We start from the raw sequence: 115,343 nt of genomic DNA, 5'->3' as shown, positions 1-115,343 counted from the left end.
CAAAAAGCAATGGAGCAAATCGAAGGAGTAGATTACTCTGAGATGTTCCCGACTTTCAAAGGGAATTCAGCATTGATGGTTTCAGAAACTGCAAATGCTCCTGCTAAATTAATCCAAGGGTTCAGAAAGAAAGAAGAGAAGCCATCTTTAAAGTCAGCTTACCTTCAGGAAACTTTCTTCGTTGGTGACAATAACCTAGATGCGTTGGCTAACATCAAGTCTAGAGAAGAAATGATCGGTGAAATCATCGGATTACTTCAGTCTCCAATTCAAAGAGTTGTTTCTGCTCTTCAAAACAAACCTGAAACAGTAGAAGCTAAAGCTGAAGAAGTAGCTGCTGCACCTGCTGTTGAAGAAACTCCTGCTGAAGCGGCTCCAGAAGCTCCTGCAGCAGAAAGCACTGAAGAAACTCCAAGTGCTGAATAATTAGACTCAAAAAATTAAATAAAATAATCAACAAAAAACATTACAACAATGTCAGATTTAAAAAATTTAGCTGAAACGCTAGTAAACTTAACAGTAAAAGACGTAAATGAATTAGCTACTATCCTTAAGGATGAGTACGGAATTGAGCCAGCTGCTGCTGCGGTAGTAGTTGCTGCAGGTGGTGGAGATGCTGCTGAAGAAAAGACTGAATTCGATGTAATTCTTAAGTCTGCAGGTGCATCTAAATTAGCTATCGTTAAATTAGTAAAAGATTTAACTGGTGCTGGTCTTAAAGAAGCTAAAGATATCGTAGACGGAGCTCCTGCTGCTATTAAGCAAGGTATCTCTAAAGACGAAGCTGAAGCTCTTAAGAAGCAATTAGAAGAAGCTGGTGCTGAAGTAGAAGTAAAATAATTCATTTTACCAATAAAATAGGAAGCCTGAACAAATTGTTCAGGCTTTTTTTATGGAGAACATTGAAGTTATTTTTTTGTAGTGATTTAGGATGAAGTATCCCATAGAAATCAATAATACATTTTACATCAATACATTGTACATTAAATCTTGTGAATGTGGATAACTTTTTGTATCTTTGCTCCTCTTTTGGCGCTAATAATTGTATATAAATCTGTAAAATATTATAAATCAGCTCTTTCATTCTAATGAAAGGGATTTTACGTTTATGGATATTGCGGTATTTCTGCCTCAAAAGTATTAAAAATATTTTGCATTACGCTGTGAAAAGATATACCAGTGTTGCAGTTAGAATTAGAAAGTAAGAACAAAGAATAAAGAATAAAAACCAATTCTGATAGCGCCAAACATCTAATGGTCTTTATCTTATCTCTTTCTCTTGTAGTCTTCTTCTGATATTTTTTGTAAATCAAAATATTTTTTAACCCTTCTTAAAAGTTTTATGAGTAAAACAACATTAACAACTAGGGGGAATCAGAGAGTTAATTTCTCATCAGCGAAAGGAAAAATTATTACTCCAGACTTCTTGGACATCCAATTAGAGTCTTTTAAAGAGTTTTTCCAGCTTGATACCCTTCCTGAAGACAGGAAAAAAGAAGGTCTGCATAAGACTTTCCAGGAAAATTTCCCAATTACAGATTCAAGAAACCAATTCGTATTGGAATTCTTAGATTATCTGGTAGATTCTCCACGTTATTCAATCGACGAGTGTGTAGAAAGAGGTTTAACGTATTCAGTTCCTCTTAAAGCAAGACTTAAGTTGTATTGTACGGATCCTGAGCATGAGGATTTCCAAACAGTAGTTCAGGATGTATATTTAGGACCAGTTCCTTATATGACTCCTAGTGGATCTTTCATCATCAATGGTGCTGAGAGAGTTATCGTTACGCAGTTGCACCGTTCACCTGGTGTATTCTTCGGACAGACTTACCACGCTAACGGAACTAAATTGTATTATTCAAGAATTATTCCTTTTAAGGGATCTTGGATGGAATTTACTACGGATATCAACAGCGTAATGTATGCGTATATTGACCGTAAGAAAAAGTTACCATTAACAACTCTATTAAGAGCTATCGGATTTGAATCTGATAAAGATATCCTTCAGATCTTTGACCTTGCGGAAGAAGTGAAAGTTTCTAAAGCTGCGCTTAAGAAAGTAGAAGGAAGAACATTGGCTGCGAGAGTATTGAACACTTGGTTCGAAGATTTCGTAGACGAAGATACTGGTGAGGTTGTTTCTATTGAAAGAAATGAAATTATCTTAGACAGAGAAACTATTCTTGAAAAAGAACATTTAGATCTTATTCTTGATGCTGGTGTGAAATCGATCTTGATCCACAAAGAAAACAGCAATGAATTCTCTATCATCCAGAATACATTACAGAAAGACCCTACTAACTCTGAAAAAGAGGCAGTAGAATATATTTACCGTCAGTTAAGAAATGCAGATCCACCAGATGAGGAAACAGCAAGAGGAATTATTGAAAAATTATTCTTCTCTGAGCAGAGATACTCATTAGGAGAAGTAGGACGTTACAGATTGAACAAAAAGTTAGGTCTTAATATCCCTACAACAACTGAAGTTCTTACAAAAGAAGATATCATTGCGATTGTAAGACACTTGATCGAATTGGTAAATTCTAAAGCGGAGGTTGATGATATTGACCACTTATCAAACAGAAGAATTAAAACTGTTGGTGAGCAATTAGCAGGACAGTTCGGTGTAGGTCTTTCAAGAATTGCAAGAACGATCAAAGAAAGAATGAACGTTAGAGATAACGAAATCTTTACTCCACTTGATCTTGTTAATGCTAAGACTTTAACATCTGTTATTAACTCATTCTTTGGTACCAACCAGCTTTCTCAGTTTATGGACCAAACCAACCCACTATCAGAGATCACTCACAAGAGAAGATTATCTGCACTAGGGCCTGGTGGTCTATCAAGAGAAAGAGCAGGTTTCGAGGTTCGTGACGTTCACCATACTCACTATGGAAGAATTTGTCCAATCGAAACTCCGGAAGGACCAAACATTGGTTTGATTTCTTCTTTAGGAATCTATGCAAAAATCAACAACCTTGGTTTCATCGAAACTCCATATAGAAAAGTAGAAGACAGTAAGATTGATCTTAGTGCCGCTCCTATTTATCTGAATGCAGAGGACGAAGAAGACAAAGTAATTGCTCAGGCAAACGTTGAGTTGAATGATAACGGTGAATTCGTTACTGATAGAATCATTGCAAGACTAGACGGAGATTATCCGGTAGTTGAACCATCTCAGGTTAACCTAATCGATGTTGCGCCAAACCAGATTTCTGGTATTTCAGCTTCGTTAATTCCATTCTTGGAACATGATGATGCGAACCGTGCGTTGATGGGATCTAACATGATGCGTCAGGCCGTTCCTCTATTGAAGCCACAGGCTCCAATCGTTGGTACAGGGCTTGAGCAACAAGTTGCAAGAGATTCTAGAATTTTGATCAATGCTGAAGGTACAGGTACTGTAGAGTACGTTGATGCTGATAAGATCACTATTAAATATGAAAGAAGCGATGATGAAGATCTTGTATCATTCGAATCTGCTACTAAAACATATAACCTAACTAAGTTTAGAAAAACCAACCAAAGTACAACGATTACACTAAGACCAAATGTAAGAATTGGTGAAACAGTGGAAAAAGGACAAGTTCTTTGTGATGGTTATGCTACTGAAAATGGAGAATTAGCTCTCGGTAGAAACTTAGTGGTTGCGTTCATGCCTTGGAAAGGATACAACTTTGAGGATGCGATCGTAATCAATGAAAAAGTTGTTCGTGAAGACTGGTTTACTTCTATCCACGTGGATGAGTATTCTCTTGAAGTTCGTGATACCAAATTAGGTATGGAAGAATTGACAGCAGATATTCCAAACGTTTCAGAAGAAGCTACTAAAGATCTTGACGAAAACGGTATGATCAGAATTGGTGCTGAAGTGAAGCCTGGTGATATTATGATTGGTAAAATCACACCTAAAGGTGAATCTGACCCAACTCCTGAAGAAAAACTTCTTAGAGCAATTTTCGGTGACAAAGCTGGTGATGTAAAAGATGCTTCATTAAAAGCAGATTCTTCATTGAGAGGTGTTGTTATCAACAAAAAATTGTTCTCTAGAAACATTAAAGATAAAAAGAAGAGAACTGAAGAGAAACTTAAACTTGAAGAAATTGAAAACACTTACAAGGCTAAGTTTGATGAGTTGAGAAATACTTTAATTGAAAAATTAAATACACTTGTAAGTGGTAAAACTTCTCAAGGAGTTCACAACGATCTTGATGAAGAAATCATCGGAAAAGGTGTGAAGTTCACTCATAAATTATTGACTTCAGTTGAAGATTATGTAAACGTAAGCGGTGCAGATTGGACTGTTGATAATGATAAAAATGAATTGATCAAACAATTGATTCATAACTATAAAATCAAATTCAACGATATCCAAGGAGTTAAAAACCGTGAGAAATTTGCAATTTCTATCGGTGATGAACTTCCTGCAGGTATCATGAAGTTGGCTAAAGTTTATATCGCTAAGAAACGTAAACTAAACGTAGGGGATAAAATGGCAGGACGTCACGGTAACAAAGGTATCGTGTCTAGAATCGTTCGTGAAGAAGATATGCCATTCCTTGAAGACGGAACACCAGTAGATATCGTATTGAATCCACTAGGGGTACCTTCTCGTATGAACATCGGACAGATTTATGAAACAGTTCTTGGATGGGCTGGTCAGAAATTAGGAATGACGTTCGCTACACCAATTTTCGATGGAGCTAGTCTTGAGCAGATTACTGAGTATACTGAGAAAGCAAATCTTCCAAAATTCGGTAACACTCACCTTTATGATGGTGGTACTGGAGAAAGATTTACTCAGCCTGCAACAGTAGGGGTAATCTATATGTTGAAACTAGGACACATGGTAGATGATAAAATGCACGCACGTTCAATTGGTCCTTACTCATTGATTACTCAGCAGCCATTAGGAGGTAAAGCTCAATTTGGAGGTCAGAGATTTGGAGAGATGGAGGTTTGGGCTCTTGAAGCATTCGGAGCATCAAATATCCTGAGAGAAATTTTGACTGTGAAGTCAGATGACGTGATTGGTAGAGCGAAAACTTATGAAGCGATTGCAAAAGGTGAATCTATGCCTGAACCAGGTATTCCGGAATCATTCAATGTATTACTTCACGAGTTACAAGGTCTTGGACTTGATGTAAGACTTGAAGAATAATTGACAAGAGACTTTAAGACACGAGAAAAGAGACTAAAAAGTCTCACATCTCACATCTCTTAATCTTTTAATCTAAAAATAAAACAATGTCAAATAAAAATAAATCAAGTAGATTTAATAAAATAACCATCGGTTTAGCTTCTCCCGAATCCATTCTTCAGGATTCAAGAGGTGAAGTTTTAAAACCGGAAACTATTAACTACAGAACGCATAAGCCTGAAAGAGATGGTTTGTTCTGTGAAAAAATCTTTGGTCCTATTAAAGATTACGAATGTGCTTGTGGTAAGTACAAGAGAATTCGTTACAAAGGGATCGTTTGTGACCGTTGTGGGGTTGAAGTTACGGAGAAGAAAGTAAGAAGAGAGAGAATCGGACACATCAACTTAGTTGTGCCTATCGCTCACATCTGGTATTTCCGTTCTTTACCAAACAAAATTGGTTACCTTTTAGGTATTCCTTCCAAGAAATTGGATATGATTATCTATTACGAAAGATATGTTGTGATCCAACAAGGTATTGCTAAGAAATTGGATGGTTCTGATTTTGATAAAATGGAATTCTTAACAGAAGAAGAATATCTTGATATCATGGAAACTCTTCCGGTTGAGAATCAATATCTTGATGATTCTGATCCAAACAAATTCATCGCTAAAATGGGTGCTGAAGCTGTTGAGGAATTATTAAAGAGAATTGATCTTGACGCATTGTCTTTCGACTTGAGACACAAAGCTCACAATGAAGGTTCTAAACAAAGAAGAACTGAAGCTCTGAAAAGATTGAACGTTGTAGAAGCATTAAGAGGTGCTAATACAAGAATGATCAACAGACCAGAGTGGATGATTATGCGTGTACTTCCTGTAATTCCACCAGAATTAAGACCATTGGTTCCATTGGATGGAGGACGTTTCGCGACTTCTGACTTAAATGACCTTTATAGAAGAGTTATTATCAGAAACAACCGTTTGAAAAGATTATTGGAGATCAAAGCTCCTGAAGTAATCTTAAGAAACGAGAAGCGTATGCTTCAGGAATCTGTAGATTCATTATTCGATAATACAAGAAAATCTTCTGCAGTAAAATCTGAATCAAACAGACCATTGAAATCACTTTCTGATTCATTGAAAGGTAAGCAAGGTCGTTTCCGTCAGAACTTACTAGGGAAAAGGGTAGATTACTCTGCGCGTTCGGTAATTGTTGTAGGTCCAAACTTACAGCTTCACGAATGTGGTATTCCTAAAGATATGGCTGCGGAACTTTACAAACCATTTATCATTAGAAAACTAATTGAAAGAGGTATTGTAAAAACAGTAAAATCTGCAAAAAGAATTATTGATAGAAAAGAACCTGTAGTTTATGATATCCTGGAAAATGTGATGAAAGGTCACCCTGTTCTATTGAACAGAGCACCTACTCTTCACAGACTAGGTATCCAGGCTTTCCAACCTAAGATGATCGAAGGTAAAGCAATTCAACTACACCCATTAGTAACAACGGCCTTCAATGCCGATTTCGATGGTGACCAGATGGCGGTACATTTACCATTAGGTCCTGAAGCGATCCTTGAAGCTCAGTTATTGATGTTAGGTTCTCAAAACATCTTGAACCCGGCTAACGGTTCTCCAATTACGGTACCTTCTCAGGACATGGTTCTTGGTCTTTATTTCATGACCAAAGAATTGAGTTCTACAGAAGATATGAAAGTGAAAGGTGAAGGGTTGGCATTCTATTCTCCTGAGGAAGCAGAAATTGCTTATGCAGAAGGAAAAGTTTCTTTAAATGCTAAGGTAAGATGTAGACTACCGGTTAAAGAAGATGGAGAATTAGTAACAAGATTAATTGAAACATCTGTTGGTAGAATTTTATTCAACCAAATTGTACCTAAACAAGTAGGATATATCAATGAGCTTTTAACTAAGAAGTCATTGAGAAATGTTATTGGTAAAATCCTTGCTGATACAGATTTCCCTACAACTGTTAAATTCCTTGATGCAATGAAAGACTTGGGTTATTCAAACGCATTTAAAGGAGGTCTTTCATTCTCACTTGGGGATATTGTAGTTCCTGTTGAGAAGAAACAAATGGTTGCTCAGGCAATCGGTACTGTAGATGAGATTAGAGCTAACTATAACATGGGTCTTATTACAGACACAGAACGTTATAACCAGGTAATTGACGTTTGGACAAACACGAACGCTGGATTAACTGAAATGATCATGAGCAGAATGAAGACCGATCAAGGTGGATTCAACTCTGTATATATGATGCTTGATTCTGGGGCGAGGGGTTCTAAAGAACAGATCCGTCAGTTATCAGGGATGAGAGGTTTGATGGCAAAACCGCAAAAAGCTGGTTCTACCGGAGCGGAGATCATCGAAAACCCGATCCTTGCAAACTTTAAGGAAGGTCTTTCGATCCTTGAGTACTTTATCTCTACCCACGGTGCACGTAAGGGTCTTGCGGATACCGCTCTTAAGACTGCCGATGCAGGTTACTTGACAAGAAGATTGGTAGACGTTGCACAAGACGTTATCGTTACAGAAGTAGATTGTGGTACTTTAAGAGGTACAGAAGTTACTGCCTTGAAGAAAAATGATGAGATCGTTGAGAAAATATCTGAAAGAATTTTAGGTAGAGTTTCTCTTCATAACATCTATGATCCTGAAACAGATGAATTAATCGCTGAAGCAGATCAGATCATCAACGAGCAGTTAGCTAAGAAAATTGAAGAAACAGGATTAGAAGCTGTTGAAGTTCGTTCTCCATTAACTTGTGAAGCTAAGAAAGGTATCTGTGCTAAATGTTATGGTAGAAACCTTGCTACTGGTAAAGTAATCCACATGGGTGAAGCAGTAGGGGTAATTGGTGCTCAGTCAATTGGTGAACCAGGAACTCAGTTAACATTGAGAACCTTCCACCAAGGAGGTACTGCAGGTAACGTATCTGAGAATCCTTCAATCATTGCTAGAAGAGATGGTATCGTTGAAATGGATGAAGTAAGAACAATTACTTCTGAAGATGAAAATGGTAACACTGCTGAAGTTGTGGTATCTCGTTCTACTGAATTTAGATTGGTTGCTGACAACGAAACAAGAACACCATTAATGGTAGCTAACGTACCTTACGGTTCAGTATTAGCTGTAAAACCAGGTGATAAAGTGAAGAAAGGTGACGTTATCTGTAAGTGGGATCCGTATAACGCGGTTATCATTGCAGAAACTTCTGGTAAAGTAGAATATGAAGATATCATCCAAGGTATTTCATTCCAACTGGAAATTGACGAACAGACAGGATTCGAAGAGAAAGTAATCTCTGAATCTAGAAATAAGAAAGCCGTACCTACCTTGAAGGTGGTAGACTCTAAAGGTGTTGAGCAAAGAGCTTACAACTTACCGGTAGGAGCCCACTTAATGGTTAATGATGGTGAGAAAATTAAGGCTGGTAAAGTCTTAATCAAAATCCCAAGAAAATCTGCAAAAGCAGGGGATATCACCGGAGGTCTTCCAAGGGTAACCGAATTATTCGAAGCAAGAAACCCTTCAAATCCAGCGGTTGTTACAGAAATCGATGGGGTAGTTTCTTACGGAAAAATTAAGAGAGGTAACCGTGAACTTATTGTAGAGGCTAAGACCGGAGAAAGAAAAATTTACTTAGTAAAACTTTCTAATCAGATCCTGGTTCAGGAGAATGACTTCGTAAGAGCTGGTTCTCCACTTTCTGATGGATCTATTACTCCAGACGATATCTTAAGAATCAAAGGTCCAACTGCGGTTCAGGAATATCTGGTAAATGAGATTCAGGAAGTTTACCGTCTACAAGGGGTGAAAATTGATGATAAGCACTTTGAAATTATCGTAAGACAGATGATGACCAAAGTATCGATCGTTGATGGAGGTGATACTCAATTCCTTGAAGGAGCTTTAGAACATAAATACGATTTCTTAGAAGAGAACAACAGAGTATTTGGTCTTAAAGTAGTTGTAGATGCTGGTGATTCTAAAGAATTCAGACCAGGTCAGATGATTACTGCAAGAGAATTAAGAGATGAGAACTCTAAATTGAAGCGTGAAGATCAGGCTTTAGTTGAAGTAAGAGAAGCTTTACCTGCTACAGCAACACCTGTACTTCAAGGTATTACAAGAGCAGCTCTTCAAACTAAGTCATTCATGTCTGCGGCATCGTTCCAGGAAACAACTAAGGTTCTTAACGAAGCAGCAGTAGCTGGGAAAATTGACTTCTTAAGCGGTCTGAAAGAGAACGTAATTGTAGGACATAGAATTCCTGCAGGTACGGGTCTTAAAGAGTATCAGAATGTTATCGTAGGTTCTAAAAAAGAATTCGAAGATATCAACTAAAATGTATATAAAAGTTTCAGGATTCAAGTTTAAATTTTAAATTAGAGGCCTGAAACTTTTTAAACAAAAATATTTAAAGAAAACATGGACAATCAAAATCAAAATCCACAAGACGGAAACATCAACATCGAATTAAATGAAATGGTAGCTGCTGGGATCTATGCTAACTTAGCATTAGTAAACCACTCTCCATCTGAATTTGTAGTGGATTTCATCCAATTAATGCCAGGTGTTCAACAAGCTAAAGTAAGATCAAGAATTATTCTTGCTCCTCTTCACGCTAAGAGAGTATTATCTGCTCTTCAACAAAACATCGCTAACTACGAGCAGCAATTTGGAGAAATCAAAGAAGTTGAGCCTTTCGTTTTAGGAGGTAATAATGTACAAGCATAAGATTTTTCTTACATAAATCAAGATGCCTCAATTTTTATTGAGGCATTTTTTTTGTCCTGAGTTCAAATCAAAATAGTCACTGGCTTTCATTCCGACTATAATGCTACTATAGGTAATCCAAATAAAAGAGTTATTTTATTTAATTTTAATCAATAAAGAATTTTTTATTTATTATGATTTTAAATAAAGTAAAATATTCGCAAATTTAATACTCTTGCTGAAAATTTAACATTTATTCAAAAATGCATTTTATATATTTGCTTCTTACAATTTGATATAATATATGATAGATCATCAATTTATTAACAATAAATTTGGGTTTTTGGGAAAGGATTTTATAAATGAAGTTCATCAATATGGTATTACAGATAAGATTAAAGCAAAGACTGAATTGATCAGTGAAGGAGAAAAAATTAAGTTTATCCCTTTTATGATTACAGGATCTGTAAAAGTCTACTGCCTGAATGACGGGCGGGAACTGATCTACTATTATGTAAGACCCAATGAAAGTTGTGTAATGACTTTTTCATCTATTTTCAGCAATTATATCAGTAAGATCTATGCAATCACTGAAGAAGATTCAGAGGTATTGTTAATTCCGGTTTCTGTAATGCACGACTGGTTGATTCGCTTTCCCGGAATTAATAGGGTTTTTTATCAGGAATATGATAAAAGATTTATAGACGTAATGAATATGGTTAATGAGGCTGTTTTCCACAGATTGGATAAAAGAGTATTAAGCTATATCAAACAGCAGATTACTTTAACAGGAAATCATCCTATTAAGTTAACGCATAGAGAGATTGCCAGTAATCTGGGAACCTCCAGAGAGGTTGTAAGCAGGGTTCTTAAAAAAATTGAAAATGAGGGAGAAATCTATCAGAGTAAAGAGGGAATAAGAATAGCTATTAATGAAAATGTTAGCCAGGTCTAATAAAAATTGTTTTTAATAGTTATTTTTTATGAAGTGATTGATAAATACAATTTGTTAGGTGACTTTTATCACGCACTTTTGAAATCATAACTCTATAAGTTTGCCATACTAATTATTTATAAAAATTTGTATGACAAAAACTCTCTTATTTTTGTCGATGTTAGCTTCAACTCTTGCTTATTCGCAGGAAGATCTGTTGAAAGATATCGACACTATTAAAACAAACACTGAAAATTCTCAACCTGCCTTTAAGGCTTTACAGATCGTCACAGGGCAATCTACCAAATTAGCTGCCAAGAATGAATGGTATATAGTGGTAGCACACCGTTTTGGTGATATCAGTACCGGATTCAAAAATTTCTTTGGTTTAGATGATGCTTCTACCAAATTAGGAGCTATCTACGGAGTAACCGATTGGTTATCTTTAAACTTATCCAGAGAAACTAACCAGAAAACATTCGAACTAGGTGCCAAGTATAAACTTCTCAAGCAAAATGAAAGTTTTCCGGTAGATGTCGTAGGATATAATGTACTGGCTTTGAATACAGATTTAGATAAGGATAATTATCCAAATCTTCATTTTGGAGACAGACTTTCTTATCTTACTCAGGCTTTAATTTCAAGAAGGTTTGATGATAAACTTTCCTTACAGCTGACTCCTTCTTACATTCATAAAAACTTATACGAGCCTAATATTGAAGATAAAAATCAGTTCCTCACAGGACTTGGCGGACGTTATAAAATTTCCAAAAGAATCTCTGTAAACGCGGAGTACTTCGTAAATTTTGATAACCATAGTTTTTATAAAAATCCTTTGTCCGTTGGAATGGATATAGAAACGGGGGGACACGTTTTCCAATTGGTATTTAGTAATTCACAGCTCAATTCAGATATAGGATATCTTTCCAATGCAGTTGGAAACTGGGGGAAAGGACATATTTATTTTGGGTTTAATCTTTATAGAGTTTTTTAAGATGAAGAAGTTACTATTTATATTATCATCAGGAGCTTTGCTTATTTCTTGTGAAAGCAGAACATACGAAGAGATTTCTGATCATACTCCAATTACTGAGCAGATTAAATATGAAAAAGACATAAAACCAATTGTTGAAGCCAATTGTGTTATTTGTCATTCTCCCGGAGCTCAGGCTTTAACAAATTATAATCAGGTTAAAAATAATATTGATAAGATTTTAGACAGGATTCAGAGACCGAACGGAGATCCGGGAAAAATGCCTCAGGGAGGATCCCTTTCTCCATCCCAGATTAATATGTTTATCAAATGGAAAACTGATGGTCTTATTGAAAATTAAAATTGAAAACAATGAAAAAAGTAATAGTATTAATGATTGCGCTGCTCTCCGGCAATCTTGTTTTAGCTCAAAAATATAGTTCTAAAACAGGTAAAGTAACGTTTGAAGCATCTGTACCTTTATTCGAAGATGTATATGCTCAGGATGATAATAATGTTGCCGTAGTAAATGCAGATACAGGCGATATGGCATCTATTTCGGTAGTGAAGAACTTTCATTTTAAAGTAAAATTGATGGAGGAGCATTTCAATGAAAGCTATGCTGAAACAGCAAAGTATCCGAAAACAACTTTTACAGGGAAAATTTCAAATTTTGATAAAAGTAAACTTACCGCAACTCCACAAAAATACACGGTACAAGGGACGTTGAACTTTCATGGTGTCAATAAACCTGTTTCGTCCACAGCTAATATTTCGTCCAAGGATGGAAAAATATATATGCAGGGAACTTTTGTAGCGAGACCTGCAGATTTTAATGTGACCATTCCAAAAATGGTTACAAAAAAAATAGCTGAAAATATTAATGTAGAATATAATTATATCCTTGTAAAACAATGAAAAAGCTAATTATTATCCTAGGTGTACTGCTGAGTTTCTCTTTGGTATCTGCTCAGGAAAAAGCAAAGTCAATTTTTGATATTGCGAGAAGCGGCACTGTTGCTGAGGTTAAGGAACAAATGAAACAAAACCCGGATGTTATTAACCAGACTAACGAAAGTGGTTTTTCTCCCCTTATTTTAGCATGTTACAGGGGAAATCTTGAAGTCGCTGATTTTTTGATGGATAAAGTGAAGAATATCAATTATAATTCTTCAATGGGTACAGCGCTGATGGCAGTTATATATAAAGGCGATCTGAAATTAACCCAAAAATTATTAGATCATAAATCAGATATCAATACGGCAGATGCTGTAGGAACAACTCCTCTTATTTTTGCTTCAAAATTGGGAAATATAGAAATGGTAAAACTTCTCATGAAAAATAAAGCGAATAAAAATTTAAAAGACAAACAAGGAAATACAGCATTTGAATATGCTGTCCTTTCAAAAAATCAAGAACTTATCAACCAACTTAAAAATTAAAATATGAAAAACATTGTACTCTTTTCTCTTCTATTAACAGGTTTTTTTGGCGTTTCACAACAAAAGACCACAGGTGATGTACCGTTATCTCCTAATAATGGGATAACTGCCAATTTTACTCTGGATAATGCAACTTCTAAAGTAACTTTGATTTTAAAGGGGCCCGCTGACAGATGGTTTGGGTTGGGAATTGGTGTTAGTGCAGGATTTGGCATGGCGTCAGGTGATGCTGTAGTTTATTCTTCTGTTACTACTCCAAAACTGACGGATAGAAATTTTGTAGGATTCACGCAACCCCCATTAGATAGTTCACAAGACTGGACGATCGTAAGTGATGTTGTTTCGGGAACTATAAGAACATTGACTCTAACAAGGGCTTTGACAAACTCAGACCCTAATGATTATCAAATGCCTTATGCTACTACAAACTCTATTAGTTTTGCGGGACCAAGACCTGCTAATGCGACGAATACTGTTGCTCCTCATGGTGGAACAGCTAACGTAGGATATGCAACAGCATCTTTTTCTGCCGTATTAGGCGTGAATGATGTTCATGCAGCAGACAATAAAATTGTTCTTTATCCCAATCCTGCAAAAGAAACTGTAAACTTCAAAAATGCAGATAGAATCAAATCTATTGACATCTACGAAACAACAGGTAGAAAATTGAGAACTGTAAAGCTTAATGGTGAAAGTATAAGCGTTTCTGATTTAAAATCCGGAACTTATTATTTCGAAATCACATTGAAGGACGGAACTTTATCTTTTGAAAAATTGATCAAAGAATAATTAAAAAATAATATTATTTGTGATACCTCTAGAAATAGAGGTATTTTTATTATATATAAACTTGAGTAAGTATTTATAAAAATTCAAAAACAAGTTCATGAAAAAAGAATTAAAGAGTATAGCTTATCAATTGGCAAATGTCAATAAACTAAATGATTTTGTGGAATACGGAGGGGTTGCAGCCGCTATTGAAACAATAACCGGTAATGTATATACAGGAATTAGTATTGATACGGCATGCTCTATGGGATTTTGTGCAGAGCACAGTGCGGTGTCTGAAATGCTTAAAAATGGAGAACATCATATCACAGCCGTGGTTGCTGTTGGAAGTGATGGAAATGCTGTACCTCCTTGTGGTCGGTGCCGTGAACTCATGAGCCAGCTTTCCAGAAAAAATCTTGATGCAATCGTAGAGGTTAAAAATGGAGTATTTATTATGCTAAAAGAATTATTACCCTTCGACTGGAAAGAAGACCTGGAAAGAGAATGGTAGTATTAGTAGTTTTAAAAGATAGCTATCGTCAGGTCGAGTGTTTTTCGACATACAGGATGTAGTCCTGCGAGCGTCGTTCAGGAGAAAAATGTATCGAGACCTACTATATACTTATATTATTCCCAGCCACATTACTCAAATTCAATAATTTTACTTCTAACAAAATAATATCTATGGAATTCAGAAATTTAACAAACCTTAGTATTACAGATCTTTTATCAGTATTTAATCTTTCTTTCTCCGATTATCTGGTTCCCTTTCATTTGGTAGAAGAACAGCTTATCTATAAGATTAATGTTGAAAAGATTGATATGACTCTTTCGGTAGGAGCATTCCATGAAGATCAAATTGTGGGTTTTATCCTACATGCCGAAAAAATAGAAGCTGGAAAACGAATCATTTACAATGCTGGAACTGGAGTTGTTCCTGATTATCGGGGACGAGGATTGGTAAGAAAAATGTATGATTATATCTTTCCAATACTAAAAGATAGAAAGAGCAATGCATTGATGCTTGAGGTTATTGAAGGAAATAATCCTGCTATAAGAGCATACACTAACTTAGGATTTAAGACCACTAGAAAATTACTTTGTTTCAAAGGAAATATTAATATTACAGAAAGGAACTCTGAGAGTAATATTCAGCAAATAGATAAATTTGACTGGGAGTTATTCAAGTGTTTCTGGGATATTGAACCTTCATGGCAGAGCTCTCCTATGGTTGTAGAGCAAATGAAAAAAGATTGCATGATCTTCGGTGCTTATAATAAGGATGAGCTGGTCGGGTACGCGATTTTTAATCCTGAGATAGGAAAAGTATATCAGATTGCTGTTAAGAAAAACAATAGAAGAAATAATATCGGAACAAATATTTTTAGAACAATAGGAGAGATGAGTAAAGGGAAGGTGATTGTTGTGAATAATGTAGATGATTCTTCAGAATGTACATCCCAGTTTCTTACTGCAATGGGGCTTGAAAATTGGGTGTCGCAGTTTGAGATGGTAAATTATATTACTACTGAATTATAATAAAGAATACTGCTCCTATAAGAAAAATACCCGTTGCGCAAAGTCTCAGACTTTGAGCAATTACTTTTATAAATGAATTTTCTCTTGATCTATTGTAATATAGCCTTATTTCATCTTATCTATTTTTATTTTTAATATATGAATTTTAAAGAAAGCTTGGCATACAACAAAGTCAACTCTTAGGAGTTGACTTTGTTTATTTTTCGGTGCAAAGTCAGAGACTTTGCGCAGCAGGGATACTTTCTGTACCACGACCTAGGGTCAATAAACATTATTGGATTATTTACTGTATAGTTGTAAGGTAACCATCTACGATATTGTTTCGCCAGCGGATCCACAACTTCCCATCTTCCAATATCCACATATACTTTCTTACCCATAATCATACATTCCATTCTCTTGGAGTTCTTTCTCGTTGTACTTATATTTATAGGAAGTTACTACTTACATTTATAACTTTGATCTAAATAAGAATGCATATCATTTTTTAATATAGCACAACCCTTCAAGATTATATGTTGTATAAATAGTGCTTGACCTCCCTGTTTTATCTTTTATAGGAACACGTGTATTGTTAAACCAAAGTCCTTTAATCTGAGAATTAAATATTGGGGATGATAAATCCTCAAGTACCATTTTATATGTTTTGTTTAGAATTATTTTAATTTTACAAGAATTTGTTTTTTTTGGAGTTAAAATTCTATAAATATCATTATTTCCTTTTGGCTTACAATAATATATATAAACACTTCCTAACGAATCTAATTCAATTGTTTTAACACTTGCCTGAATTTGAGTATCTGTTTTACTAATTTTAGATTTGCAAGAAATAATTGTAATTATTAATATTAAATAGATATTTAGTTTTAGCATAATTTAAATATTAAGGATAGGTTTGAAATATTAAGCGATCTTTTTTCTTTGTAGGATCAGTTATAAAATATATAGCTTTTCCACCTCGCTGCGCAAAGTCTCAGACTTTGAGCCATTACTTGTATAAATGAATTTTCTCTTGATTTATTACAATATAGTCTTATTTCATATTATCTATTTTTATTTTAAATATATGAACTTTAAAGAAAGCTTGGCATACAACAAAGTCAACTCTTAAGAGTTGACTTTGTTTATTTTTCGGCTCAAAGTCAGAGACTTTGAGCAGCGGAGGGACTCATTCTGCTCTTTTAATAAAGTAATGTAATCGTTTAAATTGCTTCTGTCATAGAATACATCAGCGGGGATTCAGATTAGTTTTTTTGAACTTAGCAATACGCTGTTCAATAAATTGTGTTGATGTGAAGATTACTTTTTTTTCATTTGTAAACATAAATAACGAATCATTTTTAACCGTATTGGATTTTTGATCATGAACTTGTAAGAGAAAAATTGCCTGATAATTACCTGTTTTAGTATTTTTGGGTTTCAAATACTCCACACTTTTTATAATTTTTATTTCGTGTTTCATACTGTCCTCTACTTTTGCATATTTTAATTTGATTAATTCCAAATCCTTTATTGTTTTAACATTTTCAAGCTCTTTTGTTAACTGTTGCTGTTGTTTATTTAATATTATCAATCTTTGAGTAGAATAGTTAGATACAAAGTCAGCTTCTTGCCATTCTTTTAAAGTATCAAATTTTACAAGTTGAATGAATTCTAAAGTAGAACCATCTTATTTAAGCTCCTGTGTAATTTTTTTTGGATAGACTGGGTTAATTCTTCTTTAAAACTCTTGGTTTCATCTTTTTTACAAGAAAAGGAAGTAAATAAAATCAATATGTAAATTATGTTAGTTTTCATACTATCCTTGTTGTTATTTCTTGCTTATATGGGGAGTCAAACTCATTACTTATTCTTTACAAAATTAATTCTATTCCTAAAGTTATTTACTAACTATTATATTGTCTTGTTTAAAAAGACAATTTTAGCTATTTATATATGGTTTTCTACTAAAATAATCAATGAGTTTTTAACTTCTTTAATATACTTTTAATCTATTAAACTTTTCTGATAACAACACAGGGCGTAACTTTGCCAAAAATTTTTATAATGAAGCGCGGAATACAAATTTTACTACTGTTTATTTCGGTAATGGGATGGGCTCAGAAAGCACCAGTCGATACAACACAAGTTGTAATACCTAATCGATATAATAGCGTAGATGCCCAGACAAAACCTTATGTAATTATGATTTCTACAGATGGGTTCCGATATGACTATGCTAAAAAATACAATGCCGAAAATCTTTTAAAATTATCTAATGATGGAGTTCAGGCAAAAGCAATGATCCCAAGCTATCCCAGCATTACATTTCCTAACCATTGGAGCTTAATTACCGGATTGTATCCTGCACATCATGGTTTGATTGATAACTTTTTCTATGATTATAAGAGAAAGGAATTTTATGCAATGAGTGATAAAAATAATGCTGAAGACGGAAGTTGGTATGGTGGAACCCCAATTTGGGGATTAGCTGAAAAGCAAGGAATGATTTCGGCTACTATGATGTGGGTAGGTTCAGCAAGTGATGCAGGAGGAAAAAGACCCACTTATTATTACCCTTATCATGATCAGTTCACTCCTTCTGAAAAAGTAGATAGAGTGGTGAATTGGTTAAAATTACCAATGGATAAGAGGCCTCATTTTATTACTTTATACTTTCCGGAAGTAGATGGAAGCGGACATCATTTTGGACCTGATACTAAAGAAACCGGAGATGCTGTCCATTTAGTAGATAATGCAATTGGCGAATTGGTTCAGAAAGTAACTCAATTAGGATTAAAGAATGTAAATTTTATTTTTGTATCCGATCATGGAATGATAAAAGTGGATGGGGGAGCACCTTTAGAAATTCCTGCAATGCTTTTAAATCAAGATAGATTTGATTTTTATAACTCGCAGACATTGTTGAGAGTTGTGGTTAAGAATCCTGAAGAAACAAAAGCGGTTTATAATGAACTTAAAGCTAATAAAACAGAGGATTATGATGTTTATTTAGATAAAAGGCTTCCTAAATACCTTCACTTCGGAACAAGGGATGATCAATATCACAGGATAGGGCAGATTCTTTTGATTCCAAAAGCTCCAAAAATATTTTTAGAAAAAGGAAAGAAAACATCAGTTGGTAAACATGGATATAATCCGAGACTGGTTCCTGAAATGAAAGCTACCTTTTTTGCATGGGGACCACAGTTTAAAAATAATGTAGTAGTGGATGAATTTACGAATGTAAATGTTTATCCTTTAGTTGCAGAGATTTTGGGATTGAAAATTGACCAACCTATTGATGGGAAACTGAAAGTTTTAAAAGAAACTTTGAAAGACAAATAAGCAAGATTTATATTAGATAAAAAACAGTTTCGGCGGACCTTTGGTCCGCCGAAACTGTATCTGTTGACCTAGGAATCGAAGGCGGTTAAAAAATGTGTTCTGTGAATGTTAAAAAAATTCTACTGTTTGAGTGCGGTGTATCAATTAAATAATAAACTCAAATGAAATCCGCACGAGTTTAGAATTTTTAGAGAACAGAATTCATTTTTAGCCTGAGTTTCCAGTCTTGAACTTTTGTTTCTTTTGTTTCAAGACAAAAGAAATTAGTCTTACATATTAACGTGAGCAGCAAACTCCTTAGCAAATTCTTCTAATTTTATACTGCCAGTAACAGGAGAACCGTTTTCAATAAAATCAGCTTGTACCACTCCTGTTCTCATTCCTTTACCCATTTCAGTATATAATTCAGCCATTTCCTGAGGAAGACCTCCCTGAATTGCTCCGTTCAAATATTCTTCATCCGTAAATTCTACCCAAGGTAATTCCGGTTTTCCAATGGCTGAGCCTAAAACAGATGCAAAATCCGAAGGATTACGAATATCACCTACGGCATATCTTATATTTTTATCCCCTGAGGTTTTTACTAATTCTTCGGCTGCTGCTTTTGCAATATCAGTAGGATGAACTAGTGGGATGTTCCCATTTTCAGGATAGTTTCCGCCAATAATTCCTGCATTTTGAACCAATGGAATATCATTGAAAAAATTATTATAAAAATACCCTGCCCGGACAAATGTTACAGATGTATTTTCCAATCCTTTATAAATGTTTTCAATATGGTGAAGACCTTTAATTGGGCCCGTTTCCACGGGTGAAGCTGCTCCTACACTGCTTAACATAACAACACGTTTTACATTTGCTTTTTTTACTGCTTCAGCATAGTTTTTTCCTACATTTATAGTTTCTTCAACTATATGAGTGGCACCCATATTAGGAGGTGTCATAGCAAATACAGCATCTGCTCCTTCAAATGTTTTACTTAAAAAATTCAGATCAGTGATAGAACCGATCGCTGCTTTTGCTCCTAATGATTCGATTTCGCTTTTTTTAGATCCGTTACTGCTGATGACAGTAATATCATGTCCTTCTGCTATTAATTGTTGAGCCAATGGCTTTGCTACATTTCCTAATGAACCTGTGATTATAATTTTCATATGTAAAATTTTTATTGTTTTTTAATGGTCATATGCAATCGCTGAATACTTATTAGTCTTTATTATTGATCAGGTGATTGCGATTTCATAATAAATATTTTTTTATTTCTGAGAACAAAGTTATATTTGTACTTACTTTTATACAAGTACTTACCCTAAAGTATGTATCATGACAGTTATTAAAGAAAGTTCTACGATTCAGGAAAACAGACGGAATATATTGGATCAATGTCCGGTAATGTATGTTATGGAAAAAATTGGCGGTTTTTGGAAACCCATTATTTTATTTCAGTTATCCACCGGGGAGAAAAGATACAGCGAATTAAAAAGAGCGATTCCTGAAGTGACAGAAAAAATGCTGATTCAGCATTTAAAACAATTAGAAGCAGATGGCTTGATCATAAGAACTGCCAGGCCTGTTGTTCCACCTCATGTCACCTATGAATTGAGCGAGGCCGGGAATAAATTGGCTCCTGTAATTGATGCAATGGCAGATTGGGCTTTTCAGGATATGAAAGGAGAACACAACTGGAAACCTGTAATGTAACAGATCATATAATCTAAAAATACAAAAGGCTCTTCAATTACGAAGAGCCTTTCTATTAAAAAAATATCCGAAGAATTATAAAGATTGCATGTCGATGACGAAACGATATTTTACATCACTTTTCAACATTCTTTCATACGCTTCATTGATTTCGTTCATTTTGATGGTTTCGATTTCGGAAACAATATTGTGCTCACCACAGAAATCCAGCATCTCTTGAGTTTCAGCAATACCACCGATTACAGAACCTGCCACTGATTTTCTTCCCATGATCATTGGAACGGTATTTAAGATAGGTTCCAGCCCTCCTAAATAACCAACAATAACTAGTGTTCCACTGATATTTAAAGTAGTAATATAAGGATTTACATCGTGTACATAAGGAACTGTATCGATGATCACATCAAACTTTCCTTTTACAGAGTCCATTTCTGATTGTTCTGTAGAAATCACTACATGATCAGCTCCTAATTGTTTAGCATCTTCCGCCTTACCCGGTGTTCTTGAAAACAATGTTACTTCAGCTCCTAATCCTTTAGCTAATTTAATTGCCATATGTCCTAATCCTCCAAGTCCTACAACGGCAACTTTTGAATTAGGCCCCACGTTCCAATGTTTCAAAGGAGACCATGTCGTAATTCCTGCGCAAAGAAGTGGAGCAACTGCTGCCAAATCTAAATTTTCAGGTACTTTTAAAACATGATTGGAATCCACAACTACTTTTTGAGAATATCCGCCAAAAGTGTGACCTCCCAAATGTTTATCCTTTCCGTTGTATGTTCCTGTAAAACCATTCAGACAATATTGCTCAAGATCATGCTTGCAACTTTCACAAGTTCCACATGAATCTACGATACAGCCAACCCCTGCTAAGTCTCCAACTTTGAATTTTGATACATCGCTGCCAACCTTGGTTATCCTTCCCACAATTTCATGTCCAGGAACAGCTGGATAGATCGTGCCTCCCCAATCGTTTCTGGCTGTGTGAAGATCTGAATGACAAACCCCGCAATATAGAATTTCAATTTCTACATCATTGGGTGTTGCCTCTCTTCTTTCTATATTCATTTCCTTCAAGTCTGCCGTAGTAGACTCTGCTCCGTACGCTCTTACTGTAAATGTGTTCATTTGTTTTTAAATTTTAAGTTAATGTTTTAGTTTATAAATTGTTATATTCTTCATTCGTTACGGGTTCCATCCATTCTACAATGCCATTTTGGGTATTAGGGTTTATGGCAATATGTGTAAATTCATTATCCGGACCAGCACCGTGCCAGTGAATGATATCGGGAAGTATGTTGATGACATCCCCGGGATTTAAGATTTGAATAGGTTGTCCCTGCTCCTGATAATACCCTGTTCCTGAAGTTACAATTAAAATCTGACCACCACCATGAGAATGCCAGTTATTTCTACAGCCTGCTTCAAAGACTACATTTCCGATCTGACAATTGAGTTCATCAGTATTGGATTTTAAAATATTTACCCATGCTGTACCTCCTGAAAAATATTCTGAAGGGGCTTTTTCTCCTTTGGGAAAGATGTTTTTGTTTTCGAATGTTTCCATAACAATGCAAAAGTCGATTCTTTTCAGTAAACAGTACTTATACAGATTACAGGAACATGTACCAATTTTACAGGCAACATGAAAAGTAAAATAGAAAGTGGTAATTTTGAATAAGATTTAAAAGGTAATCTATGGAAAATCAAGATATTCAAATAATCAGTAGTGTTTCAGAATATAATAAAATGATGAATCATGATACATTGCACCCTTTGGTAAGCATTGTGGATTTTTCCAAATCAGATCCGATTTCCCAATACAGAAGAAGCTATGGTTTTTATACCGTATTTCTTAAGGATGTGATGTGTGGAGATATGTATTATGGCAAGAATACTTACGATTATCAGGAAGGGACATTGGTTTTTATAGCTCCTGGCCAGGTTTATGGACTAAGTAGTGATGGAACCTATAGACAGCCTGGTGGATATGCATTGATATTCCATCCTGATTTGATAAAAGGAACGAACTTAGGTAAAAATATCAAAGATTATTCATTCTTTTCCTATGATGTGCATGAAGCCCTTCATCTTTCCGAAAAAGAAAGAGAGATTATTCTTGAGTGTTTTAAAAATATAAAATTTGAATTAGAACAATCTATTGATAAACACAGTAAATCTTTAATTGTAAACAATGTAGAGCTGTTTCTTAATTATTGCATGCGGTTTTATGACCGTCAATTTATCACTCGTGATCATGTCAATCAGGGAGTTATTGGAAAATTCGAAAATCTATTAAGCGATTATCTGAAGTCTGATAAACCTAAAAATATTGGCTTTCCAATGGTTAATTATTTTGCAGAACAACTTAATCTTTCGGCGAACTATTTTGGAGATTTAATTAAAAAAGAATTAGGCATTTCTGCTCAGGAATTTATTCATAATAAACTAATCGATGTTGCCAAAGAAGAAATCTATAACCCGTCAAAATCGATTAGTGAAATCTCTTATGATCTTGGATTTAAATATCCACAACATTTTACAAGGTTATTTAAAGCTAAAGTTGGAGTGTCTCCGAGTGAGTATAAAACCTTAAACTGATTTTATTTAACACTAATAAATACTAATGCTCACGAATAACACAAAATATTTCCGTGCGTTTATTAGTGGAATTTGTGCTTAGAATTTGTGTCATTTGTATTGAAGCGAATCACAGAAATAGGTATTTTCTTTCATATACATTCGTATTTATCAAAAAAGTGAATTAATTTTAAAGGGAGAAATTTCTTTAGAATGAAAGAACAACAGCATATCGGTACTCATACTTTTCAGACTCCTTTTGCAAAAATTATTGCGATTAAAGAAAATGGCGTTATCAAAGCCAAAAGTATCCGCTATGCCCATTCTAAAAGATTTCAAATGCCAGTTCCCATAGAACCATCGGCTTCTGAAATTATTTTTCCAGATAAAACTCCGGTTTGCCCACAAAGTATTAGCCCATTAATTGAAAAATTGATAGGACCTATTGATCTTGATCGGTTTGAAGTAGATGAATCTACTCAATACCTTTCTGTTATTCGCCCTGAAAATGAACATAATAGACTCCCCGTAGTGGTTTGGATCCATGGTGGTTCTCACGAAATTGGCTGTGGAGATGTACCAACTTCCGATGCGAGTGACTGGGTGAAAGAGCAGGATATTGTTGTCGTTTCAGTTTCTTATCGTCTGGGGCTGTTTGGGTTCTTAGGAGGAACAGAAGAAAGACCAGCCAACCTTGGATTATTTGATATCATTGAAGCGTTACAGTGGATTAAAACAAATATTGAAAGCTTTGGCGGAGATTCCGGAAATATTACGCTGTTGGGGCAATCGTCTGGTGGTGATGCTATTGCGCACCTGATGATTTCGGAAGGTGTTAAAGGTTTATTCCAGCGGGTAATTATTCAGAGTGCTCCATTAGGACTTCGTCATAGCCGGCAAAAAATGTCTGCTGAATTCCTGCAAAAAACTGACTTTTTAAAACATGAAACTGATGTTGTAAAAATGGTAACCGAATATAAGAAACATGTTCCCTCAGTTATAAAATATGGTTTAAAAGCGGTAATGCCTTTTGGCACCCAATATGGATTTCCTCCTTTATGCAATGAACATGAGACAGAAGATAGATGGATATCCAATGCCAGAGAATATGATGTGCTGATCGGGTTAAATAATGATGAAACTGCATTCTATCTTAAAACATCTGAAGCTCTTAATACCTATTTTGGAAAAGGTTTTGGACAAAAGATCATGAATAAAACAGTACAGCTTACTACAGAAAAGATCTATGGAAAACCTGCTGAGGTTTTTGCTGGCAACTATGCGAAAGCAGGAGGGAATGTATATCTATTCAGGATTTATTCAAAACTAGCTGAGAATGAAATAGGAGCGGCTCACAGTATTGATTTGCCCTTGTTATTTGGTAATGAGGACGCATGGAAATCGGCGGGATTATTAAAAAATATTCCCTGGGAATATATTCATGAAAATGGGATTAAATTACGAGCGGTTTGGGCGGAATTTGCCCGGACAGGAAAAATAACAGATCAATCTGAGAAGCCGGAAATTCTGGAATTCCGGAAAATTTAAATTCATACTTTAATGCAAGTACTCCAAATGGCTTTACAGATAACATGTTTGTAACTAATGATTTATGCTTATTAGTGGATATTTGTGTAATGTATTAGCGTTCTTCGTGTTAAGAATGCGTTTTTCGTATTTAAAAATCATTAATTAGTGAATTTTATTCAATGATACGTTTGATATTTTATTATATTTGAGTGTTAAATTTATAAAATGTAATAAATATGAAAATCAAAATTTTCCAAAAACAATTGAGCAGAGAAGCTCTGAGAAAAGTACTGGCAGGTGGTGAAGGATGCACCAATGTATCTGCCAGAGGAGAAGAGTGTCTTTATCCGTTAGTATGTGGTCCATATGGATGTGAGCTTTCCGGAAATAATGGTGGCGGCACCGGAGGAGGAAGTACAGGTGGCGGAGGTACTGGTGGTGGGACCGGTGGTGGAATAGGTGGACCTGATCCTGAACAAACTACATAAGATCAGGATAAAAGCTGATCTAAGTTTGAAAAACTAATTTCAAGAATATTACCGTTTTTATTAATTTAAAAAAAAACTAAACAATTATGATTACGAATTTTAAATGGAATGAATTAAGCAGAGATACACTTAAAAATCTGCTTGCAGGATCTCCCGGAGACCCTGCCTATTGTATTTCAGACACTGGTCCCGGAGAAGGAGGATGTAACCCAGGTTATATCTGTGAAAACGGTCGCTGTGTTCCATATAACCCATCTGGTGGTGGTACTGGCGGAGGAGGTACAGGAGGAGGTACAACTGGTCCGATGCATACCTGCTACTGTGGAACCTACTCTTATGTAACTTCTGACCCATGTCCATATACATGCTTTAGTGACTACTAAACTTAATCAACTAAAAATATTCTAAAATGAAAAAGACTAATTCACCATTACGCACTATACGAAAAATAGAGCGTCAAGAGCTTAAAACTCTAAAAGCCGGAGGCGCTATTCGTGACAGAGTATGCTGTACTTCCAACGAAGATAATCAATGTTGTGAATGGGCTACTGATATATGGAATTGCAGATATATTTATTGCTAACCCATAAAGTGTCTTATTAATATGACAAAAAATGGCCGGAAATTATTTTTCGGCCATTTCTTGTGATCTCACTTTATGCTTGTTCTGGAATCCAGACACTGACATTTCCAGCCGGAACCAGGAAATTTCCCCATCCTTTTTCATCAATAATTATCTTTTCCTCAAATCTGCCAAGAAGATCGTAAAAACTTTTTCCAATATATTTTTCACCTACTTCCATAGGTTTGTTGTAAGCATCTTTATTACTCAGAACAACCGCACAACCTATATGTTCATCATCTCCTTCACGAACCCAGCCCAGACAATTAGCATCTTCAAAATAATCTTTTTGTGCACCATAGGCATGTTCCTTTCTTGCCTTCAATAATTCTTCAATTCGATCAACTTTATTCAGGAAAATTTCCTGGTCGTTTCCCTCTCTGTCTTTATCCACATAATGAGCCCCGTATAGATCAGGATAGAATATACATGGATAACCATCCTCTCTCAACAGAATTAAGGCGTAAGCGATCGGTTTGAACCACTCTTCAACAGGAGCTTCAAGATCTTGCAAAGGCTGAGTGTCATGGTTGTCGACAAGGCTTACTGAATGTAAAGGATCTGCCTGGGTTAAGGTTTCATCAAAAATTCTTCTCATATCATAAGATCCTCCTTCTTTGGATGCAGTATGAAAATTGTTTTGTAAAGAACTATCGAATAAACTCATGGCTCCTTCCGTAACTTCGATATATTTCTGAAGTAAATTCAAGTAGCCGGGAGCCCAATATTCCCCAACAGCAAAGATATTTTTTCCAGAGTTAGATCGAATGAGTGTAAGCCATTCTTTATAAAAATCAAATGAAATATGTTTTAAGGCATCCAGCCTTACCCCATCAAAATCGGTTTGATCAAAATACCATTTTGCCCAGGTATTAAGTTCTTCCCGTACAAAAGGGTTACGATGCTCAATGTCGTTATACATCAGGTAATCATAATTGCCTTTTTCATCATCGATCATCTCCTCCCAGTCGTTTCCGTATTCAGACTGTATTTTATAAATATGAGAATCCATGCCTTCTGCATAATCTACACCGCTGAAGCAAGTAGCATTCCATTCAAAATCAGAATACTTTTTGTTTCTTCCGGGAAAGGTAAATTTTGTATAGGACTGTATTTCGATGACATCAGAAATTACTTTTTCCCTGTTGTTCTCATCTACCTTCACCGCTTTTAATGTTTCTAATTCATCTCCGCCAGCTTTGTGGCCCAATACAACATCCACGATCACCTGGATATTATTTTTTTTCAAAGACTGAACAGCACTTATATAATCGTCCTTTGTTCCATATTTGGTGGGAATGCTTCCTTTCTGGTCGAATTCTCCCAGATCGAAAAGATCATAAGCATCATATCCGGTTGAATACCCTCCACTGGTGCCTTTGTAAGCGGGGGGGAACCACACGGAAGTAATTCCTAATTCTGCTAAATAATCGGATTGTTTTTGAGCCTCTTTCCAGAGTGTTTGATTTCCATCTGAGTACCAGTGAAAAAACTGAATCATCGTTGGGTTCATACATTAGAAAATTTAGTTACTACAATGTAGTGAAAATTTCCAACTATGGATTGTTAAATTCCTGAAACGGTATTTTTAGTTGAACTGAAACCTGTTTTTTTTCTTCCGTATTAAGATGGGAGAGAGACAGGCCTAACAGGCGGACGGGTTTATCAAAGGGTCTTAATTCCCATAGCTTTTTTGAGGTTTGAAAATATTCCTCCGCGGAAATATAATAATCCTCTTTTGTTATGCTTCTTGTGAAAAGTGAAAAATCTTTATACTTGATCTTTAAGGTGAGTGTTCTACCGAGAATATTATTTTTTTGCAATCTCTGATGAAGTTCAGCGCTTAAACTTTCTAGTTTTTCGTCAATCTGCTGTTCATCATAAAGGTCCTCAAAAAAGGTTCTTTCAACGGCCACACTCTTTTGAATCCGATGAGGTTTAACTTCAGAATTATGAATACCACGAACAACATTATAATAATGACTTCCCGATTTCCCAAAAAGACTGACCAGTTCGTGAAGTGATTTTTTCTTTAAATCTTTTCCTTTAAAAATTCCTAAAGTGAACATTTTGTTGGCTGTTACTTTTCCTACTCCATAGAATTTTTCGACAGGAAGTTCTTCCAGAAAAGATTCTACCTTATCAGGGTGAATTGTTTTTTGCCCATTGGGTTTATTGATATCTGAGGCTACTTTGGCCAGAAATTTATTGATTGAGATACCTGCGGAAGCTGTAAGACCGGTTTGCTCAAATATTTTCTGGCGTATTTCCCGGGCGATATCATTTGCGGATTCTATGTCTTTTTTGTTCTCCGTTACATCCAAATAGGCTTCATCTAAGGAAAGCGGCTCTACCAGATCCGTATATTCATAAAAGATCTCTCTGATCTTTCTCGAGATTTCTTTATATCGGGCAAAACGGGGTGGAACAAAGATCAGATGCGGGCATTTTTCTCTTGCTGTTTTACTGGGCATAGCAGAACGTACTCCATATTTTCTGGCTTCATAGCTTGCAGCAGAAACTACTCCCCGGTGTTCACCTCCCACTGCGACCGGCTTTCCCCGAAGTGCAGGATTATCATGCTGTTCTACAGATGCATAAAATGCATCCATATCAACATGAATAATTTTGCGAATGGGTAAAGAAAAATCCATATCACAAAGATATGGATTCATTTATTTCTATTTTTGGATAGATTAATGTTAATTTTTTAATCTCATGGTAAGAAGCAAAGGTTCAAAACCTACTTTTTCATAGGCTTTTACTGCTGATTCATTTTGATCATATACATCAAGCCTTATCTCGGACATTCCTTTTTCCTTTGACCATTCAATCAGTTTTTCTGTAATGGATCGATTGATTCCTTGTCCTCTGTATTCAGGTTTTACATACATAAATCCCAGATAGGCATATTTTTTAAAAACAGTATAGTCTTTTTCAGCCTGCTTAATTAGGGCATAACCAGATGCAACAATTTCATGATTCTGTTCAGCGACTATTAAAATAGCATCTTCGGAACTCATCAAAGAAGGTAAATCATAATAATGAATTTCGCCTTCGATCAGCGTTTTATTATAAGGTCTTTCTGCTAAAACAACACCCTGCTCGAATTCTAAAAGAGTTTCCAGATCTTCTTTTGTTGCTTCTCTTATAGTCATAGTGTTTGTTATTTCTATTGCAAAAGTTTATTGATAGTAGCTTGAATTTCAGGATCCTCCGGAGAAATTGCATAATATTTTGCAATCGCTGATTTTTGGTCAATCACCATATATCTTGGGATCCAGTTCAGGTCAATATAATTATTGAAATCATTTTTCCATCCTGAAGCAAACCAGTAATTCTCTTTATCTTTCATATCAAATCTTTCAAGGCTTTTATCAAAACCTTCTTTTGATCTTTCTAACGAAAGGAATACGAAGTTTATATTCGGATTATTTTTCTCAAGTTCCTGAGCTTTTGGAAGTGCTTTTAAGCAGTCTCTGCACCATCCTGCCCAAAAATCAATTACCACAATCTTACCTTTATTTTGATTCAGGATATCCTGTATGGTAACACTTTTTCCATCTTCATTTTCAAGCTTTTGTTGTAAAGCTTCTTTAGAAAAACTAGTTTTAAGTACCTTTGGAACCTCTTGAGAATAAAACATTCCAAAGCTTCCCAGCATAAAAAATAATAATAGCTTTTTCATTATCAATTTCATTTTTTTATAAATCTAAACAATACAACGAAGTTATGAATTGCTTTTGTATTAATTAGCAAAAATTTAAAGGATTGAAAAATTCGATAGATAATTATTGATAGTTTTTAACCAGGCCTTTTACTACAGTAATTACATTAGGCATTGCTTTGTTGGCTGCATTCAGGACTTCTTCATGAGAAACGGCAAAGGAAATATCCGGTCCTCCGAGATCAGTAATTACAGAAATGCAAAAAACATCCATATTCATATGTTTAGCCACAATCACTTCAGGAACAGTACTCATTCCCACCATGTCTCCACCCATGGCTTTTATCATTCCATATTCAGCGGGTGTTTCAAAGGTTGGACCCTGTAGAGCCAAATAAACTCCCTGATGGATGGTAATATTATTTTCGGAAGCTGCTTTTTCAGCAATGGCGATCATTCTTTTGTTGTAAGACTCGCTCATATCAACAAATCTTGGTCCTAATTCGTCAATGTTTTTTCCGCGAAGAGGATGTTCAGGCATCATATTGATGTGGTCTTTTACAATAGCAATATCTGCGACTCTATAATTGGGATTTATTCCACCCGAAGCATTTGAAAGAAGAAGGTTTTTAATACCGAGTAAATGAAAGACTCTGATTGGGAATACCACTGTATCCATCGAATAGCCTTCATAGTAATGAAAACGACCACTCATCATCAATACTTTTTTACCCTCTAAAATCCCGAAAATTAATTGCCCGCCATGACCGACAACAGTCGTTTGAGGAAAGTTGGGAATATCTTTGTATTCTAATATATGAATAGGCTGAACTTCATCCTTAAGTTTTCCCAATCCGGAACCCAAAACAATAGCAAAATCCGGAGTGTCCTGAATAATATCTTTAATGAAATTAGCAGTTTCTCTAATTTTTTCTAACATAATCTAAGATGATTTGGTTAAACTCTTCCTTTTTATCAATGATCACATTGATAGGCCAGTAGTAAACAATATCTCTAAGATAGTCAAAGCTTTTTAAACGAACATAATCTTTCTCTGTGGTTAAGATTAATTTATATTCGCCTAGTTTTTTATATTCTGCTACAATTTTTTTGATGTCATCATCAGAGAAGTTATGATGATCTCTGAATTTCAGATGTTTTACTCTATGTGAAAATTTTGCTAAATGTTCCAACAGAGGTTTTGGATTGGCAATACCCGTAATTAAAAGGATATCATAATAATTAAGGTTGTTGTCAGGAAGCATTTTCTCTTTCCCGTACACATTTTCATCATATCCAATGGATGAAAAAAATACCTTCTGATAACGGTCGGGTCTTATTCTTGAAATATAGTACTGTTTGGTCTCCTCTGTCAATTCATCGGGACATTTGCTGACCATAATGATATCAGCTCTTTTTACTCCCGCTCTCGACTCTCTTAAGTCTCCTCCCGGAAGAAGGTGGTCCTTAAAATAAGGATCGTTGAAATCCGTCATTAAGATATTGAATCCTGCTTTGATTGCTCTGTGCTGTAATGCATCATCAAGAACCAGAACATCCAGATCCATATCTTCAATCACTTTTTTAGCACCAGGTACTCTTTCCTCAGAAACGGCAATGACAAAACGATTTTTAAAACGTTCAAACAGCTGCATCGCTTCATCACCCACCATTTTGTAGTTGCTGTCATAATTCGTTATCTCATATCCTTTTGTCAGTCTTCCATAACCACGTGAAAGGACTCCGGTTCTGTAATGTTTGGATAAGTATTGGGCAAGGTACATCACCATTGGTGATTTTCCACTTCCGCCAACAGACAAATTACCGACATTAATTATCGGAGTTTTGAATTTCGTAGATTTAAAGATCCCCAGATCATACATTGTGTTTCGGATACCCGTTACCAAATGATAACCTACAGAGAAGGGATAAAGGTACCATCTTTTCATACGATTGCAAAAATAGTAATTTTTAAGAGGATTTGGCTGAATATTCTCAATGACTTTTCAACAAATATTTCATAAAATTAAAGTATTTTTGTGGAGTTATTCTATTACATTGAGGTACTTCATAGAGTTTTCTTACAACGGTAAAAATTATTTCGGTTATCAGATCCAGCCGGATGCTAATTCTGTACAGGAAGAATTGGAAAAAGCGCTTTCGACAATTTTAAGAGATGAGATCAAAATTACGGGTGCCGGAAGAACAGATACCGGTGTTCACGCAAAAAAAATATATGCTCACTTTGATACAGAAGTAGCTTTTAATGATCAGCTTGGCCATAAGCTGAATAGTTTCCTGCCACCGGATATTTCCATTAAAAGGATTTTCCCGGTAAAAGATGATTTTCATGCCCGCTTTGATGCGACTTACAGAACGTACGAATATTATATTTCTTTAGAAAAAAATCCTTTCACATTAGAATCTGCATGGCAACATTGGAGAAGGTCCTTAAATATGGATGCTATGAATGAGGCTTGCAAAATTTTATTTGAATATGAAGATTTTACAAGTTTTGCCAAAGTAAAAACGGACAACAAAACCAATATCTGCAAAATATATAAAGCAGAATGGGAGCAGAATGGGAGTGAACTGAAATTTACCGTTTCTGCGAATCGTTTTCTTAGAAATATGGTAAGAGCAATTGTCGGAACGATGGTAGAAATTGGTGCCGGAAAGCTAAAGCCTGAAGACTTAAGAAATGTGATTGAAGATAAAAACCGGAATTCAGCGGGGACTTCTGCTCCGGCGCAAGGGCTGTTTCTTGTGGATGTTGGTTACGACTTTTAAAAAACAATAATAGCTATGTTGTCAATTTTTATTCTTATCGGAGCCTACAGATACTATGCAAGGCTGGCTGAAAGATTTGGAAAAACCAAGTGGCACTTTGGTCTTTTGGGTATTGGAATTTATCTGGGCTTTCAGGTGGTATTTCTTATGGGGTACGGATTTTATGTTGGATTGACAAGCCATGGCTCACTGGAAGATAATAATTTCAGTGGATTTACTTTGATAAATGTGATGAGCTGGGTGCTTGCGATAGTTGCAGTTTGGGGAGTTTATCAGCTTCTTGAGAAAAAATTTAAGAAAGAAAATATTCAGAAACCTAGTCTGGAAATTGAAGAGATAGGGGTGAAAGAAAACCTATAAAAGCTTTTCTGTTTTTAATTTATTCCATCATTCATTCCGATGTGTGAGCCTCAATTTTTATAGAAGTATATTCATATTTTAAATAACAGGTATCTGAAATTTTCTATTACTATTTGAATAAGTTGTTCTGACTTTCAAATTATAAAGTGTTATTTTTGCAAGGAATTTAAATTAATTCTTTTCTTCAATTTGAACAATGAAAAAACAAGATACCTGGGGAATTATTAAAAGACTCTTCTTTATCGGGATGAAATTCCGATCTTGGTTTATTCTTACTCTAATAATTTCTGTTATATTATCCATAGTTTCTACCTACAGACCTTATCTTACAATGGAAGTTGTAGATAATGACATCACGAAACTGCAAGATAAGGCTTTGATGATGAAGCATATCTATATACTTGTGGGGTTGGTTTTCGCTGAAACTATTTTAAATTTCTTTTTAGTGTATTTCTCCAATTATATTTCTCAGAATGTAATCAGAGATATAAGGGAAAGGTTATATGCTAAACTTATTTACTTCAGAACATCATTTTTCGATAAAACACCAATTGGTCAGCTCGTAACCCGTGCAGTAGGTGATGTGGAAACGATTGCTACTGTTTATACGGATGGCTTCCTGATGGTTTTTGGAGATATTCTGAGAATCGTCTTTGTATTGGTAATGATGTTCAGTACCAATGTTCATTTGAGTTATATTACACTTGCGATTCTTCCCTTAATGGTTGTGATCACAAGATTCTTCCAGAAAAGACTTAAAAAAGCTTTTGGAGATGAAAGAACATGGACTGCCAATCAGAACTCTTTTGTTCAGGAGAGATTGGCCGGAATGCCAATTATCCAGGTTTTCAACAGACAGGAAGCTGAGTTTAAAAAATTCGATGAAATTAATATTACGCTGAAGGGAGCATTGTTGAAAACTGTTTTTATCTTTTCATTATTCTTTCCGGTTGTAGAACTTATTTCTTCATTATTTATTGGGTTTATCCTTTTTTATGGAGGGTACATTACGATTAGTGCCGGGGTGGTTATTGCCTTTATTCAGTATATCTCTATGTTGATTCGTCCGTTGAGACAAATAGCGGATCGTTTTAATAATATCCAGCGTGGGATTGTAGGTGCAGAAAGAGTATTGGGCTTAATGGATGAAGATTATGCAATGCCAAATCACGGAACGATCAAAAAAGATCATTTCAAAGGTAAAATAGAATTTAAAGATGTTCGTTTTGCTTATGATGAAAAGCAGGAAGTTTTAAAAGGAATTGACTTTAAAGTAAATCCCGGAGAAACAGTTGCAATCGTTGGAGCTACAGGAGCTGGTAAATCTACGATCATTAGCTTAATTACCAGACTTTATGATATCAATTCCGGACAGATTTTCATTGATGATGTAGAGTTAAAAGACTATGAATTATATAATCTGAGAAGCCATCTTGGAGTTGTATTACAGGATGTTTTCCTTTTCCATGGAAGTATTTTTGAAAACCTTGCATTTGGGGATGATAGCATTACTTTGGAGAAAATAAAAGCTGGTGCCAAAGAAATTGAAGTGGATGAATTTATCGAGCAGCTTCCTGGTGCTTATGACTATGTGGTAAGTGAAAGAGGTTCGTCCATCTCATTAGGTCAGAGACAATTGTTGTCTTTCTTAAGAGCCTATTTATCTAACCCAGAGATTCTGATTCTGGATGAAGCCACATCTTCTATTGACCATGAAAGCGAGAAGTTGATCCAGAGAGCAACTGAGAAGATTACTAAAAACAGAACCTCTATTATTATTGCTCACAGACTTTCAACCATTGAAAAGGCTGATAAGATTATTGTAATGGAGCATGGTAAAATTGTTGAAGAAGGAAAACATATGGAGTTGCTTAACAGAAATGGATATTACTCTACTTTATATAAGGCTCAGCTGAGACATGAGGTGGAGATGGAAGAGGAGAATCAGGCGGCGAAATAGAATGATGGGAGGCGAAAGGGCGAAAAGGCTGAATGGCTGAATTGCAAAATCGCGGAATTGTTAAAGTGTAAAATTGCCTAATTGCTTCAATGTTGTTCCTTTTATAAACATTTTGATTTTCAAATATAGGCTGTTATCGGATGTTTGATCTTTTGGGAAATATAAATTAATCAAGATAAAAAAAGAGAGCTAGTTTAGCTCTCTTTTTGTGTGGTTTAGAATTTTAATTTCTTGGTGATTACTTTTCCATTTTCTTGTGTGGCTTTTACAATCACAACGATATTTTTAGCGTTGATTGGAATGGTAAGCTCTGTAGCCTTGAGGTTGTTTTGGTTAACAAGCATTCTTCCGGAAGCATCGTAGATAACTAATGACGTGATCTTTATGTCACTCTTTATATCCACGGTATTTTCTGTCTGAGAAATAACTGTTTGATTTTCAGTTACGTTTTTAGTAGCTAAAGTTCTAGGTGTAATGATCACAGAGTAATCTTCTACCTGTCCATATTTTGGAGTTGAACACGAAGTTACAGCTGTTCCGTTGTATTCTCCAATCACTCTCATTCTTAAAGCAGTATTTACAACTGCGTTTGAAGGTGGAGTAACAGAAGCGGAAGCGGTAGATCCATTTGCTATATTGCTTTGGTTGAGAACCAATTCTGTAGTTTCATTGAATTGTCCATCGTTATTATAGTCAATATATACTTTTATGATGTGTGGATTGCTGGTTCCGGGAGCAACGGTAAGGCTTGTTGAAGTGCCTGAAGGGATTGTTGTTTTGGAAACACCTAAACAATAAGTTCCTGTAAAGTTTTCATAAAAATTATTAGCTGCAGCTTTATAATTCGGGGAATAATTATTAATGCTTCCGAATTTAACTGATGTAATTCCAATATTGAAATTTCCCGGATTGGTAATCGTTGTAGGAACACAAGCCGTTGTTAATGAAACTGCATTGTTGGGAGTAGTTGCGCCAGCTACAGGAGAATTAATAAGAGACTGTCTGTATTGTAAAAGTTGTGCTGTGGCTCTGTCTGATTGTCCTGGTGTAAATAAATCCCGGAAGCAATAGGTGTAAGACATTACATTTCTTTCTCCTCCTGCATAAGTAAGGCTTGTACATGGATTGATCTGCCCTGTCTGACAAGTATGGGGAACAGATGAGTGATAAAGACTTTTCATAGGTTCTGTATCACATACAAGGTCTCCCTGTAAAGTACAGTCAGTATTGGTAGGGCACGCACCTGTTGAATCATTAAATCCTTCGTGGGTATGACGAAGTCCTAAAGCATGCCCAAACTCATGAGCTAGTGTCTGTGCATTTACTGCTGATGCGCTGGTAGACATGAAAGAATAGTCATTACTTCCTCCAGGATAATACGCAAAACCATTAAGACCTCCTGAGTTGGATGTTAATTTCTTTACAACATAGATGTTGTAGTATTTACTCGTATCCCACATTCCTAAAGCGGTAATTTCAGATGCGGCTACGGCATTGGTTGTGTTATCATTATTTACACCACCACTTACATACTTTGGAAGATGTGATGCATTGATCCTATTGATCCCGTTGGTAGTCGTACAATTGGGGCTGATCTTAGCAAAAACAAATTTTACTGGCAATATGGCACTGGATGATGACATTCCACTAGATGAACTTCCCGAAAATACACCATTGGTATAATTGATCCATGCAATGATATCAGCATCGGATTTATTATTTACTGTTCCTATTGCACTTCCGTCGCCAACTACATGTACAACAACAGGAATTTCATAGACCTGATTTTTATTGATCTTAGACGCTAGTTTTCCGCTCTTGATCAATTTCGATAATTCTAAATTGAAAGCATCATCCTGCGCTTTTTGCTCTGGAAACCTTTCATAATGTTTCCTCATAAGTTCATCGGTTCCGCATTCTAATAATTCGGTTTTCTGTGCATGAAATTGAGTACACGATAACCCCAGAATAATAGAGAGTAATAGTCTTTTCATAATATAATTGTTAGTGGTTTTAATAAAATGTTATTAAATTTAAACAAAAATATCAATAGTGTGGGAAATAATGTAAAATCTCTATAAATTTCTGAAAAATAAAAATACTTGTTGTCGGATCCTTTTATTGATTTTCAAATTTTATTTTAGAAGCCTGGTTTGAAGCCGAATCTCACTCCAAAACTTGGCGGTACTATACCTGAAAATTCTCCCATTGTACTTCTCCAGACAAAATCGACCCTAAATGGACGGATATTTCCATAACCTACATTTTCAATACCAAATCCATACTCACTGTAAACGTTGTTGTGCGGCGCAACATAATCTATAGAAGATTTATTAATCTCAATATTATTTTGAGATATGCTTCCGTACGCAAATCGATAAAAGATCAAGCTTCTCCATTTTAGCTTTTTGATCAGAGGTATTCTGTTAAGAATAAATCCATTGAAATGATGTTCAAAATGTCCCATCATGTAAGTATCTGTAGTAAAGTTATAATAATTAAGCAACGCAAAGGAGTTGGGAACTACAGATAAACTCTGATCAGCTGTTACAGGGCTTAATAATGGAAGCGGGACTGGATTAAAGGTTTTTCCTAATTCTAATGAAGCGTTGAGCACTCCAAAATTGCTTAGAAAGAAGTTTTCTTTAATCAATAATTGAAGTTTATTATAATTGAAATCGCTGTTCATTAAGCCTTTATAGCCTTTAGTATATTTTAGAAGGAAGGTTGGATAGGGGAGCTTTCCAAATTTCTGTTCCACGCCATATCCATATACATTTCTGCCGGGTGTGTACGTTACAGAAATATTTGTTGCAAAATCGGTAAGCTTATTTTGGATCTCAGAACTATTAGGTAGTGTATAATTCATTGAGAATAATTTGGGATCGGCTGATTCTATTTGTTGATGGACTCCGGATATATTAATATGCAGGTTGTTATTTATGGCCCAGTCAAAATTAATCGTATTTCTCATCACATTCGATAAATAGTAGTTTTCCCCACGTCGTATCAGTGAATTGGCATTGGAACTTTTAGGCAATAGATCACTAGGGGAGATCAGCCTGCTGGCCAATTGTAAATTGTCTCTGAGGTGAGATGCTCCAAGTACGATTCTGGGCTGTGAGCTCAGTAAATAAATTCCTTCTATGCCGTATTTAAATTTACGATCGTCAACTCCATATACTCCATAAAAATTAAACCGAAGCTTATCATCCTCTGTTTTATAAGTTCGAAATCCCATGCGTAATCGCAAGCCTTCTATATTATTACTGGAAACCGTTTTCCACAATGATCCTGTTTGTAACCCTTTAAAGACATCCACATATCCGGTGGAAGCAATGGTTATTATATTAGTGATCCTATTAATTTTTTTATTTGATTTTAAACCCTGAATGATTTTTAAAGTTTCTTCTGTATCCTCGCTTGCTCCGGAAGAAGTTTTCCAGTATTCATCTGGTTTTTCGAACTGATCTGATCTCGTTTGAACAATGATCTGCTGATAAAATGCATCATCATGGGGCTGATCTAAAAGGTATTCATAATCGTTGATTTCCTTTTTTACATAGACTCCCATTTCGTCTTTTCTTTTTGAGAACAGGGTGAAGTTGCCTTCATACTGACTTTTACCAGGAAGATAGAAATCGTCTTTTACTTCTGTATAATGTTTTTCTATAGAAAAATCCCGAACGAGACTCATATTAATTTGTCTCGTTGTTTTCATCCAGATATCAGTTACCGCAAATATTCCATCCACTACTTTAAAACGACCCTGGAAGAGAAGGTCTCCCGAATTGAGGGGAAAGAAATGGATGGTATACACCATATGGCCTCCTTCATTAACCGAATCTTTGAGAGCATATTGATAAACTCCATATCCTCTTGATGATAATGGACTGACAAAAGATTTATCAAGAATTCTGATGTCGTCTTCATAAGGATTGATCTCATTAAAGACCTGGCTGAATCTCTCCACTCCGAATCCTCTTCCTACCTCATTGAGTCCCGATTTTCTTTCACCTTCTGTATCGATTCTTTCTCTGTTCTTTTTTCCATAGATCCTCTCACTAAGTTCATTCATAAATACAGGGATGGCTATCTTTTCTTCTGCCTGTTCATCTTTTGCTAAAACTTTACGCAGCGTTTTATACTCATCTCCCAATACTTTTTTAGCTAAAATACTATCCATGTTATTGAGACCCATGTTTATTGAAGTGTATCTGTGGTAATCATAGGATTCTAGAGAATGGATATCATTTCTTTCCTTGTTTTTCCATATTCCCTGAAGTATTTTGTAAGCTGGATTTTCTTTTTTTGATAACTTTTTCTTGGACTTTCCTACCAGAGTGATTTCCTGTAAAGCTTTTTCTGAGTTGAGGCGTATTTCAATATTCCTGTTCACACGACGGTCAAGAGGGATTTCTCTTACTAAATGTTTTTTTTCATAGGTGACCACAAGCGTAGAGTGTTCCTGTTCTGAAGACAACAAAAATTTTCCCTTTTCACTGCTTAATGTACTGATGGCTGTTCCTTTGAATGATATTTTAACAGAATCTACTGGTCTGTCCAATTCATCATATACAATACCCTTTACCTTCGTTTGGGAATAGGATAGCATAAAAATAAAAGTAAATAGGAAACTTAATTTCTTTTTCATTATTTAAAAAAATGCGTTTTTAATTAAAATGTATCAAAGGTTGTCTTTTTAAATTTTTCTATTGTTTTAGCTATTAACGATAAATGATTCATTTTATGCGTAAATTCTATTTCCCTAATTGTTCTGTATTTTGAAAGAATAATATCAAAAAGCAATTTTTCAAATAGCCAATGAACAATTTGGTTTTTCATCTGATTTTAGAATTTAAAGCCTATACTAAAATAAGCTCTCCAGATACTGAGCGCATCATTCCTTGATACGTTAATATTGATGGGACCTAAAATGGATTCATAACCTAGATTTAGCCCATAACCGATTAGTTTTTCGTTGCTTTTAAAAGGGGAAAGCTCATCACTTATGGAAGCATAATGAAATGAAGGAGTAAGGTAAATCCTGTGATAAATTCTGTATTGAACTTCCAATCCAAGTTTAGCGATAGAATTCATCGGAACTTCTTTTTGTCTGAAACCATTAAACTCAGGATTCATACCATCAAAATTATATTCACTTCCTCCGAGATTGAATTTTTGATTCAGAAAGAGATAAGGAATTCCTTCTGAAGATCCTAGCGTTTGAGGAGCGAAGTTGGTTCCTAAAAAGGCGTTGGCTTTTACAGATATTCTTTTATTTATGGGTACAATATAGTTTTCATTAAGCGTGAGGCTTATCAGGTTTTTTGGCTTATAATATCCTTCGGTTCCCGGATTTAAATAATCATACAGCTGGGGTTGTATTTCCTGTAGATTATATAAATCATATTGATCTCCAAAATAATACTTTGTAATGAACTGTAAATTATTTCCTGAAGTAGGGTAATACCTTGTATTGAAGCTATTTTGGTTGAATTTAAAATATAAATCCAGATTGGTGTGATAGTATACTTTTTTACTGTATAGATCGGTGAAAGTCTGACTTATTTTGTCAACAGATCTGTTTAATTTCTCCGCATTGAATTCTAATCCGAATGAGGCCATAGTATTTGGATGGAGCGAATAATTAATAGCGGTATTGGCCTTAATATTTCTATAAATATAATTGGGGAAAAACAGATTGTTTTCGATATCATTATCTCCGGAAAACCTTAAGAGAAGGTCATTACTTTTTAAAAAGGAAATATTTCCTTCCATACTTATCCACCAACGGTAATCGGTATCCAGAAATTTCTGGAATTGTAAACGGGCTTTGAAACGTTCGGAAATATCTACCGTAGCAAGAGCACGAAACTTAGCTTCTGCATAATCTCTGTACGTATAATTAAGAATAATCCCTACAGATTGTTCATTATCATAGTGCAAGGCTAATTTCAAATTTCCAGGTGCTGCTCTTTTTACAAAAATATTCATGATCAGTCCCTGTTCAGAATCTGTATAGGTGTAATATACCCTGTCATATTGTCTTACACCAAAAACCCTGTCTATAGCTGCATTAATGGTTTTTGCATCATAATAAACACCTTCTTTCAATCCCATCAGGCTTCTTATAGCTTCGATCTCCGCAGGGTTATTGATAGGAGTGCCATTATCCTCACTGTATGTAAATCGTATTGTTGGTTTTTTTTCCTCCTCGATAAGTTTGTGATCATAAATAATCCCCAATTTTCGCTGTTCATTAGCAAGAGCTATAAATTCCGGGAGATGTTTTTTCGCCTCAGCTTCACCTATTTTAATAATCTCTCTGTACTTTCTGAAATCCTTTGTAGTATAATCATTGAGTGGGGTTACAAAATCTACCAGAATATCAGACATTTTCTTTTGTTCATTAAAGTCCTGAACCGAATGGAATGCATGTGTTTGGTAAATCATTTTCATAGGATTCTTGATCTCCTCCTTTGTGAAAAGCCTAAACCCTGTGTAACCGCCAATAATGTAATCGGCTCCCATATCTTTAACTTCTTTAACAGGGAAATTTCGATCCAGACCACCGTCTACCAGTAGTTTTCCGTCAATATAAACTGGAGCAAAAGCTGCTGGAATGGCCAATGTGGAACGAATAGCCAATGCTAAAGACCCTTTTTTTTGCATTACCAACCCTCCATTTACAATATCGGATGAGGTTAATTGTACAGGAATCTGGAGTTTGCTAAAATCGTTGACATGCTTAGCGGGAAAAGTTAATGTATTCAAAACTTCACCCATGTACTGGCCTTCTATATACGAGCTGGGCAAAGAAGGTTTCCCATTGATAACCGGGAATTCAAGAATGTATTTATTGTACTCATCTTTTTCACTTATATTGACTTGATTGTACGGGATTTTATTACTCAGAATCCTTTTCCAGTTCATTCCATACACCATTTTTTTCAGCTGCTCACCATTATATCCCATAGCATACAACCCACCCAGAATACCTCCCATACTGGTACCCGTGATGTAATCTATTTTTATACCCAGAGAATCTATCGTTTTCAAAATTCCAAGGTGTGCGAATCCCTTGGCGCCACCCCCACTGAGCGCTAATCCGAATTTGGTGTCCTTCGTAATAGGTGTTGCCGTTTTTATTGAATCTTGCGCCGAGTATAAAGAAAATATGGATAAAAGAAAGAGAGTGAGAAAATTTTTCATCTGAATTATATTATTTAACAAGTAGTGAAAATGATCATAATGTTACTCATAGATCTCTTATCTTTTTTTGAAACTACAGAATGTGAAATTTTGAACTGTATTAAAAGGAGTTGTATGGTCCGTCGAAATGCATTCTATCTTTTCGAAGCTATTTTCAAATTGTTTTACCATAGATTCCTCATCATATTGTTTAATATCCAATCCGCTGCACTTTGTGGGACCATCTTTTGAAAAAGTACCCAATACCATAAATCCATCAATATTGCTTTCTGCAAGATTTAGGTATTTTGAAATTTGTTCTTCTTGGGTTAAAAAATGAAATGTGGCCCTGTCATGCCATATGTCGTATTGCTGATCAGGCTTGAATTCTGCAATGTCCGTTGCAATGAACGTTATTTTTTCCGCTTTACTTCCCAATCGTGTTTTGGTCTTTTCTAATGCAGCATCGGAAATATCGAGTATTGTAATGTTTTCATATCCTTCATCAAGTAAAAAATCAACAAGGTTACTGTCGCCCCCACCGATGTCAATTATTTTAGCATCTTTTCCAAGCCCAAAAGACCCGATAAAGTCAAGCGAGATCTTAGGTTTTTCCTGAGTCCAGCTTACTTGGTCGGGGGGTTTGGTTGTATATACAGTATCCCAGTGGCTTTTATTCGTTGTTGTATCCATTTGTAAAACAATGTTTTTAACAGCAACTAAATTACAAAAGAGACAACGAAACAAAATATTTTACATCAGTTTTTTTTATTCTTTTAACTGTTTACTGATGTCTTCGAACTTTTTAATCAATTCGTTAAGTTTTGTCTGCTGTTTTTTAACAGTTTTAGGTCTGATGTAAAACCAATTGAATCCTATCCAGATCAGCGTAACAGAATACGCGAAAACGGCCATGAACTTTGTCATCTGGGAAGCGTATTCATACATATAAAGACATATTCCTGTAGACAACATCAGAAAATAGAGACTCACCATTTTTGTTTGAAGGAATCCTTGTTTGCTTTTTAATGTATAAAGGCTTTGCAGGTAATCGGTATTGGTTTGTGTACTGTTTGTTTTGTAAAAGAATGTAAACAGTTTATTGTAAGCAAATAAGTAGATAGCCATTGCTAAAATGACAAGGACAATTCCGATTTTTGTGCTGATAAATTGGGGTTGGTAATGGTACCACACCCAGGCAATAAATAGACTTGTCAACACTAATAAAACATTGGTGATCATTAGTTTCCGCAAGCTCTTATTTTTAAACTGTTTTAATTTATTGAGAAGGTCTTGAAAATTGGGTTCACTGACCTTTTGTTTTTGCCAGATATTTTTAAAATCTATGTTAGTAGGTTCCATGTTCCTTGAACTTTTGTGTTAATTTTTCTTTTATCCTATGAATTTTTACCCTGATGTTGGATTCTGAAAGCCCAACGATATTGGCTATTTCGGCTTGTTTTACTTCTTCTAATTCAAGAGAAATAATAATACGATCAGTTTCAGGTAACTCTGAAATGAACTTGTAGAGAAGCTGGATTTCAGATTCTAAAGACTCTTGTTTTTTCTCTTCCAGATTGATGGGTAGATCAGTTTTTGCAAAGCGTTTTTCTTTTTCAATCTGCCGCAGGCAGTTGTTAGACGCTATTCTGAATATCCATGTTCCAATGCTGGATTCATTTCTGAACTTGGGAAGCTGCTGCCATACGATGATAAAAGTTTCCTGAGCGAGATCCTGTGCTGATTCAGAATCGTTTACATATCCCATGCACAGGCGGAATATTTTTTGCCAATACAAAGCATAGATTTCTTCAAATGCCATTACTTTACTGATAAGAAATTATTCAGTTGAGTGAAATACCATTCTTTATCATCATACATAATGAAGTGTAATCCTTTGTTTGCGTATTGTAGATTTGCATTTTTCATGTTTTTATATTGGTCTTCTATGGCTGGCTTAAAATTAACAAAATATGATTCTAATAAAACAAGTGAAGGACATTGGATCGTTTTTATTTTTTCTCTTAGGTCAGTATTTGAAAAATCACAATACATTTTTGCAAAAGTGGTTCGGTCAGATCGGTCACTCCAGCTAACAACGGTTTCCTGCATTGTAGCGTCAGCTAAAAGCTGTGGAATTGATTTTATCTGCATCTGATGAAACTGTTCGTCGGTCATTGCCGTCATTTTGTTGACCATTGGTGAGCAATCATTATTTTCTTTAGCAGTAAAAGATGGATTCATTAACGCGGCTAAACAAGGGAGGGAATCCACAATGACTATTTTGCCAATTAACCTCGGATAATCTGCAGCAAGAGCGAGAGTCAGGCCTCCTCCCATGCTATGACCAATGATAATGGGTTTTTCAATTTTATTATCGGTGATGTATTCAGCGATTTTACTTTCCCAGTTTTTGAAGGTGGCATCAGGTTGTGGTTTTACTCCTGCGAACCCTGCCATTGTTAATGTGTAACAAGTAAAATTCTTTTCGAATTTTGCTGTTGTTTCTTTCCAGACATCTCCTGACGAAGCAAAACCGGGAATGAAAATTAAAGATTGTTTTCCCTGTCCGGTCTTTTTAACCTCAAATGGGTATGATTTTGTTTGTCCAAATACATTAGCACATAGAGCTAAGAATAATAATATCACGGCTAAAACTGTAAGCTTTCTCATTTTTTCTAAATTTTAATGGTTAATTTGTCTTTTAGATACACCACCTTTTAAAATGTTACAAAATTTTTAAATAAATTTTGAAAATGATGAGAAAGACGCATGAATACTGGGTTTTTTGAAGGTGATTAAAATGGAATAACGGGCTTGAATATCGCTTTGTCCTCATTTCCTGAGGGTTAACTTTAATTTTTTTTCAATTATTATGCTATCCCTATCATAATAGGTATAGTTTTTGCAACGTATAGAAATTAATAAAATTTTAGTGAAACCTGTTGTTTGTATTTGAAAATTCACTAAATTTAGTAGGAATTTAGAACAGCCCCTTTGAAATGATAGGGGTGTTATAAATAAAGTAGTCGTTTTTTAATTAAATCCAAAAATATCAATGAATAATATACAAGATGAATTTCAGGTCCTAAAGGACGAGTTGAGAAAATTGAATATCGAAGTAAAGAAAGTAGTAAAAGTAGGGAATGGAAGTATGGACTTCCATGAAGTATTCTATAAATCTCCAAGATATGAAGAGGTAAAGACCATTTATGTGCAGCGTCACAACTTAGATGACCTCATTGTCAAATTCAGACAAGCTTATAGCTAACTATAATAAAAGACGCGCCACAGAATTTCTGTGGCGCGTCTTATTAATGGTCAGTATTTTTTAATCTTTATTCAATGCTGAGTTTTCTTTTGTGTCTTTCATTCGTGCATAAACAACCAATGAAAAGAATATACATGCCGTAATATACCAGTAAAAGTAAGATTCCATATTCGCTTGTTTAAGCCAAAGCGCAATATATTCTGCTGTTCCTCCAAAAATAGCTACTGTTAAAGCATAGGGCAGACCTACTCCAAGTGCGCGGACTTCTGATGGAAATAATTCTGCTTTTACCACTGCATTAATGGAAGTGTAGCCACTTACAATAATCAGTGCAGCCATAATGAGAAAGAATGCTCCCCACATAGAAGTAGTGGTGCTTAGTGCCGTAAGAAGAGGTACGGTACAAAGAGTTCCCAAAATTCCAAATCCTAAAAGTAATGGCCTTCTGCCAATTCTATCCGATAATCCTCCAAATACAGGCTGAAGACAAGCAAAAATAAATAATGAAACAAAAGAGATAAGTGTTGATTGTTCTTTTGATAGGTGTACCGTATTCACCAGGAATTTCTGCATATAAGTCGTATACGTATAGAAAGCCAGTGTTCCACCTAAAGTTAATCCGACTACAGTAAGAAGGGCTTTAGGATGTTTTAGAAGTTCCTTAATGGTTCCCTTTTTCTTTTCACTAATTTCCTTTTTGTTTTCAAAAGCTTCTGTTTCATGAAGATTCGCGCGTAGATATAATGCGATAACGGATAATGCTGCTCCTATAATAAAAGGTATTCTCCAGCCCCAATCTTCCAGTTGTGCTTCGGTTAATAAGACCTTTTGTAAGATCAATTGGATTCCTAATGCAATTAATTGGCCACCAATCAACGTTACATACTGAAAACTTGAATAGAAACCTCTTCTGTCTTCTGTAGCCATTTCGCTGAGATATGTTGCGGAAACTCCATATTCTCCACCTACACTTAGACCCTGTAACAATCGGGCAATCAAAAGAAGGATGGGTGCTAAAATTCCTATGGTCTCATAGGTTGGCGTAAGGGCAATAAGTAAAGATCCAAATGACATCAGTAAAACGGAAAGGGTCATTGCTCTTTTTCTTCCGATCTTGTCGGCGATACTTCCGAAAAGCCATCCACCGATAGGACGCATCAGGAAACCAACAGCGAATATTCCTGCTGTATTCATCAGCTGTGCATTAAGATCAGAATCCGGGAAAAATGAATTAGAAAAATAGATGGCAAAAGCTGCGTAAGCATACCAGTCATACCATTCTACTAGATTTCCGATAGAACCACCGACAATGGCTTTAATCCTTTGAGCGGTTGTAATTTGAGTAGTATTCATAGGGGGTTAAGATATTAAATTTTTAAAGTATAATTTGTAAGGACAATAAGAATTCTCCTTTTCGGTCAAAAATAGTTTTGGAAACCAGATCATATAAAGGTCTGCTGCTGTATTGTACAACAATTCTTGCATTTTGGCCATACAAGTAGAAATTGGCACCTACATCATAATAGCTTCCACTTTGATTGAGCGCTTTCATATCTTTCAGAGCATAATTGAAGAAAGGCTGTACTTTCAGGATTTTACTGAATTTGGGAAGAACAAATCCTACTTGTGAAAACCAGATATTTCCTGTTCCCATCAGAATTCTGTTATTTCCGGCCCCTTCCAAAGCTCTTTGTCCGGTAAATTGTGGATCCGGGGTTCCTGGATTTAAAAGCCCACTTACTCTTAAGTAGTTCGGTCCATAGTTATAATTATAATAGACGGAGTATAACGTTAATCCCATTTCCTTGTTTTTATTTCCTACCGGGAGTTCCGTGTATACATCGGCTCCAAAAACATTCACATCATGAGATTCAAAAACATTCTCAGTCGGTTGAGATTGGGTGCCGTCTTTCGTACTGTAGAAACCTGCTCCTACATTGAGGACTTTTTTAGCCGCAAGATTATTTCCGGGCAAAAAGGAAGTTACCGTAGTTTCTTTATTAAAAAACTGATAGAATGCATATCCTGAATAAGATAATTTCCCACTCTGGTTATTATCTACAGCTGGTCCTCCAACAGTCGGTTTCAAGTTGGTAGCAAAGGGTTTGTTCACACTGAATCTGTAATTAAGCCGATCAAATTCACCATGTACAAAAACACCAAACTGTCTCGAAAACTGGTCCGCAATCTCGATAGCAGGAAAATTAAAAACAGGAATGTCTCCGGCCAACATTTTTGTTGTGCTTGCATTGGTCAGCCTGCTAACTCCATTCCAAGAGTGAAGTCCTGCCCCGATATATACATTATTCTTATTGGGTTTTCCTGTTTGGAAATCATTTCTGGGAATAATAGCGAGTTCATTATAAGCATCATGAAAAAAGAAAGGGGCTTTTTTTCCAGCTCCATTATTTCCCGTACCGCTTCCACCACCTGAAATAAAAGTCTGATTGTTGATCCCCATTTGTAAAAATATGGAATAAAATGGAGTAAGCTGACTCTGGATCGTTAATCTCATTCTTCGGATTCCGGCATCATACGTTTGGTCCTGAGGAACTCCATTGACTAAAGTTCCCGGGTTATTGTCGATACTGCGAAGCCAGATCTGGCTGGAAATACCAAATTTCAACCATTTATCTCCTTTTGGGTTCAGGTTAATTTTAAGCTCTCCAATGTCCAATGGATTTTTTTCCACAACAGCTTCTTCCGGAGCTTTAGTAGCCTTTAGGCTGTCCTGGCAATAGGTATATTGTATAGCTGCTAAACCAAAAATGATGAAAAGTTTTTTCATTGATGCTTTTATTTGCACCTAAACAATAGATAAATTCTGAAGAAATTCTGAAGTTTTTATTAGAATTAAATATTCATTGTTATCTTTTTGAATTACAGTTGTTTATTTTGTGAAATTAACTTTTAAAGTGTGAAAATTGTTTTCAAAATGATAAGTGATGTCAGTATTGTAAATCTCCAAAATCTTCTTCACGAGCGCCAAACCGATCCCAATGGAGTTTTGATCCGGGTTTCCACGCTTGAATCTTTTGAATAATTCATCTACAGGAATCGTGGGTGGATTTCCGGTATTTGAAATCTCAAAATAGGTTTCTGTAAGGGTTACAGTGATCTTTCCATTTTCAATATTATGCCTCTTGGCATTATTGATGAGGTTGTTGATAACAATGATTGCCAGGTTTTCGTCAAAGTTAAGGTAGACCTCTTTCTGAATGTTCTTTGTTAATGTCAGATTCTGAATTTCAAACAGATCTTCAAAATAAACAAGTCTCTCATTAAGCAATTCTGAAAAATTAATAAGAAGGGAATCATTTTTTTCAAAATGCTCCAGCTTGGCCAAAAGAATAAGGGATTGATTAATAGAAGACAGCCTGTCCAGTTCATCGTTCATTGAAGAAAGGGTAAGGAGCTGCTTTTCTGATAGATCACTATCCATCAATAATTCTATTTTTCCTTTGATAGAAGCCAATGGTGTCTGCAGCTCATGAGAGGTATTCTCGGAAAGCTCTTCTAAGAGGTGGTAATCTTTTTTAGAACTTTCAGACATTTTTAATAAAAAGGTGTTCAAAGATTTAAACTCTTCAGTTTCCGTTTTCATTAAATTCATCGAACGATTATCTTTCAGGCTAAATTTTTTGATTTCATCTATTGCATGGTAAAAAGGTTCGAGGATTTTTTTGGAAACCAGAACCCCTACAATAATGGTGAGAATAATAAGAAAGACCATAATCCAGGCAACCACCATGATAATGCTTATCAGGAAATGGTTTTCGATAATCGTAATATACCGGACGCTTGTAATCGAATATCTTTTCTGGTGGATGACAGGATATGTGATAACGGTGATCTTATTGATATAAGATTGTACACTTTTATTCCAGATGTATTTTTCTTCAATGATCTTTTCCTTGGTGTTTTTGTAATTCGAAGGAAGAATTTTAACCTGAGTCTGACGATGGTGAGAGGTCAGGTAATCATAAGTGGAATCCTGCTCCAGTTTATTGGCTACATAAGCATTTAAATCTTCAAGTTTGAGAATGGCAGAACGCATCGTAGCCCTTTCAAAGGCAAAATACAAAATAGTAAAGCCTGTTGTAAGGACAAAAAATACCAATATGGTAAATGCTCTGGCAAAACGGAAACTTAAATTCATTTATCTATCCATTTATACCCCAATCCGTAAACAGTCTGTAAATAATCTTTCCCGCCACCATCAATAATTTTTTTTCGCAGGTTTTTTAAATGTTGATAAACAAAGTCTATATTGTCAACACTATAGGTGTAATCGCCCCAAAGGTGACTCGCAATGGCCTGTTTGGAAAGCATCCTGTTTTGATTGTTGATGAAATAGATCAGCAGATTAAGTTCCTTTTTAGTAAGATTCAGCAACTGACCATTGACCTTGCATTCTTTTGATTCCAGATCAATACTAAATTCATTGAAACTGAGAATACGGTTGGTTTCAGGAGTCTTTCTTCTCAGAACTGCTTTTATGCGGGAGTGTAATTCTGGTAAAGAGAAAGGTTTTGTCATATAATCATCAGCTCCCTCGTCCAGGCCTGTCAATTTTGTATCCAGAGAGTTCTTTGCTGAAACAATAATAATACTGGCTTCCGGTGCATCATTTTTAATATGTTTCAAAATCTCCAATCCATTTCCGTCCGGAAGCATCAGATCTAAAAGAATACAATCGTACTCAAAAAGCTCTATTTTTTCCAAAGCTTCTTTTGCATTGGTAGCCACTTCACAAACGTAATCTTCTTTTTTAAGATAATCTGTAATGTTGGTTGCCAGGTCTTTATGATCTTCGATGATAAGGATTTTCATATAAAAGGATTAATCCGAAATACATTATTAGGGGTTAAAGATATAAAAAAACCATTCTATACATGATGAATGGTCTTTTATGAATCATTTTCTTGTTGGGTTTAAAATCTATACCCTATAGACAAGCCACTTCTAAAACCCGCCCAAGGTCCATCTACTTTTACTCTGGCTCCATTCGCATTGGTTTCTACTGTATATTTTACGAAAGGGATATCCAGGTTTTCAATCTCTTTTTTTAACTGTTGCTGCATTTCGGGAGTTAGTAGATAATCACTTGTCAGTGTAAAGTCACCTTTTCCACTGCCATAATGTGCGCCGGCAATCCAGAAATCTAAAACAAGGTTTTGGCTTTTAGTGAGAAAGAATTGTACCCCGACCATTAAACCACCACTATTACCATTGGTGTCTCCTGATCCTTTTAATGGAATCTGATAAGTAACTCCATTGGTGGGTTTAAAATCATAATAGAAATCAAAAGTATTAGAACTTACTTTTGAATATCTGTAATACGGTGCCACGTAAAAGCCTTTTCCGTATCCTGCTCCCAGGTAGAAACGAGGTTCTACTGTAAAATTAGTTGCTTTAACTCTTAAATTCTGAAACCGCTCTTCATCTTTATCTTTTAAAAATGCATTAATGAACGGAACTTTTCCTTCAGGCATTGTTCCAAATCCTACATTCACAGAGAACCATTGATTGAAGGCTCTTTCATATGATAAATTAATGTTCCTGAATGCATATGCTGTGACATTGGTTTTAATAATATTCATTTTTTCTGCAGAAACAGGAGTGACCTCCTGTGAACAGACTTTCGAAAAAAGAAAAGGGAGGATAAGCAGGAGATATTTTTTCATGATTCTAAATTTAATAATGAAGTTTATAATGATTGCAGCAAAAAATGGGCAATAGTGTATAGAAATGAATATTTAAATGAAAAATAAACTATTTACATAAAGTTAGTTAGGAATTTATTGATGACTTGAATCCGTATACCATGTAATACATATCAGATTCTGCTTGTCCTATTTTATATTATTCAATTTCTGACATGAAAAAAACAGTATGTGCCGCCCTTTTTCTTTGTGGAGTTTTTGTGTTTTCGCAGGAAAGCATCAAAAGCGATACTATTGATAAAACAAAGACGGCAGAAATCCAGGAGGTGATTATAAAATCTCAACGTAAAAAACAGTTTGCAGACAAAGCAGTATATACTTTTGATAAAGCAGCGTTAGAAAAAGCCCGTTATGCAAAAGATCTATTGAAGACATTACCGGAATTACAGTTGGATCCTGTTTCGAATACCTTGAAAAGTACGAAAGGAGGAACTTCTTTATTTCTTATTAATGGAATTGAAGCTACGGATATGCAGATCCGGAGTATAGCCCCAAGTGAAGTAGTAAAAGTTGAATACTATGATATTCCACCCGCAAGGTGGGCAACAAGAGCGGATACGGTTATTAATGTGATTACCCGGTCTACCGAGACAGGATATGTTTTTGGAACCGATGTAATGACGGCATTAAATACAGGATTCGTAAATGGATCAGCATATGCCAACTTTACAAAAGGCAAAAATAATTTCGGTTTGGAATATTCTATGAATTTAAGAGATTATGACAACAGGAGAGTACGCAGTATCTATGATTATCAGCTTGACAATTCACATTATCTTTCCGATGAAAATAAGAAGGATCATTTTGGATATACGTCTCAAAATATTGCTTTAAGGTATACCCGTATGGTGCCTGACAATTATTCATTTCAGGCAAAACTGAATATGGATATCCTTCATACTTTCGTGAATGGCAAGGGAGAAAGTACTTTCACGAAAGATGATGTTACAGAAGGGCATACCATGATGAAAAGGGGAGGGACGGATTATGTAACACCAACACTAGATCTTTACTTTTCAAAAAAACTGAGTAAAAAAGATGAATTAAGTTTGAATGTCGTGGGTTCTCATTTTACCACAGATACTTCAGAATTTACAAAAGAATGGATCACCTCTTCAGGGAATTCAGTTTTTGATAATGATATGAATCTTACAGCTAAACAGACGGGTTTTGTTGGAGAGATTGCCCATGCTCATGATTTTGAAGGTGGAAAACTTTCTTCAGGGTATCGTATCTCAAATACCTCTATCTCCAATGATCTCCAAAACCTTGCAGGGTTTTCACAGTACAAAGTGAATTACTTAGAGCAATACTTCTACACAGAATTTTCCGGTAAAATTGAAAAGTTTACCTACCGTGTTGGTGCAGGCCTTACCAATATTCATAATAAAAGTGCTGAAACCACTTTTGATGAATGGTCTATTACCCCGAAAGTTATTTTAGGATATCAGCTGAAAGGAAATCAGAGTCTTCGTTTTACAAGCAGCTATAAACCAAAGAGTCCGTGGAGTGCTGCATTAAGTAGTAATGTGGTTCAGATGGCACCGAACATTGTGCAGAAAGGAAATCCATTTCTTAAGTCACAATTGACATGGGGAAATAACCTGATCTATTCACTGAACAATAAGTATTTTGATTTTAATGCTAATTTATTTTATTCAGATACCCGACGTACGATCAACCAGTTTTATGTGATGGATGATACTTTTGGAGGGTATGCCCTTACCTACGAAAATGCAAAAAGTTCGAAACAATATGGACTACAGCTTACCGGTTCCTATAAACCTTTTGGGAATAATCTTCTTGTGATCAAAGCTATGGTCGCTCCTTCATCTGAAACCGTAAGAACGAGCAAGGGAGCATTGATCAAGAATAATTATATCGCCAATAATCTGGAATTATCTTCGGTGTACAAATCATTCTCACTACAATATCAGGTCAATATTCCTGTGTATTTGCTTAGTGGTGCATTTCTCAATACCAATGAGAATGCGAATCATGTTTTCGTCAATTATAAACATAAAGACTGGACATTCTCTACAGGATTGTATTGGATAGGAATGCCTTCAGAATACAAGACAAAAAGTCTTCCTGAAAGTGTAGTCAACTATTCACGAAACAGCCAGATTATGAATAATAAGTCGATGTTTGTTCTAGGTTTCAGTTATGACTTCTCAAAAGGAAAGAAAACGGATCTGGAGAAAAAGCTCAACAATTCAACTGCTCCGGCAGCTACTTTTTAATCATCATTTTATGTACAATAAAAACAGCTCCAGATTAATATCCGGAGCTGTTTTCTGTGCGTTAAATTGTTCTATTTTAGTTCTGACTGATCATTTTACGGTACGCATGAATATCTTCAATGGTAACAACACTCATCCCTTTTTTTGTAGCAAAATCTACGATTTCGGGAAGCCTTGCCATGGAACCGTCTTCATTGGTCAATTCACAAAGAACCGCATCATCACCCAGATTGGCCATTTTTACCAGATCTACACTTCCTTCGGTGTGACCCCTTCTTGCAAAAACACCGTCTTTTTTAGCAATAAGAGGGAAAACATGTCCCGGACTTGCAATATGATCGGCTAAAGCATTTTGTGCAACGGCTGTTCTGATCGTTGTTACGCGGTCTTTCGCTGAAACACCGGATTCAACACCTTCTTTTGCTTCAATAGAAATGGTAAAGGCTGTCTGATTCTTACTATTATTCGTCTCCACCATAGGACGAAGATTGAGCTGTTTGCTTTTTTCTTCAGAAATACATAAGCAAACAATACCGCTGCATTCGCGGATCAAAAGTGCCATATCCTGTTCTGTAATGGTGGAGGCGGGAAAGATAATATCGCCTTCATTTTCGCGATTTTCATCATCCACTAAAAGGATGCCTTTGCCTTGTTGTAATTTTAAAAGTGCATTTTCTACACGCTCTCTGGAGGTAACTCCGAATTTTTCTAATAATTTTTCCATGTTATTTTACTTTAAAAGTTAAAATACACTTCGGTACATGGAAATGAAATACAATTCAATAAGTCCATAAGATGACCTTATTGATTGTTTCATTTTCTTCTCCCATCCAGACTTTAACTGTCGGTTTTGGAATTTCACCAAATCAGTCCTTTAATGAAAAAGGAGTCGCGGACTATAACCGCCGGTAGGGAATTGCACCCTGCCCCGAAGAAAACTTATGCTAAGTTTTACTGTATGTCTTGTTTAATTGTTTTAGTTCATTAATTGATATTTAACGCACAGGCTGCTAATTTCGGGAAGTTTTTTGAAATGGCGAAAAGGTTTTTATTGAAATTTTCAATTGGGTACGAATGTTACACATTAAAGGGAAAAGGTTGTAAGTTCGAGTGAAATCATTTGTAATTTGAATGGAAAATGATTTTGTATCGAGAACCTGTGAGGAAAGCTTCTCGATATGCCTTTTTTCAAAAGTCTACTCGAAGTGACGGTGAAAAACATTTGTTATTTTATCCATAAATTAATTGTAAGTTTTGTGTAAGGCAATACAAGAAAGTATAACGCCTGTCAACAGTAGTAATGAACGTACCCAATTCATCCGGCTCCATTCTTTCCATGTTTGTATTGCAAAATTGAGATCAATAGGTTTCTGGCCGAAAAGGATATCGTTTCTCGGAAAGAAATACGTAATCGTTAATACATCAGCGAGTATAAAAAGTACAAAAGCAGGAATCATATATCCTCTGACCTGCGGATATGAATTCCATAACAGAATGATGGTAATCAGCCCGATGAGGTGATAAGAAGTTCCTACAATTTTAAAAAAATCTCCCGGTGTTTTTTGCTGAAAATAATTTCTTGCATTTTCAAGGGATTCCGGAATATTTCTTCCCCAATTTGGAGCATCAACAAGAGAATTATAAATGTTGACAAATAATAACCCACTTCCGATAATAATGTAAATAAATAAAATAAGCGGTCTCATAATGAATTGTATTATGACACAAAATTATTTTATACAGGGAATTTAAAATTGTATAAATCGGTCGTTTTTGAAAAATGATTTAAAAAATAAAACCCGCTCTTACAATAAGAGCGGGTTTTAGTTCTTTCGGATATAAAGATTAAAATTTACATTAGCTGTTTTATGACATTTTCAAGAATCAGATTAAATTCAGTTGGTTTTTCCAGCATAGGGTAGTGGCCAACACCTTCTATTGTTACGTAATCAAAATCTTTTAAATACTTACGGTTCGCATCAATGTTAGTAGGCTGTGCATCAGAATTGATAGCTCGGACAGGTACCTTGATCTGTGCTGCAGCTTTTCTAAAATCTGTTTTGTATAAAGGTTTGAGCAATTCAATTGCCACTTCTCCCGTATTTTGAAGAAACTCATGCTGTACCCTTTCCTTTACAGGGGCTGGTGTTGATTCTACAAAAAGATATTCTGGGAGAATATTTTCTACGGCATTCCTGAAATCATTTCGGTAATTGACGAATAAAAATTCCTCAACCACTTCTTCTGTATATTGTTCATCAAGATCTTTAATAGTATCAATTAAAATGATGCCTTTTAATGTTGGAATTTTCAAAGCAGCTTCCAATACATATGCTCCCGACATAGAATGCCCTACAAGTATAATTTCCTGTGATTGGATCTGGTCAGCTACCGCTTTTATGTCTTCAGCGTATTGATCACTAGTCCAGTTTTGCCTGGATTTATCGGATTTTCCGTGCCCGGCCAGATCCATTTGTATGATATTGAATTGATTTTTCAGATAATCAACCTGGTCAGTCCACCAATCTACATTGCCCAGCCATCCGTGAACAAAAATAATTGAAATGTTTCCTTTACTTGATTCTCTGTAATGAATTTTCTGACCGTCCGACGATACTGCATATTTTTCCATAACATGATAAATTGTGATTTGTTATTGACCAATTTACAAAAATGAATAATGAAATTCATGGTATGGATCTATAATTATAGCTATTTTTATTTGAAATCAACCTGTTTCTGGTGATTGCCATTGATGATAAAAGTGCTTCCCTTAAGGAGATGAGGATTAAGATTTCCTACTTTTTTAGCCACAAACTTTAAAATCAACATTCTTAATTTTCCATTAGGTTGGGCCAGTTTTTCTTTTTTGATTACATAGTTTCCATTGGTGGCGATCCTGATTGTATCATTTGGTTCATCAACAAGCATTGTAATGGTAGGATCCTGTGTATTTTCTACTTGAACACTTTTGGTGATGCTCAACTGATTGACATCGTAAAGATCCGACCATTGAATAGCATAATCTTTATTCAGAGGTGCTGTTTTATTATAAATAATTTTATCAGAACTACTTATCGCGAGAGCTGATCCCTTTCCCAACGTGAATTTTTTACCATTGGGTAATTGAATTTCCAGTTCATAACTATCATTTGCCGGAGGTATATGTTCTATACGGTAATAATAATGTTTGCTATAATATAAACTCTGTATGACCTTATAATCAGTTTTATTCCCATTCACAAATATGTTGATGGATCTATTCACAATTTCTTTATTCTTATTGTCATATAAAATAACGGAAACTGAATTGTCATTTTTATCTGATAAACTCTGATATATTTCTATTTGTGCTTTTATTTCAGAAATATCTGTGATCTTCGAAGAAGCAGATTTTTCACATGAAATAACTGTAAAAGAAATGTACAACAAAACGATTAGATATTTCATGATCTGCATAGCATATAGAGTTTATATTATAAAGAAGTAGTATTGATTTTACCGATCTAATATAGGAAGAAAAGCTCTCCATGGTCCTACATCGTCCCTGTATTGCTTAGCCATGATCCTGGAAATTTGAGCAATATGCCCTAAATCATGAGCCACCCAGGTAGATAAATGTTGTTTCAGGGTGACATCACCAAACGTAGGATGAACTCCTGTTTTGTTTAGATCTTCTACTGTTATATTTTTAGACTGTAAAACTTCCAGGTTGTTTTTTCTCAGAATTTTAAATTCGTTTAACATTTGGGACAGGGTTTTTCCTTTGCTTTCTTCAAACTGTGCAAATCTGTCAAACTCCGGAAATTTTTTATCTGTTTTATCGGAAAGGATGAGTTCTGTGCGTACCAGCCAATCTGTTTTTTCTCCGTGGATCAGATGGCCAATTACATCGAAAGGGCTCCAGGTTTCTTCTCCTTCATTATTATTTATCCATTCGTCACTCAGACCATCCAGCATAGATGTTAAAGTATCTGGTGTACGTTCAAGGATTTCTATTGCTTTATTTAAATTGAATAACATAGTTATTGTTGGTCTTTGTAAATATTCCAGAAATTGTAATCAGTCATCGGTGCATCAGTAATCCCGACATTTCTTCCCATGGTCACAATTTGTCCTCTATGATACGTTCCGTGTATAATGGCGTGTTGAATATATTCATATTTTGAAAAATCGCACTGGAACCATTGAGATTCGATTTTTACATTTTTTGCTAAATCTTCTTCAGAAAGGCTTTCTACGTAGTCTACTAATTTTTTAGAGTTCGTTTTTATCGCATCAAAAATCTCCTCCTTTGAATTTACTGCTGAGGTTTTAGCAAAATCAAATTCATTATTTTCGTTAATATGGCTCCACCAATATTCCTGTGTTTGCCAGATGTGATGCAATGTTTTTAAGATGGTTGGAAAGCTGGATATTACTTCCTGATTAAGTTGTTCATCGGATTTAGTCGAAAGCCAGTCAATATATTTATTAACTACCCAGTTATTGTATTGAACGCTTTTCGTGGTCAATGTTTTTAAGCTCATAATGATCAATTTTGTTTTTTTAATGTATTATAATAATTATAACAGGATAAAAATAAGTAAAATACCCATTCGATTTTACAAAATAAAAACCGGACTAAAAAAAGACCGGTTTTACTATATCAGATAAAGAAAAAGTTCTGATCAATGGATGATCGCTAATTGGGTTTGAAATTCTTCTGTCGTTATTATTCCCATTGCCAACTGATATTGAAGCATTTCATTTTTCTCATTTTTCGTTAATGGACGGTTATTGATGATTTCTACAATGTGGTCTTCATCGGCTAATGCTCCTAAGATATCTGTTTTTTGTTCGAACGCTCTAAAATATCTGATCCCGAATTTTCTTTGTGAAACAGCATCAAAGTGAATATTGTCAGGATTAGCAGTCAATCCCTCAGTAGAAACAAAAAAGCAATGTTCATTATCTTTTGCAAACTCTTGTAATGCTGTATCTACTTCTTTATGTTCATTAAAATATTGCCCATAGATTCCATCTTGTAAAAAACTACCCAGTCCTCCGATGATTAATGGAATATCGGGTGTGTTCAGTTCTTGTCTTAATGTTTGAATGATGTGGTTGAGCTTTTGTATATACAGACGATGTTTTTGTCCATTACTGTCGCTTTCCCCCTGATGCCAAAGAATGCCACTTAATGTGCTGATTTTTTGTGCTGCTTTAGCTTGAAAAATAGCATTTTGAAATAATGCTCCCTCTACCGACCAGTCATCCAGGCTTGTTCCGCCATCAGCACATGGAATCAATCCGATATCATCTTCCTGATTATGGAATAACCGCCACGATGAAGCAAATGTTGCTGCCAGGCTGATTCCTGAAGTGGGTCTGTCAAAATTAATAGGTTCTGCCATCATTTGCCATCTCCCGTTTCTTAGCATTTTAATTTTTTCGTCAAGGATTGGAGGGACATCTTTTAAGAATCCACGTCCGGCCATATTAGACTGACCTATCATTAAAAATGAATGTGTCATTGTATTATTATTTGATTTAATTATTTTTTTAAAGCTTTACACACTTTATGGAAGGTTGTCCATACCATTTCATCTGTGAGGGCAAAAGGTAATCCGCTGATACTTTTTCCCTGTTGATGAAAACGTAGTAAATTATACAGAGGAGCGAATGCAATTGACCAGTAAATTTCAAATGGGGTATCATCAATCTCTCCCCTCTGTATTGTATTTGAAATAAAGTTCAAAAGGTTATTTTTAAATTCACTCATAAACATTCCCGGTTTCTCATTAAACATTTGAGCAAATTGTTGACTGTAATGAGAGTTATTAATCTGCTCAAAGAAGGGTAGGAGCAAAGGGTTTTTAATAGCATAGTTGTATCTGTTTGTCCATTGTACGCGCAACCCTTCTTCCAGACTGGATTTTGGATCGAATCCTTCATTGATGAGGGTTTCCATTCTATTTCCTTCTTCGATAACAAGTTTGATAATGAGGTCATCTTTATCTTTATAATATACGTAAGGTGTACCTACAGAAACATTGCAGGCCTTCGCTAATTTGCTGATCGTAAAACCATCTAATCCATCTTTTACAATGATTTCAATAGCCTTTTGCTTTATTATATTTTCTTTGTTGAGATCTCGGTTACGCATATATACTTTATTATGAGTCATTTATAATTAAATGAATATTCATTTAATTATAAATGCAAATATATATTATTTAAAACTGGTACTAAAATTTTTGTGCTGGAAATAAAAAGAAGTTGAAAATAGGAGGGTGATTATTTTCTGAGAATTTGATCCATAGACTTTCTCTTGGCGAGTTCATCAATCAATTTATCAAGATAACGAATATTTCTCATCAATTCATCTTCAATTTCTTCCACGCGATATCCGCAAATGACTCCTTTTATCAAGGAAACATTAGGATTTATCTGAGGAGCCTGTTCAAAGAAATTTCTAAAATTGGTTTTATTATTCAGTATTTCCTGAAGATCTTTTTCAGCATAACCCGTCAACCAAAAAATAATTTCATGGACTTCATCTTTTGTACGCCCTTTCTTTTCTACTTTGGTAATATAATGAGGATAAACCCCGGCGAACGACATATTGTAAACCCTTTCGTAATTTGTGTTTTGCATATTTTTATTTTACGGGTTCATAAATAAGCTGTACTACTCCTGATTTGAAAACATTGGTCTTTATGAGTTTTAATGGTAGTCTTTCTTTCAAATCTTCAAATAAGGGCTTTCCATCTCCTAAAGCAATTGGATGAACAGATACTCGATACACATCAATCAAATTATGCTGAATAAAAGTTTTAATAAGACTTGCTCCGCCATATAACCAAATATCTTTTCCTTCCTGATTTTTTATTTCTGAAACTTTTGTAGGCAAGTCTGTATTAATAAAAACAGCGTTTTCATCTTCTCTGTTTTGACTTGAAAATACAAACTTATTTTTTGAATGAACAGCTTTCCAAAGGTTTTGTTCTTCTGGAGTTGCATTGTCATCAGGCTGATAATTTCCCCATGCGTCATAGCTTACTCTTCCGTAAAAAATGGTATCAATATTTGACAGGAAACCATCAAAATCCATATCATCATCCATAATACACCAATCGATTTCCCCATTGGGGCCTTCAATAAATCCGTCCAGAGTAGTTGCTAAATCTAATATTACTTTTTTCATTATTAAAAATATTTTATTTGTTGGTGGCAGATTTTATACTGTCAAGTTTTTGTCCGATTATCATATTGTTACCACCGCCGCAAGAAGAATGAATGACCTTTCCATTGATGTCGATGAGGATTTTTGCAGGGCTGCAAAATATATTATAATTTAATTTTTCTGATTTGTTATAAGATTTGGTATTATCAATTTGATCAAACAGAACGGTTGAATGACTCAGATAGTCCTTTAGTGCTTTATCATTTTCTACAAATCCTTCTACAATCCCAATGAAATGGGCTTCATTTTTAAATTCGGTGTACAATGCATTGAATTCCTCAGCCATATTGTAAGAATCACTTTTTTTCAGATAAGCTTTATCATAAATGAAAATGACAAGATTTTTGCCTTTATAATCCTGAGAGTTGAAAACAGAACCATTGATTGTTTTAGCTGAAAAATATTTAGGCTTGGCATTCACAAATAAATCAATCTGATTTTTTCTTATGGCTTTAGCTTCTTTCTCGAATTCCTTAAAGATCCTTTGTTTCTTTTCCTCTTTGCTTTCGCAGGAGATTTGTGACAAGATGACTAATAGTATTACTATATATTTCATGGTGGCTTGGTTTGTAATGATTCACTGACGTTTTCAAATATACATGAAAAAAGCCGATGACTTTTGAAATCATCGGCTTTCTTGTTTATAATTGAGAAGCTGTTATTGCTTATCCTTCGGTTTCGCCCCTTTCAACATCATTTCTTTCGTATAGTTTCGTTTTTTCGAGCCCATAATTATTAACTCTTATAGTCGGAGCATTTAAGTTCCAATCTGGAAGGTGGTCATAAAGTTGATTTGTTAATTTTTCAATTCCAGGTGCGTCTCTGTCGAATTCGTAATGACCTTTGTCGGTAATTATTTCCAGACCGGATTGTTTGTCATCACCTAACACAGGAATACTGAACGCATGGACAGAAACAATTTCATCCCATTTGATAAGTTCCAATGGCTTTTTTTGTTTATTGTAAAATCCATTACTTGTATATTGAAAATCTCCGTCAAACTTTTCTAATTGATTACCTTTTTTCTCAACGGAATCATAATCCTCCTTATCATTGGAAGTATATAGTTTAGCACTAGAAAAGCAAAGAACAACGAAACAAGAAAAAATAATGAGATAGGATATTCCTTCGCTGTCGAAAGCAGGATAGTTAAAGAAAACTAACATCAGGATTATACAGCTTATCGCAATTGTTGTTTTCATTTTATGCGAGTTTTATGGTAAAGTTTTTTTAATCGCTATTGTTTTTTACTCTTCAATTGAAATACATTTCCCTCAGGATCTGTTCCGTCACACAACCAAAAATCATAGTTTGCAAATGTTTTGATTTCTCTCATCTGAACGTTTTTTGAAAGAAGTTCATTCCTTGCCCATTCGATATCTGCATCTATTTCAAAAACTATTTTGGTGTTGTTATCAAACTGGTGACCTGCATCCATTTCTTTGAGATATTGATCTCCAATTTTATGAAAGCCAATATGAACTGTTCCTGCATTTAGCAATACCCAAATAGGATCTTCTTCAATGACCGTTAAATTAAAATTTTCGGTGTAGAATTGTTTAGCTAATTCAATATTTTGAACATAGAGTATTAAGGTGTCAAATTTTACGTTCATTGATTCATTTTAATAATCGTAAAGATAACAAAAAACCGTTCTGAAAATGAGAACGGTTCAGACTAGATAAACTATAGATGTAGTCTTCTAATTTTATTTGGATTGAATTTATTAGGTAGGTTATACAGGAATTATGGTTTTAAATTGTTCATAAAAGTGAGCGTATCAAAATACAGTGTTAATGATTGCAACTTACCATTTTTTACGGTCCAGTTTTCAGAAACATTACCATTAATTTTAAAACCATTCGGGAATTGGAAATCGTAATTTCCAATAACACTTGCTTTATCTTCTTCAACGATCATTTGGCTCACTTTCATCGTCTCAAAGCGTTGAGAAAATCGTTTTATAATTTCAATATAAGCTTGTTTTCCAACAACAGGAGATGTGTTGTTCATATCACCGCCAATGTATTCAAAGTCATCGGCTATTGTACTTTCCCAATTTGCTTTTTCAGCAAATCCTTTGTAGTAGGTTTCAAGAAGTTGTCTTGTAGTTGTTTGATCATTCATTTTATTAAAATTTTGTGGTTATATTTGTTGTTGCATATTGCAACAACAAATATATAAAAGTTATTGCGTTTTGCAATAACTTATTTCTTATGGATAAACAAAGATCAGATTGCCCAATCAGCTGTTCTCTAGATATATTCGGAGACAAATGGACCCTTTTAATAATCAGAGATATTATGCTGAGAGGCAAAATGTCCTACAGTGAATTTCTACATTCAGAAGAACGTATTGCATCCAATATCCTGGTCAACAGGCTTGGTATCCTGGAGGCTGAGAAAATTTTGATTAAAGAAGTATCGCCACTTAACAAGTCCAAGTTTATATACAGTCTAACAGAGAAAGGTGCTGATCTTTTACCCATTGTTATTGAAATGATGGATTGGGGAGCAAAATATAATGCCAACTGTCCGCGAAAAGAGTTGGGAACAAAGATAAAGAAAGACAAAGCTGCTGTCATTCAGGAGCTGAATCAGCTGTTAAAGTCGAAAATCAAATAGCTGCTCTATATAGACAGAAATCCAATATTAATTTATAATTTCAGCATTAGGATTCTCTCGTATCTTTTTCAGATTCTCTTTCCATCTTTGAATTTCGTCATCGGTTAATTTGATCCATTCTGTGACTTCACCAACGATTTTTAGAGGTTCTTTACTGCGATAAGATCGGGTAGGGTTTCCGGGAAACTTTTTGTCGGTTACATTAGGGTCATTTTCATAATCTCCGGTAGGCTCAACGATGTATATCCTCTCATTGCCTTCTCCTTGAGCTAATGCAGCAGCAAGTCCGGCACCATTTTTTAGAGCGGTAAAGTAGATATGATTCATGATTATTTCTGGATAATAATTAGATCCAAAACCTGCGGTTAACAGGTCTCCGATTTGTAAATCTGCTTTTGTCCCATGATAAAATGGTCCGTTATCCAAAATGTCACCAGTACGTTCATTTTTATTATTTTCCATTGTAATATTTTTAAGGCTATTGGTTGGTTTTTTCGATTTTGGCGTTCATGATTTCCATAGCATTTCGGAAATACTTTTCTAATGTTTTTAATTCTTCGTTTGAAAAAGAAGCAAATAGATGATCTGTATTATCTTGAAAGTCTTGATAATAAGGAATAATTAATTGGGCTATCCTGGCATTATCGGGAACGATAATTATTTTTCGTCTGTCATTCTTATCTGCTTGTCGGCTTACGAGCTTTTTTGCTTCAAACCTGTCGATCAAGCCTGTTACAGCTCCTGTGGTAAGGCCTGTGATAATAGAAAGCTCACCAGCCGTCATTGATCCTTTTTGCAGGAGAAAGCCTAAATATTTATGATCCGTTCCGCTCAGTCCTATTTTTCTGCCAATGCTTTCATGCATCTGAATGGAAGTATAAGCAAATTGTTGACTTAGTTTTCTCAGTTTAATGACATCTTCAGTGATTTCCATAATACTTAGTTGATAAATATCTTAGCAACAAAGATAAAATATTTTATTGAATAAAAACCCATTCTGTTTCTGTAGAATGGGTTTTACTATTAAATACTGGCATCATATAAGTTGTATTCAAGGTATTTTTATTTAATTTTCTTAAGATAACTTTTTTCATTTTTCCATTTTGTACCAAAAAACAAGAACCTTCTTTGCTTAGTATATATTTTTGATTTTTTTATTAGATTACCGGTTTTAGCGTTATAGGCAAATAGCCTATTTCCTTGTATTTTGTACTTTAAATGGTAATTGATACCACTTTCATTTTTTAAATCATAATTGTGATAGTTACCGGATAGTATATAGGATATTGTTAATGAATCATTTGTAGATTCTATTTCATTTTTGTTTTTATTAAATTTTAAATATAGACTATTACCTATTACTTTATAAATTCCAGAAAGTTCTGTGTGCTGAAGATCCCCAGAAAATTCATAATTAAACTTATCATTATTATTTAATTCGACCGTAGTGACGAAAAAGCCTAGCACCGCTTTGTTTGATCTATAGGTTCCCTCTAAATTTCTCTGTGAATTGCAAGACAAGAGAATTAATAAAACTAAAATGGGGTTGAGGAGAAGTCTGGACTTTAGCTTTGTATTTGTCAATTTGATGCTATAGAACATTATGGTTTGTGTATTAATTTTTTCTTTTTCAGTTTTTTGTATTTATGAATTCGGAGTGTGTTCTATGAAGGTTTTTTATTATGTATACAAAGTCAGAGACTTCAGCGGAGGGGATATTTATTCTAATTGTAGCCTATTTATTCTTCCAGTAAATACATTTGAAAAATTATTTTCACCAAGTCTTAATCGTAATTTAGTTTCATAATTACCATCATAAATTACTGAAGTTGTAATTGTGATTTCATTAGGTTTAAAATAAATCATACTTAAGCAGGTGCCACAATCAGCAAAGTAATAATTTTCGATATCTTTCCACTCTCCTTTTTCATTTTGTGCTTGCATTATTAAGGGAATATAGTATCCATATCCAATTTGAACATCCTGTGAATCATTATTAGTCAAAATTACAGGATTGGCATAAAAAAAATCAAAGGTATTTAACCCCTTTTTATGATAAACAACTTTTGAAAATTTTATTTTTTGATTTGTATCAACGAAAATATTAACATTACCTTCAAATGCATTTTTAAAAGAATTCTTCTCTCTTTTTATATAACCTTTATCACATGTATTTTCGGAATGATTTCCAATTGATATAAGTCTATTATTTTCAAATTTATTAATGACTTCCTCTTGGTTGTTTCCCATATAAATAGGCTCCCTTTCCCAGGAATTTTTTTCGTTTGATTTATAAAATTTTGCTTTATTATTTATATGTTCAAGTAATTTAGGGATAGTATTTTGCGAATACAGCACATTATAAATTAGAAAAAATAATATTTGTAAACTTATTTTCATTTGTAAGAAGTGAGTTTTTAAGATTTGTATAACCGTTTTTAAAATCATAAAAAATGATATTTAAGACTTTTAAAAACTTCATAATAATCGGAGCTTTAAGTTATAAACGTATTTACCACTTTTTTTACAATCCAATTTCCATCTTTTTGCTTTTCCAGAAGATAGCCAAAGCCGATTCCAAAAACGGATTCATGATAAATTAATTCTATGTAAACGAATCTTTCATTAAAATATACAGGATTGGAGAATTGATATGATTTTATACGGCTATCAAGTTCTTTTTTATTAGCTAACTTGATGTTTGGATTTATGGTTTGATCAACTTTTAAAGAATCGAAAATGTATTGATTTTGCTTCGATAAGTTTAATGAATCTGATTTTCTTTCTCCGGATTGGCTATGTTTTAAATCAAGTAACTCGATTATACTTCTACTAAAAAATGGTGGAGGTCCAGGTTCTTCTCCTAGAATTTCTTTTTGACTGGGGACATAGACTTTTAATTCTTGAAGTTTCGGATTAATTAAATATGTACTATCAACTGACGACTTGCGTTTGGACTCATATTTTAAAACAGAATTGACTATCTTGTTTAATTCTGCTTTTTCTTCTGTTTTACTTTTAGAGCAACTTACTATAAAAAGTAATAAAATTAATATGAGGTATATTCTTTTCATTTATTTTATTGTCTCGCAATTTTAACACTTTCTAAAACCCCTTTTTCATTTTTAAAACGAAAAATGTAAGTTCCCTTTCGGAACTTTGATAAATCTATATTTTTATTATAGTTGGTAAAACCTTTAGTGATTTCTTTTCCATCTATCGAGAGAATGGAGTATTCAAATTGATTACTATTATTTTTATTACTGATTATAAAACCATCTCTATTAGCATTGACATAGGCTTTGTTTTCAATACTGATCTTCCGCGATTACATTTCCAGAGAATATATTTTCGCTAATATCTGCTACTTGTATGCTTTTAATGGCTGAGCTGGTTAGAGATGTTGTACTTCCACCAATGATGTATAATTTGTTGTTATATACTTCCGCTGTAGAGTGTCTTCTGGGAATCATATTGGATGATAACTGATGGAATTTATTGGTTGTAGTATCAAAATAGGCAATAAAATTTTGAAAATTATACCCCCCTACAATAAAAATTTTATCCCCGGATACCGCTAATGAGTGTCCGGATATACCAACAGGCATTGTATATTGATCGATCCAAAGATTAGTCTTGAGGTCATAAACATTGATCAGACGGGATGGAGTCCCATTAAAACCACCAATTACATATAGCTTATCATTAACAATTTTACCCTTTGTTTCTCTGGCGGTGGGCATGTTGGGTAATGGATTCCATGTATTTGTAGCAATATCATAATACTGGAATTTATTAGAGAATGTAGTTTTTGCAGCTCCTTTGAGCCCGCTGCCGCCAAACACATATATCTTGTCATTATAGATTGCAGAACCTGAATTTCCTGTATAGGAACGATTGGTAGCTCCCTTTGTTACAGTATTGGTTGCAAGGTCTACAATTTCAAGATGGCTATTTCCCCAACCGTTAAAAATATAAATTTTATTATCATAAGTCTCTGAATTAGCAAATCTTTTCGGAAGCAGAGTAGAGTTGAGAACGCTCCAACTGTTATCAGCAATATTGTATTTCTCAACATATTTTGCATCACTTGCTTTTTCCTGATAACCGTTGCTTACGTAAATATTATCATTCACGATTACACTGGTTATAGCACCTCTGCCAACGGACATATTCCTGAGATTTTTAAAATTGAGCATTTGTGCATGCGCTAGCAATGAGCCAAAAAAAGAAAGAAGTAATAATTTTGTTTTCATGTCCTGAAGTTAGTTAATAATCAACATATATTTTTTCCAAATTTGACATCATAAATAAGAAACCATCTATCTCATCCTTTGAAGGTTCTTTTGCATACTGTTTCTTTATTTGCCTAATTTCCTCTTTTGATAATTCTTTTGTGTTTTCATGGGATAGATCCCATTCTTTGTCTTCTTTGTGACGCTTGAGATAGTTTTTATATTCAATTCTATATTCCTCGGTTTTTTGAAATGCTTTGAACTGATTTATTTTAAACTTTATGTAATCCTCGTTTTGTAACTCTTTGCTTTTGGTTAAAATATCATTACTTAAAGTAAGAATTAGATAACTTGAATAGTAGCTTGAAAAACCAAAATTATCAGAATCAATAAAATCTCCATTCGGTACAGTAAGAATTCCCGAATAGTTCAATTTAGCTTTTTTATTAGGGAAAATTTTATTGAACATTGAAATTTGTTTGTCTGAATCACTGTCAGGGTCTGTTATTGTAAGATCAACCAGAAATAATTCATTATCTATTATTTCAAAATAGGCAATATACCCACGATGGTTTGAGGTAGTCATTAAAAATGTTTCATCTCCGTTTTCATTCTTTCTTACAAACTTTTCTCCATAAACAGGATGATCTTCTGGATGTTTCTCAAAATATCTTTCTAAAGGATCATTCAGTAGTTTATACTTTTTCCCGTCTATTGTGATAAAATTAGATTGCTGGCCGGTTGCAAAAAATTTTACAGATATTAATATCAACAGAAATAAAAACTTGAATTTCATAAGTCTAGTGTAAGCGTAAATATATTAAGTATGGCTGGTCAATATTGAAATAGTCTTGTACCGAAATTTTTATTTGTATAATTCTCTTTCAATAAAATTATTATTTTTCTTAAAACTCTCTTGTGCCCTTTGTTCTTTTCCTCTAATGAGATCTTGTTTTGTTAGCGGACTTCCATTGGCATCGGAAAATAATGTTTCTGACATTTCTGAAGAACTGTGCATAGTTTTTATATTCTTTGCAGGATCTTTTTTAAATTCGTTCCAGAGTTTATTGAATTTTTCATTGGTCAGAAAAATTTCTTTCCTGCTTGAATTTATCATTAAAGGCTCGTAATTGAGTTTTTTGCTTCCAACCAGATTGAAAATATGATCTCCTTTATCGTCTCCAATATTTAAAATTAAGCCAGGAAGACCACAAAATTTATAAGGCCCATCCTGTATTTGAATGTCATTCGTGAACCATGCAATCCAATTTCTTCCCCCAAATGTCGTGGTTGCTTTTTGAACTTTAAAACCCTCTATATTTTTTGTTTCAGGAAAAATAGTCCAGTTGATTTTATTATTTTCTTTTATAGCGATGTTGTCGGCATTGATAGAAGTATGATAAATCGTTTCTAAAGTGGGGTAGTTTTTAGAAACCCGAAAATTAACTTTTGCCTGTTTAATTTTTCTCATATCAAAGACCATAGATTTTGAAGCTTTTCCTTTTTCAATTTCTGCTTTAAAAAGGGAATCTCTGGTAATGAGCAAAGCACTGTAGAAGTTGGAGCCTTCTTTGGTAATGTCAAGATTCATGATTTCTTTTTCCACGTTTTCTTTGTGTAAAGAATCCATTTTAAAAGAATATTCATAAGTAAATCGTTGATTTTGAGAAAATAATAAAGAAGTAGTGAAAATGAAAATTAAAAGGATGGTGAGTTTTCTCATTGTTGGTTGATTGTTTTACGTGTGCTTTTGTTGTAATTACTGCTAATACTCAAATTTATAAATTACAACGATATTACGCACAAAAAATGGTTTACAAGAATAAGGAGATTTATTGTATACATATATTCCCCCGTCGCTTCTCCTAGCTCCCAAGCCTATCTTATGAAGAATATTGCGCAAAGTCAGGAGACTTTGCGCAGCGGGGGACTTTTCGTAGCAAGGAAAACTGTCATGGATTGCAAATTTTCGCGATCCAGTTGCTGTTAGTTAAGATTAACAAACTGCCCATTCTTTTTCAACCACTCGTTTAAACATTGCTTTCTGTCAATATTTACTTGGATTCTCCAATTTAGTTCAGTTATCAGAAGGTTATCAAATGCTTGATCTGTATGTAAAATAAAATAATTGAAAAAAACCTGCCTTTCATGCAAGAGTTTTAGATCATCTGTTGTTTTTAATACTAGATTTCTACCTAAATTGGCTTTTAAATCGGAATTTATTCGAATATATTCTAATTTTCTTTGACTTATTTTATTTTTTGGAATTAAATTAAAATAGTGTATTGATTTATCTTTTAGGAATTGAAAATAATTGTACTCAGAGTACCTATTATAAATTAATATTCGGCTTAATTTTTTTGGTAAATTAAAAATACGTTTGATGAAATTTTGAATTTCGGTGTTGCTCTTAAAATCATAATGATAAAAAGTAATATTACAATCTTTTAGTAATTCATAGAGAATATATTCTTTATTCTTAGTTTGTTTATTTTTTTTCGAATATTTGAAATGGTCAATCGTATGTTCGCTATCTAAAGAAATGGCAAATAAACAGTCAATTTCTTCGACATTATCCATATACAATTTTTCATAAATGTCATCGCAATTATTATCTTTAGCATTAACAGAAATTCTATTTGTATCAGAAAGTTCTACTATTAATGACTGTAGGATTTCGTTTTCTCCGAAATTCATTTCTAAGAAATCTAAATAGTTGGAAGTTAAAAGAAAGTCGACATTTTCATTAAAAAATATTGAGTTTATATCACTAAAAGATCTGTCTCTCGAATTTGAGATGTATTTTTCGAAGATATCTATAGAAGGTAGTATAGTCATTAAAGTAATTCTTTAACAAGATTATATGTATTATCAAAAAATCCTGATGGAAAATTTGGAAATAATTTTCCATTCTTATCAATCTTATGTTCTGTAATTTCAAATTTTTTATCTGACCTTTTGAAATAGTGAATTGTTATATCTTCAGGTTTTAAATTATACTCTTTATTTTTTACTAGTACTTGTAATTTTCTAATAATGTGTTCACTATGTGTTTCTATTATATATTGATTTTTATTACCAATACTTAATAATGTATCAATAAATTTTGCTTGTAATGAAGGATGTAAATGTACCTCAGGTTGTTCGATAAGTAATGTTTCTTTACTTTGTGTGAAATTTTCAGAAAGAATTGCTTGAAATAATATAGGTATTTGTAGTGAGACACCATATCCGACATCTGTAATATTTGCCCAAAAACCTTTCGTTTTAACATTAAGTGCTAAAACAGGCAAATTTTGATCTTTTACGATATCCACTTCTTCTGCAATTCCTGATTTCTTTATTATATTATTTAGTAAGGATATTTTACTAGAAAACTCTTTTTTGGAGAGACTTGGATCTCCAAGAATATTAATGAATTTTTCAATGTCAATTAATTTGTAATTAGATTTTTTGTCTTCTTGAAAATATAATCTTTTAGGAGAATTACCAATAGGATTAACAAACCTGAATCCTTCGATGTAATCAAATATATAATTTTGGAAAATAAGTAAAAAAATAATTTTATAATATACTTCAAGATGATTTTCTATTTGTTGAGAAAAAATTTTCTTCTTAATTTCAGATTCAAATAATGTGAAAAAACCTTCTTTGATTGTTGTACAATTCTCCAGTACAAATTCGTGACTGTACAATTTAACAATCATATTTGAAGATAATTCCCTCTCGGTGTCATATAAATCTCTCTTTTTACTAGAAATTATTATTTCGCCAAATTGGTCATTTGAAATAACTGTATTTATATTTTTGTGGTTATTTAAAAGAGAGCTTATCTCAAATTTGATTTTAGTTCCACTTTTACTTTTAGATATCCCATGTATTAAATCGGCAATTATTTTGTCCTCTTTTTCAGGGTCTTCTTTTTCAAAACGATTTATGAATTTAAAGAAAAATTCTAAATATTTATCGGTTTCAGAGAATGTGAATCTAATTTTTCTAGATTTAATTTTCCCTCTTACAACCTCATTGTAATTACCCAAATCAGTATAGTCACCTCTAAGCTTTAAGTTACTTTCTAACGGGGAATCAATTGTTTGTTTCAATGATAATAAAAACTTTAGTAGTGAACTTTTACCTCCACTATTTTCGCCAATAAGAATATTTACTCTAGAAAAATTCAAATCCTGATCATCGAAATTTCTAAAATTATGTATGTTCAATTTCATTAAAAATAATTTTATTATTTAATTTTTGTTAATGTTTTTGGGCTTCAATTTCATCCAAACTAAAATACAATAAATATTAATTAAAAATAATACAACCTTTCTAATACTTAACCCTCCTCTATTAAACTTTTTCTAAATCAAAAAAACACTCTGCTTTTGTAGAGCTGTTTTAATATTATAAAAGTTTATGCTATTACATCATTCCTTGCATTCCACCAACCATTGGCATAGCTGGTTCGTCTTTTTTTACTTCAGTGATAACACATTGAGTAATAAGGGGTATTCCAGATACGGAAGCAGCGTTTTCAAGGGCAACTCTTGTTACTTTAGTTGGGTCAATGATACCTGCTTAAAGCATTTGAACATATTCGTCAGTTTTAGCATTGTATCTGAAATATTTAAACTTCAGATACTTTTTATTTGCTTACATTTGGCAGAAACCCATATTTTGTTAATAATGTTAGCAACAGTTTTTATTTATGATAGTTTAAAAATCTCATAATAATGCCTGTTAAATATAGAATAAACTCAATTTCATTCCTATTTACATTGTCAGAATGTTTAGCATTATTATTTTGGAATTTATTATAATAATCTGTCACAGTAATAAAAAGATTTGATACTTCATTGGAAACATTGTTTTCTTTTAAATAGTTACCTAAACTATTCTTTTGGTTTTCTAGACTTTTTTGATTATTAAACTTTTCTTTTAGTAATAATTCTAATGATAATCTTAAATTATCAACAACATTTCTCTCCTTTCCAATTACATCAATTTCATGTAAACTCTTTTTAAAAAGCTCATAGCTTTTTGGATATTCTTGTAACCAATCCAAATTATCATCTACAAGTTTTTTGTCAAGTAGTTTTGCACCTAATGGATAGAAAATTATTTCATCCTCATTTATTTTTATTTGTAAGGGTACAGAACTAATTTGAATTGAATCTTCAATATCGGAGATGAATTTCTTTTTCTTTGCAATTGGTACTTTTTTCATCCAAGAAATTGCTTCGATTCCAAGTAATATCTTTTTTAAATTATCTTGATGTTTTAAAAATTGATATGTTGAACTATCTCCAATTGTCTTATCAAACATGTTATCAAAGCTCATATAACCTGATGTTTTCGTTCTATGAACTCCTATAATTTCATAAAATTCATCTTCAATTTCAGATTTAGATAAAAATTCATAGCCAAGGTGTTTTTCATAAGCATTTAAAACACGATTTTTAAATTCTTGCCATTTTTCATCTTCTGAAATATCAATTTTCCATCTTTTATAAAAACCTTTTAATTTAATATCAACTTCATTACTATTATTTTTTGCCATATTAGGTTATATTATTGTAGCTAATATCCAATTTATGTATTAATCAATATATTATTATATACAACTGTGCTAAATGTTATTTTTATTTTAGCTATCTACTTATTAGTCATTAAATATAAAATATAAATATACTATTTCCTTATGGAAAACCATAAAACAAAAAAACCGCTCCACAAAAAAGCAGAACGGTTTATATATTAATTGCCTCGGTCGCTGACCGTTACATCATTCCTGGCATTCCACCTCCCATTGGCATAGCTGGTTCGTCTTTTTTCACTTCAGTGATTACACATTCAGTAGTAAGAAGCATTCCAGATACAGAAGCTGCATTTTCAAGAGCAACTCTTGTTACTTTCGTAGGGTCGATAATTCCTGCTTCAAGCATGTTTACATACTCGTCAGTTTTAGCGTTGTATCCGAAGTCTCCAGAACCTTCTGCAACTTTAGCAACGATCACAGAACCTTCACCTCCTGCGTTAGCAACGATTTGTCTTAATGGTTCTTCGATCGCTCTTTTTACGATTTTGATCCCTGTATTCTCGTCAGAGTTAACTCCTGTAAGATTGTCTAAAGCAGAGATTGCTCTCACTAAAGCAACACCACCACCTGCAACGATACCTTCTTCAACTGCTGCTCTTGTAGCGTGAAGTGCATCATCTACTCTGTCTTTCTTCTCTTTCATTTCAACTTCAGAAGCTGCCCCTACATAAAGTACAGCAACACCACCTGCTAATTTAGCTAATCTCTCCTGTAGTTTTTCTCTGTCGTAATCAGAAGTAGTAGTTTCCATCTGAGCTTTGATCTGGTTTACTCTACCTTTGATCTTGCTTTCTTCACCACCACCGTTTACGATCGTTGTATTGTCTTTATCGATTGTTACTTTCTCAGCAGTTCCAAGCATATCTAAAGAAATGTTTTCCATAGTGAAACCTTGTTCTTCAGAAATTACCTGTCCACCTGTTAAGATCGCGATATCTTCTAACATTGCTTTTCTTCTGTCACCAAATCCTGGAGCTTTTACAGCAGCAATTTTAAGAGAACCTCTTAATTTGTTTACTACTAAAGTTGCTAAAGCTTCTCCTTCCACTTCTTCAGAAATAATTAATAAAGACTTTCCTCCTTGTGCGATTGGCTCAAGAACCGGAAGCAATTCTTTCATTGAAGAGATTTTCTTCTCCACTAAAAGGATATAAGGGTTTTCTACTTCAGCTAACATTTTCTCAGGGTTAGTCACGAAGTAAGGAGACTGGTATCCTCTGTCAAACTGCATACCTTCTACAACATCTACTGTTGTATCGATACCTTTAGCTTCTTCTACAGTGATTACTCCTTCTTTACCTACTTTTCCGAAAGCTTCGGCGATCAAAGATCCGATTGTTTCGTCGTTGTTAGCAGAAACTGAAGCTACTTGCTTCACCATTTCTGTAGAATCTCCAACAGTTTTAGATTGAGACTGTAGACTAGCAACAACAGCTGTTACTGCCTTGTCAATACCTCTTTTTAAATCCATTGGGTTAGCACCTGCAGCTACGTTCTTAAGACCTTCTCTTACGATAGCCTGTGCTAAAACAGTAGCGGTAGTTGTACCATCTCCTGCAATATCATTAGTTTTGGAAGCAACTTCTTTTACCATTTGCGCTCCCATATTTTCTACTCTGTCTTCAAGTTCGATTTCTTTTGCTACAGAAACACCATCTTTAGTTACGTGTGGAGCCCCGAAAGATTTTTCGATTACTACATTTCTACCTTTTGGTCCTAAAGTTACCTTTACCGCATTTGCTAATGCATCAACTCCTCTCTTTAGAGCGTCTCTTGATTCAATATCGAATTTTATTTCTTTTGCCATTTTTTTAAGCTTTTGGCGACTGGCTTTTAGCTCTTAGCTTTAACGAGTCGCAAGTTTATTTTAAATTTTTAATTTACTTTTAGCTTGTTCCATAATGCAACGAGCTTCTTTTTTAATAGTATTAATTCTTCTAAAAGATTTTGATAATCAATTTCATTAATGTAACCTAAATCTTTAGCAAGAATGAGTTGGTTTTCGGCTTCATTGGACGATCCTAAGGCAATATTGATAAAATTAGCAAATTCTTTATCTGAATTTCTACCACTTCCTTCTGAAATATTATATCCAATTGAAGCAAATGATCTTCTGATTTGAGAGGTGATTCCAAAAACTTCTTCTTTAGGAAATTTTTTGGTTGAAGAATAAATTTTTAAAGTTAATTGGTGGCTTAATTGCCAAACTTCAAATTTTCTAAAATCTCTCATATACTAATTTCTATGCAGAAACGCCATTAGCCAAAAGCCATTAGCTAGAAGCTTACCCGATAATTCCCAGTAAATCTCCCTCCTTTACAATTAAGTAATCTTTTCCTTCTAATTTTAATTCAGAACCTGAATATTTTCCGTAAAGAACTTTGTCACCTGCCTTAACAGTTGTTGGCTCATCTTTTTTCCCAGGACCTACTGCTACTACTGTACCTTCTTGTGGTTTTTCTTTTGCAGTGTCCGGAATAATAATACCTGAAGCTGTTTTAGTTTCTGCAGCGATTGGTTCGATCAAAACTCTATCTGCTAATGGTTTAAAGTTTACTGACATAATATATCTGTTTTTTAATTATTTCTGCTTTCAATTTCCCTAAATGTGTGCCAAATGAAGTTCAGGGTAGATACTTGGTGGATGGTGGTTAAAAATGGCAGAGTTTTGTTTTTCGTGTGAAATTTTGGCAGACCGATAAAAAACAGAGCCGGAAAAATCCGGCTCGTTTTTAATTGTATGGTTCGTTATACTATGGACAATGTTGTCCTGGACCGATCCATAATGTACATTTTCCGTTGTTGTCACGTTCGCAACAAACGATTGCGGCAGCAGCTCCTCCCTGAATGGATTTTTGAGCTTCTCTGCCTAATAATTTTGCATTTTTCATAAGTTAATATTTGTTACTCCTAAACATTTAAAGTCAATCAGGATTTTTGACTATACGTTTATCGAGTAAACAAGTATTGTTTTTTTTGGTTCTCTAATATAAGTAATTTTCTCTTTACACAAGAAAAAAAATAAATACAATGAATTGGCACCCTGTGGATTATACTGCTTGTGACCTGCCGGGTTTGTACTGTGCAAAAGCAGGGATACTACTGCTGAATTTGCGGCTGCATTGCTTCACCTTTGTCAGACCAAACCATAATTTAAAAAAAATGGAAAAATTAAAAAAAATCTTTAAAGGTGTTCCAGCCGACTCACCAATTCCCAGAGAATTATTACTGGAACATGAGAATCCGCTCCCAAGTAAAGTATTAGATCGGAACCTTTTTATAACGGATGCTGCCAAAAGTTTTAGATTAACTGAAAAGGTAAAAAATACCACTAAAATTTCCGTATCAAAACTCAACAAAGAATTCAGTCAGCTAGATGAACTTTCTCCTTTTGATTGGGGAATTCCTGGCAAGACAGAAGAGATCATTTCTAAAGATAGCCTTCAAACTAAAATTAAAGCTCAGAAAATAAAAGTGACCACAGCTGAAGCTTTAGTGCCGGAAACCCATATTCTGGGGCTGCATCCTAAAGTTGTTTTTCCGAATACGAAATCTGCTAAGAGAAATCGTCTGAACAGGTTGGTTACGAAAAGTGCCAATCACACAACAATTTTCGGGAATGATGATAGGGTGAATATTTATCCCAACACCTATCCGGAATGTTGTGTTTGCAGGGTGGAAGTATATACTAAATTAACCAGTACATCATCCTGGAATTATCAGGGCAGGGGAACGGGTTTTATGGTAGGTCGAAAAATTCTGATGACATCTGGCCACATGAGACCTCAGAAGCCTTATGCATCATGGATGATCAAAGTAATTCCAGCTTATTATGATGGACGATCCATTTATGGAAATTCATTTTATACCTACGGAGAAAGCTATATTGCGTACCAAAGTGATGTAGGAAATGATATGATGGTTGTAAAGCTATATGATAATATTGGAGATACAACCGGTTATTTCGGAGCCAAGAGTTATAATGACGACTGGGAAGATATGAACGTATGGACAATGACGGGTTATCCATACGATAAAGGGGAAAGCAGACCAACCTATCAAAGTAGTATCAGTGTTGTGGACGATGATGATGGAGATGATGTCAGATTACCGGATGGAAATACGGTAGACAGTACACAGATAGAATCTTATGCCGATGAAGCAAGTGGAGCATCCGGATCACCACTATACAGTTGGTTCTCGAATGGGCAGATGTATGCGATAGGAGTTCATCATGGTAATGAAACAGATTGGGAACTTTTCGGATCTGATCTTCATTCCGTAGCTTCAGGAGGAGATATGCTGCCTGCTCTTGTGATCTGGGCAAGAAATAATTGGGGGAATTAATACAATTCGCTGTGAAAAAATAAAACACAATTGATATAAAACGCTTTACTTTTGTAAGGCGTTTTTTTGATAATTAGGTACTTCTGGGTTTGTTTTCCCTGGTTGATTAATTTTCGAAATTACTGCTCCGGAAACTGCAATACCGATAAAATTGGTAACTGACCTAGCTTCATTCATAAAACGATCTACACTGTATAATAATGCCAGATCGGTCAAAGGTATTTTTCCAAATTTACTTAAAGTGAAAATCAATGCAAGGAAACCTGAACCGGGAACTCCGGAGGCTGTTTTTGAAGCCACCGAAATAATAATGAAAAGCCAGATGTAATCTTCTGTTTGTAAATGGATCTGATAAAACTGGATAAGAAACATACAGGACACCGAAAGGTAAATGCATGCTCCTGCAAGATTGAAATTGTAGCCAAGAGGAATAATAAAGCGAAGTATTTTTTTATTATATCCTTGTGTTTCTAATTTTTCAAAGATCATGGGAAAGGCAGTCTTCGAAGAAGAAGTAGCAATCACCAATAAAATTTCTTCTTTAATGCTTATGAGAAAATCCCAGATGTTTATTTTGAAAATATAGGTAAGGCCTCCCAGAATACCAAAAATAAAAACAATATCTGCAAGATACACGGTGGCGACCACTTTACTGAGGGGTAACAAAGTATGTATTCCATATAAGGAAATGCCATAAGCGATATTACAGAAAATAACAAATGGAAGAACAAGATAGAGGTATTTGATAAGTTTATAAAAAAGGTTTCTGCCATTATCCAAAACCTTAAGAAATTTATTTTTCCCTTGAAATAGATTGATAATAATTCCTATGGAAATAGATAATATAAGGAGAATAGTATAGTTGGTCGTGTATAAAGGATTTTTTGAATTGCCTATTCTCTGCATAAAATCTTCACGGAAGTTACTTGCTGCTGTCACTATTCCTGTGTTAGATCCCGGTTTTATAAGAAGACCAAAGCAAAAACCCAGGAGAATACTTACAGAAGTGACCAGTAAGAAATATAGGATCATCTGACCTACAATTCTAAAAGCATTTTTGATACTGAATATGTGACTTATTCCATAAATAATGGCAATGAAGATCACCGGAACAATAAGTGCTTCAAGCAAGATGAAAAAGTAGTGGCTTACAACCTGCAGCTTTTTACTTAGCTCAGGAAAATAATATCCCGTTAATGCCCCGCCGATAATGGCAGTGAACACATACAAGCTGAGATTTCTCAAATAACTGCCTGTGAACGTTTTTTGGTCAGAAAAAGGACTCATTTTAGATTGTTACAACAAAAATAAACTTATATTTCAATATTATGATCACTTTTATATGATCCCAAAGACAAGAGCTCCTATCAACATTACGATGGATGAACCAATTGCCCATTTTAAAGTAAACTTCAGGTGATCTGAAAATTCTACGCCTGCAAGGGAAACCAGTAAGTAGGTAGATGGAACGAGGGGGCTCAAAAGATGAGATGCCTGGCCTACCAGACTTGCACGTCCCAGAATTTCTGGAGTAATACCCAACTGTGCACCTGTCGCTGTTATGATAGGTAAGATCCCAAAATAATAAGCATCATTTGTTAAGAAAAATGTAAGGGGAACGCTGAATACCGCCGTAATGATATTCAAAGAACCACCCCAGCTTTTAGGAACTATTTCTATGATACTGTTTCCCATGGCCTGCATAATCCCTGAACCATTTAATATCCCCGTAAAAATTCCGGCTCCGAAAATCATCCCGGCCACAGATAATGCATTGCCGGCATGTTTAGACATTATTTTCTGCTGATCTTTTAATTTTGGATAATTGATAATGGAAGCCAGGCAGAAAGCAATCATAAAAGCAATACCTAACGGAACAATATCTAAAATCATAACCGTCAATAAAATAATTGTAAGGCCGAGATTGATCCAAATCAGTTTTGGGCGAAGAAGTTTAGGATCTACTTCACCATTAATGTCACTATTGCTATAGTTGATATATTTTCCATGTTTGGCAATACGTCTTTTTTCTTTTACCCCAAGAATATAAGCGACGAAGATGACCCAGCAAATACCTAAAACCATAATCGGAATCATCGGAACGAAAATTTCCGTATGTCCAAGTTTTAGAGAGCTCATCACTCTGGCTGTGGGACCTCCCCACGGAAGAATATTCATAATGCCTCCTGCCAACATAATAATGCAGGTAAGTACCAATGGATTCAATCCTTGTCTTTTATAAAGAGGAAGCATTGCTGCAACTACAATAATGTAAGTAGAAGAACCATCACCATCCAAAGAAACCAATGTAGTGAGAATAGCTGTTCCGATGGTTGTTTTAATGGGATTATCTCCAACAGCTTTTAATATAACATTCACCAGTGGCTCAAATAATCCTGTGTCTATCATTAAACTGAAATAGAGAATGGCAAAAATTAACATGACACCAGTAAGTGCTATTTCTTTTACCCCATTTTTCATCATATCTCCGAGCTCAGGGCCAAATCCCGCAAAAAGAGCAATAACTACAGGAACGATCACCAGAGCTGTAAGTGGTGTCATCTTTTTGTTCATGATAAGAACCATGAAGATGATGATCATCAGAAATCCAAGAAATGTTAACATAATGGTTTATTAAATTTTATAAGCGGTATTGGTTATTTATCTTTTTTTCTCCAGTCAAAAGTATTTCTAAAGCCTATGTATCCGTAATTGCTGGTTCTTCCGGGTGACAATTGATTGATAAAGGCAAGCTCGATGGCCGAGTTTTTCCCGGTCTTTATTCCTAGTCCGGCAGTGATCCGGTTACTGTCGAAAGTATCTTCTTTTTTAAGATTCATTCTTATTTCATTTTTCAGGATGCCATACAGTCTTTCCTTTTCACCTTTTTTATTGAAAGGAATTCTCATGGAGATCAGATAGCGAGCTCTTAATACGAATTCATCAGGGTTGTTGATAAATCGTTCCTCTATACGGAATCTGCTTGAAACAGATGTTCTGCCAATATTGTGATCTAAGGTTACCTGTTGAAAAGCTCTTTTTTCGTAACGTATTTTTTTGTTATCATCAGTCTGATAAGATTCCAGAATCAGAAACATCCCACCCGCTGCGGGTCTTACACCATTGGCTACTTCATAATCCAAATAGGCGTTTACAAGAAATAGTCTCGTGTCATATGCTAAATCGAAAGAACGATATTGGGTAAGTGCTGTTAATGTACTTTTGTCCGTTACTCTGGCAGTCATGATATATTGAAACCACATATTGTAGGTATCATTACTTTGTCCCTGATAAAAGTGTTGGAGCAGTAGTAGAAGAATAAAAATTAATTTTCTCTTAATTTTCATATAATATTTGGTTAACGTTGTTATGTCTCAAATATATTTATTAGAAATAGCGGGCTGTCAATTTTTCAATCAATGACATTTTTTATCAGTGAACTGCATTTTCCATTAAAAAGATATTATATTTGAAAACTTTCAAAACGGGACTTTTTTCATGTTTTTAGTTATAAATATTGTTTTTATATTGTTGATTATCAGGATTTTATTTAATGCTAAAATTCTGAAAGTCCTTATGGATTCCCGTTGGAAATTTTTGTTGAGGTTACAGCATGTTTTCTTCTTCTGTATCTTCATTTTGATCACTTATTTTACCGAAAACCACTTCCTTGATACCCCTGATCTGATTTGGAGTATCATTTTGAATGTTATTTTTAATATCGGAGTATACTATCTCGTCTATTATTATCTGGTTCCCTATTTTTATTTGTCTAACAAATACCCTGAGTTTATTCTGTACGCCCTGATCTGTTTTTTAGTCTCCAGTCTTTTCAGGATATTATGGGAACCTGCGATCTTTATCATGGATTTTAGTAGGGAAGGATTTTATATAGGTTTTTTATATAATGTATATATAGCGCAGGGAATCATTATTCTTGTTGCCTCCTTTTTAGGAATAACAAAAGATAAATTTTTGATAGAACAGAATGTTGTTGATCTTGGAGAGCAGAAAGAGCAGCTTTATCTTGATCTTTTAAAATCAAAAATGAATCCTCATTTTTTACTGAATACACTGAATAATATTTATGCAACCAGTTTTGTTTCGTCTGTACAGACATCGGATTCTATTTTGCAACTCAGTAAGCTTTTGCAGTATATCATTTATGATAGTGGTAGAGAAAAAATAAGTTTGGCGCAGGAGTTTTCCTCTATTCGTTCTCTTGGTTTACTATATCAGCTAAAATATGATAATCAATTAAATATTAGTTTTGATATTCATGATGATGAAACATTGGATATTATTGAAATTCCGCCTTCTATTTTTTTGACGCTTTTTGAAAATGCGTTGAAACATTCCGGAATTGGAATGGAAGTGGATAGCTTTATAGAAGTATCCTATGCTATTCAGGAAAGGGATATTTTCTTTGAAATAATCAATTCAATTCATAAAAAGAGACCTGCAGAAGATACCGGGTATAACGGTTTAGGAAATGAGGCAATCAATCAGATATTAGAAAAATACTATTTCGGAAAATATGTCTTTTCCTCTGAGGTGATTGAAAATAATACATATAAAACAACTTTAAAAATTAATCTGAATGGCTAATTTATCTGTAGTCAATGTAGATGATGAATATCCTGCATTGCAGCTTGTCAAACAATACTGTGCGCAGATAGAAAATATGGACCTTCAGGATTCTTTTCAGGAGGCAGATGTGGCATTGGAATATTTAAAAGAAAATAGGGTAGACCTTGTTATCCTGGATATTAATATGCCCGGAATTAATGGAGTGGAATTATTGCAGAAGTTACCTTATAAACCTTTATGTATTTTTATGACCCTGGAAACCCAGCATGCGGTAAAGGCTTTTGAACTGGATGTAGTACATTATCTTGTAAAACCTGTTGATTTTGAAACTTTTAAAAAAGCGATCAACAAGGCCAAGGATTTTTTACAGTTCAAAAACTCTTCGGAACTGGCAGAAAAAGAAGACTTTATCATGTTTAAATCCAATTATATCATGAATAAAGTTTTTCTTAAAGATATCATGTGGATACAAGGGTTTGGAGAGTATATTATTCTGGTTACACCTTTAAAAAAATATATGATCCTGGACAGAATGTCTAATTTTGAGGAAAAATTCAAGGACTTCGGATTTATCAGAGTTCATAAATCCTATATTGTTTTAACCTCTCATATAGATTCTTATGATGTGAAAAATGTTCACCTAAAGGGAGGTGATAAAATTCCATTAGGAAGGACTTACAAAACGATATTGAAAAACCATTTAGGTAGATAAAAAAGAAAACCGCTTAACAAGCGGTTTCTTTGTATTTAAATTTATTTCTTTCCTGCAACCTGCATTGGATTTAATTTTCCACTCGCTCCTCCTCTCACTGCATCATGTTTCTGTTTGAAAACCTGGAACTTTGATGTCTCCGCACTGCTTCCATCAGCACTCCAGAAATTGTTTGAAGTATCGATGTCGGCTGTTTCACGCATAGGATCCAGTTGAATGGATTTTAGTTTCTTATCAAAATAATAAGTCTTTGAAGCCTTTAGTTCATTCAGTCTCCAGATTTGTGCTGAAGATCTGTCATATAATTTAGTTCCGTCTTCAAAAGTAAACTCCAGGATGATAGGCATTACCAAACCTCCTTTGTTTACAAAATCAATTTGGTATCCCTGAATGTTTTTGAACTTTTCTTTATCCTTTTTATCAAGAGGCATATTGTTATCATTGGTAAGTGAATACTCTTTGGCATTGTCTACTTTTTCCTCGGCTCTGTCATAACGATAGTAGAAATCCTGAGCTTCCTTATCTTTATCTACATAAAAAGTAATATTCTTATCCTCTTTGTTTCTTATTTTCGAAACATCCTGGAATTCATTGACCAAAGCCTTATCCACTTTATATTTCACTTCCTTGTCTGCTGGAACAGCATCCAGGTCCGGGGTGGCAATGGTTACTTTATCAATGGCGATATCAACAGGGTCCGTTCCGTAGAACCATCCTCTCCAGAACCAGTCCAGGTCTTCCCCGCTGGCATCTTCCATTGTTCTGAAAAAGTCTGCAGGCTCAGGGTGTTTGAAAGCCCATCTTTTAGCATATGTTTTATAGGCTTTATCAAAAAGTTCTCTGCCCATAATTGTTTCACGAAGAATATTCAATCCTGTTGCTGGTTTTGAATAAGCATTAGGTCCAAACTGAACAATGTTTTCTGAATTACTCATAATCGGCTCCAATTGATCTTTTGGAAGTTTCATGTAATCTACAATTGTCCATGCCGGTCCACGTTTCGATGGGAATTTATTATCCCATCTTTCTTCAGTAAGATATTCTGTGAAAGTGTTTAATCCTTCATCCATCCATGTCCATTGTCTCTCATCCGAATTGATGATCATTGGGAAGAAATTATGGCCGACTTCATGAATAACAACGCCAATCATTCCATTTTTTATTCCCTCTGAATAGGTTCCATCTTTTTCCGTTCTTCCAAAATTAAAACAGATCATCGGGTATTCCATTCCATTGGCTGCCTCTACTGATTGAGCCACTGGGTAAGGGTAAGGAATCGTAAACTCTGAATAGGTTTTAATCGTATGTGCAACTGCTCTTGTGGAGAATTTTCTATATAACCCATAAGCTTCTTTTCCATAGAAGCTCATAGCCATTACTTTGTTATTGTTTTCAGGAATGACAACTCCCATTCCATCCCAGATAAATTTTCTGGATGAGGTCCAGGCGAAATCTCTTACATTATTGGCTTCGAATACCCAGGTTTTTCTTTGCTTTGATTTGCTTTTTTCTGCCTTTTTAGCTTCTTCTAGCGTTACAATTTCTACCGGTTCTGTTGAACTTTGTGCTTTCTTATATCGGGACAGTTGATCAGAAGATAAGACCTGTTCGTAATTTTTACATTCTCCTGTTCCGCCTACCACGTGATCAGAAGGAACATTCATAGAAACTTTAAAATTTCCAAATGCTAGGGCAAACTCACCTCTTCCTGTAAACTGATGATTTTGCCATCCATGAAAATCACTGTAAACACACATTCTCGGATACCATTGCGTCATTGTATACAGATCATTTCCATCTTCTGGAAAGTTTTCATAGCCCCCACGGCCTCCCATTTTAATTCTGTTGGTAATATTGTAATTCCAGTCTACTTTAAAAATAAACTGTTCACCCTTTTTAAGAGCTTTGGGTAAATCAATACGCATCATCGTTTTATTTACCGTATATTTTAATGGAGTTCCAGCTGCGTCAGTTACCTTTTCAAGATGAACACCATAGCCATTATCTTTTTCCGGAAGCTCTGAGATTTTTAACTTCTGGTCATTTAAAGCTTTAGGGAGTACTGACGAAGTAGGGTAGTCTGCTTTATTTACAGAAGACGCTTCGTTTTCATCAAGTTGTAACCATATGTAATCAAGGTCATCTGTTGAGTTATTATAATAAGTAATCGTTTCGGAACCCTTAAGGTTTCTTTTATCTTCATCCAGATAAGCTGAAATATTATAATCTGCCCTGTTTTGCCAGTAACCTTGTCCCGGAGATCCCGAGGCTGTCCTGTATATATTGGGAGTAGGTAAAATAGTTCCTAATTGTTCAAATTTATTTCCGTGATTACTCCCCGGATTATTTTGGATATTTTGTGCGGATACACCTACAAATGTGAATACAGAAAGTACGGTTACTTTTAGTTTCATGACAGAATGATTTAATAATTTCCAAATATACCAATAAGTAGTTGAAAATATATCAATCATCAAGGCTTAAAATGGAATTCTTTCTAAAGTCATTTTCAACGCTAATGCAAACACACCGGACGAGATGAATAATATCCAATCTTTTTTGTTGATCTTGAAGATGGTTAAAGCGATAAAAAGCAATATCAGAATGGCAAAAACAATAACGATCTGGCCCACTTCTAATCCAATATTAAATCCTAAAAGAGGAACAGCAATGCTTTGACTTTTGGCAATCATAACCCTTGCCGTATTGGCAAACCCCATTCCGTGGATTAATCCAAAAAACAGAGCAAGATAATAGTTCGTTTTATCAAGGGTCTGTTTTTTATTTTTCATGATCATATTACCCAATGCGGTAAGCACTATTGTTAACGGAATTAAAAACTCTACCCAATTGGAAGGTACCCTTACTATATCCAGTATGCTTAATGCCAGAGTGATAGAGTGACCTACAGTAAATGCAGTCACCAAAATCAGGATTTTCTTCAGGTCCTTATAGGAATAAACGGCAATTAAAGCTAAAACAAAAAGTTGGTGATCAAGCGCATCTAAAGATATAATATGTTCCCAACCAAGTTTTAAATAGAATAAAAAATCTTGCATTGTTTAATTTTGTTTATATGTTTTGTCTTTTAATGATTTTAAATTTATTTTATATTTAATAAATGTAATTATTGTTAATGTATTACTATTTGATGTAATTTATAATTTCAAAAAAAATAGTATCATTGTTTGTTTAAATTCGCATTATGACTTGTAAAAATTTATCGATTAGAAAATTATGGGCTCTTTTGAAAGAGCATCAGCATTTCAAAAATGGAATCGCTGTTTTTTTTGTTTTTTGGGGCTCTCTTTCCTTTGGACAGGTACAAAAATTGGATCACAGATTTGAAATTTTGCTTAAAAATAAGGAAAGTTTAGCAAAGACGGGGAGTTTGAAAGAGTTAGAACAACCGGAAATGGGACTCGACAAGCATACTGTTGTTACTCGTAAAGGAGCTCAGACTATGTATTCATGTCTTATCTACACCAAAACTCCTGAGAAATTAAAAGCTGAAGGATTTTTGATTCAAAGTGTACTTCCTTCTTTTGTTACGGCTTTGGTTACTCCGGAGGATATTGAAAAATTGATGCAGTTATCTTATGTTACATCTGTAATGGCACCTACTTATGATATCCTTCATAATGATGTAAGCAGGGCCCAATCCGGAGCAAGTCTTCTGCAGGATGGTGTTCTTAATAACACCTCTTATAACGGAAGTGGAGTACTGGTAGGGATTTATGATAGTGGCATTGACTGGAAGCATCCTGATTTTAGAAAAATTAATGATCAGACAAAGAGCCGCATCTATTCCATATGGGATCAAACGCTTACAGCGCAGGGAACTGAGGTTCCTCCCGCAGGCTTTTCAACGGGTGTAGAATATACAAGGGCGCAGATTGAGAATGAACTGGATGGAACACCGGCAGGTTTTGTAAGGGAAGAGGATACCAATGGGCATGGAACACACGTTTCAGGAACAGCTGCTGGAAATGGAGCTGCTTTTTCAGATAAAAGGCATAAAGGTTTTGCCAGTGATGCAGATATTGTTTTTGTGAAAGGAGGAAATGGTAGTTTTCCGGTCACAAATACTGTGAATGCAATTACCTATTTTCGAAATGTGGCCACTGCACTTAACAAGCCAATAGTGGTGAATATGAGTATAGGTGGACAGGCAAATGCACATGATGGTACAGGTCCCCATGAGGTGGCTGTAAATAATTTCACATCTTCTGCTCCGGGGAGGGTGGTTGTTATTTCCGCAGGAAATGAATATGGAGGAAATATTCATAAAAAAGTTGATATTGCATCAAACGCAACTCAATCATATACTTTTACCGTTGCGAGCAATACTTCTGCCAATTCTGTATTTTCCTTTATGATGTTTGCTAATGATAATACTCCGGTTACAGCCAAACTGACTACTCCGGATGGACAACAATATGTACAGAATATAAGTACAACAACTTCACATAATATTCTGGGAGGTGGATTTACAGCAACAATGTATAACTACTGGCATAATGATAACAACAAAAGATTTATCCAGCTTATTATTAGCCGAAACTCTGGATCTACTGTAGATTGTCAGGGGACTTATACTTTAGAGATAACCAATAATGGTGCATCTCAGATAACGACGGACGGTTGGTTGTATAGTCAGGATGTTGCGACTACATTGCAGGGTGGAAACAATGAGTATATTGTAGGGGCTCCCGGTAATGCTACTAATGCCATTACTGTAGCTTCTTATATGGGAAGAGCTAGCTGGTATTCTACAGCTGGAGGGTATTATACACTGACTCCTCAGGAAAGTATTTCATCATTTAGTTCACAAGGCCCAAGGATTGATGGTTTTCAGAAACCTGATATTACAGCTTCTGGTCAAAATGTAATATCATCAAGATCGAGTAGTTCAGGAGCATCAGCATCTAATAACATTGATGGGACGTACTATGTCAAAAATCAGGGGACAAGCATGTCATCTCCGGGAGTTGCAGGAGCTGTTGCATTATTACTTCAGGCTAATCCTGCTTTAACCGCATCTGAGGTGAAAACCAAGCTTACCCTTAATGCCAGAAAAGATCTTGCAACGGGAAATGTTCCTAATTCACGTTGGGGATATGGTAAGCTGGATATTTATAAAACAGTTTCAAAGGAATTGAATTGTGTAGGTTCTGATTTTGAGACGATCACTTATGATGAACCTTTTGTTATAGCAAATACAGAAAGTAACTATTATTTTGACAATCTTATGCTGGCTGTGCGTTATACACCTACGCTAACAGGGAAGCTTGGTGGATTTTCATTTTCAACGGGAACATCATTACCATCGGATATACCATTGATCATACAGATAAGAGATGTAGATGCTAATGGTAATCCGGGAAATATTCTTGCAACTAAAACCATTACTTCGTGGTTGAATGATGTTCAGCGTTTTACATGGAACTATGTTAATGTCTCGGATCTTAATATACAGACGGTCACAGGGAAAGATTTTTATATTGTCGTAAATGGAGCTAGTGGAAGAATTACAATGAAAGCAGAGAACACAGCAGTTGATAACCGATCTAAAACATCTACAGATGGTACCAGCTGGACTCCAAGAACATTTGATCTGAAAATGAGAGCGGTAGTGTATGAGAATATTCCGGAAGTGAAACAATTGGCTACTGCTAATAGAACAAAGGCTACAAGTATAACGAACGGGTATAATTACTTTGTAAATAATTGTGAGCTTCTCACAAGAGTAGAAAAAATAGCATCCTCCACTATTTCAGGTAATGTTACTTCAAAAGTTTGGACAGACAGTGGACAGCCATCATATGTTTCCCGAAGATATGAGATTAATCCGGAAAATAATGCGTCCACAGCTACCGGAAAGGTGACTTTGTATTTTAAACAGGAGGATTTTGACAATTACAACCTGACAAGTGCATTAAAGTTGCCAACATCTCCTACGGATAATGCTAATAAAGCTAATCTCGTGATCGAAAAATATGCCGGTTCTTCCACTTCGGGGACAGTTGTTTCTTATGCCGGACCAAAAACTACGATAATACCAAATGTATCAGATATTGTTTGGAATAATACTTATAGTTATTGGGAAGTGAATTTTCAGACTTCAGGATTTGGAGGTTATTTTGTGAAAACAAATGGAGTTCTTGCAGTGAATGATGTCTCAAAAGCTCCGGAGATTACTATTTATCCGAATCCAGCTTCGAATTGGGTGAATATTAGCTTAGGAAAGTTCACTAAGGCAACAATTACAGTTTTTGATGCTTCAGGTAAGCTAGTAAAGAGTACTGCTATGAATGCAAATGAATATAAATGGGATATCTCTGACCTTGTAAAGGGAACTTATTTATTTAATATTGTTTTAGAAGATAATTCTAAAATTGTAAAAAAAGTGATTAAGGAATAAAAAGCAGATTATTATTTTATAATAGAAGGTGAGGGTAATTAAAACCCTCACTTTTTTTATATTTGTTTAAACCTTTTAAATAATGTTTTTGAAAATCAAAAAAATCCTTTTTGTATTGTTCTTTCTGATTTTTGGGATGCAAAATTTGTGTGCTGAAGAGAATTTTCATCCTTATCATGTAGGTTCTGTAGAAATCAATTATAATTCAAAATCAAAAACATTTGAAATTACAGGACGTTTTTTTCTGGATGATCTGGAAAATGCTTTGAATAAGAAATATGGGAAGCCTTTTCATTTTAATGATCCAAAATATAAAAGCCAACTTGATGAGGCTTTAAAGAACTATTGTGCAGAATATTTAAAGCTTAAAGGAGATAGCCGATTTTTAAAAATAAACTATATTGGTTATGAAGAAGATGCTGAGTCTGTCAATGTTTTTCTGGAAACGGATCAATTAAGTATGCCTAAAAAAGTAGAAGCAGCAGTTAGTTTTCTTTATAATTTATTTGATGATCAGATCAATATTGTCCATATTATAGTAAGGGGAGAGCGTAAAAGCGAAAAGCTTAATTTCCCTAATCGCTATCTCTATCAACAATTCTAATTTTCTTTTATTTCAATTACAAAAACAGATTAAATAATATATTTTATTATTTAATACACATTATTGTGAAAAATTTTAATTCTTTTTATGGGGAAATAATTTGATAATGAAAAAAAATGATTAATTTTAACATTATTTTTGATGTCGGATTTTATCATATCTTATTATAAATAAGATAATTTTATCAATTTTTTAATTCAAAAGTAGGTGATTTACAGTGTTTTATTAACATTTATTAATATTATTTAATAATATTTGTGTTTTGATTTAAATTTGTTATATTTGATTTAACATAATGGTGTAAAAATTATCTAATTTTTAACATTATAGTTAAATAATTGTAAATCAAGATAAGCTAAGGGTATAATATTTTTTTGAACTTAATTTAAAATAACTTGATATGAAAATTAAAAAAACTACACTTTTTCAACATTATTTTCCTTGATGATTTTGATCTGTTCAAATAGGATAAGTATTTTTTACAAAAAGTGCTTGTATGATGAAATAACCGAATGTCACCCGATATATTATTGAGGCTATAGTTGACCTTACTAAGGTCAAATAAAAAAGAAACATTATTTATTTATCTGTTTGAGAGAAAGTTCCCATTTGCTCTCAATAGATCAGGCAAAATTCTAATAACACAAATTCATTATATATAGCGCTTGCCTCGGCAGGTGCTTTTTTATTGTGGAAATAATAAATTTAAATATAGACCTAAAGTGCTCTTTATCCTTTATTAATGGTGCATTTGAAATAATTATTTTTAAAATTGAGAAAAAATTATAACAAACAAACGTTAGTTTGTAACTTTTTAATCATAATGCTTACTAATTGCGTATAATCTTCATATCAAATTATTTTTTAGCGAAAATAGAAGATTATTAAGCGCTTACTCAAGTAAGTGCTTTTTGTTTTTAGGCCTCTAGTTGTAAAAGGGAATTGACTCCTTTGGTATGCGCTAACAGATCCGGAAAAAAATCATCATAACATTGTTGAAGTATGGGTTTATTTTTTAAAAAAGCTTCAATAACAGGGATATCTTTATCAAGGTATTTTGCTTTATTCAGAACATTCTGCATGCTGAATTTAATGCCCCAATCTTTTCTGTAATTATACAGCCAGTCATCACTTTCCATTTTTACCAACATCCTTTTGAAATTTTCAGGTAGCCATTCTTTATTCTCGTTAAGAACTCTATAGACTTTTAATGAATGTTCTTTCCATCCCTGCAAAGAATTTATAACTAAATCATTGGCCAGAAAATAATCCATAGAAACATCTACAAATGCTCCTGAATATAATCGTACCAAGGGACTGAAAATTTTCTTTGCTTCATGAATAGCAGGATGAGAATCCGTGAAAGTATCAATAGCTCTGTGCAAAGTGATACCGTCCTGGATTTCTTTTGGAAAAGAAAAGCGATCTCTGTTTCGGATAAAGTCTTCCAGAAACTGTCCTACAATCTGTTGATCGGTAAAAGAAAGAAAAGAATGAGCTAGATAATTCATAGGATATAGGGTTGAAAAAATAAAACCCTCAAATAAATTTAAGATATTTGAGGGTCTTATGAACTATTTATTCAAAAGAAATTATCTAACGATAAACTTTTTATTTTCTATCAGAGTATTCTTTTCATCATAAATACTTACGAAATATTCTCCTGCGACTAATCCTTTTACACTGATTGTTCTTTCACTCGTAGTTAGTATATTTTGTCCTGAAGGATTGTAAATTTTAAATGTGTATTTACCTCCCCTGTCTCCGGATATATTAATAACATCATGAGTTGGGTTAGGGTACAATTGAAACTGTTGTTTTGCTACCGGGATTTCCTCCTGTGTTGATAGGAAAGACTGGGTTTCCGGCATGAAATTAGAAACTACGCAAGCAAAACGAGCAAAACCAAAAGCTTCATTGGCTGGTTTTGTACTTCCAATGGCTACTCCTGTAGGGTCACTATTGTAATTTACGCTTGGGTTTGCCCAACGGTTAATTCTTGTACAATTAAATCCTTTTGATGAACATTCGTCGTTGTAAGCCATGATCGTTCTCCATCTTTGTGATGAAGTACTTGATGATCCCAGATCAATAGCTTTTTTATTGGTATATCCGTGATGGTGATCGCATGGGGTAGTGCTGCTGTCTACATACCAGTCATGTCTTAATCCCATATTATGTCCAAGCTCATGCGCTAGCGAATAATTGGAAACTGCACAATTGTATAAGCTTACGCAGTATCCGGAATTAATAGAATAATTGGTAGAGCTTGTGTTGACGTAACCTAAACCACAAGTATTCGTTGGGGTAGCGGTAACTAAAGCACAAAGATCTGCTCCATATGTTGTTCTCAAGGTATGTACATCGTCCATATAACCATCGTTGTTGTTTCTAAGTCTTGGAAGATCTGTACTTAAGTTTCCTGATTCTGTATAAGAGATTTCTCCAGAGTATACAAGGTTAATGGTTACATTAGAAACTCCGGAATTTGTTAAGGCTGTATTGAAATTTGTAATGGCGGTAGCTACGAAAGAATTACTTTGTGAAAGACCTCCCCATGCATTTTTTGCTGCCGTGGTGAATACGATTAATACATCTATTCTTGATGCAGAACAAACGGGTGTTGTAGAAAGGCAAACGTTTGAATTAGCTTTATTGAAGCTTTCCGTTTTTTCTAAAACATAATCATCTATAGAATCCTGATTGATCATTCTGGTATCACTTACCTCAGAAATTGCAAAAATGTTGTTATCTGTCTGATGGAACATTACTTTTTCGCCTGTACCTGAGGCATACATTCCTGTTACGACGTGATCGTATTGTGAAAGGACTAACTCCGCTTTTGGATCATTTTCAATAGTATAGACGTAAGACTCACTCTTATTGCTGTAAGTGAACATACGGCTAAATTTTGCTGTGATTTCTTTACCCGAAGGAAGGCTGATTTGTAAGTTAGCTCTTAAATTAAATGGGGATTGTGAGTAGTACTTCGTTGCCAGATAGGTTGAGGATAATTCCTTACTAACCTTTTGGTTATTTTTTAAAGTGCCTTCAGCAATAGATGTCTGGAAAATTTTGTTTTGTGCAGAACATAGGGTAGCACAAAACAATACGAGAGTAGTGAATTTTGTTTTCATATTATGTGGTTTAAGTGGTGAAATACAAATATATACAAAATATCAATAAGTGGTGATATTTTTTTAAATGCTATGAAAATACTTTATGGAATCTTAGTTTTATTAGATTTTTGATGATGATTTTGATGTATTTTTTGATTTTAAATAATGGGAGCATCTCTGAAATATTCCCTGCTTTATGGTAAAATCAATTATAAATTACTATTGGAGTTTGCCTTTTTAAATTCTGAAGGAGTCATCTCAGTCATCTTCTTGAAAATTGTATTGAAAGCTGTTTTGGAATTGAAACCCGATTCAAAAGCAATTCCAACCATTGAAAGCTTTTGATAAGAAGTATTTAAAAGTATTGTTTTAGCATGTTCCACTCGATATTTATTGACGAAATGGAAAAAGTTTTCGTTGAAGCCATTATTAAGAAGATAAGAAAGCTGGTGCGCATTGATTTGTATTAAATCCGATAACTTCAATAGGTTAAGATCACCATCCAGATACGGTTTTTCGGTTTCCATTAAAGAAATAAGCCTACGCTTTAAAATGTCAAATTCCTGATCTGAAATTAATTTTTTCTTTCCAATTTGTTCTTCATTACTTTCCATTTCGATTGATAAAAGCTCTTCCCGTTGTTTCTTGTCAACAGGGTAAATTTCCTTTTGACGGAGTACATAATATAATGTACTGTATACAATGAATAAAAATAGGAGATCCATTACCAGATGCTGATGCATCTTATAAATAAAGGTGTTGAATAATTCATAACCTACCGTTATAATAATCGTTATGAAAAGAAGAAAGCTAAGTTTAATTAGCCATTGCAGATCAATATTTTCAGTGTTGGAAGAAATTGTTTCTATCCGTTTTTGATGTTTTCTTATTTTAAAATAAATGAGAGCGATATAAGGAAGATTATGAGAAACTGCTATCAGCATGACGATAGCGTGAATCGTCTTGTTATTTTCCGAATTGATGAGAAGCATCCAGTAAATGACGGGGACAACAAAGCAGATGATATCTCTTTTCTTAAACAGGTAGTTGGGATTAATAAAAAAGACAACACTAAAAAACAGAAAAATAGGGGTGAGTATCTGTATGGAATAGACGCTGAGTTCAAATAGAGGGTCAACCGAAATTCCACAGAATTGTAAGACATTCAAGATCCAGTAACTTGACCATAAGAATAGGAAAAAGCCAAAAAACAAATTGGCTTTCTTATTTACTCTCATGGGATTTATTAACATGGTGAATGAAAATAAGATCAGTCCACCATACAATAAAACAAGGATGAATTTCTGGATGTTTTCTAGTGGCATTCTGTTATTTTATATTAGAAAATCCTTTCGTGGAAATCTTCAATCTTGCTTACCTCTTCAATCTTGATCCCAAATTTTCTTTTGGGAATTTTGTTAAGATTGGATACAAATATTTTTTCATATCCTAACTTCTCGGCTTCTGAAATGCGCTGCTCTATTTGCGCAACAGGTCTGATCTCCCCACTAAGGCCTATTTCTCCGGCAAAACAAAAATGTTCAGAGATAGCAATGTCTTCATTAGAAGAGAGTATAGATGCGACAACAGCGAGGTCTAAGGCGGGATCATCTGTTTTTATCCCTCCTGTGATATTGAGGAAAACGTCTTTTGATCCAAGCTGGAAACCTGCTCTTTTTTCCAATACAGCAAGGAGCATATTTAATCTTTTAGCATCGAAACCGGTTGAACTTCTTTGTGGCGTTCCATAAACAGCTGTACTCACCAGGGCTTGAATCTCTAATAACATCGGACGATTTCCTTCTAAAGTCACTGCTACTGAGTTTCCGGAAAGTTCTTCGAATTTCTTTGTGATTAGAATTTCAGATGGATTTTTAATTTCCTTTAAGCCTTGGGAAATCATTTCATAAATTCCAATTTCGGAGGTAGAACCAAAACGGTTTTTGTTAGCTCTCAATAATCTGAAAAGATGGTTTCTGTCACCATCAAAATTTAAAACAACGTCTACCATATGTTCCAAAACTTTTGGACCAGCAATTTGTCCATCTTTAGTAATGTGGCCTACCAGGAAAACAGGAGTGTTGTTTTCTTTTGCATATTTAATGATCTCATTAGAACATTCCCTGATTTGGGAAACAGTTCCTGGTGAACTTTCAATAAGTTGAGACTGTAATGTTTGAATAGAGTCGATGATCATGAAATCGGGCTCTAATTTTTTGGCTTCGTGAAGTATTTTTTCCAGTGAAGTCTCAGTAAAAAGAAAACAGTTAGGATTTTGAATTTCTGATAACCGGTCTGCTCTCATTTTGATTTGTGAAGCACTTTCCTCCCCCGAAACATAAAATACCTTCTTCTTCATTTTTAAGGCAAGCTGTAAAAGCAGAGTGGATTTTCCGATTCCAGGTTCTCCACCGATCAATGTAACAGAGCCTAAAACAATTCCTCCGCCCATAACTCTGTTGAGTTCTTCTGATGGAGTTTTAATGCGTGGTTCTTCAATGGCTTCAACTTCAATAATATTGATGACGTGTTGCTTTGTTTTTGAAGAAGGGAGACTTCTGCTGGATGGTTTTTCAACTACTTCCTCTACCAGAGTATTCCATTGTCCACAGTTTTTGCATTGCCCCATCCATTGAGAATATTGAGTTCCACAGTTTTGACAGAAATATGCTGTTCTAAGTTTTGCCATACCGCGAAGTTCAAAATTTTTTTTGAATTTTACTTCTGAAATTTTGGTTAATTTTCATAAATGAAAAATATTTTAATTAAAAGCTTATTAACGTTCGCTGCCATGACAATTCTTACAATCTGGCTTGCTGATTGGGCTGTGGGTTTTTTGCATTTGCCGGGAGGTGACTTCGGAATGTTATCATTTGCAGTTCTTATAGGTTGTTTGATCATTAGTGGAATCGGGTTTATTACTATACTCATCTTTAAAAATAACTATCATTCGGTGTATAGAATTGCTATTTTATTTGAAGTGCTCTATTTATTTATGTTAATGATTTCAGGAACTAATCCCTTTACTTACTTTACTGAAAAAACGGACGGAAAACTCTTAAATCTGTTGCTTTATTTAAATTCAATTATTGTGTTTTTTATCATCTGTGTTTTGAATTTAATTTATTTGAAAATAATTTCATTTAAAAGCAAAAAGATATCATAGGTCAAGACACAATTAAGTTTATCAATTTACCTTTGACCGAAATAAATATAAAATATATTACTATGAAAAAGATACTATTCGCTTTTGTATTTGCTTTTTTAAGCATTGCAGGTTTTGCACAATCTACTTGGAAAGTTGATCCTATGCACTCATCAGTTAACTTCAATATCAAGCATATGGGGATAAGCTTTGTGCAAGGAAGGTTTGATAAATTCGAAGGAACAGTAGTTACTCCAGGAAAGGATCTGGATAATGCAACTTTCAATTTTAATGTCATTACTGGTTCTGTGAATACAGGAGTCGAGATGAGAGATAAACATCTGAAAAGTGCTGATTTCTTTGATGCAGAAAAATTCCAGGCAATGAAATTTGAAAGCGGTTCTATAACAAAAGATAAAAATAATACCTATACTCTTAAAGGAAAACTGACAATTAAGGATGTAACTAAAGAAATCAGTATTCCGGTAACGTATGGTGGTATGACAAAGAATCAACAAGGAAAAGAAGTTTTAGGATTTCAGACAAAATTTACAGTTAATCGTTTAGATTATAATATTAAATACGATCCAACAGGTGCAGGGGTAGCGAAAGATGTAGACGTAAACCTGTATTTTGAATTGGTAAAACAATAATTTTTTAAATATAATTTGGTTTGGTTAAAGGTTTCTCAAGTAATTTTGAGGAACCTTTTTTTATTTCTTAGGAAATAAATTGCCTCGTATTTCTTTTTCCCATAACTTTGCACAAACCTAATCTAATGAGTAAAAAGAATACTAAATACATCTTTGTGACAGGAGGTGTAACTTCATCTTTGGGAAAAGGAATCGTTTCTGCTTCTCTGGGACTATTGCTGAAATCACGCGGTTTTAATGTAACGATCCAAAAACTAGATCCTTATATTAATATTGACCCAGGAACTTTGAATCCTTATGAACATGGAGAATGCTATGTAACCGAAGATGGTGCGGAGACGGATCTGGATTTAGGTCACTATGAGCGTTATCTGGACGCTCCCACTTCCCAAAATAACAACGTTACCACAGGGAAAATTTACCAAACTGTAATTGAAAAAGAAAGAAAAGGGGACTTTTTAGGGAAAACAGTTCAGGTGATTCCTCATATTACTAACGAAATTAAACGTAGAATTAAAATGCTTTCCAAGCAGAGCTACGATATCATTATTACTGAGATCGGAGGAACTGTCGGAGATATTGAATCTTTACCTTACATTGAAACTGTTCGTCAGTTAAAGTGGGAGTTGGGAGAGAAAAATTCTATGGTTATTCACCTTACATTATTGCCTTATCTGGCATCCAGCGGAGAGTTGAAAACAAAACCATCTCAGCATTCCGTCCGTCAATTGATGGAAAGTGGAATTATGGCTGATGTTTTGGTTTGCAGAACAGAGCATAAAATTCCGAAAGATCAGAGAGCTAAATTAGCACAGTTCTGTAATGTTCCTTTAGATAACGTTATTGAATGTAAAGACCTGGAAACAATTTATGAAGTTCCAATGTATCTTCAGAAGCAGAATTTTGATGATGTTGTTTTAAAAGAATTGGATCTTAAGAGTGATAAAGAGGCTGATCTTAAAGACTGGAAAAATTTCCTTAAAAAATTCCAGAATCCAAAAAGAACAATTGAAATTGCTTTAGTAGGTAAATATGTTTCTCTTCAGGATTCTTATATTTCTATTGCAGAAGCTTTCAAACACGCAGGGGCAGATCTTGAAACAGAAGTAAAAGTAAGATGGGTCTATAGTGGTGATATCAATAAAGAGAACATAAAAGAAACACTAAAAGGAGTAAATGGAATTCTTATTGCTCCAGGTTTCGGTGATCGAGGTATCGAAGGAAAAGTTCTTACAGCACAATATGCAAGAGAAAATAAAATTCCTATGTTGGGAATTTGTTTGGGAATGCAGATAATGACTGTTGAATTTGCCAGAAATATTCTGGGGTATTCAAAAGCAAATTCTATGGAGTTTGATACGGCTACAGAGCATCCTGTAATTTCTTTAATGGAAGAGCAGAAAAATGTGGTTGACAAAGGAGGTACGATGCGTCTTGGTTCATGGAAGTGTTCTGTGAAGAACAATTCCAGATTATCAGAAATCTACGGAAGTAAAAATATTTCGGAGAGACACCGTCACCGTTATGAATTCAATAGTGATTACTTGCAGGAATTTGAAAAGAATGGTTTCCTTGCGACAGGAACAAATCCGGAAACAGGATTGGTTGAGGCCCTTGAGCTGACAGATCATCCATTCTATGTGGGAGTTCAATATCACCCTGAATATAAGAGTACTGTGGCAACACCGCATCCATTATTCAGAGCCTTTATCAAAGCTTGTGAAAAGAAATAAAGGGATTTATATCCTATAAACGTCATACATAAACTCAGGTTGATTATTATCAGCCTGAGTTTATTATATTGTAATAGAGTAAAAGATAGAGTTTTGATAAAAAATCAGTATTTTTGTCAGCTCGAAATCCTGGGTGGAATTTAATATTAAATTTTACTAAGGATTATGAAAAAATAATTTTAATAAAATCAAAATGCAACAGAACAACGGACTCGATAAAAGTCAAATGATTAGTTTTGCGGTTTTATGTGTGGTTCTCTTCGGATTTATGTTTTATTTCCAAAATAAACAGCAGAAAGAAGAGCAGTTGAAAACTGAACAACAAAAGACTGAACAAGCAAAAACTGCCGTAAAACAAACTCAGGCAAGTAATATCAATCCAAATGTAACTCCTAATGCTATTCAGGTTTCTACTTTAGGAAACAATGAATTGAAATTGGAATTTTCCAGCTTAGGAGGGCAAGTTTCTAAAGTAGAGCTTTTAAAATATAAGGCTTATGATCACAAGAGTGACAAAGCTGACTTACCTCTTTATTTAATTAATAAAAATAATTCAAACTACGGTTTTCAGTTTAAAGATAAGACTGGTAAAGTTATTAATACTAAAGACCTAGTTTTCTCTCCAACAGTTAATGGAAATGCTGTGACATTAACGGCTAACTATAATGGCGCTGTTATTCAGTTTATCTATACATTGCTTCCTAAATACACTTTAGATTTTAAAATAAGAACCCAAGGATTGGCTAATGTAACTTCAGATACCAAAGCAGATTTCTTATGGAACTATAATGTAAGAAACTTTGAAAAAGGGAGAGCTCAGGAACAGTCTCATTCAGAATTTTCTTATGCGTTCAATAATTATAAGAGCTATGACTATGATGGAAGAACAACAATGGAGGAAGAGAAAGAAACTCTTAACTGGATTGGTGTTAAGCAACAGTTTTTCTCTTCAGTAATCGAAGCTAAAAATGGATTTACACAAAGTAAAGGAAATCAGGAATCAATTGAAGAAGGAGAGTATTTGAAAAAATTCAACTATGAAGGTTTTGTTCAAATGACCGGAAGCGAATTGAATCAGGATTTTACATGGTACTTTATGCCGTTGGATTTACCGTTGTTGAAATCTTATGATAAAAACTTTGACGAAATATTACCATTAGGTTGGTCATTGATTGGCGGAATGAATAGATATTTCTTCATGCCTATGTATAATCTCATTGCATCTTGGGGATTAACAGCAGGATGGGTGATCTTCATAATGACTATTATTGTTAAGCTTATCTTATCTCCAATTATGTATAAACAACATAAGTTGAGTGCTATGATGAGGGTGATTCGTCCGGAAATTGATGAGGCGAATGCAAAATTAAAGGATGCTGATCCAATGAAAAAGCAGCAGGCTACCATGGAGATTTACCGAAAGGCAGGAGTGAATCAAATGGCTGGTTGTTTACCGGCGCTGGTACAGATTCCTATTTTCTATGCATTATTCCGTTTCTTCCCGAACTTTATTGATTTGAGAGGAAAAGGGTTTTGGTTTGCAAAGGATTTGACAGCTTACGATGATTTAATTAGATTGCCATTTAAGGTTCCTTTCCTTGGAGATCATTTAAGTGTTTTTGCTTTAGCTTGTACAGTGGTGATCCTTATCTATACGATTATGACTTCAGGGAATATTCAGCAGCCACAACAAGAAGGTATGCCGAATATGAAAGTGCTAATGTATATCTTCCCGATTACATTCTTATTCTTCCTGAATACTTCAGCATCTGGTCTTTCCTGGTATTACTTTGTATCGAACGCGATTAATATCTTAATTATCCTCGTGATCAAATATGTGATTCTGGATGAGAAGAAAATTCATGCTCAGATTCAGGCTAATAAAGAAAAGCCAAAATCTGAAGGGAAATTCCAAAAAAGAATGCGTGAAATGATGGAGAAAGCTCAGGAGCAGCAGAAAACTCAAGAGCAGCAAAGAAATAAGAAGAAATAATCTTATTATAAAATAGAGAAAAGAGGTACGAATTAATTTGTACCTCTTTTTTTGTCTTATCTCGTCAATCTGTTAATCATATTTAAGTCTGAAAGATTGTCTGTGGTGTTTTGTTGGTCCGAATCTTACAAGAGCCTCTTGGTGTTTTTTTGTTGCGTATCCAAAATTCGTATCCCATCCATAATGAGGAAATTCTTCGTGAAGTTGAATCATTAATTTGTCTCTATAATTTTTAGCAAGAATAGAAGCTGCTGCAATAGAAAGCATTTTCGAATCTCCTTTGATAATGCATTGATGAGGGATGTAATTATAAGGATGGAATTTGTTTCCGTCTACTAATATAAGTTCAGGTTTAATTGTTAGTTGGTCTAATGCTCGATGCATAGCGTGGATACTTGCATTGAGTATATTATGTAGGTCAATAAAATCAGGAGATAATTCGGCAATAGCATAATCCTGAACATTGTCTTTGATGTAACTGTCCAGATCCATTCTGGTTTTAAAGTTTAGTTTCTTAGAATCGTTAACTAGGTTTTGGTCAAAGTTATCATCCAGGACTACAGCAGCTGCGACCACTGGTCCGCATAGGCATCCTCTGCCTACTTCATCGCATCCTGCTTCAATATAGTTCTGGGACCAGCTTTTTAATAAATTCATGGAAATAATATAGATAATACTGTAATTGAGCTCAAAATTAAATAAAAATATATTTATATTAATATGTGAGTTTTTTAGTTTATTTATCTTGTTAGTTTGAAATTAATAGTTGTATAGTATATTTTTTATTAAATTTAAAAAATAACACTAGTATGTGATATATGTTAATTTTGTGTAAAATATTATTAAATTTTTAAACATAAATGCTATGTTTAATCTATGATTCATTAAATTAAATCTTTTTAACATTTAATTTGGTTGTTTTAAGAAAGTTTTACATATTTGCATTTAATAAAAAAAATAATCAATTTAAATATGAAGAAATTAACTACAAGTGTTCTTGCTATAGTTCTGACTTCCTCTTTTATGGTTGTAAATGCGCAAAAAACGCAAAGCGACACTATAAGAACACAGGACATACGTGAGGTAGTTGTAACTGGTGCTCTTGGTTTGAAAAAGAGACAAGATGCAATTACATCTGCTAACCAAGTTGTAAATAACGCAGAAATTACTCAGGCCAATAACCCAAATGCTATTCAGTCTCTTACAGGTAAGGTATCTGGTTTGCAAATTAATACAACGAATAATTCAGTAAACTCTACAACAAGAGTTGTTTTAAGAGGGCCTAGATCAATTTCTGGTAATAACCAGGCATTGGTTGTTATCGATGGTGTAATTTCTACTCTTGGTATTTTACAAAATTTACCTCCAGAAATTATTGATAACATGAACATCATTAAAGGGATGCAAGGAGCGGCTCTTTATGGTGAAAAGGGGAGTAATGGAGTTATTGTAGTTACTACAAAAAGAGGGAGTAAATCAGAAAGACTTCAGTTTAGTCTGACGAATTCGGTAGATTTTTCTTCTGTTTTTAAATTGCCTATTTATCAAAAACAATATGGTCAAGGGTATCCTGGTGATACATTTGATACCACTGATTATAATGGTACTAACTGGACTCCTTATGAGAACTCTAACTGGGGTCCTGCGTATTCATCGGCGTTAGGAGGTCAAAGTTTAATAGTGGGTATGCCGGATGCTAATAATGTTTGGAAAACTGAAACATTTAGTCCAAAGAATAATCATATTGGAAAGTTCTTTAAAACAGGTGTACTTATCCAGAATGGAGTGTCTGTTAATGCAGGGGGGCCGGATTCTTATGCTTTCTTATCTTTTAACAGGGCGCAAAACGATTTTGTTGTAGATCGTGATAACCTAAAAAGAAATAACTTTATTTTTAAGGCAGGTAAACAACTTGGTAAGTTTAGAATTGATGGTAACATCAACTATTTGGATTTGAAAACGTCAACAACTTCTTCTGACTTATATGGACAGTTAATACAAACTCCTACTAATGTGGATGTAAGACAGTTTAGAAATGCTTTACCAGATGCAAGTTACACGATATATGCAACCAATCCATATTGGACGATTGAAAACGATAGATCGGATGTGAAAGACAGAACGTTTTCTGGTTTGATTAATTTAGAATACAAGTTGAATGATCATATATCCTTCACATATGCGGGAACAGCAGTAATGGGATCAACTATCTCAGAAAGTCATTTGAATGATTTTGCTTATGATAGGATATATGATGGAACAGGAACTCCTATTGATCATACTACTCCTACAGACTATGGTCCTGAGCCTGTTGTTTCTGAATATCATAAAAGTGTTGCATCTAGCTTTAGATATTATGGTGATTTAATGGCTAATTTTAATTATGATCTTACCAATGATTTGAACTTGAAAGTGAATGTTGGTCATAATATCCAGGATACTTCTTCTTCAGTAACTTCTGTTGGGGGTAAGAATTTACAGGTTCCTGGTTGGTACAATATTAATAACGTATTGCAGCCGGATAAATTTTATAACCTTGATAACAGTAAAAGTCAACAAAGGTCTTATGCCTGGTTTGCTAACTTAGATTTAGGGTATAAAGATTTTTTATATTTCAATTCGACTTTCAGATTTGAAAAAAACTCTGTTTTAAGTCAAAATCCGGTAGGTCCTAATAAAGAAAAATTAGGATTCAGTAACAAGGGGTATCCATATTATTCTTTTGGGGCATCATTTATTCCTACTAAAGCATTTGAATCCCTTAAAGGAAAGGTGTTAAACTATGCTAAAGTGAGTTTGTCTTACAGTAAAGTAGGTAATGCAGGAACGGTACCTGTTTATGGATTGGATCGTATCGGGAATTTCCCGGTTGGATTTCCTTTTAATAATTTATCATCTTATTTACCTGCTACGACTTTATATAACCAAGGTATTCAACCGGAATTCCTTAAGTCAAAAGAAGCAACATTGTCTTTAGGGTTGTTTAATGATCGTATTACTTTTGATGGTTCCGTATATAGAAATGATACAGATAACTTAATTACAACCATTACAACTTCTTTGGCTTCTGGTATTATTGCATTTCAGGATAATATAGGGAATAGCAGAAACCAGGGATTGGAATTGGATCTAGGCTTTACGCCATTTAAAACAAAAGACTTTGAATGGAAAGTAAGAGGGTCTTATACTACATATGAAACTAAGATCTTAGGATTAGCTGATGGTGCCGATGAAGTGGCTCTATCAAGTTATGGAACTCCTGGTGTTGGTATTTTTGCTGTAAAAGGAGAGAATTTTCCTGTGATTAAAGGAACTAAATACCAAAGAGATCCTAATGGAAATATCATTGTGAATGCAAATGGTACTCCTTTAGCAACTTCTACTTTTGAAGTGTTAGGCAAAGTAAATCCTGATTACATTTTAGGATTCAGTACTTCATTCAAATTTAAAGGAATAACCTTGAGTGCAGTGGCTGACTATAGAACTGGAAATAGTTTTGTTGCTTTCAACAAGTCATTATTAGGAAGTATGGGTTCATCGGAAAAGACAGCTGATTTTGACAGATCAAAAGGGTATGTAGTTCCAAATTCTGTTCAATTAGTGAATGGACAATATGTTCCTAACACTACACCTGTAGGGAATGATGCTTCATATACTGGTGTAAATGCATATTTCACAGGACCATACAGGTCTGTTGGAGAAGAGTTTGTTGTTGATGGGACAGCGTTAAAAGTAAGAGAAATTGCCTTAAGTTATGATCTTCCGAAATCAATCTTGAGCAACACGTTTGTTAATTCTCTATCAATCGGTGTTTATGCAAGGAATCCATTCTTTATTTATGCTAAAGACAATAGGAATTATTCGGATCCTGAAACGGCTTCAACAAACGGGAATGCTGCAGGTATAGCTACTAATGGGCAGTACCCTAGTATAAGAAATTTTGGTTTTAACCTAAATGTAACTTTTTAATTTTGAACAAACATGAAGAATAATAAATTTTTAACAATACTTTTAGTTGCAGCATTAGGTCTTACAGCAACCTCTTGTTCCAATGATTATTTGGACGTCAATGACAATCCGAATGCAATTCAAGCGGAAGATATTACTCCAGAACTTATGCTTCCGGGTGCTATCGCTTCTGCTTATAGAACACAGGCGGGTACAATGGTACAGTTTGGTAATTTGATGATGAACAGCTGGGCTGGAAATGCATATACATTTACAAGTCCTTTTCAGAGAGAATTTAACCTTAACAGTGTAGATAATACTTTTTATACTGGGATATGGGGATTGTATCCTAGGATTGCTAATTTTGATCAAATAGAAAAATTCGCGAATCCTAGTCATAAACAAGATAATTATATTGCTGTTGCTAAGATTATGAAAGCATATTACATGCAGTATATTGTGGATCTATATGGAGATGCTCCATACAGTGAAGCGTTTAAAGGACAGGTGAATACTTCCCCTGCTTATGATAATGATACTGATATCTATAAAAGCTTAATCTCTAAATTAGAAGAAGCTAATGCTTTGATGGATGCTGCTCATCCAGATGCCTTATCAATAGAAGCTCCTGATATTGTATTTAAAGGGAATATGGCTAAATGGAAATCATTTTCTAATACTTTAATGTTGAGACTTTTGATAAGAATGTCTAATGTTACAGGTGATTTACAGACTTACAGAAATCAAAAATTACAAGCGCTTGCTACGAGAACTTCAGGTGGTACTCTTGGTTCGTTTATTGATACAGAAGAGGTGACTGTTAATCCTGGATACTCTGCTGGAAATGATGATCAGATGAATCCTTATGTTCTTACTTGGGCTAGGACTTCGGCAAATACTTCAGTGCAAAATTATAGCTTTATAGTAGTCTCCGAACATATGGCTAATGCACTGGAAGGAAATGCTATTTTGAATAGTAGTAATTATGCAAAATTTACGGATCTCAAAGATCCTAGAAGAAGCAGGTTATTTACATTAGTATCCTCTGTTGACGCCAATGGAAATACATTTAATGGTCTGAAAGGGATTAGACAAGGAAATATTCCTGGGCAAGCTGGAGTGCCTGTTACTAATGTTAATACTTCTAAAATGGGAATAGGTAACTTTACTTCTGCTAATACAACTTCATGGCCTACAATAATTAATAATAATAATACAAGAGGAGGGTCTCTTTTTTCAATAGCAGAGAGTGATTTACTGCAAGCTGAAGCAGCTCTTCGCTGGCCAGCTATGTTTAATGCAATAGATGGTCAGACAAAGTTTACGAAAGCAATAACCGCAAATGCAGCTTGGCTAGGTGCGAATACCACGCAGATGGCAATTTATTTAACAGGTAGTTCTACTGTTAATGGTATTAATACCAGACCTGGATTGGGATGGATTGGTAGTGATGCACAAAAATTAGAGGCTATTATGACACAAAAATGGATTGCTTTAACGAATATTAATCCTACTGAAATGTTTATAGAATACAATAGAACTGGATACCCATATACACCTATGGCTACCACTGCTCAGTATCCTAATAAGCCATATAGATTAGTATATCCGTTTTCCGAATATGCGGCAAATTCTGCGCACGTTCCTAATATTAGTAGTGCTCAGGTTTTTGTCAAAAATCAATACACGCCTTTCTGGAATCAAAATTAATTTCGGAACTTTTTAATATATTTAAAACCGCCTTTGTGGCGGTTTTTTTTTATGTTCAAACTCATTCAATTTTCTGATAATTTATAATAATAGAAGAAGCTGAAGGGGAAAAAAATAATATGCTTGACATAGTTTATGTGTAACAAATTTAATATGATTAAGATTTTAAATATCCTACGCTATTGTAGGATTAAGGTTGAATCAAATATTTAAGCATCTGATATTCAATAAGTAAATGCTGTTTAGGGTATATTGTGAAAATTTATATCATTTCATTGTGATTTAAATATATCATTTTTATAGACTAATGTTTATTTCTCAAATAAATCACTTTTTAGTGTATTTTTTATTGTTAAATATTTTGATTTTAACAAAAATTGTTAAATTATTTAATGATTATTTTATTTTTTGTTGAATAATTGTTAATTTTTTAAGATTTTCTTTTGTCTTGTTAATAAAGTTTTACAAATTTGTAGAATTACAAAATTAATTTGATATGAAGAAAATAACATCAGGTGTACTTATCATAGTATTGTCTTCTTCACTGGCTGTAGCCAATGCGCAGCAAAAGAAAAGTGATACCGTAAGAACGCAAGATATCGAAGGAGTTGTCGTAACTGCCCTCGGTATTAAAAGAGAGAAAAAATCTCTTGGTTATGCTACCCAAGAAGTAAAAGGAGACGCAGTCAATAAGAATCCTACTACTAACTTCCTAAACAATTTATCTGGTAAAGTAGCGGGTTTAGAGATTAAACAGAGTACAAACTTTGGAGGATCTATAAATGTTGTTACCAGGGGATATAAATCATTGTTAGGAGACAATCAGGCTCTCTTTGTCGTGGATGGAGTTCCAATTTTGAATAAAAATATAAATACAGCCAACCAGGCTACTGGTGGTGGTGGGTATGATTACGGGAGCTCTGTTGCAGACATCAATCCAAATGATATCGAAACTTTAAATGTCCTAAAAGGGGCTGCTGCGACTGCCTTGTATGGATCCAGAGCTCAAAATGGAGCTATTATTATCACAACTAAAAGGGGAAAGAAAAATAAGGAAGGAATTGGAATGGAGTTTTCAAGTTCCATTACTATGTCAACGATTGATAGATCTACATTCCCTAAATATCAGACGCAATATGGACAAGGGTATACAGGCAATAGTTTTAGCAGTGCTTTATATCAAGGAAGTCCAAGAGTAGTCTTCGGAAATGATGCTTCATATGGATCAGCATATGACGGTTCAATGGTTTGGCAATATGGTGCATTTATACCAGGTTCTCCAACTGAGGGGCAAAGAACACCTTGGCAAATGGCAAAAAATGGCCCGATTAAATTTTTTAATACCGGAACCAACTATGTAAATACATTGTCTTTTAGTGGGGGTGACGATAAATCAACGTATCGATTGAGTTATGCAAATACTGATGCAACGGATATTATGCCTAATAGTTCATTGATAAAGAATAACTTTAGTGGAAATGCTTCATACAAACTTACAGATAAATTAACCGCCAATTTTTATGCAAATTTTGTAACGCAAAAAACAATAGGCCGTAATTCTACTGGTTATAATGATAATATTATGACCAATTTCAGACAATGGTGGCCAACAAATGTTGATATATATGATTTGAGGAATCTTTATATGGGATCGTATAAAAATTATACCTGGAATATGAAAGGTGTTACGGATTTAACGCCTGCTTTTTGGGATAATCCTTACTTTCAGCGATATCAAAACTACCAGAATGATTCAAGGGATAGGTTTGCTGGGAACTTTAGCTTAAATTATGATGTTAATAAGGATATTAATTTATTATTCCGTATGGGTAGAGATGGCTATACGATGACAACGGAAGAGAGAAAAGCAGTAGGTTCTTATATAGGAAATGATTTTGGGCTAAATGGAACTGTCGATCAACCTTCAGGTTATGCTACAAGTCAGTATAAATTTTCTGAAACCAATTATGATTTCATAGGTACTTACAAAAAGAATATTACTGACGATTTCAATATTAATGCATTGTTAGGAGGAAATATTAACGTTCAGAAAGTTTATTCTAATCAACAATCAACTTCAGGAGGATTGTATATCCCAGGTATTTATACAATTGCCAATTCAGCATCTTCTCCGGTTAGACCTTTAATTTCAGATATTTCTAAATACGTTTATGGTGCTTTTGCTCAGATTTCATTAGGCTATAAAAATACCTATTATTTAGAGGGAACATACAGAAGAGATCAGTCTACGGCATTACCTGAAAATGATGCAGTGTACTGGTATCCATCATTATCTGCCAGTGTTGTGTTTTCTAATCTCATTAATGCTAAATGGCTTAACTTTGGTAAGATTCGAGCTGCTTACGCTGAGGTGGGTTCAGATACTCAAGCTGATCAATTACTGAATAGATATTTCAGCCAGCCTTCTTATGGAGATATACCTGTTTATGCATACAATACAACATTAAGAAATTTTGAATTAAGATCTCAAAGTCTGAAAAATATAGAATTCGGGATTGAGACAAGAATGTTTAAAAATCGTCTAGGCTTTGATGTTGCATGGTTCCGTAATAAGGCCTTCGATCAGATTTTACCTTTGCCAGTGTCTTTTGCGAACGGAGCTATTGCTAAAACTCAAAATGCAGGAGAACTAACGACAAAAGGTTTCGAAGTATCCATTAATGCGACACCAATTAAAACAAGTAATTTTTCATGGGATCTTAATTTAAACTGGTCGAATCCATGGACAAAAGTTACAGCACTTAGTCCAGGAATTGAAAATATAACAATAGGTAGGTCACAGGGTGGTGTAAGTATTAATGCTCCTTTAAATGGAGATTATGGATCAATCTGGACTTCCGATTATGTGAGAGATTCAAATGGACAGCCTATTGTTGGTGCAAATGGAGCCTATTTAGTAACTGATACACCAACATATAATCAAGGAAGTTTTCAAGCAAAATGGACTGCTGGTTTGAGTAATACTGTTACTTACAAGAATTTGTCTTTAAGCTTTTTAATTGACTGGAAAAAAGGAGGTAAGGTATATTCACTAGATCAGTTCTATGGATATGGAACAGGGGTTTATCCTGATTCCGTAGGCATAAATGATTTAGGTAATCCTATTCGAAATACTTTGGCGAATGGTGGTGGTGTGATTTTACCTGGAGTAATGCAAGATCCAAATAATCCAGGATCGTATATTCCAAATACAATTAGATTAGATAGATCACAATCGAGCCAGGTATTAGGAACCGATCTTCCGGGAGCTGCATACGTGTACGATGCAAGTTTTATAAAGCTTAGAGAAGTATCAATTACTTATAGGTTTGATAAAGACTTTTTTAATTCAAAATTTATACAAGGAATGTCTGTAAGTTTGATAGGGAATAATCTTTGGATTATGCATAAAAATTTACCATATTCAGATCCGGAAGCAGGATTATCTTCTGGTAATATTCAAGGGTATCAATCTGGTCCGATGCCGGCAACAAGAAACATTTCGTTCAATGTAAAAGTTAATTTTTAAAGAATATGAAAAAATATATAATAACACCAATATTAGCTCTTTTATTTGTAGGATGTACAACGGGAGATGATGTGAATTTAGATCCGCACGCTGCTTATGATACGACTCAGGAGTCTTTAGTTACTTTTGCGCAGAAAGAACTTAGTGATTACATGAATACGCCAAGTGTGAATGAGAATAATTTCAGACTGACGATGCAATACTGGCAGGAAACAATTTATGTAAATGAAAGTAATTACGATTTTACCAATCGAAATGTATCCAATAATGTCTGGACTGATAACTATGTAAATGTTCTCAAAAATCTGGATCAGGCAGAGCAGATCATTAAGGCATATGTACCACCTCCTTCAGAGTTATCTACCTGGCCTGCGAAAAAAACAAATCAATTAGCTATAGTTGATATGATGAAGATCTATACTTATCAGGTTTTGGTTGACACTTATGGAGACATTCCTTATACACAAGCTTTAAATATTGATGTATATCCACTTCCTAAATATGATAAAGCGTCTGATATTTATTCTTCTTTGATAAGTAAATTAGAAACTGATTTGAGTAATTTGGCTACGAACGGAAGCTCATTCGGTGCTGGAGATATTTATTACAAAGGAAATAATGCACAATGGAAAAAGTTTGGAAACTCCCTGCTTTTAAAATTGGGAATTGCTCTTGCTGATGTTAATCCTACCTTAGCACAGACAACTGTTAATAAAGCAATCACAGGCGGGGTACTAGCTTCTCCTCAGGATGATTGTAAATTTCAATATTTGGCAGCATCACCGAATGAAAACCCGATGTTTCAGGAAACAGGATCAAGAGATGATTTCATCGCCGGAAAAACTTTGGTAGACTATATGAATGCTTCAAATGATACTAGAATTAGTAAATATTATACTGATGTAGATGGCAGTTATATTGGTCAGGTTATCGGAGCGCCTGGTGAATTTTCCGAATTTTCAAATGCTGGTGAATTTGCTTACACAGCAACTACACCTGGAGTTATTTTAAGTTACACTGAAGTTGCATTTTATCTTGCTGAAGCTGCTGCCAGATGGGGGATTGGAGGAAGTCCTTCAGCTTTGTATAGTACAGCTATTACTGCTTCCTTTACTGAATGGGGAGTGGGTGCTGATGCTGCTGCATATATAGCTGCTCATCCTTATGATGCTTCCAACTGGAAGAAGTCTATTGGTGAGCAAGCTTGGGTGGCTTTGTATAATCAGGCTGTAACTTCGTGGAATTTCTATAGAAGATTGGATTATCCATTATTAGTAGCACCAACAACTGCAATCCCAAATGCTAATGGTAAGGTTCCTGTCAGACTTCAGTATCCTGCAGCAGAAGCAACCACAAATGGTACTAATTATGCTGCGGCTAGTGCTGCAATTGGTGGTGATAGATTAACAACAAAATTATTCTGGGATAAATTTTAGAAAGATTAAATTATAATATATTTTGAGGCCGGATACGTTCCGGTCTTTTTTTGTTATTATTTTTGAGTTTTCTATTCTTCCTTTTGTCATTTATTTCTAAGTTTATGCTATATAAAAGGAGATAAATAATAAAAATAAACTATGTAAAGCATAATAAAATTCTTAAAAATACCTTTATAAATAACCTTTATAATTCACTTAATGTGAAAAATAATTACATTAATTCATTTTTAATTAAATGATATACAGATTTTTATGAATAATTGGTTGATTTTTGCAAAGTAAGTTATCACGATCTATTGATTTAGTATGGCTGATTAATAGACTGATTCTATTTTAACAATTAATTTACCTTATAATTTAGTTTAATTAGTTAAATGGATGTTTTTTAACATTTATTATTAAATTTTATGTATAAAATTTTATTGATTTTTGTTTAGTTGTTAATTTTTTACCTTTTTCTTTTGTATTATTAAGAAAGTTTTACAAATTTGTAACGCTAAAAATAATTTGATATGAAGAAAGTAACTGCGGGTGTACTTTTACTTGTATTATCTTCATCCCTAGCTGTTATAAATGCTCAGCAAAAGAAGAAGGATACGGTAAAAACCCAGGACATCGAAGGAGTCGTTGTGACTGCCCTTGGAATCAAAAGAGAGAAGAAATCTCTTGGATATGCTTCACAAGAGATCAAAGCGAGTGCGCTCTCCGATGGTACAACAAATACTGGTAATATTGCAGCACAATTATCAGGAAAGGTAGCTGGTCTTAACGTTACCACAAATAATAATTTTGGAGGGTCTTCCAATTTACTTATCAGAGGAATGAAGACATTAGGAGGAGGTAACCCACTAATTGTCATTGACGGATCACCTGTTAACAACTCTAATACTCAGGAAAAAAATATTGATTATGGTAATGCGCTTTCTGATATTAATCAGGAAGACATTGAATCTATCAATGTACTAAAAGGAGCTGCAGCGTCAGCTTTATATGGTGAAAGAGGGCTAAATGGTGTCATTGTTATCACGACCAAAAACGGAAAAGGTAAAGATGATGGGTCTTGGGGAATTACACTTTCATCTGCAGTGCAAGTAGGATTTATTGATAAATCTACTTTTCCAGAATATCAAACAAGATATGGTGCAGGGTATTCTCAAAAATTCGGATCACAGGCAGCTGATGGTTTGAATAATGCAAACTATGGTGCTGATGCATCGTGGGGGCCAAAATTTGATCCTAACTTGATGGTGTATCAATGGGACTCTTTTGATCCAACTTCTCCCAACTATAAAAAGGCAACGCCATGGGTAGCAGCAAAAAATGGCCCTATTAAATTTTTCGAGAATCCTACAACGTATATCAATAGTGTAACACTCGAAAAAGGGCAAAAGGGGAAAAACATAAGTTTTACATACGAAAACATGATGTCGGACGGGTTAATGCCTAACTCTCATCTTAACAAAAATAATTTATCATTAAAGATTAATTATGATCTGACTCCTAAGTTACACTCTACTTTTTATTCCACAATGACTTTGCAGGATACAAAGGGACGAAGTATTACTGGATACTCTAATAATACAGCAACAGGTTTTAGACAATGGTGGCAAACTAATGTAGATGTTACTGATCTTGAGAGAGCGTATCTTGCAAATGTAGATCCTAGTGTTGCTAGTGCAGCTAATAATTATGGAAACGTTACCTGGAGTAGAAAGTCAGCTGCAGATGGACGACCTGCATATTGGAATAATCCCTATTTCCAGGCCTACCAAAACTATACTTCAGATAAAAGATATAGAAATTTCACATATGCCCAATTGAATTATGACTTATTAGATAATATTTCTGTTACTGGGAAGGTTTCATATGATAGATCTAATCTTTTGGCTGAAAGTAGATTGGCTGTTGGGTCATTACCTCAGGCTTTTGGACAATCAAACAACTCTATTGGTTCTGGTTATGCGAGACGTGACGTGCTAAGAACAGAAACCAATTATGATTTAATGGTAAATTATAAATTTGATATTACTGATAATATTAATGTTTCTGGAGTCGTTGGAGGAAATATACGAAGAAATCATTATAATTCTACATATGCTTCGACGGAAGGGGGATTAATCGTTGCTGGAATTTATGCACTATCAAACTCTAAAAAGGCTCCGCTAGCTACAGATGAAAATGAATATACTACACAAACGAATTCGGGATATGTTACCGCTTCATTTGATTTTTATAAAAAATTCTATGTAGATGCAACATGGAGGATAGATCAAAGCTCAACATTATTAGCAGGTAATAATGTTTATAACTATCCTTCTGTAACAGGATCTTTAATAATGTCAGAAATCCTAGATACTAAAAGTTGGATGAATTTCTGGAAGCTAAGAGCAAACTATGCCGAGGTGGGTGGGACAGCAGATCCCTATCAGTTAGTTAACAATTATAGGTCAGCAGGAATATTGTATGGTGTAGGAATATATAATCCAATCATAAATCAACCTTTTTTAAATCTACAGCCTCAAAGAGCTAAAGAATTCGAAATTGGAACTGAAGCTCACTTCTTAAAAGATAGAATAACACTTGATTTTGCTTATTATAAAACAAGAACTATTAATCAGATTCTTTCACCTCTTCCTACATCTCCAACTGTTGGTTATTTAGGTAAAGTATTTAATGCAGGTAGAATTGATAATTCTGGATATGAAGTACAGTTAGGTTTAGTGCCAATAAAATCAAAAGATTTTACATGGAATATTGATGCTAACTGGTCTAAAAACAAGAATCAGGTTGTAAGCATCTATCCTGGGATTAGCAACCTTTTAGTCAATAGTTTTCAAGGAGGAGTTTCTTTAAATGCTAGAGAAGGTGAAGCTTGGGGTACTTTGGTAGGTGCCGATTACACCTATTTAAATGGACAAAAAGTAATTGATCCTAAAACCGGAAGGTATTTACAAAATCCTAATCAGGTTATTGGTAATACTACACCAGACTGGATTGGAGGTATTAGAAATAGTTTCAGTTATAAAGGATTCTCTTTGAGTTTCTTAATTGATATGCGTAAAGGAGGAGATGTGTTCTCTACGGATATGTATTATGGGCTGTCCTCAGGTCTATATAAAGAAACGGCGGTTGGAGATTATAGAGACAAACCTATTGTTTTGCCTGGAGTTCTTCCTGACGGTAGCCCTAATAATATCGCATTATCACCTCTTGACAACAGTAGTGCTGTAGGATATAAAACTCAACCTGCAAGCGAATTTGTTTATGATGGTTCTTTCATTAAGTTAAGAGAGGCGAGTATTGGATATACACTTCCTAAATCTTTACTGGCGGGCACTAAAATCTATGATGCGAAAATTTCGATTGTAGGTAGAAATTTATGGATTATTCATAAAAATTTGCCATATGCTGATCCTGAGGCTATGGTAGGAGGAGGTCTTAATTCCTATGGATGGTCTATTGGTTCAATGCCAACGACAAGGGACCTTGGTATCAATGTCACATTTAAATTCTAAATTACTTTAAAAATGAAAAATATTATAAAAATAAGTTTGATGTCTGCATGTATCGGGTTGGGGTTAAGTTCATGTCAAAGTGATTTAACTTCTCTTAATGATGATCCTAAACATCCGGCAATTCTTCCATCCGAAAATTTATTAGCAACGGCAATGTATCAGTCGTCCTACTATATAGATAACCCTAGTGTGAATTTTAACAATTATAGATTTTTCACACAACAATGGGCGGAAACTCAGTATCCGGATGAAACTCAATATAATCTTGTAACACGTAATCAACCTCGGAATCATTTTAACAGAATGTATGTTTACAGTATTAATAATCTAAGACAAGCAAAAGTTAATTTGAAAAATGAAGTAGAGACTGATGATATTAGGACCAATAAATTGGCCACCTTGGAAATTGAGGAAATTTTTATTTGGGAAAACTTGGTAGATACTTATGGTGATGTTCCTTATTCTGAAGCATTTAAACCTGATGAGATTTTAACACCCAAATATGATGATGCGAAAACGATTTATCTTGATTTAATTAAAAGAATTAATGATGCTATTGTAGCTATAAAGCCTGCCGCTAAAGGATATGCTCCTCCAGTTGGAGCAACTAATTCGGGAGACTTAGTTTATTCAGGAGACATGACTAAATGGAAAAAATTTGCTAATTCTATTAAACTAAGATTAGGTATGAATTTAGCAGATGTCGATCCTGTATTAGCAAAAACTACTGTTGAGTCTGCAATCGCTGCAGGTGTTATCTCATCCGATGATGATGCTTATAAATTTAAATATGATGGAGGTACCTTTTCAAATCCTGTGTTTGATAACTTAGTCGCTTCCAACAGAAATGATTTTTTACCTAGTGAATTAGTAGTAAACACCATGAAAACCTTATCAGACCCAAGAATGGATATATGGTTTACAAAAGTTGGTGGAGTTTATAAAGGAGGAGTTTTTGGAGAGTTAAACGATCCTTATACTAACTTTTCACAACTAAGTTCTTATTTTAGATCCGCAACTGCTGCATCGAACTTACTTAGCTATGCAGAAGTAGCTTTCCTTAAAGCTGAAGCCGCAGCTAGAAATTATTCAGCTGGAGGTACTGCAGTAGATCTTTATGCAAGTGCAATTACTGAATCTATGAGAGAAAATGGAGTAAGTGTAGCAAATACAACAGCTTATTTGGCAGCTAA

Annotated in this window: 102 protein-coding genes, 1 pseudogene and 1 riboswitch (2 of these 104 cut by a window edge); of the genes and pseudogenes, 39 read left to right on the top strand and 64 right to left on the bottom strand. The window is 34.4% G+C overall.

Features of this window, described 5'->3' with window-relative positions:
- The 13 genes from rplJ to JHL15_RS20085 form a co-directional block, all read left to right on the top strand.
- Nucleotides 1-426, top strand: partial view of a 50S ribosomal protein L10 gene (gene rplJ / locus JHL15_RS20145; RefSeq protein ID WP_200248760.1) — the 3' portion only. It extends 174 nt beyond the left edge of the window; only the last 426 of its 600 coding nucleotides appear in the window; its start codon lies off the left edge, out of view; the stop codon is at nucleotides 424-426.
- A gap of 48 nt (nucleotides 427-474) precedes the next feature.
- Nucleotides 475-840: a 50S ribosomal protein L7/L12 gene (gene rplL, locus JHL15_RS20140; RefSeq protein WP_200248758.1), complete on the top strand. Its 366-nt coding sequence runs from the start codon at nucleotides 475-477 to the stop codon at nucleotides 838-840.
- A gap of 502 nt (nucleotides 841-1,342) precedes the next feature.
- Nucleotides 1,343-5,164, top strand: coding sequence for a DNA-directed RNA polymerase subunit beta (rpoB, locus tag JHL15_RS20135; protein WP_200248755.1), 3,822 nt, complete (start codon nucleotides 1,343-1,345; stop codon nucleotides 5,162-5,164).
- Between the two features lie 86 nt (nucleotides 5,165-5,250).
- A complete protein-coding gene (gene rpoC / locus JHL15_RS20130; protein WP_200248753.1) occupies nucleotides 5,251-9,516 on the top strand; it encodes a DNA-directed RNA polymerase subunit beta' in 4,266 nt (1,421 codons plus the stop codon).
- Between the two features lie 84 nt (nucleotides 9,517-9,600).
- A complete protein-coding gene (locus tag JHL15_RS20125; RefSeq protein ID WP_089027859.1) occupies nucleotides 9,601-9,909 on the top strand; it encodes a DUF3467 domain-containing protein in 309 nt (102 codons plus the stop codon).
- A 283-nt stretch (nucleotides 9,910-10,192) separates the two neighbouring features.
- Nucleotides 10,193-10,843 carry a Crp/Fnr family transcriptional regulator gene (locus tag JHL15_RS20120; protein WP_200248750.1) on the top strand — a complete coding sequence of 217 codons (651 nt, stop codon included), beginning with the start codon at nucleotides 10,193-10,195 and terminating at the stop codon, nucleotides 10,841-10,843.
- Nucleotides 10,844-10,973: 130 nt separating this feature from the next.
- The gene (locus JHL15_RS20115) at nucleotides 10,974-11,816 is read left to right on the top strand and encodes a DUF5777 family beta-barrel protein (RefSeq protein WP_200248748.1); all 843 of its coding nucleotides are present in this window, start codon (nucleotides 10,974-10,976) and stop codon (nucleotides 11,814-11,816) included.
- Between the two features lies 1 nt (nucleotide 11,817).
- Nucleotides 11,818-12,156, top strand: coding sequence for a c-type cytochrome (locus JHL15_RS20110; RefSeq protein ID WP_234047816.1), 339 nt, complete (start codon nucleotides 11,818-11,820; stop codon nucleotides 12,154-12,156).
- Between the two features lie 11 nt (nucleotides 12,157-12,167).
- Nucleotides 12,168-12,713: a YceI family protein gene (locus JHL15_RS20105; RefSeq protein WP_200248744.1), complete on the top strand. Its 546-nt coding sequence runs from the start codon at nucleotides 12,168-12,170 to the stop codon at nucleotides 12,711-12,713.
- A complete protein-coding gene (locus JHL15_RS20100) occupies nucleotides 12,710-13,237 on the top strand; it encodes an ankyrin repeat domain-containing protein (protein WP_200248742.1) in 528 nt (175 codons plus the stop codon). Before JHL15_RS20105 ends, JHL15_RS20100 begins: the two co-directional genes overlap by 4 nt.
- A gap of 3 nt (nucleotides 13,238-13,240) precedes the next feature.
- Nucleotides 13,241-14,026: a T9SS type A sorting domain-containing protein gene (locus JHL15_RS20095; protein WP_200248740.1), complete on the top strand. Its 786-nt coding sequence runs from the start codon at nucleotides 13,241-13,243 to the stop codon at nucleotides 14,024-14,026.
- A 97-nt stretch (nucleotides 14,027-14,123) separates the two neighbouring features.
- Nucleotides 14,124-14,519 carry a cytidine deaminase family protein gene (locus tag JHL15_RS20090; RefSeq protein ID WP_200248738.1) on the top strand — a complete coding sequence of 132 codons (396 nt, stop codon included), beginning with the start codon at nucleotides 14,124-14,126 and terminating at the stop codon, nucleotides 14,517-14,519.
- Nucleotides 14,520-14,692: 173 nt separating this feature from the next.
- The gene (locus JHL15_RS20085) at nucleotides 14,693-15,547 is read left to right on the top strand and encodes a GNAT family N-acetyltransferase (RefSeq protein ID WP_200248736.1); all 855 of its coding nucleotides are present in this window, start codon (nucleotides 14,693-14,695) and stop codon (nucleotides 15,545-15,547) included.
- Nucleotides 15,548-16,027: 480 nt separating this feature from the next.
- Here JHL15_RS20085 and JHL15_RS20080 read toward each other — a convergent pair whose 3' ends face one another.
- Nucleotides 16,028-16,420 carry a hypothetical protein gene (locus tag JHL15_RS20080; protein ID WP_200248734.1) on the bottom strand — a complete coding sequence of 131 codons (393 nt, stop codon included), beginning with the start codon at nucleotides 16,418-16,420 and terminating at the stop codon, nucleotides 16,028-16,030.
- A gap of 355 nt (nucleotides 16,421-16,775) precedes the next feature.
- Nucleotides 16,776-17,120 carry a hypothetical protein gene (locus JHL15_RS20075; protein WP_200248731.1) on the bottom strand — a complete coding sequence of 115 codons (345 nt, stop codon included), beginning with the start codon at nucleotides 17,118-17,120 and terminating at the stop codon, nucleotides 16,776-16,778.
- 473 nt (nucleotides 17,121-17,593) lie between these two features.
- Between JHL15_RS20075 and JHL15_RS20070 the strand changes: the two genes are divergently transcribed.
- Nucleotides 17,594-18,874, top strand: coding sequence for an alkaline phosphatase family protein (locus JHL15_RS20070; protein WP_200248728.1), 1,281 nt, complete (start codon nucleotides 17,594-17,596; stop codon nucleotides 18,872-18,874).
- A gap of 269 nt (nucleotides 18,875-19,143) precedes the next feature.
- Here JHL15_RS20070 and JHL15_RS20065 read toward each other — a convergent pair whose 3' ends face one another.
- Nucleotides 19,144-20,028, bottom strand: coding sequence for an NAD(P)H-binding protein (locus tag JHL15_RS20065; protein ID WP_200248726.1), 885 nt, complete (start codon nucleotides 20,026-20,028; stop codon nucleotides 19,144-19,146).
- Between the two features lie 169 nt (nucleotides 20,029-20,197).
- On the opposite strand from JHL15_RS20065, the gene JHL15_RS20060 reads away from it, so the two are divergent.
- On the top strand, nucleotides 20,198-20,575 hold the full coding sequence (locus tag JHL15_RS20060; protein WP_200248723.1) for a winged helix-turn-helix transcriptional regulator: 378 nt from the start codon (nucleotides 20,198-20,200) through the stop codon (nucleotides 20,573-20,575).
- Nucleotides 20,576-20,650: 75 nt separating this feature from the next.
- On the opposite strand, the gene JHL15_RS20055 is transcribed toward JHL15_RS20060, so the two are convergent.
- Entirely contained in the window at nucleotides 20,651-21,703 is a 1,053-nt protein-coding gene (locus JHL15_RS20055; RefSeq protein ID WP_200248721.1) for an NAD(P)-dependent alcohol dehydrogenase, read from the bottom strand.
- A gap of 31 nt (nucleotides 21,704-21,734) precedes the next feature.
- A complete protein-coding gene (locus JHL15_RS20050; protein WP_200248718.1) occupies nucleotides 21,735-22,142 on the bottom strand; it encodes a cupin domain-containing protein in 408 nt (135 codons plus the stop codon).
- A 131-nt stretch (nucleotides 22,143-22,273) separates the two neighbouring features.
- Between JHL15_RS20050 and JHL15_RS20045 the strand changes: the two genes are divergently transcribed.
- The 4 genes from JHL15_RS20045 (at nucleotide 22,274) to JHL15_RS20030 (ending at nucleotide 25,556) form a co-directional block, all read left to right on the top strand.
- Nucleotides 22,274-23,176 carry a helix-turn-helix domain-containing protein gene (locus tag JHL15_RS20045; protein ID WP_200248716.1) on the top strand — a complete coding sequence of 301 codons (903 nt, stop codon included), beginning with the start codon at nucleotides 22,274-22,276 and terminating at the stop codon, nucleotides 23,174-23,176.
- A 192-nt stretch (nucleotides 23,177-23,368) separates the two neighbouring features.
- A complete protein-coding gene (locus JHL15_RS20040; RefSeq protein ID WP_200248713.1) occupies nucleotides 23,369-24,703 on the top strand; it encodes a carboxylesterase family protein in 1,335 nt (444 codons plus the stop codon).
- Nucleotides 24,704-24,921: 218 nt separating this feature from the next.
- Nucleotides 24,922-25,173: a hypothetical protein gene (locus JHL15_RS20035; RefSeq protein WP_200248710.1), complete on the top strand. Its 252-nt coding sequence runs from the start codon at nucleotides 24,922-24,924 to the stop codon at nucleotides 25,171-25,173.
- An 86-nt stretch (nucleotides 25,174-25,259) separates the two neighbouring features.
- Complete coding sequence (locus tag JHL15_RS20030) at nucleotides 25,260-25,556, top strand: hypothetical protein (protein WP_200248708.1); 297 nt, start codon at nucleotides 25,260-25,262, stop codon at nucleotides 25,554-25,556.
- 273 nt (nucleotides 25,557-25,829) lie between these two features.
- On the opposite strand, the gene JHL15_RS20025 is transcribed toward JHL15_RS20030, so the two are convergent.
- From JHL15_RS20025 to lpxK, 6 genes are all read right to left on the bottom strand, one after another.
- Nucleotides 25,830-27,308 carry an alpha-amylase gene (locus JHL15_RS20025; protein ID WP_200248705.1) on the bottom strand — a complete coding sequence of 493 codons (1,479 nt, stop codon included), beginning with the start codon at nucleotides 27,306-27,308 and terminating at the stop codon, nucleotides 25,830-25,832.
- Nucleotides 27,309-27,351: 43 nt separating this feature from the next.
- Nucleotides 27,352-28,449, bottom strand: a complete 1,098-nt coding sequence (gene dinB / locus JHL15_RS20020) for a DNA polymerase IV (RefSeq protein WP_200249228.1) — start codon at nucleotides 28,447-28,449, stop codon at nucleotides 27,352-27,354.
- 48 nt (nucleotides 28,450-28,497) lie between these two features.
- A complete protein-coding gene (locus JHL15_RS20015) occupies nucleotides 28,498-28,953 on the bottom strand; it encodes a GNAT family N-acetyltransferase (RefSeq protein WP_200248702.1) in 456 nt (151 codons plus the stop codon).
- Nucleotides 28,954-28,967: 14 nt separating this feature from the next.
- Nucleotides 28,968-29,483, bottom strand: a complete 516-nt coding sequence (locus JHL15_RS20010) for a TlpA family protein disulfide reductase (RefSeq protein WP_200248700.1) — start codon at nucleotides 29,481-29,483, stop codon at nucleotides 28,968-28,970.
- A 103-nt stretch (nucleotides 29,484-29,586) separates the two neighbouring features.
- On the bottom strand, nucleotides 29,587-30,402 hold the full coding sequence (locus tag JHL15_RS20005) for a purine-nucleoside phosphorylase (protein ID WP_200248698.1): 816 nt from the start codon (nucleotides 30,400-30,402) through the stop codon (nucleotides 29,587-29,589).
- A complete protein-coding gene (lpxK, locus tag JHL15_RS20000) occupies nucleotides 30,386-31,411 on the bottom strand; it encodes a tetraacyldisaccharide 4'-kinase (protein WP_200248696.1) in 1,026 nt (341 codons plus the stop codon). The genes JHL15_RS20005 and lpxK overlap by 17 nt, the downstream gene beginning before the upstream one ends.
- 49 nt (nucleotides 31,412-31,460) lie before the next feature.
- Here lpxK and truA point away from each other — a divergent pair, with 49 nt between their 5' ends.
- From truA to JHL15_RS19985, 3 genes are all read left to right on the top strand, one after another.
- Nucleotides 31,461-32,252 carry a tRNA pseudouridine(38-40) synthase TruA gene (gene truA / locus JHL15_RS19995; protein WP_200248694.1) on the top strand — a complete coding sequence of 264 codons (792 nt, stop codon included), beginning with the start codon at nucleotides 31,461-31,463 and terminating at the stop codon, nucleotides 32,250-32,252.
- Nucleotides 32,253-32,267: 15 nt separating this feature from the next.
- A complete protein-coding gene (locus JHL15_RS19990; protein ID WP_200248693.1) occupies nucleotides 32,268-32,612 on the top strand; it encodes a hypothetical protein in 345 nt (114 codons plus the stop codon).
- A 196-nt stretch (nucleotides 32,613-32,808) separates the two neighbouring features.
- On the top strand, nucleotides 32,809-34,572 hold the full coding sequence (locus JHL15_RS19985) for an ABC transporter ATP-binding protein (RefSeq protein WP_200248692.1): 1,764 nt from the start codon (nucleotides 32,809-32,811) through the stop codon (nucleotides 34,570-34,572).
- A 215-nt stretch (nucleotides 34,573-34,787) separates the two neighbouring features.
- On the opposite strand, the gene JHL15_RS19980 is transcribed toward JHL15_RS19985, so the two are convergent.
- The 7 genes from JHL15_RS19980 to JHL15_RS19950 form a co-directional block, all read right to left on the bottom strand.
- On the bottom strand, nucleotides 34,788-36,566 hold the full coding sequence (locus tag JHL15_RS19980) for a GEVED domain-containing protein (protein WP_200248690.1): 1,779 nt from the start codon (nucleotides 36,564-36,566) through the stop codon (nucleotides 34,788-34,790).
- A 146-nt stretch (nucleotides 36,567-36,712) separates the two neighbouring features.
- A complete protein-coding gene (locus JHL15_RS19975) occupies nucleotides 36,713-39,226 on the bottom strand; it encodes a DUF5686 family protein (protein ID WP_200248688.1) in 2,514 nt (837 codons plus the stop codon).
- Between the two features lie 197 nt (nucleotides 39,227-39,423).
- Entirely contained in the window at nucleotides 39,424-41,787 is a 2,364-nt protein-coding gene (locus tag JHL15_RS19970) for a patatin-like phospholipase family protein (protein ID WP_200248686.1), read from the bottom strand.
- A gap of 57 nt (nucleotides 41,788-41,844) precedes the next feature.
- A complete protein-coding gene (locus tag JHL15_RS19965) occupies nucleotides 41,845-42,459 on the bottom strand; it encodes a class I SAM-dependent methyltransferase (protein WP_200248684.1) in 615 nt (204 codons plus the stop codon).
- 75 nt (nucleotides 42,460-42,534) lie between these two features.
- A complete protein-coding gene (locus JHL15_RS19960; protein WP_200248681.1) occupies nucleotides 42,535-43,128 on the bottom strand; it encodes a hypothetical protein in 594 nt (197 codons plus the stop codon).
- On the bottom strand, nucleotides 43,115-43,588 hold the full coding sequence (locus JHL15_RS19955) for an RNA polymerase sigma factor (RefSeq protein ID WP_200248678.1): 474 nt from the start codon (nucleotides 43,586-43,588) through the stop codon (nucleotides 43,115-43,117). The genes JHL15_RS19960 and JHL15_RS19955 overlap by 14 nt, the downstream gene beginning before the upstream one ends.
- Nucleotides 43,588-44,439 carry an alpha/beta fold hydrolase gene (locus JHL15_RS19950; RefSeq protein ID WP_200248674.1) on the bottom strand — a complete coding sequence of 284 codons (852 nt, stop codon included), beginning with the start codon at nucleotides 44,437-44,439 and terminating at the stop codon, nucleotides 43,588-43,590. Before JHL15_RS19950 ends, JHL15_RS19955 begins: the two co-directional genes overlap by 1 nt.
- Nucleotides 44,440-44,824: 385 nt before the next feature.
- Here JHL15_RS19950 and JHL15_RS19945 point away from each other — a divergent pair, with 385 nt between their 5' ends.
- Nucleotides 44,825-45,037 carry a hypothetical protein gene (locus JHL15_RS19945; RefSeq protein WP_089027820.1) on the top strand — a complete coding sequence of 71 codons (213 nt, stop codon included), beginning with the start codon at nucleotides 44,825-44,827 and terminating at the stop codon, nucleotides 45,035-45,037.
- A gap of 60 nt (nucleotides 45,038-45,097) precedes the next feature.
- Here JHL15_RS19945 and JHL15_RS19940 read toward each other — a convergent pair whose 3' ends face one another.
- From JHL15_RS19940 to JHL15_RS19920, 5 genes are all read right to left on the bottom strand, one after another.
- The gene (locus JHL15_RS19940; RefSeq protein WP_200248671.1) at nucleotides 45,098-46,390 is read right to left on the bottom strand and encodes an MFS transporter; all 1,293 of its coding nucleotides are present in this window, start codon (nucleotides 46,388-46,390) and stop codon (nucleotides 45,098-45,100) included.
- A gap of 22 nt (nucleotides 46,391-46,412) precedes the next feature.
- Nucleotides 46,413-47,825 (bottom strand): porin, encoded by a 1,413-nt coding sequence (locus JHL15_RS19935; RefSeq protein ID WP_200248669.1) that lies wholly within the window; start codon nucleotides 47,823-47,825, stop codon nucleotides 46,413-46,415.
- A 102-nt stretch (nucleotides 47,826-47,927) separates the two neighbouring features.
- Nucleotides 47,928-49,196 (bottom strand): sensor histidine kinase, encoded by a 1,269-nt coding sequence (locus JHL15_RS19930; RefSeq protein WP_200248667.1) that lies wholly within the window; start codon nucleotides 49,194-49,196, stop codon nucleotides 47,928-47,930.
- The gene (locus JHL15_RS19925; RefSeq protein ID WP_200248665.1) at nucleotides 49,193-49,870 is read right to left on the bottom strand and encodes a response regulator transcription factor; all 678 of its coding nucleotides are present in this window, start codon (nucleotides 49,868-49,870) and stop codon (nucleotides 49,193-49,195) included. The genes JHL15_RS19930 and JHL15_RS19925 overlap by 4 nt, the downstream gene beginning before the upstream one ends.
- A gap of 101 nt (nucleotides 49,871-49,971) precedes the next feature.
- Nucleotides 49,972-50,724 carry a DUF3575 domain-containing protein gene (locus tag JHL15_RS19920; protein WP_200248663.1) on the bottom strand — a complete coding sequence of 251 codons (753 nt, stop codon included), beginning with the start codon at nucleotides 50,722-50,724 and terminating at the stop codon, nucleotides 49,972-49,974.
- Between the two features lie 194 nt (nucleotides 50,725-50,918).
- Between JHL15_RS19920 and JHL15_RS19915 the strand changes: the two genes are divergently transcribed.
- Nucleotides 50,919-53,006 carry an outer membrane beta-barrel protein gene (locus JHL15_RS19915; RefSeq protein WP_200248661.1) on the top strand — a complete coding sequence of 696 codons (2,088 nt, stop codon included), beginning with the start codon at nucleotides 50,919-50,921 and terminating at the stop codon, nucleotides 53,004-53,006.
- Nucleotides 53,007-53,082: 76 nt separating this feature from the next.
- Here JHL15_RS19915 and ribB read toward each other — a convergent pair whose 3' ends face one another.
- From ribB to JHL15_RS19845, 14 genes are all read right to left on the bottom strand, one after another.
- Nucleotides 53,083-53,730: a 3,4-dihydroxy-2-butanone-4-phosphate synthase gene (ribB, locus tag JHL15_RS19910; RefSeq protein WP_200248659.1), complete on the bottom strand. Its 648-nt coding sequence runs from the start codon at nucleotides 53,728-53,730 to the stop codon at nucleotides 53,083-53,085.
- 90 nt (nucleotides 53,731-53,820) lie between these two features.
- Nucleotides 53,821-53,946: riboswitch (FMN riboswitch) on the bottom strand.
- Nucleotides 53,947-54,247: 301 nt separating this feature from the next.
- Nucleotides 54,248-54,712 carry a DUF1772 domain-containing protein gene (locus JHL15_RS19905; RefSeq protein WP_200248657.1) on the bottom strand — a complete coding sequence of 155 codons (465 nt, stop codon included), beginning with the start codon at nucleotides 54,710-54,712 and terminating at the stop codon, nucleotides 54,248-54,250.
- Nucleotides 54,713-54,858: 146 nt separating this feature from the next.
- A complete protein-coding gene (locus JHL15_RS19900; protein ID WP_200248656.1) occupies nucleotides 54,859-55,638 on the bottom strand; it encodes an alpha/beta fold hydrolase in 780 nt (259 codons plus the stop codon).
- 86 nt (nucleotides 55,639-55,724) lie between these two features.
- A complete protein-coding gene (locus JHL15_RS19895; RefSeq protein WP_200248655.1) occupies nucleotides 55,725-56,465 on the bottom strand; it encodes a hypothetical protein in 741 nt (246 codons plus the stop codon).
- A 39-nt stretch (nucleotides 56,466-56,504) separates the two neighbouring features.
- Nucleotides 56,505-57,029 carry a DinB family protein gene (locus JHL15_RS19890; RefSeq protein WP_200248654.1) on the bottom strand — a complete coding sequence of 175 codons (525 nt, stop codon included), beginning with the start codon at nucleotides 57,027-57,029 and terminating at the stop codon, nucleotides 56,505-56,507.
- A 2-nt stretch (nucleotides 57,030-57,031) separates the two neighbouring features.
- A complete protein-coding gene (locus JHL15_RS19885) occupies nucleotides 57,032-57,535 on the bottom strand; it encodes a DinB family protein (RefSeq protein WP_200248653.1) in 504 nt (167 codons plus the stop codon).
- 141 nt (nucleotides 57,536-57,676) lie between these two features.
- Nucleotides 57,677-58,522: a sialate O-acetylesterase gene (locus JHL15_RS19880; RefSeq protein WP_200248652.1), complete on the bottom strand. Its 846-nt coding sequence runs from the start codon at nucleotides 58,520-58,522 to the stop codon at nucleotides 57,677-57,679.
- Between the two features lie 20 nt (nucleotides 58,523-58,542).
- Nucleotides 58,543-59,154 (bottom strand): TetR/AcrR family transcriptional regulator, encoded by a 612-nt coding sequence (locus JHL15_RS19875; protein WP_200248651.1) that lies wholly within the window; start codon nucleotides 59,152-59,154, stop codon nucleotides 58,543-58,545.
- Between the two features lie 131 nt (nucleotides 59,155-59,285).
- The gene (locus JHL15_RS19870; RefSeq protein WP_200248649.1) at nucleotides 59,286-59,645 is read right to left on the bottom strand and encodes a DUF2200 domain-containing protein; all 360 of its coding nucleotides are present in this window, start codon (nucleotides 59,643-59,645) and stop codon (nucleotides 59,286-59,288) included.
- A 4-nt stretch (nucleotides 59,646-59,649) separates the two neighbouring features.
- A complete protein-coding gene (locus tag JHL15_RS19865; protein WP_200248646.1) occupies nucleotides 59,650-60,195 on the bottom strand; it encodes a dihydrofolate reductase family protein in 546 nt (181 codons plus the stop codon).
- A gap of 13 nt (nucleotides 60,196-60,208) precedes the next feature.
- Complete coding sequence (locus JHL15_RS19860; protein ID WP_200248644.1) at nucleotides 60,209-60,790, bottom strand: peroxiredoxin family protein; 582 nt, start codon at nucleotides 60,788-60,790, stop codon at nucleotides 60,209-60,211.
- A gap of 109 nt (nucleotides 60,791-60,899) precedes the next feature.
- Nucleotides 60,900-61,436: a hypothetical protein gene (locus tag JHL15_RS19855; RefSeq protein WP_200248642.1), complete on the bottom strand. Its 537-nt coding sequence runs from the start codon at nucleotides 61,434-61,436 to the stop codon at nucleotides 60,900-60,902.
- A gap of 35 nt (nucleotides 61,437-61,471) precedes the next feature.
- Nucleotides 61,472-61,849 (bottom strand): VOC family protein, encoded by a 378-nt coding sequence (locus JHL15_RS19850; protein WP_200248640.1) that lies wholly within the window; start codon nucleotides 61,847-61,849, stop codon nucleotides 61,472-61,474.
- A 131-nt stretch (nucleotides 61,850-61,980) separates the two neighbouring features.
- Nucleotides 61,981-62,361 carry a nuclear transport factor 2 family protein gene (locus tag JHL15_RS19845; RefSeq protein ID WP_200248638.1) on the bottom strand — a complete coding sequence of 127 codons (381 nt, stop codon included), beginning with the start codon at nucleotides 62,359-62,361 and terminating at the stop codon, nucleotides 61,981-61,983.
- Nucleotides 62,362-62,450: 89 nt separating this feature from the next.
- Between JHL15_RS19845 and JHL15_RS19840 the strand changes: the two genes are divergently transcribed.
- Nucleotides 62,451-62,858, top strand: a complete 408-nt coding sequence (locus JHL15_RS19840; RefSeq protein WP_200248636.1) for a winged helix-turn-helix transcriptional regulator — start codon at nucleotides 62,451-62,453, stop codon at nucleotides 62,856-62,858.
- Nucleotides 62,859-62,885: 27 nt separating this feature from the next.
- Here JHL15_RS19840 and arr read toward each other — a convergent pair whose 3' ends face one another.
- From arr to JHL15_RS19760, 16 genes and pseudogenes are all read right to left on the bottom strand, one after another.
- The gene (gene arr, locus JHL15_RS19835) at nucleotides 62,886-63,320 is read right to left on the bottom strand and encodes an NAD(+)--rifampin ADP-ribosyltransferase (protein WP_200248634.1); all 435 of its coding nucleotides are present in this window, start codon (nucleotides 63,318-63,320) and stop codon (nucleotides 62,886-62,888) included.
- 16 nt (nucleotides 63,321-63,336) lie between these two features.
- Nucleotides 63,337-63,792, bottom strand: a complete 456-nt coding sequence (locus JHL15_RS19830; protein ID WP_200248632.1) for a MarR family winged helix-turn-helix transcriptional regulator — start codon at nucleotides 63,790-63,792, stop codon at nucleotides 63,337-63,339.
- 785 nt (nucleotides 63,793-64,577) lie between these two features.
- A complete protein-coding gene (locus JHL15_RS19825; protein WP_200248630.1) occupies nucleotides 64,578-65,306 on the bottom strand; it encodes a hypothetical protein in 729 nt (242 codons plus the stop codon).
- Between the two features lie 47 nt (nucleotides 65,307-65,353).
- Nucleotides 65,354-65,932: a hypothetical protein gene (locus JHL15_RS19820; RefSeq protein WP_200248627.1), complete on the bottom strand. Its 579-nt coding sequence runs from the start codon at nucleotides 65,930-65,932 to the stop codon at nucleotides 65,354-65,356.
- Nucleotides 65,933-65,937: 5 nt separating this feature from the next.
- Nucleotides 65,938-66,171: a T9SS type A sorting domain-containing protein gene (locus tag JHL15_RS21385; RefSeq protein WP_394369212.1), complete on the bottom strand. Its 234-nt coding sequence runs from the start codon at nucleotides 66,169-66,171 to the stop codon at nucleotides 65,938-65,940.
- Nucleotides 66,167-67,114 (bottom strand): Kelch repeat-containing protein, encoded by a 948-nt coding sequence (locus tag JHL15_RS19810; RefSeq protein ID WP_200248626.1) that lies wholly within the window; start codon nucleotides 67,112-67,114, stop codon nucleotides 66,167-66,169. The genes JHL15_RS21385 and JHL15_RS19810 overlap by 5 nt, the downstream gene beginning before the upstream one ends.
- A gap of 13 nt (nucleotides 67,115-67,127) precedes the next feature.
- Nucleotides 67,128-67,889: a hypothetical protein gene (locus tag JHL15_RS19805; RefSeq protein WP_200248624.1), complete on the bottom strand. Its 762-nt coding sequence runs from the start codon at nucleotides 67,887-67,889 to the stop codon at nucleotides 67,128-67,130.
- Nucleotides 67,890-67,958: 69 nt separating this feature from the next.
- A complete protein-coding gene (locus tag JHL15_RS19800) occupies nucleotides 67,959-68,816 on the bottom strand; it encodes a GLPGLI family protein (protein ID WP_200248623.1) in 858 nt (285 codons plus the stop codon).
- 263 nt (nucleotides 68,817-69,079) lie between these two features.
- Nucleotides 69,080-69,790: a hypothetical protein gene (locus JHL15_RS19795; RefSeq protein ID WP_200248621.1), complete on the bottom strand. Its 711-nt coding sequence runs from the start codon at nucleotides 69,788-69,790 to the stop codon at nucleotides 69,080-69,082.
- Between the two features lie 140 nt (nucleotides 69,791-69,930).
- Complete coding sequence (locus JHL15_RS19790) at nucleotides 69,931-71,319, bottom strand: DUF3696 domain-containing protein (protein WP_200248620.1); 1,389 nt, start codon at nucleotides 71,317-71,319, stop codon at nucleotides 69,931-69,933.
- A 193-nt stretch (nucleotides 71,320-71,512) separates the two neighbouring features.
- Nucleotides 71,513-71,713 (bottom strand): annotated as a pseudogene (groEL, locus tag JHL15_RS19785) (chaperonin GroEL); the annotation flags it as partial.
- A gap of 79 nt (nucleotides 71,714-71,792) precedes the next feature.
- On the bottom strand, nucleotides 71,793-72,650 hold the full coding sequence (locus tag JHL15_RS19780) for a hypothetical protein (RefSeq protein ID WP_200248619.1): 858 nt from the start codon (nucleotides 72,648-72,650) through the stop codon (nucleotides 71,793-71,795).
- Between the two features lie 220 nt (nucleotides 72,651-72,870).
- Complete coding sequence (gene groL, locus JHL15_RS19775; protein WP_200248618.1) at nucleotides 72,871-74,496, bottom strand: chaperonin GroEL; 1,626 nt, start codon at nucleotides 74,494-74,496, stop codon at nucleotides 72,871-72,873.
- Nucleotides 74,497-74,564: 68 nt separating this feature from the next.
- The gene (locus tag JHL15_RS19770; RefSeq protein WP_200248616.1) at nucleotides 74,565-74,921 is read right to left on the bottom strand and encodes a four helix bundle protein; all 357 of its coding nucleotides are present in this window, start codon (nucleotides 74,919-74,921) and stop codon (nucleotides 74,565-74,567) included.
- A gap of 52 nt (nucleotides 74,922-74,973) precedes the next feature.
- Complete coding sequence (locus tag JHL15_RS19765) at nucleotides 74,974-75,252, bottom strand: co-chaperone GroES (RefSeq protein ID WP_200248614.1); 279 nt, start codon at nucleotides 75,250-75,252, stop codon at nucleotides 74,974-74,976.
- 190 nt (nucleotides 75,253-75,442) lie between these two features.
- Complete coding sequence (locus tag JHL15_RS19760; protein ID WP_200248612.1) at nucleotides 75,443-75,580, bottom strand: hypothetical protein; 138 nt, start codon at nucleotides 75,578-75,580, stop codon at nucleotides 75,443-75,445.
- A 271-nt stretch (nucleotides 75,581-75,851) separates the two neighbouring features.
- Between JHL15_RS19760 and JHL15_RS19755 the strand changes: the two genes are divergently transcribed.
- A complete protein-coding gene (locus JHL15_RS19755) occupies nucleotides 75,852-77,036 on the top strand; it encodes a trypsin-like serine peptidase (RefSeq protein WP_200248610.1) in 1,185 nt (394 codons plus the stop codon).
- A gap of 45 nt (nucleotides 77,037-77,081) precedes the next feature.
- Here the strand turns inward: JHL15_RS19755 and JHL15_RS19750 are convergent, their stop codons facing one another.
- Genes JHL15_RS19750 through JHL15_RS19740 form a run of 3 tightly spaced genes read right to left on the bottom strand, consistent with a single transcriptional unit; the run spans nucleotide 77,082 to nucleotide 80,383 of the window.
- On the bottom strand, nucleotides 77,082-78,323 hold the full coding sequence (locus tag JHL15_RS19750; RefSeq protein WP_200248608.1) for a dicarboxylate/amino acid:cation symporter: 1,242 nt from the start codon (nucleotides 78,321-78,323) through the stop codon (nucleotides 77,082-77,084).
- 51 nt (nucleotides 78,324-78,374) lie between these two features.
- Nucleotides 78,375-79,661 (bottom strand): CitMHS family transporter, encoded by a 1,287-nt coding sequence (locus JHL15_RS19745; protein ID WP_200248605.1) that lies wholly within the window; start codon nucleotides 79,659-79,661, stop codon nucleotides 78,375-78,377.
- A gap of 32 nt (nucleotides 79,662-79,693) precedes the next feature.
- Nucleotides 79,694-80,383, bottom strand: a complete 690-nt coding sequence (locus tag JHL15_RS19740) for a DUF2490 domain-containing protein (RefSeq protein WP_200248602.1) — start codon at nucleotides 80,381-80,383, stop codon at nucleotides 79,694-79,696.
- A 229-nt stretch (nucleotides 80,384-80,612) separates the two neighbouring features.
- Here JHL15_RS19740 and JHL15_RS19735 point away from each other — a divergent pair, with 229 nt between their 5' ends.
- Complete coding sequence (locus tag JHL15_RS19735) at nucleotides 80,613-81,644, top strand: sensor histidine kinase (protein WP_200248598.1); 1,032 nt, start codon at nucleotides 80,613-80,615, stop codon at nucleotides 81,642-81,644.
- Nucleotides 81,637-82,338 (top strand): LytR/AlgR family response regulator transcription factor, encoded by a 702-nt coding sequence (locus JHL15_RS19730; RefSeq protein WP_200248596.1) that lies wholly within the window; start codon nucleotides 81,637-81,639, stop codon nucleotides 82,336-82,338. The genes JHL15_RS19735 and JHL15_RS19730 overlap by 8 nt, the downstream gene beginning before the upstream one ends.
- Nucleotides 82,339-82,379: 41 nt before the next feature.
- Here the strand turns inward: JHL15_RS19730 and JHL15_RS19725 are convergent, their stop codons facing one another.
- Entirely contained in the window at nucleotides 82,380-84,752 is a 2,373-nt protein-coding gene (locus tag JHL15_RS19725) for a M1 family metallopeptidase (protein ID WP_200248593.1), read from the bottom strand.
- Between the two features lie 66 nt (nucleotides 84,753-84,818).
- Nucleotides 84,819-85,397 carry a HupE/UreJ family protein gene (locus JHL15_RS19720; RefSeq protein ID WP_200248590.1) on the bottom strand — a complete coding sequence of 193 codons (579 nt, stop codon included), beginning with the start codon at nucleotides 85,395-85,397 and terminating at the stop codon, nucleotides 84,819-84,821.
- Between the two features lie 146 nt (nucleotides 85,398-85,543).
- On the opposite strand from JHL15_RS19720, the gene JHL15_RS19715 reads away from it, so the two are divergent.
- Nucleotides 85,544-88,762, top strand: coding sequence for a S8/S53 family peptidase (locus JHL15_RS19715; protein ID WP_200248587.1), 3,219 nt, complete (start codon nucleotides 85,544-85,546; stop codon nucleotides 88,760-88,762).
- Nucleotides 88,763-88,850: 88 nt separating this feature from the next.
- Entirely contained in the window at nucleotides 88,851-89,366 is a 516-nt protein-coding gene (locus tag JHL15_RS19710) for a DUF6702 family protein (protein WP_317193061.1), read from the top strand.
- 917 nt (nucleotides 89,367-90,283) lie between these two features.
- Here the strand turns inward: JHL15_RS19710 and JHL15_RS19705 are convergent.
- From JHL15_RS19705 to JHL15_RS19685, 5 genes are all read right to left on the bottom strand, one after another.
- Nucleotides 90,284-90,877: an acyl carrier protein phosphodiesterase gene (locus JHL15_RS19705; protein ID WP_200248585.1), complete on the bottom strand. Its 594-nt coding sequence runs from the start codon at nucleotides 90,875-90,877 to the stop codon at nucleotides 90,284-90,286.
- Between the two features lie 81 nt (nucleotides 90,878-90,958).
- Nucleotides 90,959-92,503 (bottom strand): M12 family metallo-peptidase, encoded by a 1,545-nt coding sequence (locus tag JHL15_RS19700; protein ID WP_200248583.1) that lies wholly within the window; start codon nucleotides 92,501-92,503, stop codon nucleotides 90,959-90,961.
- A gap of 191 nt (nucleotides 92,504-92,694) precedes the next feature.
- Complete coding sequence (locus JHL15_RS19695; protein ID WP_200248581.1) at nucleotides 92,695-93,810, bottom strand: helix-turn-helix domain-containing protein; 1,116 nt, start codon at nucleotides 93,808-93,810, stop codon at nucleotides 92,695-92,697.
- Between the two features lie 14 nt (nucleotides 93,811-93,824).
- Nucleotides 93,825-95,174, bottom strand: coding sequence for a DNA repair protein RadA (gene radA / locus JHL15_RS19690; protein WP_200248579.1), 1,350 nt, complete (start codon nucleotides 95,172-95,174; stop codon nucleotides 93,825-93,827).
- Between the two features lie 47 nt (nucleotides 95,175-95,221).
- Nucleotides 95,222-95,416 carry a hypothetical protein gene (locus tag JHL15_RS19685; RefSeq protein ID WP_200248577.1) on the bottom strand — a complete coding sequence of 65 codons (195 nt, stop codon included), beginning with the start codon at nucleotides 95,414-95,416 and terminating at the stop codon, nucleotides 95,222-95,224.
- Nucleotides 95,417-95,713: 297 nt separating this feature from the next.
- Here JHL15_RS19685 and JHL15_RS19680 point away from each other — a divergent pair, with 297 nt between their 5' ends.
- The 3 genes from JHL15_RS19680 to yidC all read left to right on the top strand — a co-directional run bounded on the left by JHL15_RS19680 (nucleotide 95,714) and on the right by yidC (nucleotide 100,009).
- Nucleotides 95,714-96,283 carry a YceI family protein gene (locus tag JHL15_RS19680; protein WP_200248575.1) on the top strand — a complete coding sequence of 190 codons (570 nt, stop codon included), beginning with the start codon at nucleotides 95,714-95,716 and terminating at the stop codon, nucleotides 96,281-96,283.
- Between the two features lie 125 nt (nucleotides 96,284-96,408).
- On the top strand, nucleotides 96,409-98,016 hold the full coding sequence (locus JHL15_RS19675; RefSeq protein ID WP_200248572.1) for a CTP synthase: 1,608 nt from the start codon (nucleotides 96,409-96,411) through the stop codon (nucleotides 98,014-98,016).
- A gap of 193 nt (nucleotides 98,017-98,209) precedes the next feature.
- The gene (gene yidC / locus JHL15_RS19670; RefSeq protein ID WP_200248568.1) at nucleotides 98,210-100,009 is read left to right on the top strand and encodes a membrane protein insertase YidC; all 1,800 of its coding nucleotides are present in this window, start codon (nucleotides 98,210-98,212) and stop codon (nucleotides 100,007-100,009) included.
- Between the two features lie 72 nt (nucleotides 100,010-100,081).
- Here yidC and JHL15_RS19665 read toward each other — a convergent pair whose 3' ends face one another.
- Nucleotides 100,082-100,666 (bottom strand): ribonuclease HII, encoded by a 585-nt coding sequence (locus JHL15_RS19665; RefSeq protein WP_200248566.1) that lies wholly within the window; start codon nucleotides 100,664-100,666, stop codon nucleotides 100,082-100,084.
- 315 nt (nucleotides 100,667-100,981) lie between these two features.
- Between JHL15_RS19665 and JHL15_RS19660 the strand changes: the two genes are divergently transcribed.
- From JHL15_RS19660 to JHL15_RS19635, 6 genes are all read left to right on the top strand, one after another.
- Complete coding sequence (locus JHL15_RS19660) at nucleotides 100,982-103,978, top strand: SusC/RagA family TonB-linked outer membrane protein (protein ID WP_200248564.1); 2,997 nt, start codon at nucleotides 100,982-100,984, stop codon at nucleotides 103,976-103,978.
- A 12-nt stretch (nucleotides 103,979-103,990) separates the two neighbouring features.
- On the top strand, nucleotides 103,991-105,667 hold the full coding sequence (locus JHL15_RS19655) for a SusD/RagB family nutrient-binding outer membrane lipoprotein (protein WP_200248562.1): 1,677 nt from the start codon (nucleotides 103,991-103,993) through the stop codon (nucleotides 105,665-105,667).
- Nucleotides 105,668-106,163: 496 nt separating this feature from the next.
- Nucleotides 106,164-109,196, top strand: a complete 3,033-nt coding sequence (locus JHL15_RS19650) for a SusC/RagA family TonB-linked outer membrane protein (RefSeq protein WP_200248559.1) — start codon at nucleotides 106,164-106,166, stop codon at nucleotides 109,194-109,196.
- Nucleotides 109,197-109,201: 5 nt separating this feature from the next.
- Complete coding sequence (locus tag JHL15_RS19645) at nucleotides 109,202-110,632, top strand: SusD/RagB family nutrient-binding outer membrane lipoprotein (protein ID WP_200248556.1); 1,431 nt, start codon at nucleotides 109,202-109,204, stop codon at nucleotides 110,630-110,632.
- Nucleotides 110,633-111,147: 515 nt separating this feature from the next.
- Entirely contained in the window at nucleotides 111,148-114,150 is a 3,003-nt protein-coding gene (locus JHL15_RS19640; protein WP_200248554.1) for a SusC/RagA family TonB-linked outer membrane protein, read from the top strand.
- 12 nt (nucleotides 114,151-114,162) lie between these two features.
- Nucleotides 114,163-115,343 carry the 5' portion of a SusD/RagB family nutrient-binding outer membrane lipoprotein gene (locus tag JHL15_RS19635; protein ID WP_200248553.1) on the top strand. 268 nt of this gene lie beyond the right edge of the window, so only the first 1,181 of its 1,449 coding nucleotides appear in the window; its start codon is at nucleotides 114,163-114,165; its stop codon lies off the right edge, out of view.

The organism is Chryseobacterium paridis (genome assembly GCF_016595215.1).
GTDB lineage: Bacteria > Bacteroidota > Bacteroidia > Flavobacteriales > Weeksellaceae > Chryseobacterium > Chryseobacterium paridis.
This window is presented reverse-complemented; position numbering and strand designations above follow the sequence as displayed.

Excerpts from the sequence above, each read along its gene's own strand:
- rplL (WP_200248758.1), top strand. The coding sequence starts at position 475 with ATGTCAGATTTAAAAAATTTAGCTGAAACGCTAGTAAACTTAACAGTA.
- rpoB (WP_200248755.1), top strand. The coding sequence starts at position 1,343 with ATGAGTAAAACAACATTAACAACTAGGGGGAATCAGAGAGTTAATTTC.
- rpoC (WP_200248753.1), top strand. The coding sequence starts at position 5,251 with ATGTCAAATAAAAATAAATCAAGTAGATTTAATAAAATAACCATCGGT.
- JHL15_RS20125 (WP_089027859.1), top strand. The coding sequence starts at position 9,601 with ATGGACAATCAAAATCAAAATCCACAAGACGGAAACATCAACATCGAA.
- JHL15_RS20120 (WP_200248750.1), top strand. The coding sequence starts at position 10,193 with ATGATAGATCATCAATTTATTAACAATAAATTTGGGTTTTTGGGAAAG.
- JHL15_RS20115 (WP_200248748.1), top strand. The coding sequence starts at position 10,974 with ATGACAAAAACTCTCTTATTTTTGTCGATGTTAGCTTCAACTCTTGCT.
- JHL15_RS20110 (WP_234047816.1), top strand. The coding sequence starts at position 11,818 with ATGAAGAAGTTACTATTTATATTATCATCAGGAGCTTTGCTTATTTCT.
- JHL15_RS20105 (WP_200248744.1), top strand. The coding sequence starts at position 12,168 with ATGAAAAAAGTAATAGTATTAATGATTGCGCTGCTCTCCGGCAATCTT.
- JHL15_RS20100 (WP_200248742.1), top strand. The coding sequence starts at position 12,710 with ATGAAAAAGCTAATTATTATCCTAGGTGTACTGCTGAGTTTCTCTTTG.
- JHL15_RS20095 (WP_200248740.1), top strand. The coding sequence starts at position 13,241 with ATGAAAAACATTGTACTCTTTTCTCTTCTATTAACAGGTTTTTTTGGC.
- JHL15_RS20090 (WP_200248738.1), top strand. The coding sequence starts at position 14,124 with ATGAAAAAAGAATTAAAGAGTATAGCTTATCAATTGGCAAATGTCAAT.
- JHL15_RS20085 (WP_200248736.1), top strand. The coding sequence starts at position 14,693 with ATGGAATTCAGAAATTTAACAAACCTTAGTATTACAGATCTTTTATCA.
- JHL15_RS20080 (WP_200248734.1), bottom strand. The coding sequence starts at position 16,420 with ATGCTAAAACTAAATATCTATTTAATATTAATAATTACAATTATTTCT.
- JHL15_RS20070 (WP_200248728.1), top strand. The coding sequence starts at position 17,594 with ATGAAGCGCGGAATACAAATTTTACTACTGTTTATTTCGGTAATGGGA.
- JHL15_RS20065 (WP_200248726.1), bottom strand. The coding sequence starts at position 20,028 with ATGAAAATTATAATCACAGGTTCATTAGGAAATGTAGCAAAGCCATTG.
- JHL15_RS20060 (WP_200248723.1), top strand. The coding sequence starts at position 20,198 with ATGACAGTTATTAAAGAAAGTTCTACGATTCAGGAAAACAGACGGAAT.
- JHL15_RS20055 (WP_200248721.1), bottom strand. The coding sequence starts at position 21,703 with ATGAACACATTTACAGTAAGAGCGTACGGAGCAGAGTCTACTACGGCA.
- JHL15_RS20050 (WP_200248718.1), bottom strand. The coding sequence starts at position 22,142 with ATGGAAACATTCGAAAACAAAAACATCTTTCCCAAAGGAGAAAAAGCC.
- JHL15_RS20045 (WP_200248716.1), top strand. The coding sequence starts at position 22,274 with ATGGAAAATCAAGATATTCAAATAATCAGTAGTGTTTCAGAATATAAT.
- JHL15_RS20040 (WP_200248713.1), top strand. The coding sequence starts at position 23,369 with ATGAAAGAACAACAGCATATCGGTACTCATACTTTTCAGACTCCTTTT.
- JHL15_RS20035 (WP_200248710.1), top strand. The coding sequence starts at position 24,922 with ATGAAAATCAAAATTTTCCAAAAACAATTGAGCAGAGAAGCTCTGAGA.
- JHL15_RS20030 (WP_200248708.1), top strand. The coding sequence starts at position 25,260 with ATGATTACGAATTTTAAATGGAATGAATTAAGCAGAGATACACTTAAA.
- JHL15_RS20025 (WP_200248705.1), bottom strand. The coding sequence starts at position 27,308 with ATGAACCCAACGATGATTCAGTTTTTTCACTGGTACTCAGATGGAAAT.
- dinB (WP_200249228.1), bottom strand. The coding sequence starts at position 28,449 with ATGGATTTTTCTTTACCCATTCGCAAAATTATTCATGTTGATATGGAT.
- JHL15_RS20015 (WP_200248702.1), bottom strand. The coding sequence starts at position 28,953 with ATGACTATAAGAGAAGCAACAAAAGAAGATCTGGAAACTCTTTTAGAA.
- JHL15_RS20010 (WP_200248700.1), bottom strand. The coding sequence starts at position 29,483 with ATGAAAAAGCTATTATTATTTTTTATGCTGGGAAGCTTTGGAATGTTT.
- JHL15_RS20005 (WP_200248698.1), bottom strand. The coding sequence starts at position 30,402 with ATGTTAGAAAAAATTAGAGAAACTGCTAATTTCATTAAAGATATTATT.
- lpxK (WP_200248696.1), bottom strand. The coding sequence starts at position 31,411 with ATGAAAAGATGGTACCTTTATCCCTTCTCTGTAGGTTATCATTTGGTA.
- truA (WP_200248694.1), top strand. The coding sequence starts at position 31,461 with ATGACTTTTCAACAAATATTTCATAAAATTAAAGTATTTTTGTGGAGT.
- JHL15_RS19990 (WP_200248693.1), top strand. The coding sequence starts at position 32,268 with ATGTTGTCAATTTTTATTCTTATCGGAGCCTACAGATACTATGCAAGG.
- JHL15_RS19985 (WP_200248692.1), top strand. The coding sequence starts at position 32,809 with ATGAAAAAACAAGATACCTGGGGAATTATTAAAAGACTCTTCTTTATC.
- JHL15_RS19980 (WP_200248690.1), bottom strand. The coding sequence starts at position 36,566 with ATGAAAAGACTATTACTCTCTATTATTCTGGGGTTATCGTGTACTCAA.
- JHL15_RS19975 (WP_200248688.1), bottom strand. The coding sequence starts at position 39,226 with ATGAAAAAGAAATTAAGTTTCCTATTTACTTTTATTTTTATGCTATCC.
- JHL15_RS19970 (WP_200248686.1), bottom strand. The coding sequence starts at position 41,787 with ATGAAAAATTTTCTCACTCTCTTTCTTTTATCCATATTTTCTTTATAC.
- JHL15_RS19965 (WP_200248684.1), bottom strand. The coding sequence starts at position 42,459 with ATGGATACAACAACGAATAAAAGCCACTGGGATACTGTATATACAACC.
- JHL15_RS19960 (WP_200248681.1), bottom strand. The coding sequence starts at position 43,128 with ATGGAACCTACTAACATAGATTTTAAAAATATCTGGCAAAAACAAAAG.
- JHL15_RS19955 (WP_200248678.1), bottom strand. The coding sequence starts at position 43,588 with ATGGCATTTGAAGAAATCTATGCTTTGTATTGGCAAAAAATATTCCGC.
- JHL15_RS19950 (WP_200248674.1), bottom strand. The coding sequence starts at position 44,439 with ATGAGAAAGCTTACAGTTTTAGCCGTGATATTATTATTCTTAGCTCTA.
- JHL15_RS19945 (WP_089027820.1), top strand. The coding sequence starts at position 44,825 with ATGAATAATATACAAGATGAATTTCAGGTCCTAAAGGACGAGTTGAGA.
- JHL15_RS19940 (WP_200248671.1), bottom strand. The coding sequence starts at position 46,390 with ATGAATACTACTCAAATTACAACCGCTCAAAGGATTAAAGCCATTGTC.
- JHL15_RS19935 (WP_200248669.1), bottom strand. The coding sequence starts at position 47,825 with ATGAAAAAACTTTTCATCATTTTTGGTTTAGCAGCTATACAATATACC.
- JHL15_RS19930 (WP_200248667.1), bottom strand. The coding sequence starts at position 49,196 with ATGAATTTAAGTTTCCGTTTTGCCAGAGCATTTACCATATTGGTATTT.
- JHL15_RS19925 (WP_200248665.1), bottom strand. The coding sequence starts at position 49,870 with ATGAAAATCCTTATCATCGAAGATCATAAAGACCTGGCAACCAACATT.
- JHL15_RS19920 (WP_200248663.1), bottom strand. The coding sequence starts at position 50,724 with ATGAAAAAATATCTCCTGCTTATCCTCCCTTTTCTTTTTTCGAAAGTC.
- JHL15_RS19915 (WP_200248661.1), top strand. The coding sequence starts at position 50,919 with ATGAAAAAAACAGTATGTGCCGCCCTTTTTCTTTGTGGAGTTTTTGTG.
- ribB (WP_200248659.1), bottom strand. The coding sequence starts at position 53,730 with ATGGAAAAATTATTAGAAAAATTCGGAGTTACCTCCAGAGAGCGTGTA.
- JHL15_RS19905 (WP_200248657.1), bottom strand. The coding sequence starts at position 54,712 with ATGAGACCGCTTATTTTATTTATTTACATTATTATCGGAAGTGGGTTA.
- JHL15_RS19900 (WP_200248656.1), bottom strand. The coding sequence starts at position 55,638 with ATGGAAAAATATGCAGTATCGTCGGACGGTCAGAAAATTCATTACAGA.
- JHL15_RS19895 (WP_200248655.1), bottom strand. The coding sequence starts at position 56,465 with ATGCAGATCATGAAATATCTAATCGTTTTGTTGTACATTTCTTTTACA.
- JHL15_RS19890 (WP_200248654.1), bottom strand. The coding sequence starts at position 57,029 with ATGTTATTCAATTTAAATAAAGCAATAGAAATCCTTGAACGTACACCA.
- JHL15_RS19885 (WP_200248653.1), bottom strand. The coding sequence starts at position 57,535 with ATGAGCTTAAAAACATTGACCACGAAAAGCGTTCAATACAATAACTGG.
- JHL15_RS19880 (WP_200248652.1), bottom strand. The coding sequence starts at position 58,522 with ATGACACATTCATTTTTAATGATAGGTCAGTCTAATATGGCCGGACGT.
- JHL15_RS19875 (WP_200248651.1), bottom strand. The coding sequence starts at position 59,154 with ATGCGTAACCGAGATCTCAACAAAGAAAATATAATAAAGCAAAAGGCT.
- JHL15_RS19870 (WP_200248649.1), bottom strand. The coding sequence starts at position 59,645 with ATGCAAAACACAAATTACGAAAGGGTTTACAATATGTCGTTCGCCGGG.
- JHL15_RS19865 (WP_200248646.1), bottom strand. The coding sequence starts at position 60,195 with ATGAAAAAAGTAATATTAGATTTAGCAACTACTCTGGACGGATTTATT.
- JHL15_RS19860 (WP_200248644.1), bottom strand. The coding sequence starts at position 60,790 with ATGAAATATATAGTAATACTATTAGTCATCTTGTCACAAATCTCCTGC.
- JHL15_RS19855 (WP_200248642.1), bottom strand. The coding sequence starts at position 61,436 with ATGAAAACAACAATTGCGATAAGCTGTATAATCCTGATGTTAGTTTTC.
- JHL15_RS19850 (WP_200248640.1), bottom strand. The coding sequence starts at position 61,849 with ATGAACGTAAAATTTGACACCTTAATACTCTATGTTCAAAATATTGAA.
- JHL15_RS19845 (WP_200248638.1), bottom strand. The coding sequence starts at position 62,361 with ATGAATGATCAAACAACTACAAGACAACTTCTTGAAACCTACTACAAA.
- JHL15_RS19840 (WP_200248636.1), top strand. The coding sequence starts at position 62,451 with ATGGATAAACAAAGATCAGATTGCCCAATCAGCTGTTCTCTAGATATA.
- arr (WP_200248634.1), bottom strand. The coding sequence starts at position 63,320 with ATGGAAAATAATAAAAATGAACGTACTGGTGACATTTTGGATAACGGA.
- JHL15_RS19830 (WP_200248632.1), bottom strand. The coding sequence starts at position 63,792 with ATGGAAATCACTGAAGATGTCATTAAACTGAGAAAACTAAGTCAACAA.
- JHL15_RS19825 (WP_200248630.1), bottom strand. The coding sequence starts at position 65,306 with ATGATTTTAAAAACGGTTATACAAATCTTAAAAACTCACTTCTTACAA.
- JHL15_RS19820 (WP_200248627.1), bottom strand. The coding sequence starts at position 65,932 with ATGAAAAGAATATACCTCATATTAATTTTATTACTTTTTATAGTAAGT.
- JHL15_RS19810 (WP_200248626.1), bottom strand. The coding sequence starts at position 67,114 with ATGAAAACAAAATTATTACTTCTTTCTTTTTTTGGCTCATTGCTAGCG.
- JHL15_RS19805 (WP_200248624.1), bottom strand. The coding sequence starts at position 67,889 with ATGAAATTCAAGTTTTTATTTCTGTTGATATTAATATCTGTAAAATTT.
- JHL15_RS19800 (WP_200248623.1), bottom strand. The coding sequence starts at position 68,816 with ATGAGAAAACTCACCATCCTTTTAATTTTCATTTTCACTACTTCTTTA.
- JHL15_RS19795 (WP_200248621.1), bottom strand. The coding sequence starts at position 69,790 with ATGAATTTCGGAGAAAACGAAATCCTACAGTCATTAATAGTAGAACTT.
- JHL15_RS19790 (WP_200248620.1), bottom strand. The coding sequence starts at position 71,319 with ATGAAATTGAACATACATAATTTTAGAAATTTCGATGATCAGGATTTG.
- JHL15_RS19780 (WP_200248619.1), bottom strand. The coding sequence starts at position 72,650 with ATGGCAAAAAATAATAGTAATGAAGTTGATATTAAATTAAAAGGTTTT.
- groL (WP_200248618.1), bottom strand. The coding sequence starts at position 74,496 with ATGGCAAAAGAAATAAAATTCGATATTGAATCAAGAGACGCTCTAAAG.
- JHL15_RS19770 (WP_200248616.1), bottom strand. The coding sequence starts at position 74,921 with ATGAGAGATTTTAGAAAATTTGAAGTTTGGCAATTAAGCCACCAATTA.
- JHL15_RS19765 (WP_200248614.1), bottom strand. The coding sequence starts at position 75,252 with ATGTCAGTAAACTTTAAACCATTAGCAGATAGAGTTTTGATCGAACCA.
- JHL15_RS19760 (WP_200248612.1), bottom strand. The coding sequence starts at position 75,580 with ATGAAAAATGCAAAATTATTAGGCAGAGAAGCTCAAAAATCCATTCAG.
- JHL15_RS19755 (WP_200248610.1), top strand. The coding sequence starts at position 75,852 with ATGGAAAAATTAAAAAAAATCTTTAAAGGTGTTCCAGCCGACTCACCA.
- JHL15_RS19750 (WP_200248608.1), bottom strand. The coding sequence starts at position 78,323 with ATGAGTCCTTTTTCTGACCAAAAAACGTTCACAGGCAGTTATTTGAGA.
- JHL15_RS19745 (WP_200248605.1), bottom strand. The coding sequence starts at position 79,661 with ATGTTAACATTTCTTGGATTTCTGATGATCATCATCTTCATGGTTCTT.
- JHL15_RS19740 (WP_200248602.1), bottom strand. The coding sequence starts at position 80,383 with ATGAAAATTAAGAGAAAATTAATTTTTATTCTTCTACTACTGCTCCAA.
- JHL15_RS19735 (WP_200248598.1), top strand. The coding sequence starts at position 80,613 with ATGGATTCCCGTTGGAAATTTTTGTTGAGGTTACAGCATGTTTTCTTC.
- JHL15_RS19730 (WP_200248596.1), top strand. The coding sequence starts at position 81,637 with ATGGCTAATTTATCTGTAGTCAATGTAGATGATGAATATCCTGCATTG.
- JHL15_RS19725 (WP_200248593.1), bottom strand. The coding sequence starts at position 84,752 with ATGAAACTAAAAGTAACCGTACTTTCTGTATTCACATTTGTAGGTGTA.
- JHL15_RS19720 (WP_200248590.1), bottom strand. The coding sequence starts at position 85,397 with ATGCAAGATTTTTTATTCTATTTAAAACTTGGTTGGGAACATATTATA.
- JHL15_RS19715 (WP_200248587.1), top strand. The coding sequence starts at position 85,544 with ATGACTTGTAAAAATTTATCGATTAGAAAATTATGGGCTCTTTTGAAA.
- JHL15_RS19705 (WP_200248585.1), bottom strand. The coding sequence starts at position 90,877 with ATGAATTATCTAGCTCATTCTTTTCTTTCTTTTACCGATCAACAGATT.
- JHL15_RS19700 (WP_200248583.1), bottom strand. The coding sequence starts at position 92,503 with ATGAAAACAAAATTCACTACTCTCGTATTGTTTTGTGCTACCCTATGT.
- JHL15_RS19695 (WP_200248581.1), bottom strand. The coding sequence starts at position 93,810 with ATGCCACTAGAAAACATCCAGAAATTCATCCTTGTTTTATTGTATGGT.
- radA (WP_200248579.1), bottom strand. The coding sequence starts at position 95,174 with ATGGCAAAACTTAGAACAGCATATTTCTGTCAAAACTGTGGAACTCAA.
- JHL15_RS19685 (WP_200248577.1), bottom strand. The coding sequence starts at position 95,416 with ATGAGTATAGTAATAAACCCGATTCCACTAATGATCAAACAACCTATA.
- JHL15_RS19680 (WP_200248575.1), top strand. The coding sequence starts at position 95,714 with ATGAAAAAGATACTATTCGCTTTTGTATTTGCTTTTTTAAGCATTGCA.
- JHL15_RS19675 (WP_200248572.1), top strand. The coding sequence starts at position 96,409 with ATGAGTAAAAAGAATACTAAATACATCTTTGTGACAGGAGGTGTAACT.
- yidC (WP_200248568.1), top strand. The coding sequence starts at position 98,210 with ATGCAACAGAACAACGGACTCGATAAAAGTCAAATGATTAGTTTTGCG.
- JHL15_RS19665 (WP_200248566.1), bottom strand. The coding sequence starts at position 100,666 with ATGAATTTATTAAAAAGCTGGTCCCAGAACTATATTGAAGCAGGATGC.
- JHL15_RS19660 (WP_200248564.1), top strand. The coding sequence starts at position 100,982 with ATGAAGAAATTAACTACAAGTGTTCTTGCTATAGTTCTGACTTCCTCT.
- JHL15_RS19655 (WP_200248562.1), top strand. The coding sequence starts at position 103,991 with ATGAAGAATAATAAATTTTTAACAATACTTTTAGTTGCAGCATTAGGT.
- JHL15_RS19650 (WP_200248559.1), top strand. The coding sequence starts at position 106,164 with ATGAAGAAAATAACATCAGGTGTACTTATCATAGTATTGTCTTCTTCA.
- JHL15_RS19645 (WP_200248556.1), top strand. The coding sequence starts at position 109,202 with ATGAAAAAATATATAATAACACCAATATTAGCTCTTTTATTTGTAGGA.
- JHL15_RS19640 (WP_200248554.1), top strand. The coding sequence starts at position 111,148 with ATGAAGAAAGTAACTGCGGGTGTACTTTTACTTGTATTATCTTCATCC.